Here is a 113638-nt window from a genome sequence, read left to right as displayed (position 1 = left end):
AGGTGGGACAGCAAGAGCTCGGTGCCGAACTGATTGTGGTGCGCCGTGATGACGTGATCGCAGGCAGGCGTAGCAACAGAAAAAAGCGCGCCAAGTGATCCTGGCTGCCTGATTTCTCGTAGTTTAAGCTATCAATATACCAACTACCGAGAATGAGCATGCCCAAAATTGGCGTTAGCGCCTGCGTAATGGGTGACAAAGTGCGTTATGACGGCGGTCATAAACAGTCTTCTTTTGTTACCCAGCAGTTACAACCCCATGTGACTTACCAGCCCATATGTCCGGAGCTGGGTATTGGCATGCCAGTACCACGTCCAACTATTCACTTAAGAGAAATGTCTGACGGGGTTCACCTGACGGATTCACGCAATGGCTTATTAGATCATACCGAAGCAATGCAACAGTTCTTTGCGCGCCAACTACCCATATTAGAGCAGCTTGATGGTTACGTCGTGGCGGCAAAAAGCCCAAGCTGTGGTATGGAGCGCATCAAAGTGTACGACAGTGAAGGGCAGTTGTTACACCGTGCTGGGCAAGGTCTTTTTACCCAATTGTTGAAGACACATTTTCCTCATCTACCTGTTGAAGAGGACGGGCGACTTAACGATGTCGGCTTGCGAGAAAGTTTCATCACCAGGGTGTTTGTTTATCACGAATTCAGACATAAGGTGATGGCGTCCCTCAGTGTGCATGCGCTGGTCAAGTTTCACAGTCGTCATAAGTTGCTTGTGATGGCGTACAGCCCCGTTTTGTACCGTGCTTTGGGGCGATTGGTTGCCCAGGCCAAAGGGCAGGAACATACCATCGCCCAGGAATATCTGGCTTTGATGATGCAAGCATTATCCAAGCCCACCAACAGGCGCAAACACACTAACGTGCTGATGCATATGCAGGGCTATTTTAAACGTGATTTGATGCCGGCCGACAAGCGGGAATTGAGTCAACAGATTGACGATTATCGACTGGGACGGGTTCCGCTGTTGGCGCCTGTGACTCTGCTGAAACACCATTTACGGCATTTTCCTAATGCGTATCTGGCACAACAATCTTATTTTGACCCCTACCCACAGGAACTAGGATTGAGGGCCTGATCTTTGACTGCTTTGGTTTGGCTGCGCAGCGATCTGCGCACGGTCTGGCATAGTCCGTTAACTTATGCCACAGAGAATCATGAGCACGTCAGCGCGGTTTATTTTGTCACGCCCGGTCAGTGGCAACATTACGGGCTGGCCCCCATTAAACTCGATTTGCTGATGCGAAGGCTTTTGGCTTTGCGGGAAGAGTTAGCCGAGCGCGGACTGTCCTTAAATCTGATCGAGGTGGAAGACTTTAATGCTATTCCCGGCGCGTTAAAGCAGTTGTGTAGTCAGCACAGTATTACACATTTGTACTTTAACGCTGAGTATGAATTGGATGAACGCAAACGGGATCATGAGGTAAAAGAACTCCTGGGTGCTCAGAATGTTAAGGTCGGCTTTTTTCATGATACCTGCATGGTACGGCCAGATCGCTTGTTCAATAAGCAAGGCGCGCCGTACAAGGTTTTTACCCCTTATTTTCATCAGTGGCTAGACCAACTTAAAGCCAGTCTGCCGATACCTAAAGCCTGGCATGCGCCCGCTGACAGCCTCTGCTTGACTAACTCGCTGGATAAGGACCATGAAACATTGCGTCGCTGGTTAGATAAAAGCAGCGGGGGTTGGCCTTGTCGCGAGCAGGATATTGTCAGCCAGATACAAAGTTTCCTTAGCCAACATGTTGACCAGTATGCCGAGCTAAGAGATTTTCCGGCTCAGCAGGGAACCAGTGGGGTATCTCCCTACTTGAGTATTGGGGCGGTATCCCCTGCACAATTAACCTATCAGATGCTGGTCCAGCATGGTCCAGAATTGCTTGAAGGGCAGGGCGGGGCATTTGTCTGGTTGCGTGAACTGGCCTGGCGGGATTTCTACCGCTACGTTATGTTTCATTTTCCGCATGTGTGCCGTTATCGCTGTTTTAATCAAAAGTATGACCACTTCCATTGGCACAATGACAAGCAGTTGTTTGACGCCTGGTGTAATGGGCAAACTGGTTACCCTATTGTTGATGCGGCAATGCGTTGTTTGAACGCGACTGGCTGGATGCACAATCGACTGCGTATGATAGTGGCCAGTTTTTTATGCAAACACCTGTTACTTCCCTGGCGGTGGGGGGAAGACTATTTTATGCAAAAGCTCATTGATGGTGATTTTGCTTCTAACAACGGCGGTTGGCAGTGGAGTGCATCTGTGGGAACTGATGCCGCTCCTTATTTTCGAATCTTTAACCCGGCGGCCCAGGGGCAGCGTTACGATCCTGAAGGTGAGTTCTTGCTGCAGTGGGTGCCGGAATTAAAGGCGGTACCGCGCAAGTATCTGCATGAGCCGCAGAAGTGGCCAGGCGCCAGGGCGTTGGATTATCCATTACCTGTTGTTGAGCATAAACAGGCTGTTGCTGCGACCAAAGAGAGGTTTAGCCAGTTTTTAGAAAGCCAGAGTATGGCTGAATAACCCAGGCATAAAAAAAGCGACCTTTGGGTCGCTTTTCATTGTCACCTTAATACTGCGCGGTTAGCGCGGCTCGCGACACAGATTATCTTTGGCAGCCAGTTGCTCAGCCCAGTAGGCTTTCACTGAAAATGAAGATTGCTTAGCTTTGCTCTTAGGCTTAGGGGCCGCAGCTTTCTTCGCAGCAGGCTTGGCTTCGGCGGTTTTCTTTTCGGCCTTGGCAGCGGGAGCGGCTTTGCCTTTAGCACCACCCAATTCAGCGATCATTTCTTCCAGCTGTGCCAGACGCAGGTTTTTACCACCATCGACGGAATACCAGCCACCTTTTGCTTCAATGGCAGGCGCCTTACCATGGGCGGCCTGGTAGGCTTCGGTGAACTTAGCGATAATCTCGTCTTTATCCAACTTACTCATACTCGGGGACTCTCCCAATACATTAAAATCGTGCTTTTCTGCACGTAAAACAGCAGAATGCACTGTTATACCCTCTTTGCTTTTTAATGTCTAATTTTCAACCCTTTTGTAACAAAAACAGGCAATTCATGACTATTTCCAGACAAGACCTATGCCAATACCTTGAACAATTGCTCAGTCCATCACGTATTAAAGACTACTGCCCTAACGGGTTACAGGTGGAAGGACGCAGTGATATCAGTCGTGTGGTAACTGGTGTGACGGCAAGTCAGGCTCTGATCGATGCGGCCATTGAGCAACAGGCCGATGCCATACTGGTTCATCATGGATACTTTTGGCGGGGAGAGGATGCCACCATACGGGGTATGAAGAAACAACGTCTGGCGAGTTTGCTTAAGCATGATATCAATTTGCTGGCCTATCATTTGCCTTTGGATATTCACGCCCAACTTGGCAACAACGCTCAACTTGCCAAGCTGCTGGATATTCAGGTTGAGGGTGGGCTGGAAGCCGACAACCCTCAGTCGGTCGCGATGCGCGGACGCTTTGCTCAGCCACTTGACGCACAAACCATTGCACGCCGTATCGAAGCGAAGTTGGGGCGGGCGCCGTTAGTGGAGGCATCAAGCAAGTCTATTCAGACCGTTGCTTGGTGCACGGGGGGAGGACAGAGCTTTATTGATATGGCTGCCGAGCAGGGGATTGATGCTTTTATCAGCGGCGAAGTGTCAGAGCAGACTATTCATGTGGCAAGGGAATGTGGCATCGCATTTTTTGCGGCTGGCCATCATGCTACCGAGCGTTATGGCGTGAAGGCGCTTGGCGAACATCTGGCCAAGGAACTAGGGTTATCAGTGAGCTTTATTGACATACCTAATCCCGCCTGACGGATATTCTTATGCATAAACAGTACAGCCAGGATCAGAGTTTTGATCGCATTGCCGAGAAATTTGAGAAGAATATTTACGGTACCACCAAAGGGCGGCTACGCCATGAGTTACTGGAGCATTATCTGCTTCAACATTTGTCCGCAGCCCCCATGCGGGTGTTGGATGCCGGTGGCGGCACCGGGGTGATGAGCCAAACGCTGGCGGCCTTGGGCCATCAGGTGCTGTTAAACGATGTGTCAGAAGATGCCTTGAGCATTGCCAGGCAAAAGCTGGCTGATTTCCCTCAGGTAAGTTATCACTGTGGACCATTGCAGTCGCTGGCAGAGCAGGAACCTTTTGATCTTATTCTCTGTCATGCGGTTTTAGAGTGGTTAAGTCAGCCCTTGGATGCTATTGATGGCTTACTTGCTAAGCTGGCTCCGGGCGGAAAGTTGTCGTTGAGCTTTTTCAATCGTGATGCTCATCTGTTCAGCAATATTATCTACGGTAATTTTGACTATATTGATAAGGACTTTGTGGTCCCCAACCGGGTCAGGCTCAATCCCAACAAGGCCGTTTGCCCTGCCGAGGTACTGCGTTTTTTAGAGGCGGCAGGCATGCAAGTGGTACATAAAGCCGGTATTCGTTGTTTCCATGACTATGTGCGCGACAAGTCCATACAAACCACACATTATGAGCAGCTAAAGGCCAAAGAGCTGGAATATGGCACCAGCCATCCTTATGTTTGGCTGGGCCGTTATTTTCACTTGATTGCCATTAAGCCAGGCGGGTAAGCTGATCGTGCTTGCCCTTGGCCGCTAAACGCAGATTGTTCACCGTGGTTTGAGCAATCTGCACTAAGGCTTCATGGGTAAAAAAGCCCTGATGTCCTGTAATCAGTACGTTAGGGAACGTGCACAAGCGCTGAAATACATCGTCCTGAATGATTTGGTCGGACAAATCTTCGAAGAACAAATCACCTTCCATCTCATATACATCCAGGCCAAGAAAGCCAATTTTGCGACTTTTCAATGCTTGAATCACAGCCTGCGTGTCAATCAAGGCACCTCTTGAGGTGTTAATCAACATCACACCCTCTTTCATCTTCGCCAAGCTTTGCGAGTTAATCATATGCTTGGTATCGGGTGTCAGGGGGCAGTGCAAGCTTATAATATCTGCTTGCTCAAAAAGGTTGTCTAAGGGGACGTATTTGCCTTGTAGCGCTGCAATCTCGTCACTGGGATAAGGGTCATGGCAGAGAATATGGCAACCAAACCCGCTAAATAACTTAGCGGTGGCTAAACCTATTCGTCCTGTGCCAATTATGCCAACGGTTTTTCCGTGCAGGTTAAACCCCAGCAACCCTTCCAATGAGAAGTTACCTTCTTTGATGCGGTTGCAGGCTTTGTGCAGTTTGCGGTTTAAGGTCAGCACTAAGGCCAGCGTGTGTTCCGCCACGGCTTCCGGGGAGTAGGCCGGGACTCTGGATACCCCAAGTCCCAGTTTTTTTGCGCAGTCTAAATCGACATTATTAAAGCCCGCACAGCGCAGGGCTACATGGCGCACACCATTCGCATGCAAGGCGGTTAATACCTCGGCATCCAATTGATCGTTAACAAACACGCAGACGGCATCGAAGCCCCGACTCAGACTGACGGTTTGTTGGCTTAGACGTGACTCGATAAAACTCAGTTCAAGATCGTCTCCGGCCTGACTGAGGTATTGCTCGTCGTATGCCTTTGCACTAAACACTGCAACTTTCATTGACTCTCCTTGTTGGGGGTAAGGGCGAGCAGGGCCTGGATATCAGCCCTGATTGCCTCAGGTGTGGTAGTTGGGGCATAACGTTTACGTACCTTGCCATGCTGATCAACCAGAAACTTGGTGAAATTCCACTTGATGCGCTGACTACCGAACAACCCTGGCGCCTGCTCCTTTAGATACCGATAAAGGGGGGCGGTGTTTTCACCATTAACATCAATTTTGGCAAACAGCGGAAAACTTACCTTGAAGTTTAGCTCACAGAATTGCTGAATTTCAGTATCCGTGCCCGGCTCCTGCTGGCCGAACTGGTTGCAGGGAAAGGCGAGAATTTCCAGCCCTTGCGCCGAGTAAGCCTGATATAGTTGCTGCAGGCCTGCATATTGTTTGGTAAAGCCGCATTGGCTGGCGGTATTCACGATAAGCAACACCTTACCGCGATAATCGGCCAGATTTTGGGTTTGGCCGTTACTACGTTGCATGTCAAAATCATGCACGGACTTTGTCATTGCCGCCTCCTGCCTATGGGGTTTAGAAAGTACACACAACCCGTTATGGGTAGGGGCATAATGTCAGCACAAATTTGATTATTCGCCAAGTACAAGAAGGGCAGTTTCATGAAAGTCAGTTTTATTGGGTTAGGGGTCATGGGATATCCGATGGCTGGGCATCTACAACAAGCCGGTCATCAGGTCTGTGTCTATAACCGCACCAGACAAAAGGCGTTGGATTGGGTTGAGAAGTACCAGGGTACCTTGGCTGAAACACCCAAAGCGGCTGCCCAGGGAGCCGAACTGGTGTTTGTGTGTGTGGGCAATGATGATGATCTGCGCTCCGTTGTTCTGGGAGAGCAGGGCGCGCTGGCTGGAATGCAGCCTGGCACTGTGCTGGTTGATCACACCACTGCGTCTGCCACCGTAGCTCGTGAATTGGAAGCTCTGTGTAATGCGCAACAAATTGGTTTTCTGGATGCGCCCGTATCGGGCGGTCAGGCCGGTGCCGAAAACGGTCAACTGACTATCATGGTTGGTGGCAATCAGAATACTTATGAGAAAGCCGAGCCTGTGATGCAGTGTTACGCCCGTTTTTGCCGTTTATTGGGCGAAAGTGGTACCGGACAGTTGGCGAAAATGATGAATCAGATTTGTATTGCCGGTGCAGTGCAGGGATTGGCTGAAGCGATGCATTTTGGTCAAAAGGCTGGTTTGGATTGTGAAGCTGTGGTGGAGGTTATCAGCAAAGGTGCGGCACAATCCTGGCAAATGGAAAATCGCCACAAGACCATGCTGGCTGATCAATACGAGTTTGGCTTTGCGGTTGACTGGATGCGCAAAGACCTGGCTATTGCATTGCAGCAGGGCCGTGAACTGGGCGTTACCTTGCCTGTAACCGCTCTGGTTGATCAATTTTACGCTGATGTGCAGGCCATGGGCGGAAATCGCTGGGATACTTCCAGCTTACTGGCACGTTTAAAGCGCTGATTATCGGATGTCAGGTTGGCTGAAAATGCCACTGGTGCTCGAAGTAATGTACCCGGCCGCGAGAGTAATCGCGGTCGGCCTTCCAGGTGCGATTGTTGAGCTTTGCTACCACCCCTGAGTGAATTTTTTTACTGCTGTGCAAACCAATCACATCCAGATATTCATCTTTGGACTTTCTTAAGGTCTCGACTTTTTTCATTAGCCAGCCAAGCAGTTCCTCTTCGCTTTTATACAGTTTTATGGCCATATTGACCTTCTTGGCCAAGTCATTAGGTAATTGTTTCTTTTTGATCACATCAATGCGGGTTTTGTGGCGGATATAATTGTCCTGAATATGTTTAAGCAACTCTTCCATGGCATCGATGCGTTCGAGCAAAAAGTTATAGCCTTCGCTGAAATCAACAAACAGGTTTGAACCGGAAACCGCCCCTATGGTGCCTGCCTGTACCGCCTGCTGACATTGGATCTCACAGCCGAATAAGTTTCCATTGGGGTTGTCTATGGGGCCGACGATAACACTGCCCCGGCAAATTATGTTGCTATGGGCCAACTGTTTACCCACGGTTACATTGCCATTACAGCTAATCTCCAGGCCCTGGCCATGCTGCACGTGGATGCTGCCCTGGGCAGATAACTTAGTACTGTATTCGTTCTTGTCGTTTTCAGCCTGCTTACCCATTGCCCCTTGAGTAATAATGATATCGCCACCGGCCTGAATAATGGCCGACTCCACAAAGCCGTTAATAGTGACATCGCCTGAGGCGGTAATTATCATCTTTTCCGTAACATCGCCGTTGACTATGACGGCACCGTCGTAGTTGATGTTACCTGTACCTACGTTGACGCCTTTGCAGATAAAGGTTTCGTCTACCCACATATCGCCGCTGTTGAATTTAGGCATACCGGCAATTTCAGCCACAAGCAGGTTTTCGTCATCCGGGCTTATCAGGGTGCCACTGCCGGGCTTTAAGGTCAGCCATTCGCCTGCGGTAGGCTGTAGGTTTTCACCGCGTACGGTAAAACCAGTGCGGCCCTGACTGGGCGGCGTGCGGCGTAAAAGTGGGGTGCCGGCTTTGACACAGATAACATCTCCCAGATCGCGCATATCAACCCGCGATACGCTGATCTCTTGCGGTCGTAAGATGCGTTCCAAGGCATTGGGAACCAGCGGCAGCATTTTGGATGAATGGCCAGGACGCATCGGTAAGCCTTTGGCCACAATTAACTTGATATGGGTGCCAGGAGGTTCGGCGTTGGCTTGCTGCAGCGCTTGTTTGAGGCGTTTTCTGGACAAGCCGCGCTTAATGTCTGCTGCGCGGGCCATCTTAAGTAACTCTGCGTAATTGGGATTTGCGCCACCATAGGCACTGAGCAGGCTTAACTCTGCCGCCATGTCGGAGTCCAGCAGTTTGAATTTTACTTCTGCGTCGCGACGTTCACCAACCCGCTCATCCAATTGCTTATGACTATTGTTTTCTTTGGCTTTGTGTAGCTCTTTGGCAAGCTTAACCAGTGAATCTTCAAGAATGAACAGGCGGCCGTGTTCGCTTTCCTTAATCAGGTTAATGAGCTGCTTGGCGTCAGGATTACCTTCCACCTCTTGCGTATCTATGTTTAACCTTAGAAACTTGCCACTGTCTTCCAGGACAAGGGTTATGCCCTTCATACATCCACCGGGTTATGCTCGTAGTCATGTTATCGACAACAACTGATTAACATTTACCATATCTTGCCTGGCATGTCTCTGTTGGTGTGTCAGATGCTCTGCGCATATTGATACAGTGCGCGTAAAATTGCCAGCTTGTTACCATCTTGTTGATACTCCTGGCCTAATCTTTCCACTTCGCGCAAAAACTCCTCCATATGTAAGCTTGAAGGCGAGCTATTGTCCAATAATCGGAAACGACGATGTTCTTGCCATTTATGTACTTCATCGGCGTTCAAGGTGGCAGGGTAGTTCCTGGCTCTATACCTAAACAGCAGTGTTTTTAAACGCGGATCATCAAATTGCCAGCTCAGGGCCGACAGCTGCTCGGGGCTGGTTTGGCGTATCTGTTCACAACGTGCCCGGTCTGCGTCGGATAAAAAGCCACCGCTATATAGCGCGTGGTCAGCATCCTGAGCGTCCTGGGGGGAAGTGTCCTCAAACAATTCTTGCAGTTTATGCACGAGGTTGGGAATCGCGCGGATTTGTTCAAGGTGTTTAAGACACTGCTGGCGATCTATGCCTAAACGTTCGGCATTTTCCGGGCTCAGGGTTTTGGCTGGGGCAATTACCGGACATTTATTTAAGTGAATCAGCTTGATGGGCAAGCGTTGTTCATGCTCTTCCAGCATACTGGAAGGTTGATAGAGTTTTTCCCTAAGTTGCTCAACCGTTAAGTGGGCCAGCGGGGTGGGATCTAAAGCCAGATTAAGCACCACAATGGCATTCTTGTTTACCGGATGCTGGCAGATGGGAGCCACCCAGGTACAGCAGCCCTGCGCGGCGGGGAGTTTAGATGACACATGCACCACAGGGGTCATACGGTAGCAATCTAACTGTGCCTGCACATTCTTTTTATTTCTCAGCTCAAACAGATAGTCGTAAAGTTTGGGCTGACGGGTTTTTATCAGCTTTGCCATGGCGATGGTGGCATACACATCTGACATGGCATCATGGGCAGACTCATGAGCAATGTCATTGGCTTTGGTCAGGTCTTCAAGACGAAAGCTGGGGCTGCCATCTTCTTTTTGCGGCCAGTTAATACCCTCAGGGCGCAATGCATAGCAAGCCCTGACCATGTCGATAATATCCCAGCGGCTGTTACCTCGCTGCCATTCCCGGGCATAGGGGTCATAAAAGTTTCGGTAGAGGGTGTAACGGGTCACTTCATCATCAAATCGAATGCTGTTGTAGCCGGCGACACAGGTATTGGCCTGACTGAACTCCTGATGGATACGTTCGATAAACTGCGCCTCGTTAACGCCGTCTCGTAAACTGAGTTGGGGCGTTATGCCGGTGATCAAACAGGCTTGTGGGTGCGGAAGATAGTCACTGGGGATTTGGCAATATAATTTTACCGGTTTCCCAATAGGGTTCAGATCTAGGTCTGTACGGATACCTGCAAACTGAACGGCAGGATCTTTTTGTGGGTTGGCACCCCAGGTTTCGTAGTCATGCCAAAATATGCTGGAACCAGACAAGCAATTCTTCCAATGGCGATAAGTGTCAGGCCTGAATCTCAGCAGATTATCCGGCTAAACTCAACCTGCGAAGGGGCGGATGCTCAGGAATACGGCGGATAAGGTCGATTGTTGGGATAGTCCGTACAGCCCACAAGAGAATTTTCTGTTAGGCTGAGCCTTTAAATAAATGCATACAACCCCCTACAAATGTAAGACAGGAAGCCAAAATGAAACAAAAACTGGCCATGTTACTCAGTGTTACTGCCATGAGTTTTCCCGCCATTGCACAAGATGAGCAACCTATTGCCATCGCTATCCACGGTGGCGCAGGCACCATCAGTAAAGCGAAATTGAGTCCAGAGCGCGAGCAGGAATACCGTGCCAAATTGGAAGAAGCCGTTAAGGCGGGTTATGCGTTGCTACAAAGTGGCGCGTCGAGTTTGGATGCTGTTGTGGCCTCGGTACAAATTCTTGAAGAATCGCCGTTATTCAATGCCGGCAGAGGGGCAGTATACACCTATGAAGGTGAGCATGAGCTGGATGCATCCATTATGTATGGCAAAGACCGTACTGCCGGAGCGGTGGCCGGGGTTAAAACGGTGAAAAGCCCGATTGCGCTGGCAAGAGCGGTGATGGAGCAATCTCAACACGTTATGCTAAGTGGCAAAGGCGCGGAAGAGTTTGCCGATATCCAAGGCTTAGCAAAGGTAGAAAATAGTTACTTTGACTCTGATGCACGCCGACAGCAACTGGAGCGCGCCCGGGAAACCCTGAAGCAGGATAAAACTGCTTTCTCCCGTCCCGACATGTTGGACTATAAGTTTGGTACCGTTGGTGCCGTTGCTCTGGATAAGAGCGGGAATTTGTCGGCTGCGACTTCTACGGGGGGCATGACCGCTAAGCGTTACGGTCGAATTGGTGACTCGCCGGTGATTGGTGCCGGTACCTTTGCAGACAATAAGAGTTGCGCGGTGTCTGCCACCGGCCATGGTGAGTATTTTATCCGTTTCAACGTAGCGGTGGATATTTGTGCCCGCAGTGAGTACCTGAAGATACCCGCCAAGGTTGCGGCACACTCGGTCGTCCACAATGTGCTTAAGCCGGTAGGTGGCACGGGCGGCGTCATCGTCGTGGACCGCCAAGGCGAGGTTAGCATGCCATTCAATACCCAAGGCATGTACAGGGCCAGCATTGATGCTAGCGGTAAAGTGCATGTTGCCATCTTCCAAGAAGAGGCCGAGTAACTCTTTATCTGCAACGGGCAACCAACATCAGGGAAACCCTTCCAGGATGTGTTGCCCTTCCTCTGTCCCACCCATATCAATTGGCAGCTTGCTAATACAGTCTGTTTGCAGAATATTTTCTGCTATGCGAAGGAATAAGTGCAACCCAAGGTCTATGCTTAACTTACTGGCCGGGTAAGTTTTTTCATCGTTATATTGCCTTACTGGCCGGTCACGACTCGCTGCATGCCAAAACAAAAGGGGAGGCTTTATGGAGTCCTTGCAAGTCAGTGATTATATGCATCGTCGCCCTGTGACATTTTCGCCGCAAATGACCGTGGCAGAAGCCGTTGAAAGGCTGCTTCACAGTCGTCAAACCGGTGGGCCTGTTATAGATGCTGAGCGACGTTTAGTGGGGTTTCTTTCAGAGCAAGACTGTCTGGCGCGCATGCTGGAATCCAGTTTTTATCGCGAGCAAGTTGCCAGGGTATACGATGTGATGCGCCACGAAGTACTGTCAATCAAACCTTATATGTCGGTGATTGAACTGGCACAAAAGATGTTGGGGGAAAAGCCTAAGGTCTATCCTGTTGTGGACGACGATGGCATTTTACTGGGGTCAATTACCCGCGCCGATGTATTGCATGCCATTGATGTTCAGTTGCAAGCTGGATACAAAAGGGCAGTTTGAACATTTTTAATCTGGCAATCCTGACGCCCTTCTTCTAGGATCTGCGCCCATCTGACATGATGTGTGGATCCTTTTACTTTTGTCTCAAGCCAATCTCAAAACTCTGATTAATCAATGTATGCAAATCGACAGGCATCGTTTTATGCGTCGCTTGCAGAATCTACGTGGTGATACCCAGTCCCCGGCGTTCGCTGAGCTAACCGAACAGGTAAACCAATCGGTGAATCAGTGTCAGATGCGCCGCGATGGCTTACCAGAGATTGAGTATCCTGACTTACCGGTCAGCGAACATAGAGAAGAGATTGCTAAGGCCATCAGCGAACACCAAGTGGTGATTGTGGCCGGTGAAACCGGTTCGGGTAAAACCACGCAGTTACCTAAAATATGCCTGGAACTGGGGCGGGGTGTGCGAGGGTTGATTGGTCATACGCAACCCAGACGACTAGCTGCCCGCAGCGTGGCCAACCGGATAGCCGAAGAGCTTCATACCCAGATGGGGCAAGCGGTTGGCTACAAGGTGCGGTTTACCGATCAAGTCAGTGAGCATACTTATGTAAAGCTGATGACAGACGGAATTCTGCTGGCTGAAATTCAGCAAGATCGGTTTCTCAACCAATATGACACTATCATTATTGACGAAGCCCATGAGCGTAGTCTGAATATTGATTTTATCTTAGGCTACCTAAAGCAGTTGCTCCCCAAACGCCCGGACCTGAAGCTGATAATCACCAGTGCCACCATAGATCCAGAGCGTTTCTCACGTCATTTTAACGATGCGCCTGTTATTCAGGTTAGTGGCCGCACATACCCGGTAGAAATTCGATACCGTCCTTTGGACGAGGGGGAGGATGACCGCGACCAGATTCAAGGTATTCTTGATGCAGTGAATGAGCTGGGCCGGGAAAGCCACGGCGACATACTGGTTTTCTTAAGTGGTGAACGTGAGATTCGCGACACTGCCGATGCGCTGCAAAAAGCACAGCTAAGAGCCACTGAAGTATTGCCTTTGTATGCCCGTTTATCGGCTGCTGAGCAAAACCGTATTTTTGCCCCCCATGGAGGCAGGCGCATTGTACTGGCCACTAACGTGGCGGAAACCTCGCTGACGGTGCCAGGTATTAAGTATGTGATTGACCCTGGCTTTGCCCGTTTATCCCGTTACAGCGCGCGAAGCAAAGTACAGCGTCTACCTATTGAAGCCATTTCCCAAGCCTCGGCTAATCAGCGTGCGGGGCGTTGTGGACGGGTCAGCGAAGGGATATGTATAAGGTTATACAGTGAGCAAGATTATCTGGGGCGAGCGGAATTTACCGACCCGGAAATTCTGCGTACTAATCTGGCATCGGTAATTTTGCAAATGTTGGCATTGGGACTGGGCAATATCGACGCCTTTCCTTTTGTACAGGCCCCTGATTCGCGTAATGTCAATGACGGCTTCAGGCTGTTGCAAGAACTCGGTGCCATCAATGAGGCGCGGGGGGCAGAGCGTGCACGGTTAACACAAACTGGCAGACAAATTGCCAGGTTACCTGTCGACCCTCGTTATGCCCGCATGCTGGTGGAAGCGGCGAAGAATAGCGCCTTACAGGAAGTTATGGTGATTGCTGCCGCCTTGAGTATTCAGGATCCCAGAGAACGGCCCCAAGATAAGCGGCAGGCGGCAGACCAGGCACATAGTTTATTTCAGAATAAAGAGTCGGACTTTTTGTCCTACCATCAGCTTTGGCAAACCTTTCGCGAGCAGCAAAAACAACTGACCAATAACCAGCTGCGTAAGTGGTGTCGGGATCATTTCCTTAATTATCTGCGCATGCGCGAGTGGCAGGATATTGTCAGTCAGCTTAAACAAGCCATTGTGGATCTTGGGTTCCGTCTTAACAGTCAGCCTGCAGAGTATGAGGCGATTCACCAAGCTATTGCCAGTGGTCTGCTGTCGCATATCGGTTTTAAAGACAAAGAAAAAGAGTATTTAGGAGCCAGAAACAGCCGCTTTATGATTTTCCCAGGTTCTGGGGTAGCTAAATCTACCCCCAAATGGCTGATGGCTGCCGAGCTGGTGGAAACCTCGAGGCTGTTTGCCCGGGATGTGGCCAAAATTGATCCCACCTGGCTTGAACCTTTGTCCACCCATTTAGCCAAGCACCACCACAGTGAGCCTTATTGGTCGAAGAAACAGGGGGCGGTGCTGGCGACCTTGCGTATCAGCCTGTTTGGTCTTGATATCGTGCGTGAGCGGCGGGTGAATTACAGCAAGATTGACCCTAAAGTCTGTCGGGAGCTGTTTATCCGCGAAGCCTTGGTAAACTTAGAGACAAAGCTGGATTTCGCCTTTCTCAAACACAATCAGGCGCTGGTGGAGCAGATTGAAGACTTGGAAGCTAAGTCCCGTCGCCGCGATATTCTGGTGGATGAAGAAGACCTGGTCGCTTTCTACCAACAACATATTCCTGAGCCAATTTGTACCGAAGCTGATTTTCGCAAGTGGTGGAACAAGCAGCAGGACAAGTCGCTGCTGAATTTTGATATTGAGCAATTAATGCGACAGGGCGCCAGCCATGTTAGCGAACTGGATTATCCAACCCGCTGGCATCAGGGCAATCTGAGTCTGGCATTGGATTATCATTTTGAACCTAAAGAGGTCGACGATGGCGTTAGCCTGATGATTCCGCTGCCTTTGCTTAACCAGATTCAGCCTACCGGCTTTGACTGGTTGGTACCGGGACTGCGGGAAGAACTGGTGGTAAACCTGATTAAGTCTTTACCCAAGCGTTTACGACGTAATTTTGTGCCGGCCCCTGATTATGCAAGGGCCTGTGTGGCGGACTTGCATCAGCAGGACATACCGTTTTTACAGGCGCTTACCCAGAAGTTACGCAAAATGACAGGGGTTGAAGTCGGGGAAGAGGAATGGCAGCTTGAAGAGCTACCTGCGCACTTAAAGATGAACTTTAAGGTGCTGGACACCCAGGGCAAATTATTAGCTCAGGGACGTGATTTGACCGAGCTGCAGCATAAGCTGCAGGGTAAGTTAGAAAAGACCCTGCAAAAAGCCGCTACCCCTGATGTGGAGCAGCAAGACCTGACGCAATGGAATTTCGGTCAGTTGGCAGATGTATTTGTTAACAAACAAGCCAGCTACCAGGTGAAAGCCTATCCGGCCCTGGTGGATAACAACAAAAGTGTGGCCATTAAGCTCTTTGATCAGCCGCACTTAGCCGCAGATGCACACCGGCAGGGACTGCGCAGGTTATTGTTGTTGAATCTACCGTCCCCCATCAAGTATTTGCAGGACAAATTACCGAACAAGGCCAAGCTAGGTTTGTACTTCAACCCCTTTGGTCAGATCAAAGCCCTGATTGATGATTGTATCAGCGCCGCCATTGATCAATTGGTTGGCGACAATCCAGAGTCGGTTCGTACACAGCAGCAATATCAGCAATTGCATGACCTGATTCGTGCGGACTTAAATGATAGGATGCTGGCTATTGCCATTAAGGTGGAAAAAGGCCTGACTCTGGCCCATGAGATCCATAAAAAATTAAAAGGTAATGTCCCTTTGACCATGATCAATGCCGTTGGGGATATTAAGGCTAATCTGGACGAGTTGGTTTACCCCGGTTTTGTTACCGATATAGGTACGGGGCGTTTGGACGATTGGAATCGTTATTTAATGGCGATTGCCAAACGATTGGAGAAACTGCCCATCGATCCTGGCAAAGATCGCCAGCATCAACTTATCGTCTCCAAGGTTGTCGACCAGTGGAAAAACAAACTGAACAAGGTCCCCAGGGGCCAACCGATTAACGAAGAATTGCTGGCTGTGAAATGGATGATTCAAGAACTACGGGTATCCTTTTTTGCTCAGCAGTTGGGAACGGCGTATCCGATCTCAGAAAAGCGCATCCTGAATCATCTGGATAAGCTATAGTTTTGTTGCTCACCTATGTCGACATGATTGACAAGCCAGCAACGGCACAATATAAAGAATTGTTGTATTTTGGTAAATTTTGAGGGGATGGTAATGCTGGGCTATGACGATAAGCGTGATTTCTTTCGCATGATGGTCAACACTGCCTGTGAATTGAGAATAACGGACGATGAATCCAGTCGTACGCTATCCGCAATTTGCAAGGACCTCAGTGCTACCGGCATGTCATTTGAGGTGGAGGAGTCCATTGAACCTGGTACTGTGGTTCAGGCCGTGTTGGAATCCAGCAACAGCCAGATCCCGTCACTGAATGCCAAGGCTAAAGTCGTGCGGTGTACAGGTGGCTCTGACAGTAGCTACATGGTTGGCGTTGAAATTATCGAGATGAGTTAATGATAAGGGCTGTATGGCAGCCCTTATATCACCCTGCATACTAAGCCTTTCAGATAAAACCCTTCCGGATAACTACTGGCCACAGGATGATCGGCTGCCTGGCCTAGTCTTTCCAGAAACTGAACTTGTCTGCCCGCATCCAAGGCTGCATCTGCAACAACCTTGTGGAACAAGTCTGTCGGCATCAGGCCTGAACAAGAAAAGGTACAGAGAATACCGCCGGGCCGCAAAAGTTGCATAGCATGTAAATTGATGTCTTTATATCCCCGACAAGCTCGGTTTAAGGTGGCTTTGCTGTCTACAAACTTGGGTGGATCAAGGATAATCTGATCGAACTGGCGACCTTGTTGTACATAATCGCGCAGGGCCTGGAACACATCAACCTGGATAAAATCACAACGGGACAGATCCAGGCCATTGATCTCAACGTTACGTTTGGCAATGGCTAGGGCAGGCTCGGAGACATCCAAATTGGTAACATGTTTGGCACCCGCTGCCAGGGCGTAGCTACCAAAAGTACCGGTGTAGCAGAAGCAGTTAAGTACGTCTTTATTCTCAGCGTAACGCCCGGCAATGGCTCGGTTATCACGTTGATCCAGATAGAAACCGGTTTTATGGCCGGTCATTGGATTAACCAGGATCTTGACACCATTTTCTTCGATGACCACTTCCTCTGGTACCTCACCATGCAGCACCTGAACCAGCGGCTCAAGCCCTTCTTTTTGCCGTACCGCCACATCTGAACGCTCTAAAATGGCACAGTCGGGGAAGCACTTTTGCAGTGCCCAGACAATTTTGTCTCTGTGCTTATCAGCGCCAGCACTGAGCAGTTGGCAAACCAGCACATTGTCGTACTTATCGATAGTGACCCCAGGTAAGCCGTCAGATTCGGCGGCTACCAGGCGGTAGCCGGTTAATCCCTGACGAGCAATCAGCTCCTGACGGCCTTGCAGAGCAGTCTCTATGCGACGCAGGAAAAAGCCATTGTCGACCACTTCGGTTTGTTCAAAGGTCCACACTCTGGCTTGTATTTGTGACTGGGGTGACCAGGCCGCTCTGGCCAGCCATTTACCTTCGTGGCTGAGCACGTCTACCGTATCACCGGGGCGCATACGGCCTTTTTGTGACTTAATAGCACTGGCAAAAATCCAGGGGTGGCGACGAAGCAGGGATTTCTCCCGTTCGGGATGCAAAATCAGAGTGGATGACATAGCATAGTCCGTAAATTCAGCTGTGGCGGGCGTTTCCGCCAAATTGTCGGCATTGTACAGAAGGAATCAGCACTTGGCGAAGCAATGCGTAAAAATCCGCGTAGAGGGGCGTGTGCAGGGGGTATTCTTCCGTAAACATACTCAACAGCAGGCGTTGCAGCTTGGACTGACTGGCTATGCCAAGAACTTATCCGATGGGGCGGTGGAAGTCGTCGCCTGTGGCGACGAAGCTGCTCTTTGCCAGCTAATAACTTATGTGCGCCAGGGGCCTCCGGGCAGTCAGGTGGTATTTTCTGACAGTATTGTGCGCGACTATCAATCTTTTTGTGGTTTTGAGATTTTATGATGTTACAGATTCAGCACCAGACACCGGATCAACAACTTATCCTGGAGCAGGCGCCTTTGCCTGACGTGGGCGTAGGGCAGGTTCTGGTTAAAGTTGCAGCCTTTGGCCTTAACCGGGCCGATACCTTGCAAAGGCAGGGTAAGTATCCGCCTCCACCTGGGGAAAGCCCGATTATGGGGTTGGAAGTGGCTGGTGAAGTGGTTGATGTGGCGAGTAATGTCAGTACCTGGCAAGTGGGACAACGGGTGTTTGGTTTGGTTGCCGGGGGCGGCTATGCACAATATGTGGCGGTCAATGCTGAGCATCTGATGGCCGTGCCAGAAACCATGACCATGACCGAAGCGGCAGGTTGCGCGGAAGTCTATTTAACTGCCTATCAGGCATTGTTTGCGCTGGGGCAGCTCAAAGCAGAGCAAAAAGTACTGCTGCATGCTGGCGCCAGTGGCGTGGGGTCTGCTGCTATTCAATTGGCGCATTTGATTGGCGCTAAGGTGGCGGTGACGGCATCCAGTGATGAAAAGTTGGCATTCTGTCAGCAGCTTGGTGCTGAGTTACTGATTAACTACAAGCAAGCGTCGTTTGCCGAACAAATCAAATCCCATTGGTCTGGGGTGGACTTAATTGTAGATGTAGTCGGGGGGGATTATCTCAATGCCAATGTAAGATCGCTGAATATGGATGGTCGAATCGTTCAGCTAGCCATGCTGGGTGGCCGCTATGTTGAGAAGTTTGATATGGCCATGATGTTGGCAAAACGCGCCACCCTGATGGCCTCTACGTTGCGAAATCGCAGTGACGAATATAAGAGTCAGTTAATTCGGGGCTTCACCGAGCAGTTTGCCCAGGCCCTTGCTGAGCGGCGTCTGAATGTCTGTGTCGACAGCACGTTTTCCGCCAGTGAGATAGCTCAGGCACACCAGCGCTTAGAGCAAAACCAAAGCATGGGCAAACTGGTCTGTTATTGGGATTGAAAGCCCTTATCTGGTTGCAGGTTTTGGCCTTGTGCTGCGGTACGGGCCAATTCATCGCAGCGCTCATTTTCGGGATGACCTGCGTGACCTTTTACCCAATGCCAATGCACTTTGTGTTTACTGACCAGGCTATCCAGTTCCTGCCAAAGATCGACATTCTTCACCGGTTTTTTGTCTGAGGTGCGCCAGCCGTTTTTCTTCCAGTTTTTGATCCATTGCATAATGCCCTGACGCAGATACTGACTGTCTGTGGTCAGATCAATTTCACAACTTTCCTTGAGAATACGCAGGGCAGCAATGGCCGCCAGCATTTCCATGCGGTTGTTGGTGGTTTGCACAAAGCCCTGGCTCAGTTCTTTGTTATGTTTGCCATAGCGCATGACGACGCCATAGCCGCCAGGTCCTGGGTTACCCAGGCAGGAACCATCGGTAAAAATCTGTACTTTCTTCATGACTTCCACTCACCCTGAGTTATTAAGAAATACTCAAAGGTTGTATTTGCCGCGACAGGGCAAAAGGGGGCAGTATAATAAGCAGCATCTGCAAAGCATAGTATTAAACGGTATCAGGACTTATGAGACAAATCGTACTGGATACAGAAACCACCGGCATCGACCCTAAGCAGGGACATCGAATCATTGAAATTGGCTGCGTCGAGGTGATTAACCGGCGCCTGACCGGTAATCACTTTCATGTTTATATTAATCCACAGCGTGAAGTGGAGCAGGAAGCCATAGAAGTTCACGGCATTACCAATGAGATGTTGGCCGATAAGCCGCTGTTTCGGGATGTCGCCCAGGAGTTTGAAGACTTTATTCAGGGCGCTCAGCTTGTGATTCACAATGCCGCGTTTGACGTGGGCTTTATGGATCATGAGTTTGCCAAATTGGGTAAGCCGAGCAATTTTACTCAGGGTATCTGTACCGTACTGGATACCCTGGCTCTAGCCAGACAGTTGCATCCGGGCCAGAAAAACAACTTGGATGCCTTGTGTCGTCGCTATGGCATAGATAACTCGCACCGTACCTTGCACGGCGCTTTGTTGGATGCAGAGATCCTGGCCGAAGTTTATCTGTTTATGACAGGTGGCCAAACTAAGCTGAATTTGAGTGGCAATAGTGGCGGCTCAGACAGTCAGGGCGAAAGTATTCGATTAGTGTCAGCCGATAGAAAGCCGCTAAAGGTTATTCGGGCATCGGCCGATGAACAGGGAGAACATGAGCGCCGTTTGGATCTGATTGAGGCCAAGGGTGGTGCTTGCTTGTGGCGTCAAACTGCGGATTAGTATGCTAAAAATCAGTACCTTGGGATTGGCGATAATGATGTGTGCCGGCGCGTGGGCCGAGCAGACGACAGCGCCAGCCGCTCCAGTGTCTCCTATTACTATGCTGGAGGATAAGTACCTCAACAGCATTCAGTTGCTGCAAAACCGGTTTCGCATCGACCATGAGGTCGATGAGATTACTATGTTGTTCTTTCGCGAATATGGAACGGCGCCAATGGTTCTGGTGCGTCCTGATGGTAGCAAGATATTTCAAAGTGATGACCACCCCGAAGGGGTCGAATGGTATGACGATGCCACGTACGACATGGTCAAGATCACGCGTCCGATGCCAGGCCCCTGGCAGGCGGTAGGGCAAATGCTGCCGGGCAGCAGGGTCATGGTGGTCAGTGATGTCCAATTGGTGGCGGAGCCTCTGCCTGATTTAATGTTCTCCGGGGAGATCATTAAGCTTAAAGCCCATCTAACGAATGCCGGTAAACCCATCGAGTACAACGAGTTTCGCGATGTGGTGGAGTTAACCGTTGAGTTTCTCAGTACCAACAATCCCAACTTTACTAATTTTGGTGCAGATTCCCAGCTGGTTGCCCGCTATGAAGATAATGGCATGGGGATGGATGAATACCCTAATGACGGGGTGTTCACCGGCCAATTCAACCTGGATATTACCGAAGGCCAGTGGAAGCCGGTGTACCGGGTTTATACCCCTATGTATACCAGGGAAGAAGTAAAAGAGCCGCTGGTTCTGCATCCCAATCCCATCATTATGTCGGTGCAAAACGATACGGGGGATGGCAGGCATCGGTTGCATATAGATGTAAACCGTGAGCTGGTGGATATCAACAGTTTGCTAGTAGACGGTAAAATCCGTTACCCCAATGGCGACGTGCAAAGTTTTTCCATTACGGATAATGCACCGCAGGCACGGGAACATGAAATTCTGAATATCGAGTATGGGGTATTCAGGGTAAAAGTGACTGCTTATGGCAGTACCATTGACGGTCGTGACTTTATTTTGGATGTGCCTGAGTTTAGTTTCTTGTCTGAGGAGCCAGAGTTAGCAGCACTGGATGAAGGGACGATAACCGATGCTGAGATGGCAGAGCCGGTTGCATCCGGCGAGAACAGCTTACCTGATATCCTAATGGCGCCCTTGGATGAAACCTTAGTGGAGCCGCCAGCCGAGCAAAGCTTATGGCCAAGCATTTTATTGGCTAACGGTTTGTTATTGATAGTCGGGGGCTTGGTTATTTGGTTGACATTGGGCCGTAAACCCAGTGGACAGTCCACAGGTATTAAGTTCAAGCTGTCGATGCCGCGCATCAAATTTTCAAAAGCGAAAGGCAAGACCGACGCCTCGTCGGACGCATAAATTCGTCTCTATTGTCGGCAATTTATTCAGTTTGGCTAAATAAGCCGCAAACAGCGCGGTAAAAGGCTTTTTTGTCAATAAAAGCGTGAAAAAGCGGTTGACTCACTCACAGGGAACCCGTAATATCTGCGCCCAGTTGAGCGACAGGCAAAACGCCAAAGCTTAACTGGTTGATTTTAAAAAAGAAGTGGAGCGGTAGTTCAGTTGGTTAGAATACCGGCCTGTCACGCCGGGGGTCGCGGGTTCGAGTCCCGTCCGCTCCGCCAACCTCTTTAAAATCAGCGTCCCAAGTTGCTGGAGCGGTAGTTCAGTTGGTTAGAATACCGGCCTGTCACGCCGGGGGTCGCGGGTTCGAGTCCCGTCCGCTCCGCCAGCAACATCACCTTGCCAAGGGTGAGAGCATTAAGCTCAAAACACTATCGTTGGAGCGGTAGTTCAGTTGGTTAGAATACCGGCCTGTCACGCCGGGGGTCGCGGGTTCGAGTCCCGTCCGCTCCGCCACTTTAGTGTTATCCTATTTCCCCTTAATTGTATTTTTACCGCAATCAGCCATTGTCAGGCTGAGTTACGCATTTTTGTATCTGTATTTTGATTCTCCGGCTGTTTCGACTCTTGGCTTTCTTAGCATTTATCTAACTCCTTTCAGCGCCAAGTAAGCGGTATGTTGGCAGATAAAAGGCATAAAAAAGCCCCGTATTAACGGGGCCTAAATTAGTACGGGAATTGTCAGGCGGCTTTCGACGATTTCTTCTTGCTGTCTTCCAGTAAGCTCTTATCAGCCATAAGCTCTGCACTGTCAAAATCATCCACGTTGATAGTACGTAGACGTTCAGTTTCAGCCCGCTTAAGCAGCTCAGCTTCCTGCTCTGTCAGTACACCTAGGGCCAGGCCTCTTTCAGCCACTTTATCCAGTTGCATAAAGGGTAGGCGCTCGTTGGCGGCTTTACAGACCTTGTCATACAGGGGCTCAGAGGCAAGGATATCGTCCAGCGCTTGCTCCAGCATACCAAAAGGATTGCTTTCTTCACGGCTGAGGTACTGGCCTTTACCTAAACGGTCACGACTGTCACATGGGGTTTGCAGTATTTGTGCAATTTGATGATCCAGTTTATCTGAGGGCTTGGCATAACGTTTACCAAAGGGCATGACAATGAGTTTCAGCGCCTTACCCAGCAGCTTGGAAGGGAAGTTTTGCAGCAACTCTTCAATGGCCACTTCGGTACGGAACAGACTGTCTTGCAAGGCCCAGTGGACCAATGGCAGGTCGGCCTTCTGGCGACCTTCATCGTCATAGCGCTTCAGCACGGCGGTGGCCAGGTACAAGTAGCTCAATACATCACCCAAACGGGCAGATAAACGCTCACGGCGCTTAAGTTCACCACCCAGTACGCCCATGGCCACGTCTGACAAGAAGGCCAGGTTGGTGGCATAACGCTCAATGGACTGATAATAACCTTTGGTTTCGTCTTTAAAGGGAGCACTGGCCAGGCGAGCGCCGGTTAGTGCAAACCAGAAGCTGCGCACCTTATTGCTGATGGTAAAGCCTATATGACCGAACAAGGCATCATCGAATTCATCCAGTGCTTGTATTGGATCTTCATTGGCAGCGGCATACAGCTCTTTTAGCACATATGGGTGGCAGCGCATGGCGCCCTGGCCAAAAATCATCATGTTACGGGTCAGGATGTTTGCGCCTTCTACCGTGATGGCGATAGGCGCCCCCTGGTATCCGCGACCTACATAGTTATTGGGGCCAAGAACAATCCCTTTACCACCGTGTACGTCCATGGAATCGATCACCACCTGACGCATTTTTTCGGTCAGGTGGTACTTACAAATTGCAGAGATTACCGAGGGCTTTTCCCCCATGTCCAGGGCTTTGGTGGTCATAGACGTCACTGCGTCCATCAGGTAAGCATTGCCGCCGATACGACCCAGCATTTCCTCAACCCCTTCCATCTTACCTACCGGTAATTTGAACTGACGGCGAATACGGGCATAGGCACCGGTTGCCAGGGCCACAGACTTGGTGCCGCCAGCTGAGTTAGAGGGCAGGGTAATGCAACGACCCACCGACAAACATTCAACCAGCATACGCCAGCCCTGGCCTGCCATTTTTGGACCACCAATAATGAAGTCCAGGGGCACGAACAGATCTTTGCCGCGTACCGGACCGTTCTGGAATGGAATGTTCAGTGGAAAATGGCGGCGGCCGATATCCAGCCCTTCCAGATCCGCAGGAATCAACGCACAGGTGATCCCCAGTTCCTTTTCGTTACCCAACAGGCCATCGGGATCTTGCAGTTTGAACGCCAGCCCAACAATAGTGGCCACTGGGGCGAGGGTAATGTAGCGCTTATTAAAGGTCAGCTTCATGCCAAGCACTTCTTCACCCTGCCAGGTGCCTTTGCAAATAACACCTACATCAGGGATGGCACCTGCGTCAGACCCTGCCTCCGGACTGGTCAGGGCAAAACAGGGGATCTCTTCACCTCGGGCCAGACGCGGCAGATAATGTTCTTTTTGTTCTTGCGTACCATAGTGCTGTAACAGCTCGCCTGGGCCTAAAGAATTAGGCACGCCTACCGTAGAGGCCAGCACAATGCCTGAGCCAGACAGCTTCTGCAGTACACGGGACTGGGCATAGGCAGAAAACTGCAAACCGCCGTATTCTTTTTTGATAATCATGGCAAAGAACTTGTTGTCCTTGAGGTATTGCCATAATTCCGGGGACAGATCCGCACGCTTATGGTTAATTTCCCATTCATCCGCCATGCGGCAAGCTTCTTCAACCGGGCCGTCCAGGAAAGCCTGTTCTTCGGCTGACAAACGTGCGGCAGGAACGGCATGGAGTTTTTGCCAGTCTGGTTTGCCACTGAAGATCTCGCCGTCCCACCATACGGTACCGGCATCAATGGCTTCCTGCTCGGTACGCGACATTTCCGGCATGATCTTGCGATAGATTTTCAGAAAGGGGGCACTGAGATATTGCTTACGAACACTGCTGATATTCAGTGGTAGTGCAATCAACAGGAAAACCAACCAGGCCAATTGACCAACCTGGCCAGCGATACTGCCTACTGCCAGCACGGCAGCAACCAATAAGGTGGATACGTTTAACTTTAATCGCCAGTAGCTGGCAGCGCCTAGGGCAGCGATGACCAGAACCAACCAAAGAAGACTTTGCATGTTAACTCCGAAAATAAGAGGTCAGACCAGATATCTGGAGAAAATAGGCGGATCGGCGCAAAAAATCAAGGGGTGACTGAGGATTTTGCGCTGGAATGCGTTGCAGAAAATACCGGTATGCCCTTCAAATAGGGCACACAGGCTAGCCTGGATTACGTGAGAAATGGGTTAGCTGAATGTCAGCCTGTTCACTGCCGTCTTTGAATTGTTGTAAGCGTACCATTTGGTAATCGAGAGCTGGGGAAAACCAGATAAAGGTTTCCCGTGGGCTGTTTTCGCGGACTTTTTCTACCTTGATACAATCTAACTTTCCGTAGGGGAGTTGCAGGGTTTCCTGCCCGACGACCCGAAATGTTTGCTGGCGTAGCTCACCCCGATCATTGATGGTGTCATAAACAAAAGTGTCTTCGCCCTTTGCCAGTCTTTGTCTGACATCAAGTTGATAGAGCTGGTTATCTATCTCGCCTTGCCAGGGCAAGGTTGCATTGTCATTAACCTTGATGAGTTGGTTAGCCTTGTCAAACAACAGGCTGATGCCCTTATCTTTGCCTGTTCCAGTGCGACTGAAACGGTATTTATAAGGAATAATGTTCTGTTGCTGCAACTTGAACAAACTTTGCTCGGTGCGCACATCGCTTAAAAACAATAAGGAGGCTTTGGAGTGGTATTCCAGCTTGTACTGATCACGGCCTAAATGGGTTAGGGTTTGGCTGGCATGCCCCACATTCATACCGCTGCGGCTGGCTTTGTATTGTGCCTCGAAGGGAACAAGTTCATAAGCGAGCAGGGACTGCGAAAACAACAGTCCCAGCCCGATAAGGGCGTTAATCGGCCGCATAGCCTTCGGTCGGAACCAATTTATCGTCGAGCAAAACCTGGCCATTTTCCATCCTTAATCTGTCCTGGCAGAACCATTTTACGACCAATGGATAGAGTTGAAGTTCCTGTTCGCGTACCCGCGAAGACAACTCTTCCTCGTTGTCATCAGCAAATACCGGCACCTTAGACTGGATGACCACCGGGCCACCGTCTAGCTCGGGTGTAACAAAATGCACGGTGGCACCATGTTCCTTGTCACCCGCTTCGATAGCGCGCTTGTGTGTGTGTAAGCCTTTGTATTTTGGCAGCAGGGAAGGGTGAATATTCAGCATCCGTCCCAGATAATGCTGTACAAAACCTTCACTGAGAATACGCATAAAACCAGCCAGTATCACCAGATCAGGCTGGTAACCGTCGATCAATTGCATGAGTGCTTTATCGTAACTTTCCCTATCGGCAAAGTCCTTATGGCTTAACACGTGCGCTGGTACATCGGCTTTCTTGGCCCGCTCCAGGCCGAATGCATCGGCCTGGTTTGAGATAACGGCAGTGACCCGACCTTCAATACGCTCTTCTTCGATACTGTCGAGGATGGATTGCAGGTTGGTACCGCTGCCCGAAATTAATACAACGATTGATTTCATGGATTAACGAATCTCAACCTGATTGTCATCCTGGGTATCTTCTACTTTACCCAACAACCATGCATTTTCGCCTTCAGCGTTAAGCAGCGCTACCGCTTGTTCGGCTTTATCGGCAGGGACGGCAATCACCAGGCCTACGCCACAGTTAAACGTACGATACATCTCGTGTTGAGTAACGTTACCTTGCTGCTGCATCCAAGAGAAGATGGCAGGCCATTGCCAGCTGGCACCGTCAATCACGGCTTTGGTGTTTTGTGGTAACACACGGGGGATATTCTCCCAGAAGCCACCACCTGTGATATGCGAGATAGCATGTACAGGTAAGGTTTCAATCAGCTTTAAGACCGGCTTCACGTAAATGCGGGTTGGCTCAAGCAGATGGTCAATAATGGCTTTGCCTTCGAGCTGTTCAGTGGTATCGGCCTGGCTGACCTCAAGGATTTTACGTACCAAAGAGAAGCCATTTGAGTGTGGACCGGAAGAAGCCACAGCGATCAGCGCATCACCGGCACTGACCTTGCTGCCATCGATAAGGTTTTCTTCTTCAACCACACCCACACAGAAACCGGCAATGTCGTAATCATCACCATGATACATACCGGGCATTTCAGCCGTCTCGCCACCAATTAATGCACAACCAGACAGCTCACAGCCCTTACCTATACCGGTAACCACATCGGCTGCTGTGTCTACATTGAGCTTGCCGGTAGCATAGTAATCAAGGAAAAACAGCGGCTCAGCGCCTTGTACAATCAGGTCGTTAACACACATGGCGACCAAATCAATGCCCACACCATCATGGCGGTTGTGATCCATGGCTAAACGCAATTTAGTGCCTACGCCGTCGGTACCAGATACCAGCAAAGGTTTACGGTACTTCTGCGGAATCGCACAAAGTGCACCGAATCCACCGAGCCCACCCCGTACTTCCGGGCGCTGGGTTTTCTTGGTCACGCTCTTGATGCGTTCCACAAGCTGGTTGCCAGCATCAATGTCTACACCAGCATCTTTATAACTCAGGGAGGGTTTGGATTCGCTCACAATGGACCTCAAAATTAATGGCGGGAAAATTTTGCTGCGGATTTTATCAGTTAACGCCTGCTTTGGGTACAAGCTTTGTGCTCTGAGCAGTGAACAAATGGAGACAAAGAAAAGATGAAATTTATCGCTTTTTCAATAACAATAGCGCCTTTATGGAATTAGGACATCAAGGCATGAAGAAGGTTTGGTGGCTTCTGGCAGGTTGTTTATTTTGGGTTGCTTTGGCGGTCCAGGCTGCCTTGGTTCCCAATCTGTACGACGCCAGGGTGCCCATTGCCCAGCAATCTCCTAAGGCTCAGCAGCAGGCGAGCCGTGAAGCATTGCGCCAGGTGCTGGTTAAGGTTCGGGGTAACCGGGATATACTCGACAGCCAGGTAATCAGGAATAAACTCGCCAGTGCTGAGAGTTTTATCAGTCAGTATCGCTTCGACACCATTCAAGGCCAGAGCTTTTATGTGGCGACCTTTGATAACCAACGCATCGATGAACTGATTCGTTCGGCTGGTTTTCCCATCTGGGGGAGTCGTCGTCCTTCCACCCTGGTATGGTTAGCGGTTGAGGAGTCCAGTGATGGAGAGCGCCAGATTGTCTCTGAGCAGTCGGTTTCCCCTTATAGAGAGCAACTGCAATTAGCGGCCCATCAGCGCGGCATCGCGGTTAACTTACCTCTGATGGATATTGATGATATCGCCAGGGTAGGGGTGTATGACATCTGGGGGCGCTTTATTGACTCCATGGTCGATGCCAGTAACCGTTACCAGGTAGAAACTGTTGTACTGGCCCGTTTATATCCACGTAAAGCTGATGTTCAAGATGAACAGAGTGATGCCCTTGCCGTGCAGCAAGAAGGGCAGGAGCTTGGCTGGCAGTTAGATTGGAATCTGGCACTGGGTCTCGAACGGGACAGCGGCAGCTTGCAGGGCCAGTCGGCTCAAACACTGATTCAAGATTTTATTGACCTGCATGCTGACAGCCTATCTGCCCGTTATGCCATTAATAACGACACCGAGCAGCAGGGCCAAGTCGTTTATTTGCAGTTTAATAATATTAATGATCTGAGCTTGTACGTTCAGGTCAGTAAATTGTTGTCCAGTTTGTCTGTGGTATCACAGGTCAGCCTGGAGCAACAACAAGGAGCAACCAGTCTTTTTGCGGTCAGATTACTGGGGACTGAGCAGGATTTACTCAATGCGATTAGTTTGGAAAGACACTTCCAACGCCAGTTGGATGAATTTGGTCAGCCCATTGAGACATTGCAGTTCAACTGGGTACCTTGATGAGTAAACAGTTGTTCCTGCCTCTACAGTTACCGGACGATGAAATATTCGACAGTTTTATTCCGGGTGCTAACCAGCAGGTGGTCAGTCATCTTCAGTCGTGGTTGAATGACGAGCAAAGCGGACCTTTTCTGACCTATATCAGTGGTGATTCCGGTACCGGAAAAAGTCACCTTCAGTACAGCTTATGTAGTGCCGCTGCTAGTCAGGGTATGACCTGCGCCTATGTGGGGTTTAAGAATCTGGCCGAATTGCATCCCGACCTACTCAATGATCTGGAATTGGTGGCGGTAATTTGTCTGGATGATATTCACTTGTTGGAAGGCCACACTCAATGGCAAACGGCGGTATTTGATCTGATTAACCGGGTGCGAGAAAGTGGCCAAAGCCGCATACTGGTAAGCGGACTGCAAGGCCCTGCTCAGTTACCACTGGCCCTGGCTGATCTGCGTTCCCGTCTGAGTTGGGGACTGAGTTTTCACTTAAAGGGACTTGACGATGAAGGGCTAATGGAGGCGCTACGCAGCCGGGCGTATCGCCGTGGTATGAGCATGCCCCTGGAAGTGGCGCGTTTTCTGCTGAATCATTGCCATCGGGATATGCCGGCATTGCTGGCCGTACTGGATCGCCTCGATGCCACCAGTTTGCAAGAGAAACACCGACTGACTATTCCCTTCGTTAAGAAAGTCTTGGATCTTTAAGACTACCGCCTAAAGGGCGTCGGTCTGTCGAACGCTTGCCTGAGGGCTTTTTCATTATATATATACCGGTCGCCAAACAAAAGGCTTGAGTCTCTTTCCATACCGCACTGCCAAGTCCGGCGCAAACAAGCTCACTTTATAACAGGCAAGTAAGCGCGCTGAGTTGCGTTGGCAGTCTCTCTGGCAAACTTACCTTGGCCTGTTTTTATTCCTATGGATGGCAGCAAGTATCGCTATTGATTATTTTGCTTGGCCTTTTTTAGCCCAAGGCCAAGTTCCCGTCCCCTAAGTCTGGCAAAGAAACTGCAGCCGATAAATGCCAGGGTGGCTAATACAACTTCAATGGCTGCATACCAATATTCCTGCTCCAACGCGTAGACACCGGTTAAGCCGTGTAACAAATAGAACATCAGGATAAAGTTAGCCCAGGCATGGGTGTAAGGTTGGCCTTTTATTAATCCCGGTAAGGGCAACAGTAACGGCAGCACCCACATCAGAAATAAAAACAGCCAGGAATATTGCCCCTCAGTGGTCAATACAAAATGCCATAAAATACTAAAGGCCAGCAGAGTCAGGTAAGAGCACAGGGCCAGTACGCGAAAAAAACGGGTTTGCGGATTCAATGTTCAATCTCTCAATTTGATAGCCAACTGGGCAAGACGCTTGCCCTGTGCGGTGCAAAGGGCTTGCTCTGCATTACTCAACTGGTTTTGGTTTTCCAGTCCGGCATAGTGGGATGGACCATAAGGTGTACCGCCACTGGTGGTACTGTTAAGTTCAGCGACGCTATAGGGGGTGCCGACAATCAACATGCCATGATGGAGCAGGGGCACCATCATGGTGAGCAACGTGGACTCCTGACCGCCGTGTAAACTGCCACTAGAGGTAAAAACACAGGCGGGTTTGCCACTCAGCTCCCCTTTTAACCACAATGTTGAGGTACCGTCCCAAAAATACTTCATGGCCGCCGCCATATTACCAAAACGGGTTGGACTGCCCAATGCCAAGGCGCTGCAGTGTTGCAGATCATCCAAACTGGCATAAGGGTCACCACTATCTGGTACTGAGGAACGTGGCTCAAGACCTGTGCTGACCGGCGCTACGGTACGCACCCTGGCCTCAAGGCCAGCCTGTTCAATACCCTGGGCAATACGGTAGGCCAGGTTTCTGGTGCTGCCACCCTGACTGTAATACAGCACCAGAGCATATGGGGCTAAGGTGTTCAAATCAGAACAACTCCAATACTGACTCAGGGGGACGACCAATACGCGCGGCGGTCTCGGTGATCACTACTGGCCGCTCAAGCAAAATAGGATGGGTGGCAATTGCGGCTCGCAGTTCACTTTCGCTGCGCTGAGGCGCGCCTAATTCCAACTCTTTGTAGATATCTTCCTTTGTTCGCATCATGGCGCGGATATCATTCAGCGCCAGTTTTTGTTGCAACAGGGCCAACTCATCGGTGGATAAGGGGGTTTTCAGGTATTCCACCACTTCGACATCCAGCCCTTTGTCTTGTAACAGTTGCAGGGTCTGGCGGCTTTTGGAACATCTGGGGTTATGCAGTATACGAATTTGTGACATGCTAGCTGAGTATGTTGTTCAATCTTGTAGAACATTCTACCCAGACCCATCCAAGGAGGACAGCCGTTTGCCGCAAAAAGCCCTGATTTTGACCGTGGCGCTGATCGCTATGTTGGCCGGTACCAGCAGTTATTACTGGTTTAAAGCAGACTTCCATACGCTGCAAGGAGATAAACATCACTGGCGTGATTTACGCGGTCAGTATGTAGTGGTCAACTATTTCGCCGAATGGTGTGCGCCATGCTTGCGCGAACTGCCCGAATTGAACCGCTTTAATCAGATGATAGCTGGCGATGCCGTTAAGCTGTTTGGTGTGAGTTTTGATGCGTTATCCTCTGATGCCTTGGCACAGCTAGCCGACAAATACGAGATTGATTTCGAGCTTATTTTAACTGAGCCTGCCCCTGGCTTGCCGCTTGAACGCCCGCAAAGTCTGCCGGCGACCTTTATTATTGGCCCGGATGGTAAATTGATAAAACAGTTGATGGGCGAACAGCATGCAGACGATTTGCTGGCTTTGATTAATGCACTGCAACAGCGTGAGGCCGCAAATTAGCCTCACGCATTAGGCTTTCTAAAGGTTTCTAAGTCGCGTGTCGGCATCCCGCATTTGCTCTATTCTGGCGCGAATACGTTGTTTTTCCAGTGCGCTGTCAGCGGTAAAGTTGTACGCGGTTTGCAGTTCATCAATGGCCCTGGGGTAGGCGGCTATCAGGGCGTAAACCTCTGCTTTGGCCTGATGCATTTCAAGCATCTGCCGACTTTCGCCATAGGCTTCACTGAGCAACTGATAAGACAATAAGTGCTCCGGATTAACCAGCAGATAATCTTTGATAATGCGCACGGCGTCGTCGTGCTGGCCATCTTTTATCAAGGCATTGGCCAGGTTTAATGCCAGAACACGATTTCTGGGTTGTTTCAGGCTGTGCTCGGTCAGCACCTCGACAGCATCGTGGTGACGTTTTTGCGCCAGGGCAATATCGGTAAAAGTATCCAGATAGAATAAGTTTTCCGGATCATCCCGCAACAGTTTGTCAATGATCGGCCTGGCCTTGTCTGGTTGTTCGGTATCCAGCAAGGTTAACGCCAGACCATATTGGGCGGCCTTTTGAATCACTGGATGTTCAGCATTATCCAGCATGGCTTGAAAGTAGCTGCTGTCGTAGGTCCGAATACCCGTATAACGGGCTTGGATCCTGGCCTTGATTAAATGAAACGACAAGCTGGGGGGAATTTGAACCCTGGGATAAATAGCTTGCCTGGCTCTGGCATCGGCAATCCGGCTCTCAGGCAAGGGGTGCGTCAGCAAAAATGCAGGAGGTTTCGATTGATGACGATATTTGGCCGCTAACTTACCAAAAAAGGTCGAAGCCGCACTGGGATCGTAGCCGGCGTGGGCCAGAACTTCGATACCCACACGGTCTGCTTCTTTTTCATTACTGCGGGTGTAGTTGATTGAGGCTTGCGCGCCAGCAGCCTGACTGGCGCTGATGGCCGCAATACCCGCTTCAGGATCGGCCATAGCAAGCAGCACGCCGCCCAACATAGAAACCAATTGCAAGGGAGAGGTTTTTTGGCGTGACTCCATGCTGCGGGCCAGATGGCGTTGTGTGACGTGGGCGATTTCGTGGGCTACCACAGAGGCAAGTTCGCTTTCATTGTCAGCCTGAACTATCAGACCGGTATGAATGCCGATGTGCCCACCGTAAAATGCAAAGGCGTTGATGTCATTGTTGCCGATAGGGAAGAATTTAAACGGAAACTTGGCGTTGTCAGCTTGTGCAACGAGGCGGTTACCTAAATCCTGAATATACTCTTCTAACAGCGGATCGTTAATAATGGGGGCCCGACCACGCAACTGGCGCATCAAGGCTTCACCGACCAGCAGTTCTTTATCAATGCTAATGGCGTTAGATGCCACCACACCGATTTCAGGTAATTCATTCTTGTCATTGTTCAATCGAACCTGCGCAAATACCAAAGCAGGTAAAAGACTCAGACACAGAACGATACTTCTTCGCATAGTTTCCATTACTCACAACAACCGGGATGGATTGGATAGGCGAACCTGACGAGAAGTTCCCCACGTGGGCAGCCATTGCCCTAGGTTTAACTATAACTGTTTTATTGTCGCAATGACTATGCTGTTGAGGTTATCAGGCCACGATAGGCCGACGAATGAACAAAATACCGTGCATTTCAGCATGCGCGTGGCGACTCTTCGCGCTTGCTTAGCCTTTTGTCTTATATTCAAGTGGGGGATTATCAGTATTGTGATGGTGTTTCTGTGCTAGAAGCTGGGATGGGGCGAAAGGGCAGGACGTAAGGATAAATATCCGGGCAAGTGATTGATCCCGTCCCACCAAGCGGAGGATAATCATGACCTGAGTGATGTGGTGTTCCCTATATTGAAATACCCAGCCAATCCGTTCTTCAAGGACCCCGAATGTTAGAGCAGTTAAATCTCTGGTATAAGCGTAAATTTTCAGACCCTGCCAGCGCCACATTATTAGTGATGGTGGTGGTGGCGTTTACCGTGCTGATTTTCTGGGGAGCAATGCTGGCACCGGTATTAGTGGCCATTGTTATTGCTTATGTACTCGAATGGCCGGTGAATAAATTAGACAAGTGGGGAATGGGGCGCACCTGGGCGGTGAGTCTGGTACTGCTGCTGTTTATCAGCCTGACAATTCTTTGTCTGGTGGCCTTGGTGCCGGTGGTGTGGCAGCAAGGGGTCAATCTGTTAACCGAAATGCCGTTAATTTGGTCAAAAGCACAGGCTTGGTTGTTGACTTTGCCGGATGCCTACCCCGGTTTATTGGCTAAACAAGATATTGATAACACCCTGGCGGGGGTGAATGACAGAGTGGTGGGGTTAGGTAAAGACCTGCTGTCTGCCTCTTTAAGCTCCATCGTAAGTCTGGTGGCGTTGATGATTTACTTTATTCTGGTCCCTCTGATGGTGTTCTTTATTCTCAAAGATCGCAGGGAGCTACTTATTAACATTGCCGGAATTATGCCTAAGGACAGACGATTGCTAAAGCAGGTCGGCCGGGAAATGAACGTGCAGATTGTTAACTATATTCGCGGCAAGGTCATGGAAATACTGATTGTCGGCACGGTATCCACTATCACCTTTGCCTTTATGGATCTGCGTTATTCACTGTTGCTAGGGGTATTAGTGGGTTTCTCTGTGCTAATTCCCTATATTGGTGCAGCGGTCGTCACTTTTCCTGTTGCGGCGGTGGCTTTGTTCCAGTGGGGGCTGACCCCAGATTTTTGGTACCTGATGATAGCTTATGGTGTTATTCAGGCCCTGGATGGTAACTTGCTGGTACCGTTGTTATTCTCTGAAGCTGTCAGTCTCCATCCGGTTTATATTATTATAGCGGTGTTGTTCTTCGGTGGCTTATGGGGATTCTGGGGGGTATTCTTTGCCATTCCTCTGGCCACGCTGGTCAAGGCGGTATTTAAGGCCTGGACAGAAAATAGCTTACCGCGCGCTGTGCAAGAGTCGGTTTAATCGTCACAACAAAAAAGGGCCATCGGCCCTTTTTTGTTGGTAGAAAATCCACTTAGCTTGCCAGATAATCCAGCACAACCTCGTGATGGTCTTTGGTTTTGAATTTGTCGAACACCTTTTCCACTTTGCCTTGTTCATCAATTAAGAAACTGATGCGGTGAATGCCGTCAAACTCGCGGCCCATAAATTTCTTCGGTCCCCACACACCAAAGGCATCAGCAACCGCGTGGTCTTCGTCTGACAACAAGGTGAAGTTCAGGCCTTCCTTTTCAATGAATTTAGGCAAGCGTTTAACCGGATCCGGGCTGATACCCAGCACTACCACATTATGCTTATCCAGTTCGCTTTTACTGTCGCGTAAACACTGGGCTTGTACCGTGCAGCCAGGCGTCATCGCCTTAGGATAAAAGTAGACCAGTACTTTGCGGCCTTGTAAGTCCGCCAGAGACAAGGTCTGACCATTTTGATCCGGGAGTGTGAAGTGGGGGGCGGCCTGACCGGCCTCAATTTTGTTCATAAGTACCTCAGTGTTTTTTGATGGTTCCTTGCAGATTTAATTCGTTCAGCTTAGCGGCAAATTCCGCTTCCAGCTTGGCTAAGTCGGTATCATTGGACATGCTGACGACCATCTTACAACGCATCATTTCCAGACCGCTTTTTGGGTCTGTATTGGTTTGCTGGCGAAAGGCGGTAATGGTGATGTCTACGCTGTCAAAGAAAGCCGTGATTTCCTTAATGACACCCAAAAAGTCCACCCCCGATACTTCCACATCAGCCAGGTAAGCCAAATCTTGACGCAGATGCTGTTTGGTTCGTTTCATCATCGACAGCAATTCGTGCTGCTGACAGACCTGCGGGATTTGCAATTCGGCCTTGATAATGGCGCTTTGAGTGCCTTCCAGAATCATGGTCAGCGAAAAGTCCTGTCCATACACGGCCTGGCGGCTGTCCAGTATGTTGCAATTACAGGCGCCCACGGTAGCAGCCAGGGTACTCAGTATGCCGATCTTGTCCGTTCCCATAATGGTCACGATAAGTTGATGTTTCATATGAGTTGTTACGGGATTTAAAGGCCCGGAAGTCTAACACAATCGCATCAGGTTTAAATATCCATTATGGTCGTAGTTAAGGGTGTCCAGCCGCACAAATTTGCTGGCGACTAGCCGAATTGACGCTTGTGTTTGACGGGTTACCTCATTACCATTAGGCGCTTAATTTTCCGGGGGCAAGAATGTTTAAAGGCAGTATTGTAGCGCTGGTCACACCGATGACCGAAACGGGTGAGATTCACTATCCTTCCTTACAGCAACTGGTCGAGTTTCATGTGAAAGCCGGTACGGCAGGTCTGGTCGCTGTGGGTACCACAGGTGAATCTGCAACACTGCCGATAGAAGAACATATTCAGGTAGTTAAAAAGGTAGTGGAATACGCTGCCGGCCGTATTCCGGTGATATCCGGTAGCGGTGCAAACTCCACCGATGAAGCCATTGAACTGAGCCAGGCCTCTGCCGAGGTTGGTGCGGATGGTTTGCTCAGTGTTGTCCCTTATTACAACAAGCCCCAGCAGCGTGGTTTGATCGCGCACTTTGAAAAAGTCGCTGACGCCTGTGAACTGCCCCTGATTCTTTACAACGTACCGAGCCGCACGGTCACAGATATGCTGCCGGAAACTGTTGCGGCCTTGTCTGCACACCCCCGTATTGTGGGTCTTAAGGATGCGACCGGCGACCTGAATCGCTTGCGTCAGATGCAGACTATGCTACCTGAGGACTTTGTGCTGCTAAGCGGTGACGATGCCACAGGTTGTGAATTTATGCTGGCGGGTGGACATGGTGTGATTTCAGTTACCGCCAATATCGTACCGGATCGTATGGCTAAGCTTTGTGCGGCTGCTACCAGTGGTCAGGCCGAGCTGGCCAGAGAGATTGACGCTGGCATTGCTGCACTGCACGATGCATTGTTCATCGAACCTAACCCGGTTATGCCTAAGTGGGTATTATATAAAATGGGCTTGATTCCCTGCCCGACGTTGCGTCTGCCTATGGTGGAAGCGGAACTCATCCACCAAAAAGCTATCGAACAAGTCATGCGTGATGCTGGTTTGTTATCCTAAGGAGTGCCGATGTTTCGAATTTCTCTGCTGACGATTGTGCTTGCAGCGAGCCTGGGGGGCTGTTCTACCTCTCAGGAAAGACGTGTTGCCAATGGTAACTTTGATTATGTACAGGAGCAGCAGAGAGGCAGTCTGCAAATTCCCGAGGGGTTAGCAACGCCTAACCACGGTAAAGACTACGATATTCCCAAATTAGGCGAGAATGCCCCCCGCGAATTGGTGGGTAATCGTCTGGAAGTGCTGTCACCTGCTTTAGTACTGCCGCTGGTAACCGGTTCCCATGTGGAAGAAGGCCAGCGCAGCGCCAGTGTTTATTTTGACCAGGTTGACGACGCTGAAGCGCTGGATACCTCTATCTGGAATAGCCTGATTAGTTTCCTGGAAGAGCAGGGTATAGGCGTAGACAGTTTTAATAAAGAAGAGGGTCGGTTGGTAACTGACTGGATGCTGATGACCGAAGAGCTGGATACCGGCTGGTTTGACTGGACCACAACCGAACGCAGTGTGGGTCGTCGCTTCGAATTCGTGCTGGATGTTAAACCCCACGGCCGTACTGCCGCCCTGAATGTTGAACTGAAAGACTACATGGAAACCGTAGGCGAGCAGGTGGTTTCTGCGTCGGATCTGGATGCGGAGTCTCGTCGTCGTAATGAAGTGGATGTACTGAATAAGGTCATCAATCACTACGAGACTCAACTAAAAATTGCCGATGCTAAGCGTATTCGTCAAATCCGTCAGGGGATGGAAATGGAGCTTGGCTTTAATGCTGACGGCGACCCGGCTTTTGTGGTTGAAGGCGACTATGATCTGACCTGGACCCGTTTGCAGCTGGTGCTACGCAAGCTCGGCTTTGACGTCAAAGATCTGGATAAGTCCAATGGCCTGCTGTTTGTGTCCTACGAGGGGCCGGAAGACAGTTGGTGGGACAAGCTTTGGAGTAGCAACGACGGCTTGCCCATGGAGAGGGAAGATTATCGCCTGAAGGTGGCAAAAATGGGTGGCAAGACCTCCATTACCCTGATGGATGATGAAAGTAATCCTCTGAGTGCAGATTTGCTCACCAACATTTATGCCTCATTCTCACAAACTATGTCTGCCAGTAATCTGGATATTTAACTTAAGAGATTTAAACAATGGAAAAGCGCGCTGAACTATACCGCGGTAAAGCCAAGACTGTTTATGCTACCGACGATGCTGATCGCCTGGTGCTGCATTTTCGCAATGATACTTCTGCATTTGACGGTGAGAAGATTGAACAACTTGATCGCAAAGGCATGATCAACAACAAGTTCAACCACTTCATTATGTCTAAGTTGGAAGCCGCCGGCGTTCCTACTCAGGTTGAGGCGCTGTTGTCCGACACTGAATCCCTAGTCAAAAAGCTGGATATGGTGCCAGTAGAATGCGTAGTGCGTAACCTGGCAGCCGGGTCTTTGTGCCGTCGTTTGGGAATTGAAGAAGGTAAAGAGCTGAATCCGCCAACCTTTGAGTTTTTCCTGAAAAACGATGCCCTGCACGATCCTATGATTAACGAATCTCATATTCGTACTTTTGGCTGGGCCGATGATGCAACAGTGGCACGCATGAAAGAACTGACCTTTAAGGTCAATGACGTGCTGAAGGCACTGTTTGATGAAGCCGGTATGTTGTTGGTGGATTACAAACTGGAATTTGGTTTGTTCAACGGCGAAGTGGTGCTGGGTGATGAGATTACCCCTGATGGCTGCCGTCTGTGGGACAAAGAAACTCGTAAGAAACTGGATAAAGACAGATTCCGCCAGGGGTTAGGTGGTGTTGTTGAAGCCTATGAAGAAGTCGCGCAACGTTTAGGTATGGCCCTTTAAGTTCGCTGGCTTAGAATAAAAAACCTGCCGATGGCAGGTTTTTTTATGTCTATGCACTTCCCCTAAGGCTTGGGTCGTCGGCTTAGGCCTAGCGCGCCAAGCGCGAGCCACCACCAAGCCAGACTACCACCACCGCCGCCATGGCTTCCTGATGACGGTGGTGTTACTTGGTTGATCACCTTAAGCGTCAAGGTGGCGTTATCACTGAGCCCGGCAGGATCGGTCACTGTGACGTTAAATGCCAAATCCGTATCAGCGTTGACACTGGGCAAGCGTAGGCGAGGTTGAGCTGGATTGGCCGTGTTCAGTGTTACGGTCGGGCCAGCGGTTTGTGTCCATACAATGTCCAGTTCATCGTTATTGGGGTCACTGATTTGTGCGGGGATTACAAACTCACTCCCTTCGTTTGCCGACAAGCTGGCTTGTTTGCTGTTGTTGATCAATACAATCGGCGCACCTTCTACCTGCAAGTCTGTGCTTAGGCTGGCACGTTCCTGCTTGGTATAGCTGTTGCCCACAATGGTTGAGTCAACCGTGACCTGAATCGGACCGGCGGGCAAATTTTCATTTGCGGTGGCGCTGAAGGTCAGGCGCACACTGTTACTGGCACCTGCTTGTTGGTTGCGGCTCCAATTAAGGGTTTGTCCGTTAACCTGTACACCCGAACTTGCTGAGCCGGCCACCAAGGCCAAACCTGCGGGCAAGTTAACGCTCAATTGATACAAACGATCCTGATGGCTCTGATTGGCGTCAATATCAATAAAGAACGCCGAGGTTTCACCAACGGCCACTCGGCCCTGGCGGGTGCTGCTTAACCTGACGTCATCCGCGACCCGGGTCAGATCCACTCGTATCTGGCCCAACTCTCCGGCCCGTCCACTATCGCCACTTAGCTCAATAACACCATAACGGGCTTCCCCCCGCGCCATCGCTATATCCCAATTGAGCAAGGCATCAAAAGGCACTTGTGCCTGCACATTCTCTGGTACCACAACTGCGAACTGGTTTGATACCTGGTTGGTTACCAGATTGCGGCTGAGCTGATAGCTATCGCTGTCGGCAGTTGAGCCTTGCCAATTATGGACTAATAGCCAGTATGCACCGGCTTGTGGAGATAACAGATCAATAAGCTCGTAAGGGCTCTCGGTGGTGGCGCTGGTAAGAAGCTCAGACTCTTGTGCAATGCCATCACCATTGCTGTCGATGCCCAGCCACAAATCCAGGTCGGTGGCCGATGTTGTGGTGACTTCCAGTCTTAGTCGCTTACTACCGGCCGTGACCGAAAAGTTGTGTTGTTGAACGCCGTCGGACAAGTCATCAAAAAGTGCGTCATTGTCACTGTCTTGTTTTAACCTGCCGGTTAACACTTGTGCAGTACTAAACCCAAAGGACTGGGCTGACAGATTGTTGGTGCTAAGGGTTTGTAAATCCCTTATCAGCCTGCTGTCGGCATCGCGCTTGGCGTTAATATCAATATAACCGGGCAAGCGTCCCGACGAGGGGCGCACCGCTACTGGCATATTCAGTGTTTGCGCCGGCCCGCTAATGGCCACGTTGGCAAACTGCCAGCGCTGTGACTGAGCATTGGAGGCATCAAGCGTGATGGTCAGGGTTTGTGATTGCCCGGCATTCAGACTGAACTGCTCAGGACTAAACTGTGCGCTCAGTACTCCAGTGCTGTCAGCCAAGGACATATGCCAGGTGCCAGAACGGGTTGCTTTAAAAGTACGGGTCCACTGGCAAGTACCGAAGCAGTTCTGGTTGACCAGTGATGGTAGGTTGAGGGTGGACGGGCTGCCGCCAGCATCAGGGTTGGCAGCATGGTATTGTGCCATGCTGATATCCATAATCAGTTCACTTTGCACGGCCTTGGCGACGTCTATCATGCCAGCGCCCATATCAAAATAATTGGAAGGAGTGGTGCCGTTTTCCTTAAAGGTATGTGGGTTGGCGGTCAGCATCAGGGCTGATTGGACTTGCGCTACACTCCAACTGGAATTGGCCTGTTTTATTAAGGCGGCGGCACCTGCCACATGTGGAGCAGCCATAGAAGTACCGTCTAAAAAGGCATAATTAGCCGGATCGGGGCTTTCTTTAAAGCCAGCGGGTTGGTTGTCCGCATAAGCCGCCCAAATGTCTACACCAGGCGCCACCACGTTGGGAGTGAGTACATCCAACAGTTGATTATTTGGGCCCCTTGAGGTGAATTCAGCAGCAATATTGGCAAGCTCTGGATCGGACTCAACCTGGCTGGCCGTAATAGTCGCGCTGTGGCCGCTGCCACTGGCCAGCCAATTCTTTAATTGTGTGCCTGCCTGGACTGAGATTTGTATTGCCGGCAACACATGATTATCTGCCACAAGGTTAGTCTGGTCTCCGGCAATGTTGGCTAATACAAAGCCTGCGGCGCCACCGGCTTTAACATGGCGCCCTTTATCCACTCGGGCTATTTCACCGCGATCACATACCACAATCTGTCCACTGAAAGTGCCAGAGGGGAAAGGCGCCAGGCACTGGCCACTATCACCACCTGGATCGTTAGGATTGGTGAAATCGCCGGCATAGACTATCGGGGCAGTAATGCCGCCGGTTTTAGATTCCCCGTTTAGGGTGGGGGGGAGCGAATTGCCGCCACTGAAATGGGTGAGTGATTTGCTGCTATAACTTCTGTCATGGGTATAAGCACCCACGGTAATCACCCAAGGGGCGGCAGCATTAGAAGAGGCGGTTTCACTGTCCGGGCCGTCGTTGCCGGCCGAGTTAACCACAATGATGCCTGCTTCGTGGGCACTTAAAAAAGCGGTGCCCTTGGCACCTTGCCAGGGCGAACTGGCCCCGGCACCAATGGAGTGATTAAGCACATCAACGCCATCGATGATGGCTTGCTCTACCGCCTGTAAAACCAAATCGGTAGGACAGCCTGAAAAATCCACCGCATCATCTTCGCCCGGGTAACAAGCCTGATAACTGATAATATTGGCATGGGGTGCAACGCCGGACATTTGGGTAAAAACCAAGCCAGGTGTCGGGTTGCCATCTACATCGAGCAGCGGCACATTTTTCAGCAGGTTACCGGCGGCGGTGGACGCAACGTGAGAGCCATGACCATTATGGTCTTCGCCATCTTGAGGAGTGCCGGGCGCATAATCATCATACTGGCCGGTAATTTGTGCATAACTGTAGACTCCAACCAGCTTGTCATTGCATAGCTGAGGGCGGGTACGGCAATCGCCTTTGTATACGCCACTGCCAAAAGGGTTAACGTGGTTGTAGCCATCGCCGCCGATATCGGCAAAAGACGGATGGTCAGTATTGATACCTGTGTCAATAACCCCGATAACTATCCCTTCTCCCTGCACCGCTAACTGCCCCGGCAGCCCTTGCCAGACTTGGTCCGAACCTATCCACCTTGGGCCAGAGTCGGTATGCAGAGGCTCAATTTTTACCCGCTCTATACTTTTTACGCCGGGCAATCTGGCCAGTTGCGAGGCTTGCTGTTGAGTCATGGTCATGACCATGGCATTGACGGCGTGCTGGAATTGCCGCGAAGCCTGCTGAATCCCTATTTGCCTGGCTTGTTGTTGCACCTGCTGCTGATGCTGTTGCAGATAAGCACGGTATCGTCGAACTGCTTCAGTCTTATCGGCCTCAGCGTATCGGCTAAGTGCCTGAACTTGATGAGATTCCTGATGTGTCGGAAGGTAGCCAGGAATACCGCCTTGATAAAGAGCAATAGGAGCGTCCTGCAATTGTACTATGTAGCGGTAGTGACCTGCGCCAAGCGCGGGCTCTTTGACAAATTTGCTTGCATTACTGTTGTTATCAGGATTGCTTTGGCTAGCAGCCTGGCTTGGGCCTGAAGTACCCCAGAGTGCCAGTAGGGTTAGGACAGTTAATTTAGATAGAGCAAAGCGCATAAAAATCTCCAGGTCTCTTCCTGAGTACTTTGTTGTGGCAGTTCGCAGACTATCGGCCTAACCGGCATAAATGCAACCGCATTTTCCGGATGAGGGTGGTGATGCGGTGACCTTGCCGAAATATTCAGCAGCCCTTTTTGGCCGTTTGTGTTCCGCTATTGCAACCAGTTGACCGCTTTTTGTAGTTTGCATGTGCATCAGCTGTAGATACTTTGTAAAAATTAGTTGTTTTATCCTTTCTTTGTGGGGTGTATTGGGATATTTATACCCACCTTTATCTCGCCCTTCCTTTAAAAAGCAACGCCTTACTGCCAAAGCTCAACTAGTATATTGCCAACTAAATAATAAAACCGGGCTTGACCCGGCTAACGACAGAACCCTAAGGCAGAGTATGAAGGACAGAAATCATCTTTCTGATGTCAGTCTTACCCACAAGGTCAGTGTTATCGACAAAGGCCTGGTTGACATCCCTATGTTGCAGATATTGCAGCCCGACGGTACGCCGCATTCCGATGCGTCACTACCTGAACTGGCTCAGGAAGCAGTATTGAAAATTTACCGTACCATGCGTTTTATCCGGGTTTTGGATGAACGTATGGTGGCGGCGCAGCGCCAGGGCCGGATCAGTTTCTATCTGGCCAGTACCGGTGAAGAGGCTGCCAGTGTGGCCAGTGCGGCAGCTTTGGAGCCGCAAGACATGATTATGTCTCAGTATCGCGAGCAAGGGGCGTTAGCCTATCGTGGTTACAGCACCGAAGCTTTTATGAACCAAATGTTCAGTAATGAAAAAGACCCTAATAAAGGCCGTCAGATGCCCATTCACTATGGTGATAAGGCGCTGAATTTTATGACCATCTCCTCGCCCTTGGGAACCCAAATCCCACAGGCTTCCGGTTATGCCTATGGCCAGAAAATGGCCGGTCAGCCTGCGGTAACTATCTGTTACTTTGGTGAAGGGGCAGCGTCAGAAGGGGATTTCCATGCTGGTCTGAATATGGCAGCCGTATTGCACTGCCCGGTGATTTTCTTCTGTCGCAATAACGGTTATGCCATTTCCACCCCTGCCGAAGAACAGTTTGCCGGCGACGGCATTGCCTCGCGTGGTTTGGGTTACGGTATCAAGACCATTCGAGTGGACGGCAATGATGCCTTTGCTGTGTACGCAGCAACCAAACAGGCCCGTGAGATTGCCCTGGCGGAGAATTGCCCGGTATTGATTGAAGCCATGTCATACCGTTTGGCCGCACACTCTACCTCTGATGATCCAACCGGTTATCGCTCTAAAGAAGAAGAAGCCCGCTGGCAGGCCAAGGATCCCATTGTACGCTTGGGTAACTGGCTGAAAGCCAAGGGGTGGTTGGATGAAGAGCAAGACGGCAAAGACGTTGATCAAATGCGCCAAGACGTGCTCAACGAGTTGAAGCGAGTAGAAAAGGTGCCGGTTTGTGGTATCGATGATCTTGTGGAGGATGTATACGACACGCCGCCATGGCACTTAAAAGAGCAGCTTGAGGAGCTTAAACAACATATCCGTCAGTACCCGGACGCTTATCCGAAAACCTCAGGGAGGCTATAAGCATGGCGAAAATGAATCTGTTACAAGCCATCAATAATGCCTTGATTCTGGCGATGACGGAAAATGACAAGGTCATGGTGTTTGGTGAAGACGTAGGCCATTTTGGCGGCGTATTTCGTGCCACCAGTAACCTGCAGGAAAAATTTGGTAAGGCGCGCTGCTTTAATACTCCCTTGACCGAACAGGGGATTATGGGATTTGCCAATGGCCTGGCGTCCCAGGGCTCGGTTCCCGTGGCGGAAATTCAATTTGGTGATTATATCTTCCCGGCCTTTGATCAGATTGTGAATGAAACGGCCAAGTGGCGTTATCGTTCCGGCGGTCAGTTCAGTGTTGGCACTTTGACTATCCGTACTCCTTACGGTGGTGGTATTGCCGGTGGTTTATACCACTCTCAGTCGCCAGAAGCTTACTTTGCCCATACGCCGGGTCTGAAAATAGTGGTACCGCGCAATCCCTATCAAGCCAAAGGGTTGTTGCTTGCCTCGATTCGCGACGATAACCCGGTGCTCTTTATGGAGCCTAAGCGTTTGTATCGTGCTTCGGTAGGTGAAGTGCCCGAAGAGGATTATGAGTTACCTTTGGGTAAGGCTGAGATTGTGACCCAAGGTAGTGACATCAGTTTACTGGCCTGGGGGGCGCAAATGGAAGTGATGGAAAAAGCGGCAGAAATGGCAGATAAAGTCGGTATCTCCTGCGAAATCATCGATCTTCGCAGCATCTTACCCTGGGATGTGGAAACTGTTTGTCAGTCGGTAGTGAAAACCGGTCGCTTGCTTATTTCTCATGAAGCGCCGCAAACCGGCGGCTTTGCCAGTGAAATTGCCGCGACGGTGCAAGAGCGCTGTTTTTTGAATCTGGAATCGCCCATCGCGCGGGTGTGCGGCTTGGATACCCCTTATCCACTGGCCCATGAAAAAGAATATATGCCGGATCACCTCAAGGTATTTGAGGCCATCAAACGTACCGTGAACTATTAAGGAGGCAGCCTATGAAAGATTTTATTCTGCCTGATATTGGCGAAGGTATTGTTGAGTGTGAACTGGTGGAATGGCTGGTCGCCGAAGGTGAGCGCATCGAGGAAGACCAGCCGGTGGCCGACGTGATGACAGATAAAGCGCTGGTGCAGATCCCGGCCATGCATAGTGGTGTGGTGCGTAAGCTGTATTATCAAAAAGGCGACATTGCTAAAGTGCATGCCCCGTTGTTTGCCATGGATATTGACGGCGAAACGAGTGGCGGGGAAACCACTCAACCTGCGCCGGTAGCACAAGTTGAAGCCCCGGTTGCGACAAATTCAGCGACCAGCAACCAGGTGGAAGACTTTATTCTGCCTGATATCGGCGAAGGTATTGTTGAGTGCGAGTTAGTAGAATGGCTGGTGAGTGAGGGCGAGGCTATCGAGGAAGATCAGCCTGTTGCCGATGTGATGACCGACAAGGCCCTGGTACAGATCCCGTCAAAATTTTCAGGCAAAGTGGTAAAGCTGTATTACCAAAAAGGGGAGATTGCCAAGGTGCATACCCCGCTATTTGCTATTGCCTTGTCTGATGGTCTGGGAGGCGAGACTGCAGCCCCAGCCGCTGTGCCAGCTAAAACTGAACCTATGGCAGACTCATGCCAAGCCCAGTTGAAAAAGCCAGCATCAACAGATAAGTTCTGCGGCGGTGAGCACGAACCCAGGCTTATCAATCCAAATAAACCCCTGGCCAGTCCGGCAGTGCGTCGTTTGGCCCGTGAGCTGGAGATTAGTCTTAGCGCGGTGCAAGGTAGCGGCAAAAAGGGCAGAGTGATGAAACAGGACCTGTTGTCGCTCACAAAGGCTGTCGCGCCGCCAGCCAGCCAATCTGTTGCAAGCAGCGTTGCGCCAGTTGTCAGTGGTGGCACCCGCACCGAACCTATTCGTGGCATTAAAGCCGCCATGGCTAAACAAATGAGTGCCTCGGTATTCAGTATTCCGCATTTCTCTGTTAGCGATGAAATCGAAATGGATGCCTTAATGGCTGCCAGGGCAGCGCTAAAACCGGAGTTTGAAAAACAAGGCGTTAAGCTGAGCTTTATGCCCTTTATCATTAAGGCCATGTCGCTGGCGCTTAAGCAGTTCCCCATAGTGAACTGTCAGGTAAATGAGGATTGTACTGAGCTGACCTACTTTGATGACCACAATATTGGTATGGCAGTGGATTCTAAAATTGGTCTGCTGGTGCCCAATATTAAAGGGGTGCAGAATTTATCCTTGTTTGAGGTGGCCAAAGAAGCGAACCGGCTGATTGACTTGGCCCGTGAGGGTAAACTGGGCAGCAGCGATCTTAAAGGTGGCACGATCAGCATCTCTAATGTTGGTGTGCTCGGCGGTACGACGGCCACCCCGGTGATTAACAAGCCTGAGTCTGCCATTGTGGCGCTGGGTAAAATCCAACGCTTGCCGCGCTTTGATGAACAGGACAATGTCAGAGCCGTGAATATTATGCATATCAGTTGGTCGGGCGATCACCGCATAATTGACGGTGCCACTATGGTGCGCTTCTCTAATTTGTGGAAGTCCTATCTGGAGAATCCACTGAGTATGCTGTCTGAGATGAAATAGCCTTTAACCCGCCTGCTGGCGGGTTTTTTTATGTCTGTCGCTAAATTGTGGTTCGGCTAACTTGCGTCCTTTTCCGTTGAGTTCTATAGATTTAGTACATTTTAACAATAGGCAATAAGCATGCAGCACCAAACCGCACAGGCCATAGTACTGGCGTCGTTACTGGGTAGTAGCTCAATGGTGACAAGCCCGCTAGTGGCTGCTGACAATAAGCATTATCCTGGTATTTTTGTCGGCGCCCTTAATAGTAGTGGTGAGACAGAATTATCCCTGGGGCTGGAATACGAATATCGCTTTACGCCGCAGTGGGGGGCTGGCCTTATATATGAAAAAGCCAGTGACGCCCATCATGGTGATGGGGTGTCGGCCACTATTGCTGCGCTTTACTATCACCCTTATGCTGGCTGGCGGTTAGGGGCCGGTATTGGCCGCGAAAAAGTACATGGCGCGCATAGCCATACAGAAGATCTTTATCGTTTAAATCTGGCCTATGACTTTCACTTTGGCGAGTTCGGTGTGGCACCGACGTTCAGTATTGACCGGGTAGACGGCCATCATAGCCGGGTGTATGGGATTAGCATTAGCAAAGCCTTTTAAGGCAGATGCAGAGAACTTATTGGCACATTGTCAGCCTGGCTAAGATTACCCCCTAGGCATATACGTCGTTGTGCCAATCTAGGTGCAAGAAACCACACTGTCAGCCAGCTTTTCCGAGTGATTGGCCAAAATCTGTCAGTGCAGTTGTCTGCATGAAATGACGTGCAGTACCTTAGCCTTGCCGCTTATTGCATTACCAAATTGCAGTTTACTGTGCTCGTCGACCACCTCTGTCCCTGAGAACAAGGGGGCTTATCCTTACCTAGTTTTTTCTTTTATAGCCGCATTCGACAGAAGCGTATCGCACGGCGATTTCTTTATCACAAAGCGGCACACAATATTTTAACCAAAATAAAACAAAATCAACAATTACAGATGGTTAAATAAAAAGATGGGTGGAAAAGAGAGGCAAATACAGCAGATTTCTATTGTTAAGCCGACCGAATAAACTTACCATAAATGCAAATCGTTATCATTTGTAATTTATGGAGTTGTTATGAATCGCCCTGTACCTTCACTGGTTTCTCTGACCGTTGCACTTGCCTTATTGCCTCAGGCTTATGCTAATGAGAGTGCCAGCGAACAGGAAGTGGAGAAAGTCTCGGTGCTAGGACAGCGCCTTGAATATAACACCAGTGCCACCGGGCTGATGTTATCCGTGAAAGACACCCCGCAGTCAATCTCTGTTATCGATGCAGACTTAATGCGCGATTTTGCTTTGCAAAATGTGGCTGACATTGTCGGCCTGGTCCCTGGTGTTTCCGTGCAGGCGGCGGAAACCAGTCGCTTCTTCTTTACCGCCCGGGGCAATAAGGTTACCAACTTTCAATACGACGGTGTGCCGGTGTTTTATAACAGTTTCTTCTCTGAAGCCGTGTCTGACTCGGTGCTCTTTGAGCGGGTGGAAGTGGTGCGCGGCGCCACTGGTCTGCTGTCCGGTGCGGGTGAGCCCTCGGCGGCTATTAACCTGATCCGTAAAAAGGCGCAATATGAGCAGGGGGGCTATCTCAGCCTGCAGGCCGGTCGATGGGACAGTTTGCGTATTGAAGGTGACTACAACACCCCGCTTACTGATGATGGCAGTGTAAGAGCCAGGGTAGCCGCCAGTAAGGAAAAAAGTGACAGCTATGTGAACCTGGCCGAGGAGGATAATCAGCAATTATATTTCACTCTGGCGGCAGACGTTGGGGACAGCACCACAGTGCAAGTGGGGCTAGAGCATGCCAAGCGCCGCCCTAAAGGTTCAACCTGGGGAGCCTTACCGCTGTTTTATAAGGATGGCTCAAGCGCTGCGGATCTGGATGTGTCCAGTACCACGGCGGCTAACTGGAGCAAATGGGACAGGGATAACAAAAGCGGCTTTGTGAATCTAACCCATTACTTTAGTAATGGCTGGTTGGTAAAAGGCGAGTATGAGCGCAGGGATGACAGCATGGATGGGCATTTGCTTTATTTGTCTGGTTATCCGGACAAGCAAACCGGTTTGGGGATGCGCGCTTCTTCCATGATCTACCAAAGTGATAGGGTGCTGGATAGTGCCAGGTTGTATGCCAGTGGGCCGTTTAGCCTGTTTGAGCGAGAGCATCGCCTGATAGTGGGGGCTAATTTAACCGACCAGGATATCAGGTCGGACTCGTTCTCCGCCATTGACAGACCACAGGTAGGTGACTTCCTTAGTTGGGACGGCAGTATTACCAGGCCCAAATTCAAAGATACTGCAAGCGTGCGTAAAAGTAATGAGCGCCAGCTCGGCGCTTATATTGCGACTCAGTTAAGCCTGAGTGACGAATTTACCGCGGTGTTGGGCAACCGTTTCAGCCGCTATGAATTTGAAAATGAAATGGACGCCAGCAAAGGTTATAAACAGACTGGCATCAACACCCCTTATGCCGGCTTGATTTTTGCCCCAACCGACGCTGTATCTCTGTATGCCAGCTATACCGAAATCTTCACCCCACAAAATTACACAGATAAAGATAATCGCAAGCTTGACCCCATCGAAGGTAGCAGCACGGAACTGGGTATTAAAAGTACGTGGTTGGATGACAGACTGTTAGTGAATGCCGCGGTCTTTAAAGGTGAAAAGGACAATGTGGCGGAACTTGATAGTACGGTGACTGAACCCTCACCAGACGGCAGTTTCCCTTATATTGGTGTGAAAGGCACCGAGCATAAAGGTTTTGAAGTGGAGCTGTCAGGGGAGTTAAGCGATGTGCTGACCGCCAACCTGAGTTATTCCCATACCAAATCTGAAAAGGCCAACGGTGAGGCTTTCGCTACGCATTTCCCTAAGCACCAGGTCAGAATGACAGGCCGCTACGAAGCCAGTGAGGCACTGCATTTTGCGGCCAATATTAACTGGCAAAGTGAGATGTACAAGGACAAGGTTGGCCCAGACAAGGCGCATAGATCAGAGCAGGACAGTTATTGGCTGGTTAATCTGATGGCAAGTTATGCTGTCAGCGAACAGCTAAATGCCCAACTGAATATCAGTAACCTGTTTGATAAAAAGTACTATTCCAGTATCGATTTTTACAATCAGGGCTTTTTCGGCACGCCGCGCAATATCGAAGTGAGCCTGCGTTACCAATTCTGATTTAGCTGAGCGGGCGTCAGTGATGACGCCCATTTTATTGGTGGCTAACCATGTCGACTGCTGGCCAGATTCTGTAAAATATCTATTGCACCCTGATAGTTCTGCTTAGCTTCAGCGGCCATAGTGGATGAGTAGCGTGCGAAACTCTGTTGCATCTCGCCCAGCATATCGTGCTTAGTATCTGGGTTGGCATGCATGGAGCGAGGGGCACCGAGCACTAAGTGCTCGCCGCGCCCGATAAAACCACCCTGATACAAGGCATCAGATAAGGCGCTCATCTCTCGCTGGGAGATATTCCGCACATCATAACCATCGGCAAGGGATTGCCAGCTTGCCTGCAACTGCTTGCCCTGAGCACTGATGCTGACCTTATCCGTATTGGCAGCGCCGGCGGCCTGGGGGGAAGGTGCTTGTTCCACACTGCCTGGCGCTTGTGTTTGGACAATGTAAGGGTTTTGCGCTAGTTGATTGACCTGCATATTGATCTCCTTATCGCTGATAACTTGTCGTATCCAGCAGAACGTAAGCAAGTGGCTTGCCAGTGCGTTAATTGCACCTTTGCCTGGTTTTAGATTGCATTGCGGCGGACGGATTTTGTACTCTTAACCTTTATCAATACGCTGCGGCATTGCCCTGGCCAGAATGAGTAACCTATGGATTGGATGCAGTTTATTATCGGCTTGTTGGATAAGTTGGTCTGGCCCGCGGTGGTGGTGTTCGTGGTGGTTTTACTGAGAAAGCCCCTTACACAGCTGGTTCCTTTGCTAAAAAAGCTTAAGTACAAGGAGTTGGAATTTGAATTTGGCCGCGAACTGAAAGCCGTATCCAAACATGCGGCCGGTGCCTTTCCGGAATTAAAACGGGATCAGAAAACCTTGCTGATCGCCTCAGCAGATCATTTGCCCAATGCAGCGATATTGGAGTCCTGGGCGGTAGTAGATGATGCGGCAGAGCGACTGATCAGAACAACCCGGCGTGATATCGATTTGAATGTCACCACCAGATACAAGTTGCTACAGGACCTGCTTATCAAAGACAAGTGGCTGGACACCAAGAAAAGCAAGCTGTTTGACGAGCTGCGCCAGTTGCGAAATAAGGTTGCCCACGCCGTGGGGTATGAGGTTGGTACGGCGGAGGCTATTCAATACATTGAACTGTGTTTTACCCTGGTGGAACATTTCAATACGCTGATTGGCACTGCTGATTCGTCGGCGCCTGTGCTTGTAAACCGATAGCTTTCGCTGGTTTTTCAAAGGGGCAGGGCAGATTGCTTTGCCGCATTGACCTCTAATCCCTTACACTTACGCCAGTTTGTCTTATCAGGAATACTCCGTTGTTCAGTTACCGCCACGGCTATCATGCCGGTAATCATGCCGATGTGCTTAAACACCTTTGTCAGATGCTGCTGCTTAATAAGCTGGCCGAAAAGGACAAAGCCTTTGTCTATATTGATACCCACAGTGGTGCAGGGGTTTATGACCTGACCAGCGCACAGGCGCAGAAAACCAATGAGTTTAAAGAGGGTATCGACCGTTTGCTGGATGCTGAGTGCAAGGACAGCAATATCCGCACGTACCTTAAATTGGTGGATGAGTACCGACGCGACAACCGTTATCCAGGTTCCCCCGAGCTGGCGCGTCGTTTATGCCGGAGTCAGGATAGTTTGCAGTTGATGGAATGGCACAACAACGAAGTGCAAAACCTGAGGGCTAACTTTAAAGGCGTAAGTCAGGCCCACATTCACCACCGCAATGGCTTTGAAGGGCTGGTGGCCATGAGCCCGCCTAAACCGGCCAGAGGCTTGGTATTAATGGATCCCTCCTATGAAGTCGAGGCAGACTATCAGGAGGTGGTGAAGTCGGTGAAAGAAGCCCATAAAAAGTGGAAAACGGGTATTTTCGCGATTTGGTATCCCTTGCTGGCGAAACGTCGCGATCGCAGCGAGAAAATGCTTAAGGCGTTGGCTGCCATGGACGGGGCGGATGTGCTGGATATTCAACTGAAACTGCATCCACAGGAGCAAGAGGTAGGTATGTATGGCTCTGGTATGTTGGTAGTTAATCCCCCTTGGCAATTTGATGCCCAACTGGCGGCCTTGCTACCAGAACTGCTTAATGCCCTGCAAGATGGGCCAGAAGCGTCCTATCAGCTTAACTGGCTGGCCAAGAGCGAATAAAGCGTGTCTTTGCCGGACTCTAAGCTTAAGCACTTTTATATTCCCGATGAGCAGTCCATTTATCTGTTGTCTCATCAGGATGCGCAAAAGCTTAAGGACTGGATTGCCTTGTGTACCGAGCAGCTTGAATTGCTTGGTTACCGGGATATTGAACTTATCGGTAAAGGGGCCTTTGGTTTTGCTTTTGCCGGCATAGATGAACGTCAGCGCCAGTTGGTGTTTAAGTTCTCCCGCATTAATCTGCCGCAGCATGTTCAGGATCGCCTGGAAGAAGAAGCTTTTATGCTCAGCCAGGTTGAGCACCCCAGGGTGCCGCAGCTGGAAGAATTTCAGCGTATAAAGAAGCAAGCCATCCTGGTGATGGAGCGTGCACAAGGACAGGATCTGGAACAGGTATCGCTGCGTCAGGGGCCGTTGTCTGCCCGTCTGATTGTCAGTATCGCGGCGCAACTGGCAGATATTCTGTTGGTCTTGCGTAACCATGGTCAACCTCATCAGACGCGGCCTATAGTGCATGGCGATATCAAGCCGTCTAATTTGGTTTTCGATCCACAAACCGAAACCGTGGCCCTGATCGACTGGGGCTCCTCGGTATTTGCGCAGTTAGATGCCAGCGGCCAGCACGTGGGGAACAACGTGATGGATCTGATGTCCAGCGACTTGCAACAGACTAATGCCAGATTAGGGGATGTGTACTTTATCGGTGATGAACAGCTCGATGGCGCCTTATCCAGCCCCAGGTTTGACGAGCAAGGGGTCGCCAGCACCTTGTATGCTCTAGCGTCGGGTCAGTCCTGTCGGTTTGGTCGTCATGTGATTACCCCGAATTCGCTGGGACTGCCCCGTGAGTTGGCGCATACCTTAAGTGCCATGATGAGTGATGACGCTATTGAGCGGCGCCGGGGCGGCGACTATTTTCTGCGTAATATGCGCTTTATGCGCAATCTGGTGTTCAGTGGTCAGGAAGAGTTGGAATACCAGCCTGTTATTCCGTGCTGGACCCACAAGGGCAATAAGCCCATCGACACCGTGGTCTACAGTTCGCGTAAGTCTTTTTTGCGCGCCGAGTCGGTGGAAGATGAGCTACGCTATCTGAACGACGAGCAATTTGAGCGCTATTACAAAAATTACATGCAGGGTATGGGCGAAACCGAAAAGGCCTTTATTGCTGCGGTCAGCCGACTGGGGCGCTACCCCGTAGTAGGCGGGCTGGCGGTGCGCTGGCACCCCGAGGGGATTTACATTGATTCGAGCCTGAATTTGTATGACCCCTCTATGAAGCGCTCTTTTGAGATTTCGGTTAACAATGTGGTGACCCTGGCCAGGGCCATTCATCGCGTTGGGGTCTTTAAAAGCTGCATGTTTAATGCTCGTGACACCTTGCACCTTGAACGACAGGATGAACTGCAACCTTTTGTGCCGCTGCCGGGAATGCACATTCCGTACGAAATCAGTAAAATTTCCGTGGCAGAGGCGCAAAGTCGTATGCACTCGTATTTTGAGGATGGAGAAGACCCGGATGAATTGCTGAAGCTACCTGCCAGCATTCGCAGTCAGATTGAAAAGCTGAACGACATTCATCACACCGGCTGCATTATATTTGAAGCGCTGCCTACTCACCTAAAAGTACACAGCTATTTCACCCTGTTGGATCACAGTCGCGAAAGCGAATTTAAAACTTTGCTGGCCAGCCTGATAGAGCGTATTCCTGAGATTGAGGGATTGGGAATTTCCGGCTTTATGAAACTGCCATACAAGGATACGCGCTTTTTTGATCATATTGTCGCCGCGCCCGATAAGTTTTACCCTCGTAACCCCTTGCTGAAGAGTTGAAGTAACAAGCATGAATGATATTAAGCTTACCGAATTGCTAACCCTGGAAAAACTGGAAGAAGGCCTGTATCGCGGCCTGAGCTGGGATCTGGGCTTTCGTGCGCTGTTTGGCGGGCAGGTGATGGGACAGGCCTTAGCTGCCGCACAACAGACCGTCGAAGCCGGCAGAGTGGCCCATTCTTACCACTGCTATTTTTTATTGCCTGGCGATGCGCATAATCCGGTAGTGTATGACGTAGAAAACATGCGTGATGGACGCAGTTTCTGCACCCGCCGGGTAAAAGCCATTCAAGGCGGTAAGACCATCTTCTTTATGACGGTCTCTTTCCAGTTTCCCGAACAAGGCCTAAGTCACCAACATGGTGAGATGCCAAATGTGCCACAGCCGGACAGCTTGCAATCCGATATGCGTTACTATGAGAACGTGCTGGATAAGCTACCTGCCAGCATGGTGGAGAAACTGGCGTACCACAAGCCTATAGATATGCGTACCGTACAGGCCATCAACCCAATGGCCCCACAAGTAATGGAGCCTATGCGTTATGTCTGGATGAAAACCAGTAGTGCTTTATCTGACGATTTGAATCAGCATCAAACCACATTGGCTTATGCTTCAGACTATTATTTTCTGGTCACCGCGTTGCAGCCGCACGGTATGTCTATTATGAACCGCGGAGTGCGTATGGCGACCATTGACCATGCCATGTGGTTCCATCGTCCGTTTCGTTTTGACGATTGGCTGCTTTACTGTATGGAAAGCCCGTTTTCAGGCAATGCGCGTGGCTTGGTAAGAGGGCAGATATTCAACCGAGAAGGCCAGTTGGTGGCATCCACCATGCAGGAAGGCCTGATGCGAAAAGTCGGGGATTGATATGAGATATAGAATTGGCGGCAAGGCACCGCGGGTAGCAAGGGATGTATTTATTGCGCCCGATGCGCAGATTATCGGCGATGTGGCCATCGAGGAGCAGGCCTCGGTGTGGTTTAACGTGGTGATGCGTGGCGACAACGAGCTGATCACTATAGGTCAGGACAGTAATGTGCAGGATGGCAGCGTATTGCACACTGATATGGGCTACCCCCTGACGCTTGGCAAAGGGGTTACCGTCGGCCATAAAGTCATGCTGCATGGCTGCACAGTCGGTGACTATAGCTTGATTGGTATTAATGCCGTGGTGCTAAACGGTGCCAGTATTGGCCGCTATTGTCTGATTGGTGCCAACGCCCTGGTGACAGAGAATATGCAGATACCGGATCGCAGCCTGGTACTGGGGAGTCCTGCCAAGATTGTACGTACTCTCACCGAAGAGCAGTGCGCTAAATTAGAAGCCTCAGCGGCGCACTATGTACAAAACGGTAAACGTTACCTGCTTGAACTGGCCGCACTGGAAGATTAAGTACTGCAAAAAAAGACCCAGAGACCGGGGAGGGCTCTGGGCTTAGGGGAATGGCTCTATCTAGAGCCGTGCGCTAACTTAAGGCTTGGAAAATGGAGAAGTGTCATACAAAATTTTCAAGCCGGACGATAATTGTAGAACACCGTTGCTGAATTTATAAACAAATTTTTCCATCATTTATTTTGTCTATTTAAATCAAAATATTAGAGAAAATTTATGGCAACGTTGTCATCAGCTTTGTCACAGCTTGCTCAGGGTTTATCCACAGGGTTTTCTGGCCTGAGATAGCGCCTATTTCCCGTCTGATTCAGTAGGCAGCCGCACACCGGCTATAACAGGGTCAGGCCGTCTCTGACCAACTCGCGAGGCAGCGAATTTTTTAGTTTCTGACCAATACCTTTACCCAAACCGACCGGATGACCATCCAGGCAAACCAGCAGTTCTCCTTGTGGCAATCCTTCGCAGAATAGATCTCTGCCCTGATAAAACTCAGATAGCTGAGAAAGCGTCAGATCTACTCTAGGGCTGGCATCTGAAGGGAGAAGCGCCAGGGCAGCCTCATGAGTCAGACGAAAGCCATGTTTATGAGCGGTGGCCAGTTTTACCCCGATACGGTCAAAACGAAAACGACCGATAAGCTCAATAAAAGCCTCAGGGAACAGCCAATAGTCTTTATCCCGCACATACAGACTAAACCCTTGTGGAAGGCTAAGACCAAACTGTTTGTCTAAATAGTCACTAAGCGCTGTCTGTTCTTTGCGAGATGCGGGTTGATAAGGGAAGTTACCGGCTTTTTTATCCGTTTCTGTATCGCCGACTGAACGGTGTTTTCTCAGCCTGGCAACAAAGAACCCTTCGCTGTCAAAGCGCTGCGGCCAGACATGTAAATAGCCTTGCGGGGTCACAACCTGCTCAGCGCCTTTGAATAAACTGGCTAGCGATTCCACGCTCACGGCGTTGCCGTATTGCTCAAGCAGCCAGGCTATAACCTGCTGATTTTCCTCCGGGCTTAAGGTGCAGGTGGAATACACCAGTGTGCCGCCTGGCTTGAGCGCTTTAAAGGCGCTGTCAATCAGACGTTTTTGCACCGCAGAGATTGCCTGTAGTGCCGCTTCAGACCAATTCTGCATGGCCTGGGGATCCTTTCGTACCGTGCCTTCACCACCACAAGGCGCATCCAGTAATATGGCATCAAAGGTCTCTGGCAACCACTGGCCAAATACCTCACCATCAAAATGGCTCATGGCCACATTAGCCGCACCCAGCCGTTGTATGGTGGCAGACAGTACTTTGAGACGACTGGAAGACAGCTCATTGGCTACCAGTAACCCTTGATTGCTCATCAGCGCACTGATTTGGGTGGTTTTTGAGCCTGGTGCTGCAGCCATATCCAGTACTCTGTCGGGGGGATCCAAATCCTCAAGCAGGGCCACAGGCGGCAGCATGGAGCTAGCCTCCTGGATGTAAAAAAGCCCGGCCAGATGTTCGGCGGTATTGCCCAGTTGAATGTTTTCCTGCTCTTCAGGACGGGTCAGCCAAAAGCCAGCCTCACACCAGGGAATAGGAGTCAGTTGCCAACCTTGAGCCTGCATTCTTTCACGAAAAGCGCTGACGGAAATTTTAAGCTCATTGACCCTAATACTTTTACGCAGGCCCTGATGGCAAATATTGACAAAGGCATCCAGTTCTTGCTGGGAAGGTAACAGGGCCGCCATCTTGTCAATAAAGGCCTGAGGTAGCAGTGTATTCATAGGCTGTGCCAGCTGGCAGTTTCAAAGGCAGTATTATACGGGGTTTTTTGTATGGTGCGCAGTTTATGATTTAAGCAAACAGCACCCCGGTATGGGGTTATCCGGCGTAATGACGTTTATACTACTGGCATTGCTTATGTTCACGGGAAACGCTAATGATAATAAACCCCCATCTGCCCTTAGTTGATTTACACCGTCACTTGGACGGTAATATCCGTCCCCGCACTATTTGGGATCTGGCGCAGCAGCATCAGATAAAGTTACCGGTAAACAGCTTTGAAGCCTTGGTGCCACTGACGCAAATCCAGGATCAAACCAGCGATCTGCTGGCCTTTTTAGAAAAACTCGATTACGGCGTATCGGTACTAGCCGACCTGGATGCCTGCTATCGGGTGGCTATGGAAAATATGGAAGATGCCCACGAGTCCGGGCTGGATTATGTGGAGCTACGTTTTTCACCTCATTACATGGCGATGAATCACAATTTGCCTATGGCTGAGGTAGTGGAAGCGGTAATTGACGGCGTGCGTGCCGGTAGCGAAAAATTTGGTATCAAGGCTAACCTGATTGGCATTTTAAGCCGTACATTCGGCGCACCAACCTGTATGGCTGAGTTGCAGGCGTTGCTGGCTCATAAGGATAAGATTTGCGCCTTGGATCTGGCTGGTGACGAACTGGGCTTTCCTGCCGCGCTATTTCTGGAGCACTTCCACCTGGGACGGGATGCTGGCTGGCAGATCACGGTGCATGCGGGGGAGGCCGATGGCCCGCAAAGTATCTGGAATGCCATTGAGCAGTTAGGCGCAAGCCGCATTGGTCATGGCGTGGCGGCGACGCAGGATGAGCGTTTGATGGATTATATGGCCAACAACAACATTGCTGTGGAGTCCTGCCCGACCTCCAATTATCAAACCGCCACCATCAAGGCGATTAAAGACTCGCCCATTCCGGTGTTTCTTGACAGAGGGATTTGCGTCACCCTCAACACCGACGACCCGGCCGTCTCCAATATCAATCTGGAGAATGAATACCGAGTGGCCAGAGAGATTATCGGCTTGAGTGGTGAGCAGTTAGAACAAGTGCAGCGTAATGGTGTACAGGCGGCGTTTTTATCTGCCGAAGATAAGCGCGCGTTGTTTGCCCGCAAAGCGGGGTGATTGATTCTAGAACGCCAGGTTGGGCAGCAATAGCTGCTCATTTCGGGCCTCCTTTCTAATTGAGTATCGTCCTGTCTTGCCCTGAATTCTGAGTAGGGGCTTTAACTTGCTACATGTCCGCCATACTCAAGCTGAGATATTTTTCTTGTCAATAAGTATAAGTGATTATATAAATGTTTATATTGTTTGGGAGATATCAATGCAACAAGACTTTTTAGATGATCTGGCCGAGTTGGCACTAGGTAGCCGGCTAAAGCGTTTAAGTGAACGTATGTTGGCCGATGCGGCGGCTGTGTATAAAGCCTATGGAGTAGAAGCGCAGCCGCGTTGGTTTACCCTGCTGGCGCTGATTTACCGCCAGGGGCCGGTGAGTGTGGTGGATGCAGCCAATGCGCTGGGACTCAGCCAACCGGCTATTAGCCAGTTTTGCCGACAGCTTACCGCACAAGGTTATGTTGTACTGACCAATTGTGAGCAGGACTCCAGACGTAAGGTCATCAGTCTCACCGAACAGGGACTGGCGCAGGTTGAGTATATGCAGCCCATGTGGCGGGATGTGGACGCTGCGGCGAAATCTCTTTGTACCGATTTTGAGAATAACTTCTATCAGGCGCTGCAAACGCTGGAACAGGCCATGCAGAAACAATCCTTGTATCAACGGGTAATGGAGCGAAAAGATGCCAACTGACATTGAGTTTCTACCTTATAGCGACGAACTGGCTGAGTATTTTCTGACTATTAACCAGCAATGGATTGAGGATATGTTCAGTATGGAAGCGGCCGATACCGCTATGCTGACCGACCCTTACCACTATGTCATTAAGCCAGGCGGCAAAATTTGGTTTGCTCGCCATCCACAGTTAGGAGTGGTTGGCACTTGTGCCTTACTTAAAAAAGAAGAGGGGGTGTATGAGCTTACCAAGATGGGGGTGACAGCCACCGCTCGCGGGTTGAAGGTTGGTGAGCCGCTACTGCAATATGTTATTGCCCAGGCCAAGCAAATGAAGATGTCCTGTTTGTTTCTGCTGACCAATAAAAAGTGTCAGGCCGCGATTCACTTGTATGAAAAGAATGGCTTTGCCCATAGTGAAGAGATTATGCAACGTTTCGGCGCAGCCTATGAACGTTGTGATGTGGCGATGCGCTATCAGGGGATTTAGATATTAAGCTGATTGCCGCTCAACCATAAATTAGCTGAGCGGCAAAAGAGCTTGTAGTTACTTATCCAGCAAATTCAGGAAGAAAGCGTATTCCAGGGCGGTGTCATGCAGGCGCTTGAAGCGTCCTGAGGCGCCGCCGTGGCCGGCTTCCATATCGGTTTTGAATATCAGCATATTACTGTCGGTTTTCATCTCACGAAGCTTGGCCACCCATTTGGCAGGCTCAAAATATTGAACCTGTGAGTCGTGCAAGCCGGTGGTTACCAGCAGATTAGGATAGGCCTGGGCTTTTACCTGATCATAGGGCGAGTAAGACAGCATATAGTCATAGTATGCCTTGTCGTTGGGATTACCCCACTCATCATATTCATTGGTGGTCAGTGGAATGCTGTCATCCAGCATAGTGGTGACGACATCGACAAAAGGCACGTGAGCTGCAACTCCTAAGTAGAGCTCTGGCGCCTGGTTTATCACCGCACCCATTAACAAACCTCCGGCGCTGCCACCGGCAGCCACTACTTTGTCTTTATGACCGTAACCTTGGGCGACCAGCGCTTTGGTCACATCAATAAAGTCATTGAAGGTGTTTTTCTTGGTGAGCTTTTTGCCGTCTTCATACCAGGGACGCCCTAACATTTGTGAGCCTCGGATATGGGCAATGGCGAACACCACCCCGCGGTTCAGCAGGCTCAGCCGGTTGCTGGAGAAGCCTGGCTCCATCGTCGCACCATAGGAACCGTAGCCATATTGATAGAGTGGGTTAGTGCCATTTTTTTTGAACTTGTCTTTACGGTAAACCAGAGTGACTGGTATCTGGGCACCATCGCGGGCGTCAACAAATAAACGCTCAGAGGCGTAGTCATTGCTGTCAAAGTCGCCCAGTACCGGCTGCTGTTTTAACGTGGCTAAGGCAAAACTGTTCAAATCCACCTCGTAGTGAGTGCCAGGCGTGGTCATGCTGGTGTAATACACCCGCAATGACGGGTTATCCAGCTCATTATTACCGTACATGCGGGCCATATAGGCGTTGTCATTAAAACTCAGCTTGTGAGCAGGGCCGCCCGCCAGTTTTTGCACAAAGATCTCAGACTGGCCGTTTTGACGTTGCTGGTACACCAGGTGGTCATTAAACAGTTCAAAGCCTTGTAACTGCACATCCGGACGATGGGCAATCACGTTTTGCCATTTGCTTTTATCGCCCAATTGGTCGGCAGCCACTTTCATTAAACGAAAGTTAATAGCATCCAGGTTGGTCAGTACATAGAAAGTGTCGCCGAGCTTGGCAACTTCATATTCTAAACCGGTTTCGCGGGGTACAAAGGCAATCGGCTTGGCATCAGGGATATTGGCGTCAATAAGTGATACACCAGAGGTTTCAGTGGCCGAATGATGGATATAAATCAGACTGTCGTCTTTGCTTTTGCTAATGCCGGTGTAGAAGGTGTTATCCGTTTCCTCATAAACCAGTTCGTCCTGTGCTTGGGGCGTTCCCAGCGTGTGACGGAATACCTGATAGCCCAATAGGGTTTGCGGGTCTTTCTTAATGTAATACACCGTCTTATTGTCGTTGGCCCATAAGGTTGTTCCTGAGGTGCCTTGCAGTTCGTCGCTAAGCAGTTCACCATTTTGTAGATCTTTGAATTTAATGGTGTAAATGCGGCGGCTCAGGGTGTCTTCGGCGTAGGCTAAAAGCTGATCGTTGGGACTAGCACTTAATCCGCCCAGATTGTAGTAATCGTGTCCTTCGGCCAGCTTATTGGCATCCAGTAGCTCTTGTTTGTCGCTACCGGCAAAATCGCTGCTACGTACATACACCGGATACTCATTATCACCACGCATTTCCGAGGCGTAATAGTAGTTACCTGAGCGGGTGGGAACCGAATCGTCGTCTTTCTTAATTCGGTCTTTCATTTCTTCAAATAACTGGGCCTGAAGAGGCTTAGTATCAGCCAGCAGGGTATCTGCGTATTGGTTTTCGGCTTCCAGGTGGGCGAGTACTTTGGGATCTTCTCGTTTGTCGTCACGCATCCAGTAGTAATTATCAATGCGTGTATCACCATGAATGGTCATCTCATGGGATATCTTTTCTGCCACTGGGGCCTGAATCAGGGCGCGGGCTTGTTCAGTGTTTTGATTGGAAGCAGGAGGCTGAGCCGGGTTACAAGCTACCAATAAGGCGGCGGTTAACAGTGAAATGCAATAGGGTATTTTTTTTTTCATTTTCTATCCCTGACAGAAGTAAAAGGGGGGGTAATATACCTGTGCATTTGCTTTAATGCGATATGCTGCGAATCATCTGCCGGGTATTTGTACCTCCATAATATTCAAGGGCTTGCTGAAGAGGAAAGTGCATGCAAAACATGGAATTAAGCTGCCGATGTGGTCAGGTCAAAGGGCGTATGCTGAATGTTGGTCCACAAGGTGGTACCCGTTTGGTTTGTTATTGCGATGACTGCCAGGCCTTTGCCCGACAGCTTAGCAGGGAAGATGTGTTAGACGCTTACGGTGGCACCGAGATCTACCAGATTGCACCTTGTCAGTTACAAATCAACGAGGGTGAAGCACAGATACGCAGCCTAAAGCTTAGTGATAAGGGCCTCATCCGCTGGTATTGCGGATGTTGCAATACGCCTATTGGTAATACGGTGTCTGGCGCTTTACCTCTCGTGGGAGTGATTCATAGTTTTATCCGCTCAGAGCAGGATCTGGGTCAACAACTGGGGCCGGTGCGCGGTTATGTGCATGGCCGTTATGCACTTTTGACACCGCCAGCAGGCAAAGAAGGCAGAGGTACGCCGTGGCGATTGTTGATGCGAATTTTCCTTAGGTTGTTAATCGCCAAACTAACCGGCAAGGGGCAGCCCAATCCGCTGTTTGACCCTGATGGCAAGCCTGTGATTGAACCTAAAGTAGTAAAGCCATGACAACCACGCCTATTCAATATCGGCATATTTTGTTTGACTGGGGTGACACCCTGATGCGCGACCTTCCTGGTCAAACAGGCCCAATGGCCGATTGGCCAAAGGTTGAGGCGATGCCGGGGGCCGTACAGGCATTACACCTATTATCGGCGCACTCTGTTTGTCATCTGGCCACCAATGCCAGAGATTCGGATGCACAAGACATCCGTCGGGCGTTAGCACGAGTGGGGCTGGATAATTATCTGCAGCAGATTTTTTGTTACAGACAATTGCAGGTAGAGAAGCCCGCCAGAGCGTATTTTCAGCAGATAGTTGAGACATTACACTGCCCGTCAAAGCAGATCCTGATGGTCGGCGACAACCTGCAAAAAGACGTGGCAGGGGCACTGGATGCCGGCCTGGATGCTTGCTGGCTGAACCTAAAAGAGGAAGGGAATCATTTAGATATTCAACAGGTTAATAGTTTTTCAAGCCTGACTTCTTGGTTATTATCCGGTTTGAACAGTCATAAGGGAACAAGATGATCAGGGTAAGACACAGTAAAAGAGATGACTTTGCCGCCATTCAGGCTATATACCAGCAACCGGGCTGCTACAGTGGCACATTGCAGCTGCCTTTTCGCAGCGAAGATTATTGGCAGGGGCGCTTAAACCAGTTGCCGGATAACACCTATAGTTTGGTGGCGGAAAAAGACCAAAAGGTGGTTGGGCAATTATTCTTAAGCCAATGTGACAATCCCAGGCGTCGTCATGTAGCCAGATTGGGCATGGCGGTGTGTGAGTCATGTCAGGGGCAAGGCATAGGCAAAGAACTGATGCGCGCCGCCTTGGCTCTGGCCAATGATTGGCTTGCCATTAGCCGTTTAGAGTTGGAAGTATACACCGATAACCATGCTGCCATCGGTTTGTACCAAGCCTTTGAATTTGAGATTGAGGGAACCATGCAGCACTACGCCTTTCGCCAGGGCCAATACGTTGATGCCTATATGATGGCCAGGGTGAGTTAAGCCTGCTCGAAAAATAATAAGGACAGGATGGTGACGCACAGTATCAAATACAGGTTGGTGTTGCTTGTCGCAGTATGGCTGCTGGGAACGTCAGGGCAGGCCAGCGAGTACCGCATACCCAATACCGAGGTTAACACCTTAGATGACGGCGGCCGTCAATACGATATAGCTATCAAGCTACCAGACAATTATTACCAGCCTGGGCAGTTCAGCCAACGCTATCCGGTGATCTATATGCTGGATGCATCCTACAGCTTGCGCTGGTGGTGGGTGCCACGCATTTTCCAATGAACAGCAAGCAGATGGAGCGAGCGATCCTGGTGGCAATCAGTTGGCAGCAGGGTATGAGCGGCACTGCCAGTCGAGTGCGGGATTACACGCCGACCAAAGCGCTGGATTGGACGCTGGAAACCGGTGGCGCCGAGCGTCATCTTCACTTTCTGGCAAACCGCGTGATCCCGTTCGTGGAAGCCAGGTTCAGAACCACAGCCAAAAAACGCACTTTTGTGGGTAACTCCCTCGGCGGATTGTTTGGTCTGTACATCTTACTGAATCGACCGACTTTGTTTGAGCACTATGTACTGGGCAGTCCATCGCTGTGGTATGACAACAAAGCCTTGCTTGGCCAGGTATCAGCCTGGGCCGATAATCAACAAAATCCCAGCGCCAAAGTTTTTATTGGCGTTGGGGAAAAGGAAACGCCACTGGGCAGTAATATCACCCACGATCTGGTCGGCGACGCCATCAGCCTGAAAAGCCAGTTAGCCCCCTGGCGATTTGAACATTTGGATGTAAAGCTGATGATAGTCCCAAATGCTGACCATGAGGTGGCGTTTCCCACTGTGGTGACCAGCGCTTTGGACTGGTTATTTGCTCAGCCGCCATCCATTCCTTAAGGCAGTTCAGTTAACCGGTTTTCAGACTTGTGGGCAGGGTTGCAAATTGACCTTAAAGGCTCGGGCATAACTGCTGGGCGTCAGACTCAAAGACAGCAGCAATAACACAAAAGCTCCCACAGCCAGCATCAACCAGGCCATATCAAAGCTGGCTAACTTATCACGGATTATACCGGCAACCCAAGGCGCAATACTGGCCACCAGATAACCGATGCCCTGTACAAAGGCGGCCAACTTACCAGCCATCACCGGGTCTTCCTGGTGATCCATAGTGACTATCATCACCATAGGAAACATGCCGCCCACGCCTAAGCCTAACAGCGTGGCCCAGAACCACAGACTGATGTGGGGAGCCAGCATTAAGCCAAAGAAGCCGGCAGCCTGAAATAAACATAAGGTAATCAGTACGATACGGCGGTCGTTACGACGACTGGCCCATGCCGGAAAGAGCAGGCCGGCCAGCACTTCCATCAGGGTCAGATAACCCATCAGCAGCCCTGCTTGCTGCGCGCTCATGCCGTTTTCCATAGCGTAGGGGGCAAGCCAGGCCAGTACACAGACAAACGCTGCCGTGCCCAAACCAAACATCATAGCTAGTTGCCAGGCCCGACTGTGTTGCCAGAAACGGGTTGTCGCACCGCCCGCAGCAGATTGGGTAGGCAAGTGCCAGCGATGGCTGAACAAGCTCCACAGTACCAGTGCAGCCACGGCCAGCCAAACCCAGTGACCAAGGCCACCGCGCCAGGCACTGAAACTGGCAAACCAGGGAGAAACAGCAGATCCCAGACTGGCCCCCGCCATAATGGCAGTAATATAAAATCCCATCATGGCGGCAATGCGGGCCGGATAATTCGCCTTGATTATGGCGGGTACCAGACATTGAATCAGGGCAATGCCTAAACCTGCCGCCAGGGCAGATAAAATCAGGCTGAATGATGAATCCACAAAAAAGCGCAACCCCGTGGCCAGGGCCAGGGTAACCAGCGAGAAACTGATGGTCGGGCGCATACCAAAACGAGAGGCGATGGCAAAACCAAAGAAGCACGCCGCACCCATCGCGGCTACCGGTAGGGTGGTGAGCATGGAGGCTGTGGCATAGCTAATGGTTAGCTCTTGCTTCATGGCATCCAGCAACGGTCCGATAGAGGCCAGCACCGGGCGTAAATTCAGGGCGATAAGCAGCAAGGTAATAAAAAGTAGTGCCGGCGGTGCGGCTTGGAATGTGGGGGCTTTACTACTCTGCGTCATGACGTTTTATCTCAAGCTGAAGTATCTTTATGTGAAGATAAAAGAAGTTTACTGAGTTAGCCTCTCTAGGTAAAGTATCTTTATATGAAGATAAGTGCTTGAGTGTCTGTCTGATGTCCACAATCGATGTGTCCACGCAGAGTGATGATCTGGATGAATTCGCCCGCCAGTGGCAAAGCGAAGGCATAGAGGGGGACCTGCTGCCGATGAAGATCATTGGCCGTATGTTCCGTTTGATGAAAACCATTGAAGTGGAAGTGGGCCGTTGTCATGAGGCTTTTGATCTCAAGTACGGCGAGTTTGACGTGCTGGCTACCTTACGTCGTACCGGCGCCCCCCATTGCCTGACGCCGTCGCAGTTGCACCAATCTATGTTGCTAAGCTCAGGCGCCATGACGAACAGATTGGATAAGCTGGAGCAAAAAGGGCTGATTGCCAGAGCACACAGCCAGGAAGACAGACGCAGTGTCAAAGTGCAGCTAACCGATAAAGGTAAGCAGGTCATTGAGGCTGTCTTTCCCTTGCATATGCAAACGTTAAGAAGTTTGCTGAATAATATGGATACCAGCAGCCGAGAGCTGCTGGCAGGTGCGTTGAAACAGTGGCTGGCCGGTATACAGGACTAACTTGGCGTTCGGTATGTGAGCATGCTGTAACAAAATTGTCATCGTCTGCGTCTATGATGCGACGCCCAGGCCGGGGTGTTGCGATTAGTCGGGATGAAGCAGGCATTTTTAACTAAATTCTATCGAAGTTATTGGCAGGAGCTATGTAGTTTGCTTCGTGCCAAATTCGGCAACGGTCCCCCCGATCCAGAAGATATCGCCCAACAAGCCTTTATGCGCTACGCCGAGGCTGAGCTCGCTCAGCCACCGGATAACCCCAAAGCCTTTGTGTACACCATTGCCCGCAACCTGATCATCGATGCTCACCGGGTTCAATCCCGCCAGGAGCAGCTTATCGACGATATTTTTGCCGAAGTAGGGATGCTGCCGCTTAATGAGAGTTCGGCGGAGTCCTGCTTATTGGAAGGCGAAAGAATGCAAATGGTGGAACGGGCGGTCGCCAGCCTGCCGGCCAAACAGCAAGAGCTGATTGTGGCCAGCCGCCTGCGGGGGGAAACTTATCAGCAAATTGCCGCCCGAACCGGTTATTCCCTGGGAGATATCAGTCGTAACATTGAGCGTGCGCACACGGCGATCCAGACCATGTTGCAAGCCTGGGAAGACGGCCAGCAGCAATCTATGGTGCAGCAAAGAGAGTATTTGTGAAAATCCACAATGACATACAGCAACAGGCGCGGCATTGGTTAGTCGTACTGCATTCGGGTCAAGCCAGCGCGCAGCAATGGCAACAATTTAAAGCTTGGTTGCAACAGGATAGCCGTCATCAGCAAAGCTATCGCGATGCCGAGTTACTCTGGCGGCAAAGCACCTATACCGAAACCGTGGCAGAGCAGGTTGCCACCCTTCCCACGTCAACGCCGAAGCGACGCCAGGCCCTATGGTGGCTGGCGGCTTGTGTGGCGCTGCTGGCACTACTGCTGCCTTTTGTGCCCACGCCACCCGAAAAACAAATGTTCAGTACTGCCCGGGGACAAATCCAGACTTTCAGGCTGGAGGATGGCTCAAGCCTGACCCTGGGGGGAGACAGTATGGCTGAGGTCAGTTTGTCAAAACACGCCAGGCAGGTGGTTTTGAAAAAAGGCGATGGGGTGTTTGATGTTGCCCCGGATCCCCAGCGGCCTTTTGTGGTGGCAGTCAGACATAATCAGATACGGGTATTAGGCACCTTGTTTGATGTACAGCAAACCGGTGAGCGGGTTCAGGTCAGTGTGGCTCACGGTCGGGTAGAAGTCAGTCAGAATAATCAAACACAGTTATTAACGGATAATCAGGCCGTGGTGCTGGCACCGCAGGGAATATCGGCTGTCACGGCGCTGGGGGCCGGTCAGTTTGCCAACTGGCGTCAGCATCGTTTTAACTTTGAAGACAGTACCTTGCAGGATGTGATCAGTGTGATCAATCGCTATGGCAAGGTGAACCTTAAACTCAGCCACCCCTCATTGGCCACACAACGCTTAACGGCCGCCTTTCGACTGGATCAACTAGAGCAGATGCTCGACGCCCTGCAATTAAGCCACAACATTCACTGGCACCAAGATCCCCAGGGTGTGATTTGGCTGAGTATATGAAACTTTTATGAAACTTTTATGAAACTTGGGCCTGAGCTGGAAAACCTCAGTCCGTTAATCGTCATCCCCATGAACGCCGCGCAGATTGCGGCCGAATAACTAACCTTACAGGGGAAACTATGCGCTTTCGTATCAAACCTGCCTTGCTGGCTGTCAGCCTTGCGCTCAGCACGGCTTCACAGGCTCAGCAATCCACAATGGCAATCAGCTTTGAGGCTCAAAGCTTAGGCTCGGCTATTGCGATGCTGTCTCAGCAACACGATTTAGTGATCATTGCCCCCTCTGAGCTGGCCAAACAAACTCAGGTAAAGGCGGTGCGTGGTCAAAGCTCGGTGCTGTCGGCGCTGCAAACTGCCTTGGCCCATACCTCACTGCAGGCCGTGGAAGATAAGAATGGCGCCATAGTGATTATGCAAAAGCCGGTCGAAACCACCCGCACACCATCGCGCATGCAAGGGCAAAGCGAGAGCATGGAAGAAGTGGTAGCCCTGGGGTCGCACATTAAGGGCGCGCGTATGTCAGATACCTTACCTGTTACTTTGGTGGGGCGCGATGAATTGGACATTGCCGGGGTGCAGGATGGCTTGGATCTGCTGCGTATGCTGCCGCAAAACGGTGATGTGAATTTTAATGAGTCGGCCACGGCCGGCGGCGTCAATACCGCCAGAGGTGATGTCGCCTCATTGAACCTACGCTCGGTGGGTACCGGCAATACCCTGATGCTGATTAATGGTCGTCGTATGGTGATGCATCCGGGCTTTCAAACCGAAAACCTGGTTCCCGCTGTCACCCCTAATATGAACGCTATTCCCACCGGTGGTGTACAAGGCATTGAGGTGATGCGCGATGGGGCCTCGGCGCTTTATGGTGCCGATGCCGTAGCCGGGGTAGTGAACACGCTGATGGTGGATGATTTTGATGGGGTAAAAGTCACCGCACGTTATGGCGAGGCGCCGGATCTGGAGCGTCGTGATAAAACCTTCCGCATCAATGCCGGGAGCGATTTTAGCCAAGGGCGTGGCCATTTCTCGGTCTTTGCTGATTACGATCACCGCAACGCCGTACCGGCCACCAACCTGCCGCAGGGCGCCTCATCTAACCGTGAGCCATTGTTACAAGGTACAGATTTTGAGGGCAACACCTCTTTTGATAACCGTTCATCCATCGGTGGCTTTGCGTACTTTGATATGCTCAAGCCCGGTAAGATCCTGTTGGACGACGGCACTGCCATCACCAACTCATCCGGGCGGTTTCATGTGCAGCCTATTGGCAACAAGGGCTGTTTACTGGCGCTGGGGGATGGCCTGTGTGTAGACGATGGTTTTCTGTCTGCCACTGACGATCGCAACCTTTACTACGATATCGACGCCAACCGCCAGCTATACTCCGACCGTGAACGGGCCAATCTGTTTTCTGTGTTCAGCTATGATCTGAGCAACACACAGGAACTCTTTGGCGAACTTGGGGTGTATTACGGTAAGACCGACCGCCTCAGTGAGTCGTCGCGGGTACTGAGCACCGCGCGTATGGTGATCCCGGCGCATAACTACTGGAACCCCTTTGGCCCTAAATACTTTGCCGATGGCCGCCTGAATCCGAATCGTATTGACGGGGTTCAGTTACCTGATGAAGGCTTGGACCTTATCTTGCGTGATTATCGCATTCTGGATGCCGGTCAACGCCGTGGTATTGTAAAAAACCTCACGTACCGTGCTTTGCTTGGCACCCGTGGAAGTTGGGATAACTGGGATTACGACTCGGCGATTCTATACTCACGCGCGGTTAGCGATGATGTGACTAAAAACGGCGTATCCAGCACCAAGTTCCAGCAAGCCTTATCACTGGATACTGAAGATGCCTACAACCCCTTTAATGGTGCAGGCAATGGTGAAGGGGTGTCGGTGAGCGATTTGACCCCTAACCCAGAGCATGTGATCAGGAGTATTCAGGCCGATGTGCGTAAAAAAGGCACTACCAGCCTGGCACTGGCTGACTTCCGTTTGTCAAACAATCAACTTTATTCGCTGCCGGCCGGTCCGGTGGGCTTCGCTACTGGCGCAGAGTGGCGCCGCGAAGCCTTTAAGGATGATAGAGACGACAGCCTGGATGGCACCACTCCTTTTATTGATGCAATCACCGGCGAATATTCGCAAAGTGACTCACTGGGCAACAGCCCCACCAATGATACTTCGGGTGATCGCGATGTGTGGTCAGCCTTTGTGGAAATGCATTTACCGCTGGTGTCGCCCAGTATGCAGATCCCACTGGTGCAAGATGTGCAGCTACAGTTAGCAGCACGCTACGAAAACCTATCCGATGTTGGCAGTGCGCTGACTCCCAGGGTTGCAGCATCCTGGGCGCTGAATGACAGTCTGATGGTACGTGGTGCCTGGTCAGAAGGCTTCCGTGCGCCAAACCTAGTGCAGGTGAATGACTCTGGTGTAGCCCGTATGAACAGCACCATCGACTATGTGAAATGTGCCGCTGAACTGGAAAAAGGCATTATTCAGGGGGATTTCTCCAACTGTAAGGGCAACAGCACTGAAAATGTACGTACCGCCTCTGACTTGGAACCGGAAGACTCCACCAGCGTCAGCTACGGTTTGGTCTTTACGCCGCTGGATGGTTTAGTGGTGACTGCCGATTACTGGAAGATCAAGCAAGAGGGGGTAGTCGGGGTACTGAGTGGCAGCAATCAGGTGGCGCTGGATCTGTTCTATCGCCAGCAGGGAAGTACTAACCCCAATGTGCAACGCGAAGCGCCCAGCGAGGAGCTACTGGCGCTTTATGCAGGTACATCTATCGAACCGGCCGGCGCGATAATCCGTGTGTATGACCCCTATCAGAACCTGGATACCCGTACGATTAGCGGGGTGGATATGGCGCTGAATTACGATTGGCAAACGGCCATAGGTAACTTCGGTTATAGCCTCAATGCAGCGCGTCTGATCAGTTTTGAACAGCTTCCTGGAAAAGAAGCCAATCAGCTGTTTGATATGGGCTTGCCGGTTAACAATCTGGGGGAGCTGGCGGGATTAAACGGCAAACCGCAGTGGAAGGTGAATTCCACTTTGAAATGGAAGCAGGGTAACTGGCGTGCCGGGGCTACCTTTGAGTACGTATCTTCCTTTGACGAAACCAGCGCGTCTATTACCCAAGGTGACGACATTCGCTACTGGAAAATTGAAGACTGGTACCGGGTCAATCTGTTCTCCAGTGTCAGGCTGCGTGAGTTTGGCTACGAAGGTAGCACTTTATCGATGGGAGTGAAGAACCTGTTTGACCGTGAGGCGCCGCTGGCCGATGAGGCTTACGGTCACTTCGGTGCGGTACACAGCCCCATCGGTCGTTATTACTACGTGCAATTTAGTCATAGCTTCTAATCCAAACAGGCGGCTTCGGCCGCCTTTTCAGTTTTTAAGGAATCAGCCAATGCGTTATGTCATTGCCCTTTGCTTGTTACTTTGTGAAGCGGCGCAGGCCGCTGCACCGCTGGCCATTGCCCATCGTGGCGCGCCAGGCTACCTACCTGAACACAGCCGCTCTTCCCTGGTGTTCGCCCATGCCCTGGGCGCCGACATGATTGAGTTTGACATCAATATGTCGGCCGATGGGGTGCCGGTAGTGTTGCACGATCTCACTCTGGATGAGGTATCGGATGTGGCCGAACGTTTCGGCCAAAAGCGCGCCGCAGACGGTAAATTCTGGGTAAAGGATTTTACCCTGGCAGAGCTGCGTAGTTTGCGATTTTATGAGCGCAGAAAGCCCACTGACGGCGCTTTGGTTTATCCCACTCGCTTTGGCGCGCCCTTGTCGTTTGAGTTAGTGACTCTGGATGAGGCGCTGGCCTTGCTAAATGAGCTTAATCGGCTGCAAAACCGGGCGACCGGCTGGTTAATTGAGCTGAAAAAGCCAGGCTGGTATCAAAGCCAGGGGCTGGATATGGGGGAGGCGGTACTGGCGGCTTTAGCGCCTTATCAACAGCGTCCATTGCCTGTGGTACTGCAGTCTTTTGATGTGGAATATATCCAGCAGTTTCGCCGGCAAACCCCTTTGCCGTTAAATGTCTTACTGGGGCGCAATAAATGGGATCCCAGTGGCAGTGATTTTGATCACCTCTGGACTACACCGGCCGGACTTAAAGCTATCGCCGGTTTTGCCAGCGGGGTTGGGGTACAAATTGGTATGTTGCTGGACGACCAAGGGGCTACTAAGCTGGCGAAGGACATCCATGACGCAGGCTTAACATTGAACGCTTACACGGTGAGACTGGATAAACTCCCTAAAGGTATCCACCAAGCAGAGGGGTTGTATCAGGTGTTGCTGAATAAAGTGAAAGTACAAGGGATCATCAGCGATCAAGTGGATGATGTATTGCGCTATCGCGCGGCATTATCCGCCCAGTAAGGTGCAAGGCGGCCGGCGTTTAACCGGCCGTTCTTATTCTTAGTACAGGTATTGAATCAAAGCCGCGGCTATCAGCAGGGGATAGGGAAAGGCAACAGTAGGTCTGAGTGCAGCGCGCAGATATTCGCCTATCAGGCCTAAGGCAGAAGGCCGCTGTTGTTGCCAGTTTGAGTAAAGGCGCGGCGCCCCATTGCCATCATCTTGTTCGATGTTCAGCAGTGTTTTTTCCAATCGGCCCTGAAAGGTTTTATAAATGCCGTCCAGTAACCACAGCAAAGGTAAAATGGCCATCGCCACCCAAGTTTGATGGTACAACATGGCCAGGGTGCTCAGGGCTAAGGCACTTAACTTGATCATCAACGCCCGGCCTTCGTAGGCTTCAACTTGCTGATGCAAAGCCAGCCATAAGGTTTGCTGTGAGGATTGCGCTTGCATGGACTTCCTTGATTTTCGTTATTGGCTACACACAGCCTACCTTAGTCTGATGCAGATGCAAACGGGCTGCGATGCAGGCGGGACAGCGGCCAGATTGCAAGGTAAACTGTCGCCCTGATTTTTCATTGCGGACGGGAAAAACCATGGCGCTCTCCCTTCAGGAACAACTGCTAAAAGCGGGTCTGGCAGATAAACAAAAGGCCCAGAAAGTGAATGCGGAAAAACGCAAGCAGACTAAGGCTCAGAAAAAACACAAAGTGGATGTGGTAAACGAAGACAAAGTAGCCGCAGAACAGGCGCGTCAGGCCAAAATAGCCAAAGACAAAGAGCTGAATGAACAGCGTAAACTGGAAGCGGATAAAAAAGCCATTGCCGCGCAAATCAAGCAACTGATTGAAGTTAATCGTCAGCCCAAAAATAACGGTGATGTGGCCTGCAATTTCACCGATGGCAGCAAGATCAAAACCTTGTATGTAGACAAGCTGACCCACAAGCGCGTCACTCAGGGTAAATTGGCCATTGTTAAGCTCGGTGACAGCTATGAAATCGTGCCCACTCCGGTGGCGGATAAGATAGCTCAGCGCAATGATGAGTTGGTGTTGCACCGTGCCGATAAGCAGGCCGAAGCTGAACAGGTCGATAAGAGCGAAGAAGACGATTGGTACGCTGAGTACGAGATCCCAGACGATCTGATGTGGTAAAGCCAAATGCGCGCTAAATGGAGTAGCTTTAGTGCAAAGCAAAAGCGCGTCGTGTTGTCGCTCAGCCTGCCACTTGCTGCTATCAGCCTTATTGGTCTGACTGGTCGGCAATGGCAGTGGTGGCATGCACTCTTTGTGGTTCAGTTAGCGGTATTGCCCTGGCAATGGTCAAGACAACAGTATAACGGACTGGAAAACGGCTTGGTGGTTGCCAATCCTTTTGAGGTGCTGCGTTTTGACGCTGACAATCTGTACCTGGGAGATGAGGTGTTTTCTCGCGCTAAGATTAAACGCTTGGTACTGGATGAGGTTGAAGGAAAAGGACTGTTCCAGTTACCTTTTAATCAGCGCCATGCCAAGGTGCCACAAGTGCTGTTTGATGGTGAATATTTGCCACAACTACGCCGGATGCTGAGCGAACAGTTGCCCGGTGTAGAGGTCATTACATAACCCGTATAACTGGTAGGACGTATGGACAGTTATCTGATTTTTATTCTGGTGGCCTGCGCGGCCATCGCCACACCAGGCCCGGCAGTATTGCTGACCTTAAGCAACAGCTTGAAACACGGTGGCAGAAAAGCCTTGTGGGGCATACTTGGGGTGGCCAGCGGTATTTTGCTGGTATCCGGGCTGTCGGCCACCAGTGTGGGCGTGATCCTGGCAACCTCGGCGTTGGCCTTTACCATCCTCAAATATGTCGGCGCGGCGTATCTGATTTACATGGGCATTAAAATGTGGCGCACCCCGCCTCGTTTTCAGCCATCGGATCTGCCGGTGCGTCAGACCCGCCGCCATCATTTGTATTTGCAGGGTCTGTCTATCAGCCTGATGAACCCCAAGGCGATATTCTTTTTTATGACCCTGTTCCCGCAGTTTATTGATGTTAATGCGCCCTATGCGGGGCAGTTTGTGCTGCTGACGCTGACGTTTTGTACCTGCCTTTTGTTGATCCACAGTCTGTATGCGGTGTTGGCTAGTCGGGCTCGGGTCAAGCTCTCAAGCCCGGCCACGGGGAAGAAAGTGAATCGTGTCAGCGGCAGCCTGTTTGTGCTGTTTGGTTTTGGCCTGGCGGCCTCAAGCCGCTGAGTATGACTGCCAGTATTCAGGAGATTCGCAGCCAGCAAACGTTGGTCCTTCGCCACCAAGTACTGTGGCCGGACAAGCCCATGGCGTTTTGCCGCTTAGCTGACGACGGCAGCGGCTGTCATCTGGGCGCTTTTGTTGATGGCAAGCTGGTGTGCGTGGCGTCGCTGTTTGTGCAGGACAATGCCATGCGACTGAGAAAGTTTGCGACCTTGCCAGAATATCAGGGCCGGGGCATAGGTTCGGCGGTATTAAAGGAAGCTATTTCGCGCGCCCGTCATTTGGGCCTGACGCGTTTTTGGTGTGATGCGCGCCAAAGTGCTTCTGAACTGTACCGCCGCTTTGGTTTAAGTCAAAGCGGCGGGCTGTTTTACAAAGGCGAGATAGCCTACGTGCGAATGGCGCTAACACTTACCCCTTAGGCAGCATATCCGATAGCAACAGGGCGATGCCCAGAAAGGACATAAAGCCAGCAATATCTGTGATGGTCGTCAGTACAATGGACGATGACTGAGCCGGATCCAGGCCGGCTTTTTTCAGCACAATAGGCACCAGTGCACCGGCGCTACAGGCAATGACCAAGGAGCTAACCATGGCCAGAGCAATCACCAGTGCCAAGCCGATGGACTGGCTCCATACATACACCCCGACCGCACAGGTTAGGGCGATAACCACGCCGTTCATGGCACCGGCAATCATTTCTTTAAACAGCACTTTGCGCCAGTGCCGGGTAGTGATTTCACGCAGTGTTAGGCCCCGCATGGTGACAGCCAGCGCCTGGGCGCCGGCATTACCGGATTGGCCGGCCGCCACCGGCAGCAAAATAGCCAGCGCCGTGACTTGGGCAATCAGGCCTTCAAAGGCACCGACCACCGCGGCGGCGGCGAAGGCGGTGAGTAGGTTTATCTGCAACCAGGGCTGGCGTTTGCTAAAGGCAAACCAACTGCTGGACAGGACTTTTTCTTCCTTGCTGACACCCACCATGGTCTGCAGGTCTGTGGCCAGGTCTTCCTTGGTGGACTGATACACATCAAAGTAGCCGATGCTGCCGATAAGTTGCCCTTGCGGATCCAGTACCGGAATATTGCGACAGCGAAATCCTTCAAAGCGCTCAATCACGGTATCTTTGTCATCCAGGGCGCTCAGGCTGGTTCTAAGAGGTTTGGCCAAATCCTGCAGCTGCGTATTGGGCGGCGCTAAAATCAGTTCCTGCAAGCTAAACTCGCCGCTGGGCTGCTGATTAACGTCCAGTACATACAAGGTGTCCTGCGTTATCACCTGGTTGCGACGCAGTATGGCCAAGGCTTCACTGGCCAGGATATCTGCAGAGAATGCCTGTACTTTTGTGGTCATCATGCGGGCTGCCGTATCCGGCGGGTATTGCAGCAGGTTTTTGTATTCGCTGACCAACGCCGCATGGTTGACGGTTAGGGCATCGAGTAAGGTGGTGCGCTTTTGTTCCGATTGGCGACTGAGCAGGCCAATGGCCAGGTGACTATCCAGATAGCTTATCAGTCGGCTTGCCAGCTCGTCGGGTAAGGCCTCAAATACACTATCTGAGGTACCTACCGGCAGGTATTTCCACAGCCCGGCAATCACATGCAAAGGTTGGCTTTGCAGCAAGTCTGCGGCTTGTGCGGCTGGCATACTTTCCAGATGGCGGGCGCTTTTTTGCGGGTAATTGGCCATATAAGTCTGGCTTAGTTGTTCGGCCGCGCTGTCCAGGCGTTGTTCGAGTGAGTTCATCATTGCGCTCCTAACGGCTGGTCTGACTGGGAGTAATAAGATCAAATAGGGCATTAATGGATGCCCCATAGGCGCCGAGGATATCACCGGGCAGTGGTGTACTTTGTGGTGCTGGCTCTGCACGACTAAGCGCACGACGTAACTGATGATGGTGAATAATGCCAAGCAAGGCCTGCTGCTGATTGACCACAGCTACGGTATCCTGCCCCCGCCATACCGCCAGCTCCAGTGCGGCATTGAGTTCGGTAAAGCCGCTAATGCTGTGGGGGCCCGGTTGCATCAGGCGCGCCAGCGGGGTGTTCTGTGAGGCGCGTAGTATGTCATACACCGACAGTTTGCCACTGATCTGGCGTTTTTCATTGACCAGGTAAATGTCTCGGGTTTCTGAATAGGCGCGTTTTTTCAGCCGCAGCACGGCATCTGCCGCATCCATTTGATGATCCAGCACTAACAGATCGGTTTCGGTCCAGGCGCCGACAGTGTAATCCGGGTAACTGAGCAGTAAATGACAGGCCGTTTGTTTTTTCAGTGGCAGTAAGCCAAGTAAGCGCTGTCGATTCGCTTCCTTGGACTGGCGCAGCAGGGCGGCAATATCGGCATTTGTCAGCGCTTTAAGAAGGCGTGCGGCATCTTCGTTATCCAGCAGCGCTAATACCGGAGCGGCAAAGGTCGGCAGCATAGCGGCCAAAACTTTAGCGGCGATGGGGGCGGGGGCTTTGTGCAGTACCGCCGCGCTGTGTTCCGCTTCCTGTAACTCAAGGCGTCTGGCACCGGCCTGGGGCTCTTCTTCAAGAAAATGCAGTGCCAAAGATAACTTTGCCTGGTTCATGCGCGGCCTCCGGTGCTGCTGTCGTTATCTGCTTTCAGTACGCAACTGGCTTGCTCCAGCCAATATCTGGCCGGTAGCAGGGTTCTGCCCTGAGCGGTTTCCAATACCAGCATAGTATCGGTAATTTCTACCAGCACGCCGTCTATGTCGCCGACCCGCAAATGATCATGTACCTGGCAGTGTTTTTTGGCCTGACGGGCACCTACCACGTTAGCAATCAGCTCGCGACTGCCCAGTCCAAATGCCAGCGCCAGCCCGAAACTCAGTACGCCGGTGAGTACAATCACTAAGGTGGTGATGAAATGAATATTGATACCAAGTTGCTCAATGCCAATGACCAGTGCGGTAAAGATCACCGAGAATTTTGTGAAGGTGCCTATCCATACTGCCCTGGGCAGGCCCGCCGACTCGGCAGTGGCGCGGGCCATGGTACTAAGCAGGTTGCCCAGCAAATAACCGCCCAGAATAATCAGTAACCCCGCCAACAGTTTAGGCAGGTAAGCCAACAGACCACCCAGCCAGGTGGCAAACAGATCCAAACCAAGAATGGAGGTAGAGGCGGCGATAAAGAACAGCATCACCAACCAGAAGATCACTTTACCGGCAAATTGTGAATGTTGGTTTTTAATCTCCAGCCCTTTGTCTCTCAGGGCGGTCGGGGTCAGTACCGCCAGCAGCCGGTTAAGTATGCGAATAAAGGATAGGGTAAAGCGTGACAGTAGCCAGGCCACCAGCCAGCCTGCCAATACCAGCAGCAGGGCACCCAGCAGTTGTGGCAGGTAAGCCACCAGATATTCCAGTAATTGGGTATATAGGCCGGTAACAGCCGATTGCAGATCGGTAGAGACGGAGTGGGTCATAGGTTTCTCTGTCGTTAGGTCAGGAGCCTTAAGCAAAACGTAGTGGGCCATCCTGACGATGTCCATAATTGGCGCACGGATTAGGCTATACGCGCGCTACAGGGGATAGCCTGGCAGAAATAAACCAGCAGCCTGGTTCCCCAGATACCTTGTTCAAAGTAAAGTATGTACCACACAGGAACAAGTATGAGCAGGTTTAACCTTGCAGGCAAAAACTGAGAATGGATCTAAGGTGGAGTTATGGCTGGAGCGGTTAAGGCGTTCCAATCACGCCTTGGTGTTGTTGTTCTTTTTGTCCATGTTGGAAGCAATCATTATTCCGATTCCACTGGAGCTGATCCTTATCCCTTACATGGTGCTTGAACGTGAACGTATCTGGCTGCTGGCAAGTGTGGCGCTGGCCGGCTGTATCGCAGGCGCCCTGATAGGCTATGGCGTTGGTCAGTTGGTGTTTGACTCGGTCGGTCACTGGTTTATTGCCCAGTTGGGGGCGGGGGATGAATTTGAAGCCTTTAAACAAACCCTGCAGGACGATGGTTTCTGGGCGGTGTTTATGGTGGGTGTTACACCGGTGCCTTTTCAGGTTGCCATGTTAGCGGCTGGCGTTACGGGCTATTCACTATTGATGTTTATCTGTGCGTCGCTGTTATCACGGGGGCTTCGTTATTATGGTTTGGCGGTTTTGGTGCTGCTGTTTGGTGAGCGCGCGTCGGCATTATGGCAAAACCATGCGGGCAAGCTGGGCGTATCCATACTCGCCCTGGCACTGTTGGTGGTAGGTTGGCAGTACTTTGCCTAAGGAAGACCGATGAAAGCACTATGGATTGGCACGTTTTGGGCGGTATTGGTCTGGTCGGGAATTGAACCTAAGGACAGCTTTACCTGGTTTTTAGAAGTATTACCGGCATTGATCGGCTTTGTGGTGCTGGCAATGACCTGGCAGCGCTTCCCCCTCACGCCTTTGCTGTATGGGCTGATTTTGCTGCATTGTCTGATTTTGATGGTAGGCGGCCATTACACTTATGCCGAGGTGCCGTTGTTTGACTATTTCAAAGAATGGCTGGGCTTCGAGCGCAATCATTACGACAAGCTGGGGCATTTTGCTCAGGGCTTTGTACCGGCCATGATTGCCAGAGAGCTGCTTATCCGCAAACAGGTGATGAACGGTGCAGCCTGGCGTAACTTTTTGATTGTATGCTTTTGCCTGGCCTTCAGCGCATTTTATGAGCTAATCGAGTGGTGGGTGGCGGCGCTGACTGGTGAAGACGCTGAAGCATTTTTGGGTACACAGGGCTACGTCTGGGATACTCAGTCCGATATGGCCTTTGCCCTGGTGGGGGCCATAGTGGCGCTATTCAGCTTAAGCCACTTGCATAGCAAACAGTTACAGGCCAAGGGTATGCTTAGCCCAAGAGGGCAGTATGGCGATTAAGATCCGCCGTTACCGGCCGGAAGATGCCAAGGCCCTGACCGATATTTTTTACGCAGCGGTACATGGCCCGGCTTTGGAATACTACAGCCAGGCACAAGCGGATGCCTGGGCGCCCATGCCGAAAAATTACGCTGCGTGGCAGGCAAGGTTTGACTGCCATCCGCCCTTTGTTGCCCTGCAAGGGGATAAGCTTGTTGGCTTTATGACCCTGGAGCCTGACGGTCATATTGATGTGGCGTATTCCCATCCGGCGCATCAGCGACAGGGCATAGCAACGGCGCTATATCATCATCTGCAAGCGCAGGCCCTAACGTTACACTTACCTATGTTATACGTGGAAGCCTCGTATCTGGCCCGGCCGTTTTTTGCTAAGCAGGGCTTTAGCCTGGTAAGAGAGAATCAGGTAGAGCGGGGCGGCCAGATACTGGTGAATTTTTCTATGCAAAAACGGCTTAAATACAACTAATGGCTGACGCACTCATAAAACTGGTGGCCTATCAGCCACAATGGCCTGCTAAGTTTCGTGAAGAAAAACAATACCTTAACACTATTTTGCGTGACAAGGTGGTCGGTAGCATCGAGCATGTGGGCAGCACTGCGGTGCCGGGGCTAATGGCCAAACCCGTGATAGATATTATGGTAGGGGTAGCGTCGTTAAGCGCATCAACGGATGCCATTGGGCTGCTTAGTGACAACGGCTATTGCTATTACCCCTATAAACCCGAGCAGATGCATTGGTTTTGTAAGCCCTGGCCTGAATATCGCACCCATCATGTGCATTTAATCCCCTACAACAGTGAGCTATGGCATGCGCGGCTGGCATTTCGCGATGCACTGCGCCAACACCCGCAGTTGGCGGGGGATTACGCAAGGCTTAAACAAGGTTTGGCGCTGAGTTACCGTCATGACAGGGATGCTTACAGCCAGGCCAAAAGCGAATTTATTGTAAGTGTACTCAGGCAAGCCAAAGGCTGAGTCGTGAACCAATCAAAGGAATTGATGTGAAAAATAATAATACCCACCGCATGCTGGTCAGTCTGATTTTGCTGGCGATGCTAAGTGGATGCAGTGCTAATAATGCCAAGCATTTTGCCTGCGATATGGCCGAGGGCACGGTGGAAAGTGCCAGGGACCGGGCTAACGACTCGCCCGACAGGATGAACGATAATGATGTGGCGAACGGTATTTTTACCGCCATGCTGCGGGGCTTGGGCAGACTCATTAGCGGCAGTAAAAAACCCGCTTGTCGCTAACCGCTGGTCTGTTAACCTAGGTAAAAAATAATCACAAGGACAGGCTTTATGCGATGTGCCCTGATCATATCACTGCTCTGTGCATTCAGCCTGCCGGTAAAGGCCGATTTAGCCGTCGGGCAGCTTGAACAATTGGCCAGAGGATTTTTGCAGGCCAAACAAGCTAAGCAGCAACCCAATACGCAGCTTACCGATATTGAGCATTTTATCAGCTTGTTTGCTGACGAATTCACTGATGAACATGTCAAGTTCAATGTCGTGGTGTCAGACAAAGCAGAACTGAGAAAAGGCCTGCTGCATAAAATGCAGGATAAGGTGTCGTTCTGTACCGTGGAAATGACTGATCTGATGCTGGGGCGTAATGTGGCCTTTGTTAAATACCGCGAGCATGCCAAAGTGCATCCCAGCCATATGTCTGAGCCTGTGGAGTATACAACCTATGTACTGCTATCCATGGAATTTAACCAAGCCGGGCAAATCACCCGATTACGCCGATTTCATAGCCTGCCAGAGCAAAAGAGTGAGTAAAGCATGACAGAACTGCGCTACGTAGGATTCTGGGCCAGAGTATTGGCCATGCTGGTGGACAGTCTGATTATTGTGGCGATTATCTGGCCGTTAATGGTCTGGTTTTTTGGCTGGGAGGTGTTGCTCCAAGGCGTACAGGGCGGGGCAGCGCAAGTTGTGCATATTCTGCTGTCCTGGGTATTTCCCATTCTGGCCGTGATCTTGTTCTGGCTATACCGCCAGGCCACGCCGGGCAAAATCGCCCTGGGGGCCAAAATTGTCGATGCCAACACCCTGCAAGCGCCATCCACTCGTCAATGTATTATTCGCTATCTGGGTTATTACGTGTCCACCATTCCACTGGGCTTAGGCCTGATTTGGGTGGGGATAGATGCCAGAAAACAAGGCTGGCACGACAAGCTGGCCGGTACACTGGTGATTTACGAACAAAAGCCAAACTAGCTCGAAGCACCTGTCTTGGTGCGCCTGGTTAATCTGTAGGGAAGAAAGATGTTAAAAAACACGGTACTGGTATGTTCGTTGAGTTTTCTGGCGTTGGGTGTGCATGGCGATAGTCAGGAACAAGTATTTCGTAACGTACTGAATTGTCATTCCTCCCCTGAAAACCCAGGTTTGTCAGTCAGATTAGAGCAGCAAGGTAAGCTTATTTTTACTGGTGCTGCGGGGGTAAGTAATCTTGAAACGGGCAAGCCGCTAAGTCGCGAAGACGTGTTCCAGATAGGCTCTGTGACTAAGCAGTTTACTGCCGCCGCCATACTGATGTTGCAGGAACAGGGAAAGTTGTCCGTAAAGGACAACGTGAAAAAACACCTGCCAGCCTTTGCCCATAACAATATCACCATTGAACAACTGCTATCTCACACCTCGGGGCTGGCCGACTACTTTACCGAAGCCGATGTGACCGACCATTGGCATCAATATACCGACATTGATCAGATTATTGAAAAAATCAGTGCCATTGAGATTAACGCAGCCCCCGGCGAGCAATACCAATACTCTAATGTAGGCTATCTGTACCTGGGTAAAATTATTGAATCGGTGTCTGGCGAGAGCTATGCCGGTTTTTTGCAAAAGCATATTTTCACACCACTGGAGATGCACAGCAGCTTTGTGATGACCCAGGGAGATAGCCTGAAACAGGTGGTCGGCTACACCCAAAACAGGGGGCAAAAAGATCACTTTACTCAGCCATTTAAAGTGGATCGCAGTTGGATGTACGCCGCGGGTGCCATTGCATCAACGGTGGCCAATATGGGCAAATGGCAACAAGCCCTAATGACGGGCAAGGTAATTTCGCCAAACAGCTATAAGTTGATGACCACTAAAGCCGCACTGGCTAATGGTGAAGAGGTGGATTACGGCTTTGGCATCAATATTTCACCAATTGCCGGTCAGCCCAGCTTTCACCATGAAGGGCAGGTGCCTGGCTTTATGGCCTGGTCAGTGTATCTCCCCAAGTCAGATCTTTATGCAGTCGCGCTTAGTAATAATGACGCCGCCCATCCCGGGCCAGCATTGTTGGATATGATGGCCATTCAGCTTGGGCTGTCACCACAGCCCGTCAGTGCAGAGCAAGCGTCCAGCGTAGCGAGCAACTTGCTGGGTAAATACCGCTTTGAAGATGGCAAAACCCTGGAACTGTTCGAAGCGCAGGGTAAGTGGTTTGGCAAAACCGATAATCAGGCCCCAAGAGAGCTGGTGCTGAGGGAAAACAACGCGTTTTCCTATGCGTGCAGTGAAAACTACTTTGAACTTCGCCACTCTGAACGCGGCATACAGCTCGTGCCCATGCACTTATATTTTGGCGAGGGTAAATCGGCTAACAGGCTGTAATCCGTTGTAACGTGCTGCTTTGTCAGCGTTAATCAGTGAACTGTTTATTTGTACAGTGTTTTTGTGTATGTTCCGACAATCTGAACAGGAGTCACACAACATCATGCTAACGATTAAAGAACATGCCCCCAGCCCTCAGGAATATTGTGACCTGCGCGTTGCCGCCGGTCTGTCAGCCAAATCCCTGCAAGCCGCCCAGATTGGCTTGCCCAATTCGTTATATGCGGTTTGTATGCGTGACGGCCAAAAGCTGATTGCCATGGGCCGGGTGGTGGGCGACGGTGCTTGCAATTTTGAAGTGGTGGATATTGCTGTCGATCCGCATTACCAAGGGCAGGGGCTGGGCAAACAGGTGATGGCCTATATTGACCAGTACCTGGCAGGAGCGGTATTGCCAGGCTCTTATGTTTCCATGATTGCGGATAAACCCGAGTTTTATCAAAAGCTTGGCTACCGGCTGGTGGCTCCCGCCAGTCAGGGCATGACTAAAAAGTTCAGTCCCGTACCTAATGGCGTGTGCAAATAGACAGGAAAGATAGATGGAAGATAATATTGCGGCGCTGGAAGCGCGCCTACGTAACGCCATGCTAAACGCCGATATCAGCGAGCTGGATACGCTGCTGGCCGACGATTTGCTGTTTACCAATCACCTGGGCCAGCTTCAATCCAAGCAGGACGATATCCAGGCGCATCGCTGTGGCCTATTAACGATAAGCGCTCTGGAGTTAGCCGACCTTAAGATTAAGCCTCTTGGCGATATGGCCATAGTGACTGCACAAGCTGATATTCAAGGCACCTATGCTGGGCAACCCGCCAATATAGTGCTGAGATTTACCCGTGTCTGGGCCAAGCAGGGCGATGCATTTCAGGTTATCGCTGCCCATGCATCCGCTGTGGCCTGAGATAATTACACAGTTATCCGCCAGCGATAAAGGCTGTGTTTATCTTTTCCTAAACTTAGCTGCCTGATTGATGGCAACTATGAAACGCCGGTTAAGATGAGCGCGGCGGTGAACCAGGGAAAATATATTGCTCACCCCTTTGTCGCCCCGGATGAATCCTATTTAATGTGGGATGCCGAGAAGGACGGCGAAAGCACCCCTGATATTTATATCAGCTTTCGCCAGCAAGACGGCTCTTGGGGCGAGGCCATCAATATGGGCGATACCATCAACACCCCCTTGTATGAACAGCGCCCCAAAGTCACACCTGATGGCAAATATCTGTTTTTCTGGAAGGGCGATGTGAAAACCCGCGACGATGGTAGCCGCTATGTGGTAGGTAGCCCCTATTGGGTGGATGCAAAAATCATTGAAACGCTTAGGCCCAAAGAGTAAATAAAGTGCAGTTTTCGGAGTGTTCATGGCGTTTTGGCCATTTACTAAGGTGACTTCTAGCTGGGGAAAATTCTGTCACTTGCTAGAGATTAAGGGAAATTCGAATATGAGAATGATACTTTTGCTTGTCATTAGCGCACTTATAAGCGCTTGTGCTGGACCTATAGCCAAAGGGCCGAAGTTTACTTCCCATCCTCAACTAGGAAACCAAGAATCACTGTTTTATTTGTACAAACCGAATACGCATGATGGCGTAACGGTCTGCCTGAAAGTGTTTTTGAATGATCTTGAAAAGGGCTGTCTTTCAGGTCAAGGATTTATCAGAGCAAACTTACCTCCTGGTCAGTACAAAGTTGTATTAAAACCTGATGCCTTTATCACTCACAATTTATTGGAGTTTGATGTGACCCTCTTGGCAGGACAGGCCAGTTACTACGCTTATTACACCACGCCAGGTAACGCGCCAGATGATGCTGTCGCTACACGTTTCTATTCCTATGGAGTTGACTCAGGTAATAACGTCATTATCAAAGTGGATGAGGATAAAGCATTGACTGAATTGGCTCAGTTAAATGAGTCAAATTAGTATCGAATAAGCCAATAGGAACAAAGAGAAGTATATGCAAACAGTAAAAGGTACCTGCCACTGCCAGGCTGTGGAATTTGAGGTGGACTTGATTGACGGGCATCAGAATATCCGTCGTTGTAACTGTTCTATCTGCAGTAAAAAAGGCGCCATTATGGCGGGCGTGACCTTGGATCGTCTGCGCGTTACCCGCGGCGAGGATAAGTTAAGCCTTTATCAATGGAACACCAAAATTGCCAAGCACTATTTTTGCAGTCTGTGCGGCATCTATACCCATCATCAGCGCCGCAGTGTACCTACCGAATACGGTTACAATCTGGCCTGTATTGAAGGGGTAGACCTGGCATCTTTTGAAGTCGGTGCCAGTAATGGTGCGGCGCAGTCCTTGGTGGATGCATCATAAGTAAACGAGGTTACCGGAGCGCCTTTGGTATGGCATCGCTCTGCAGCAGAAGTTTATTGTTGCGAGCCTGAAAGCCCATCCCTGTATTTCTTTACCACGAAGAACACGAAGAGTGAGACACCTCAATCAACCTTCGTGCGCTTCGCGTCCTTTGATACTATTGAGCTTTCTAACACGCCTGATTGAACGGCTTTAATTTGCCGTAAAGGCAACTGACAGGACGCCTGTTGTTAATGGGATCGGCGCGCCATATAAGATATGACGTTATAACGACCCGCTCCCGTTGTTTACCCTTATGTTGTACGAAGTAAGAGATTTTAATGGAAGTTAACGCTTTTTTAGTTAATGCCTTTACCGCCAATGGCCGCGGCGGTAACCCGGCCGGGGTGGTATTAAACGCCGATAATTTATCTGACCAGGACAAACTGAAAATCGCCCAGGCAGTGGGGTTTTCCGAAACCGCTTTTATCTGCCAGGATGAGGAAGTGGATTTCGCCGTATCCTTTTTTACCGTTACCGATGAAGTGGACTTTTGTGGACACGCCACTTTAGCGACTTTTTCTACGCTCTATCAGCAAGGCCTGATTAGTGAAGGGCGCTATATACAGCGAACCAAAGCCGGTTTATTGGGCGTAACTGTGGCATCTGATGGCCAGATAGTGATGGAACAAGCTCTGCCTGACTACCTTGGCGTTATTGATTACCAGACCATCGCCGAGATGATTGGCTTGGATGCCGAATTACTGGCTTCAACCCAGCTCCCCGTGGAGATAATTTCAACCGGCTTACCGGATATTATTGTGCCTGTGCCTTTTGGGTATTTGGATAAACTTCAGGTAAACAACGCGCTACTCAGTGACTATTGTAAACAGCATAACCTTGTTGGTATTCATGCCTTTGAGCTTTGCGATAAGGACAGCGGGCTGACCGCCAGTTGCCGGAACTTTGCGCCGTTATTTGGTATTCCCGAAGAGTCGGCTACCGGCAGTGCTAATGGTGCTTTGGCCTGTTATTTGACCAAGCATTTGGGCGATAAGCTTGGCAAGGCTTTTACCTTTGAACAGGGTAGGGCCATGGGCTGTGTATCTAGCATTACTGCCTCGGTAGAGTCAAACGAGCAGGGTATAGTGAAAGTCAGTGTTGGCGGCTTTGCCCGTGAGATAGGGCAGCAGACAGTCTGTTTGTAATTAACTAGCTAGGCAGGGAATGTTCAATCATTTCTCCTGGTGGTGTGCAGTTACATGTCCTTGAAATACGATATGAGAACTCAGCCTCTTCCCTGAGGCTGTATTCGTTTAGAAAGCGCGAATCTCAGCGATTTCGTCGGCGGTAATACCTAAGGATTCCAGGAACTTTTGATGTTCCTGTGGTTCTAGTTCCTCGAATTTTTGGTGCCATTTCACCATGTCGTTTTCGCTAAAACCGGCGGCTACCATGATTTCAACCCAGCGTGCTTTATTGACCATATTTTCCTCCATTAGACTCGGATCGTTGAGAAGCACAACTACCGCTTTTTGTTGTGCTCGTAGCGTTTGAATCTCTTGCTCCAACTTATAAAAGTGTTCTTTTAAAAGTGCTGCCTGAGATTCTCCCGTTCGGTTTAATAGCCCATGGATACTTGCCACCGACAAACCGTAAGAACGATAAGAGGCGATAGCCTTTAAGCGTTCAATTTCTTTATCGCCATACCAGCGATAGCCGTTTTCAGAGCGGTACGCCGGTAGTAACAGTTGTTGTTGCTCGTAATACAGAATCGTTGTACGAGACACTCCAGTGTGTTTTGCGAGTTGAGTAACAGTAAGCATGGCAGTTCCACAAGTTAACCGAGTCAGTATCCTCAACCCGTTACTAATAGACGGGTCAATACCTTATATTAAAACTTATCTACGCCCGTTGGTCGCAATGCATGGCAAGACAATCCGTGGTTTGGAAAAGATCCTTGCCTGGCGGGTATAAGTTTTTATTACCTTAGTGTTGATCGCTTCAACTGGCTGCAGATGATGAGATGAGTGCACCAATACAGCATTGATGTGATGCATTAAGGCGCAGATAAGCGTATTTTCGTGAGTTACTAAATAGCGCTAATGCGCCTCCCAGACCTGGTTGGCGCATCAGCATGCTCTCGGTATCTTGCTGTTTGATTAGCCTTTCGCCAGTGCGGCAATCGCGGCCAGGGCAATCTCTATCTCTTGTTCATTATTTATCAGGCTCGGTGCAAAACGGGCATAGGATTGGCGGTAGGGGGTAGAGCTCATAATCACCCCTTGGCTGTGCAACTTTTTGACTACCTCGTCGGGGTGCATACCCTCCACATCAAAACAGACTAAACCACTGGAAAGGGATGGGGTTATTGGCGTGTATAGCCTGACATAGGGCATTTTGGCCAGGCCTTCTTTGGTTTGGCTGTTGAGCTGATGAATACGACTTTGCACATTGGCTTTTCCCAGTTGCTGGTGTAGCTTAAATGCTTCGGGCAAGGCCCATCTATGCTCGAATGAGTGAAAGCCGCCCGGTGACATATGCTCGCCTATCGGCACCTGATCCTGGCTGCTGTAGCCCATCCATACATCATAGGACTGGCTAAAACTGGGGATCACCGCGTTAGTGCGTTGCCAGGCGCTATCTTTACCCCAAATCAGCCCGGTGCCTCGGGGGCCAAAAATCCATTTATGCGTACCGGCGATAAAGAAGTCACAACCTAGTTGGCTGATATCTTCATTTTCAATACCGAAACCATGCACACCGTCCACACAAAATAAGATCTGATCGGCGTCTGTTCGCTTTGCGTTAATGCCCTGAATCAGATCTGCCATCGCCCTGATGGGGAGCTTTACCCCGGTGGAGGAATGTACCCAGGTGACTGCCACCACGCGGGTTTTACTACTGATACCGGCTTTTAGGTTGCTGAGTATCTGGTCTACCTCAACCTTGGCCGGATCCTGGTACAAGGTAATGCGTTTAACCTTAGCGCCGGTACGATCGGCGCGTAATTGCAATGACAAGTCGGTGGAGTAATGGTCATGAACCGTTTGTACTATTTCGTCATCGGGATTCAATTTTAAACCGCTGTAGACCATGGCCAGGCCCATGGTAGTACTGTCCGTCAGAGCAATTTGATGACCCTGACCGCCCATATATTGCGCGGCGGCCTGGGCGATTTTGCCGTCAATGGTCATAAAGTGTTCATGCCAGTAATCTGCCGGGTTGCTGTCAAAGGCTTGTCTGTGCATGGCGATCGCATCGGCAACAGGCTTGGGATGAGAGGCGAGCAGAAAGGTGGCCAGGTGAATGTAGTCGTAGGTCAGTGGAAACAACTTTCTCAATCCCGACCAATCCGCTTGGGCCAGTGTTTTATGACTTAACTGGGTTTTGGGGCCCTCTGCCTGGGCAAAGGTGTTGAGGCTGCCGGCAGCGAGAGTTAAGCCGCTGCCGGTGAGAAATGCACGTCGCTCCATAATGAGCTCCCGCTGAAATATCTCATCCAGTATAGGCCAACTCATTTGAATGGGCGGGGTTTCTGTCGCCCAAGGCTATTCTTGCTTTGCACGCGCTGTGTTTACCATCTCCCGCACATCCGCCAGCAAGGCTTTGGCGTCATACACTATGCCGTCTTTAATAGTGTACTTCACGCCGCCAATACGGGTGGGACGGTTATTATCGTCCAGTTTAAAATGCCCTGTGCCGTACAGTACTTTAAAGTTGGCCAGCGGGTTTTCCTCCAGGATCACCATATCAGCCAGCTTGCCGGCACTGACAGAGCCTAAATCGTCATCCAGCCTCAAAGCCTGTGCACCATTTAAGGTGGCGGCTTGTACCACTTCCAGGGCATTAAAGCCGGCCTCGCGCAACAGCTCCAGCTCGCGGATATAGCCAAAACCATAGATTTTATAGATGTAACCCGAGTCGGAGCCGGTGGTCACCCGTCCGCCATGGTTTTTATAATCGTTTAAAAAGGCCATCCACAGCCGGTAGTTTTCCTTCCAGGCAATTTCATCATCGGTGGTCCAGTCAAACCAATAACTGCCGTGGGCATAGCGATTGGGCTGAAAAAAATCCCATAAGGTAGGCAGGGTGTAATCCTGATGCCAGACGGCTTGTTGCTCGCGCATCAGGTCGCGGCTGGCTTCGTAAATGGTCAGAGTGGGGTTTAAGGTGAAATCCAAACCTAACAGTTCATCCCGCACTTGGTTCCATTTGGTGCTGCCCGGTTTGGCGGCTTGTTGCCACAGCCGTCCGGCCTCGGCAAAACGGTGTTGTTCGTTGTTGTAATTGTAAGTGGGGGAATAATCCTGAATGCGCTGATGTTCAAACAAAGCTTCGGGTAAGCCGTACCAATGCTCCATGGTGGTCAGACCCAGGCGTGCCGAGTCCAGTACATTCATGCTCATCACATTTAATTGCGCGTGGTGCATGGCGCTGCCAAGTCGTTGCTGTTTGGCTTCATCCAGGGCGGCGTGCATGATCTTGGGCGGTGCGCCAAAAAACTTAATGCCCTTAGCGCCATGCTTGGCTGCCCACTCAACCCAGTTTCGTGCTTGTTTGGGGGTATAAATTGGGCTGTCACTGCCAAGACCAAAGCCAAAGTAGGGAATGATTCTGGGCGCCGTAACGCGGTTTTCTTCACTGCGTTTGACATGGTCCATCACCCAGTCAACACCATTAAAGCTGCCGGGCTCTCTTACCGTGGTAATGCCGTGCGCCAGCCACAACTTAAATACATATTCGGCCGGAATGTTATCCGCTGAGCCGCCAATATGGCCGTGCATATCAATAAAGCCAGGGAATACGTAATGGCCTTCAAGTTGCATCTCCTTGTCACCGGCAGCAGCTTTAGGTCGCCCACCATCCAGAATCGGGACGCCGGGGTTGCCGACACTGTGAATGGCACGGATGCGGTTATCTTGGATCACAATGTCCACCGGGCCACGGGCCGGCGCCCCTTCACCGTTGATCAGGGTAACACCCCGTAAAATTAGGCGGGAATAGGGGCCCTGGCCCTCTTTGGCAGGGCGATCTGGGGCACTGGCTCCGGGCTTAGCGAGGACCGACAGACTCAGCACCAGTCCCAACACGACTCCACAAAATTGGCGTATTTTCATTATTTTTCCTTTACTTATTCAGACTGTTAGCGGCAGAAGGTGAGGTTTTCACCGCAACATAAGCTGAAACATTTAAAAGTCCTGTGAAAAGTTAAACATATGTTATAAAAAATGCCGAGCCAGGTTGGAAGATCAGGAGAATAAAAATGGCCGTATTGAAGAAGATCGTACTGATAGTGGGAATATTAGTGGCGCTGTTTTTTGCCATTGGTTACATCTTGCCTTCCGAATTCAGGGTGGAGCGCTCCATCACTATTGATGCGCCTGCCGACAAAATTTATGCCCAGGTGGCGGATTTGGAAAAGTGGCAGGACTGGGGCGTTTGGTTTAAGCGCGATCCGGCCATGCAGGTGCATTACGATGGTCCCCGCTCCCAGGTAGGCATGCGTTCTGAGTGGATAAGCCAACAGGAGGGGAGCGGTGTGATGGAAATTATCGCCGCAGAGCCACATCGTCGCTTGGTATACAGCCTGTATTTTCCTGAATTTGAAATGGGCAGTACCGGTGAATTTATCCTTACCGATGAAGACGGCAAAACCCGGGTGCAGTGGGTAGATTATGGTGATGTGGGAGCAAACCCGATTAATCATTATTTTGCCCTGATGATGGACTCTATGGTGGGACCTGACTTTGAACTGGGTTTAGCAAACCTCAAAACTCTGGTTGAGAATAGCCGCGAGCAATAAAGGTTGGTCTTATACAGGTTGGCGTTGGTCGGGTATGGCTTGATTCTTCCTGCACGGGTTGATTCACTGCCTGTGATTACAACGAGTTAACATTTATGTCGAATCAGCTAACCCGAATGCTTGCCGCTTGGGATGAACAAAAAGACCAATTGCAATGGATACTGGCCACTATTATTGAAACTGCCGGTTCCAGTTACCGTAAAGCCGGGGCCATGATGCTGATAAACAGTCTGGGGCAATACCGTGGCTTGCTAAGCGGTGGTTGCCTGGAGGCGGATATTATGCGTCAGGCCAGACGCTGTTGGGACAGCGGCTATGCGCGGATCATTCAGTATGATCAACGTGACGAAGACGATTGGGCCTGGCAACTGGGCATAGGGTGTGGCGGCATGGTTAGGATTTTGCTACAGCCTGTTGATAAACAAAATGACTATTTACAATTGCATAGGCTTTATCAGGCATTACAGGCGCAGCAAAGCGTGCTGTATATGCAGTCTGTGAATGAAGTGCGGCCGGCAAATCAGGTACTTGAACATAAACCGGATTGGTTGGAAGGTCGCCTGTTGTCAGGCATCTTTACCCGCCCTGAAGGGCCAGCGTTTGTGCAGAAGGTGCGCCCCGCACCGCACTTGGCTGTCTTTGGTGGCGGCCTGGATGCTAAACCTCTGGTGGCGATGGCCAATGAGCTTGGCTGGCGGGTGAGCGTGATTGATCCGCGCCCGGCTAACGCCAGGCCAGAATGGTTCAGAGCAGCGCACTGTTATCGCGATGCTATTCATACCCTGGCCGGGCAGGCGTGGCTTGAACAAGTCGATGCTGCGGTTTTGATGGCTCACAATGTGGAGTTAGACGCTCAGGCATTGAAACTTTGTCAGAACTTATCCCTGCAATACCTTGGTGTGCTCGGTCCTGAGCATCGCACCGAACGAGTATTTAGCGTGGCTGGGGTGCGAGTGGCAGATATTCAGGCGCCTTTTTTCGGCCCTATTGGTCTGCGTCTTGGCGGTGAGCTGCCCGAGTCTATTGCACTGGCTGTACTGGCCGAGATTCATGCGGTATTAGAAGGTAAAGACGGCCTTTCCATCAGTGGTGAGCTGGGATCATGAAGTTGGCTGTTGTGATTCTTGCCGCTGGCAGCGCCAGCCGTTTCGGCGGGGTAAAACAGCTCGCCAGATTGGCCGGGCAGCCTATGCTAGTGCATTGCTTGCATGCCTACGCCAGACTTGGACAAATGCAGAGTTTGGTGGTGCTGGGGGCTAATGCCGACAAGATTGAACCTGTCTTGCCCGATTGGACTGACATGGTGGTTAATCCTAACTGGCGCCAGGGCATGGGTAGCAGCCTGTCCAGTGCTGTGGGATGGTTGCATTCAGAGGTGACACATTTACTGGTGGGATTGGGCGATCAGCCGGATATTCAGGCCGAGCAGCTAAATGCATTGATTGCGCAGGCGTGTTTGCATCCAAACAAACGCATCGCCGCCGCTTATGGCGACGGGCCGGGCGTACCGGCTATTTTTCCGCAACAGGATTTCGGCCTGCTGGCAAAACTGGAAGGTGACAGAGGGGCGAAACCCTTGTTGCTGGCCGAGCCACACAGGCTTGTCACCCTCGAGCTACAAGAAGCAAGTTACGATATAGATACCCAAGATGAATTAAAACAATGGCAACAAGCCAGGGGAACAAGACCATGATGAAATTCACCCTAAATGGTAAGCCGGTGTCGGTGGAAGCTGAAGCGGATATGCCGCTTTTGTGGGCGCTGCGCGACATGCTGGGCATGACCGGTACCAAGTACGGTTGCGGCATGGCGCTGTGCGGGGCTTGCACTGTGCATTTGGATGGACAGGCTGTACGCGCTTGTACCTTACCTATGTCGATGGTGGAAGGAAAGCAGGTTACCACCATTGAAGGACTGGCCAGTGATGCATCGCACCCGGTGCAACAAGCCTGGCAAAGCCACAATGTGCCTCAATGTGGCTATTGCCAATCCGGGCAGATGATGAGTGCCGCTGCGCTGTTGGCAAAGCACCCTAATCCGGATGACAAAACCATTGATGAACAAATGCAGGGCAATATCTGCCGCTGCGGCACTTATCCGCGCATTAAGGCGGCCATTAAGACGGCCGCGAAACTGGGGGCCAAGTCATGAGTGAGATAACCAATGTCAGCCGCCGGCAATTTCTTAAACTAAGCGGGATCAGTGCCGGCGGATTGGTTCTTGGGGGCTTGTTACCAGGCTTTAAACCTGTCTGGGCACAAGATGGCGATGCCCTCAGTGAGCTGAACCTGTTTGTCAGTATTGGTAGCGATGATCTGGTGCATATTATCTGCCATCGCAGCGAAATGGGTCAGGGTATTCGCACCGGTCTGCCACAAGTGGTGGCCGACGAATTGATGGCTGACTGGCACAAAGTCCGGGTCGTGCAGGGACTGGCCAATGCTGAATACGGTAGCCAGAACACCGACGGCTCGCGCTCGGTCAGACGTTTTTATCAGATTATGCGTGAAATGGGGGCCTCCGCCAGAACCATGCTGGAACAGGCGGCAGCCAACCAATGGCAAGTACCATTAGAGGAAGTGCAGGCTAAAGATCATCAGGTTGTGCATGCTAAAACCGGCCGCAGTTTGCGTTTTGGAGAGCTTGCTGAGTCCGCGTCGACACTAACACCACCGGCAAAAGAAACCTTAAAGCTAAAACCCGCCAGTGAGTTTACCTATATCGGCAAAAATGTGCCTATTGTGGATATGCCCGCCATATTGAACGGCAGCACGGTTTACGGTCAGGATGTACAGTTGCCCGGCATGTTGTACGCCAGTATTGAGCGCACGCCGGTGGTGGGGGCCAATGTCAAAGCCGTGGACAACAGTGCGGCGCTAAAGGTCAGCGGCGTGCTGGATACCTTTGTGATGCCAAAGCAAAGCGAGCCTGTATTATTTAAACCTTTGCCAGGTGTGGCTGTGCTGGCCACCAACAGCTGGGCGGCGATGCAGGGGCGTAAGGCGCTTAGCATTGAATGGACCGACAGCCCCCATGCTGGTCATGATTCAGAGGCTTATCTGGATGTACTCAAAGGCAGGGTGAAGCAACAGGGCAAGGTGATTCGTAGTGTTGGCGATGCGTACGCCGGTATGATGAACGCGGTGGATACTTTCGAAGCGCTCTACAGCGTGCCTTATCTGATTCATGCCCCCATGGAACCACCTGCGGCTACCGCGGTGTTTAACGACGGCAGTTGTGAAATATGGGCCTGTACCCAGACCCCGCAAAGCACCCAGCGTAATGTCGCCGAGGCATTGGGTATTGAGCCTGACAAGGTAAAAGTTAATGTCACTTTGCTGGGCGGCGGCTTTGGCCGCAAATCCAAACCGGATTTTTCGGTAGAGGCGGCGATACTGGCCAAACACACCGGTAAGCCGGTGAAAGTCAGCTGGAGCCGCGAGGATGAAATTCAGCATGGCTATTACCATGCCGCGGCCGCCATGCATTTCCAGGCAGGTGTAGATGACTCGGGTAGGGTGGTAAGCTGGATACAGCGCACTGCATTTCCCAGTATCAGCTGGACCTTTAATGGCACTACGGATGAACCCTCAGGCTCTGAGCTGGACTTAGGCTTTGGCGATCTGCCCTTTGTGCTGGATAACCTGTCATGCGAAACCCAAAAGGCCGAGGCCCATCTGCGCATCGGCTGGGTTCGCTCGGTAAGCAATATTCAGCATGCTTTTGCCATTGGCTCTTTTGTGGACGAGCTGGCGGATAAACTGGAGCGCCGTCCACGGGATTTATGGCTGGAATTACTGGGCGATGATCGATTGGTGGACCCTGAGCCTGAGGGCTTTAAATACGGTAATTATGGCGAATCCAAAGCGGTCTTTCCCATTGATATTGCGCGTTTAAAAGGGGTGTTAAATCTGGTGGCGGATAAAGCCGGTGTGGAAAAGCCCACGGCTAAAAACGAAGCCTGGGGCATTAGTGTGCATCGTAGCTTTGTCAGCTATGTAGCGGTGGCCACCAAAGTCAGGGTTGAAGGAGGCAAAGTGCAAGTGCTGGAGATGCACAGCGCCATTGACGCCGGTACTGTGGTGAACCCGGACAGGGTCAAATCGCAAATGGAAGGGGCGATGATTTTCGGGTTGTCACTGGCCATGATGGGCGACATCAGTGTGAAAGGGGGAGCTGTAGTGCAATCCAACTTCCACGATTACCCCATACTGCGTATCAATCAGTCGCCGTTAATTCATAGTTATATTGTTGAGTCCAGCCAGCCGCCAGGAGGAGTGGGTGAGCCTGGCGTCCCACCGGTTGCGGCCAGCTTATGTAACGCTATCTTCCGTGCCAGTGGTAAACGTATCCGCGATTTACCCATCAGCAAACATATGCAGGTATAACTAAGGCGGCATTAGCCGCCTTTTTCTTGTCAGTCTTAAACCACCTCCTATGGAGGTGGTGATCGTCCAGTCGGGGCTATGCCCGTAAAGCGCCCATGCTAGATACTGACTTTTGTTTGTTACCAGCAAATAAAGGAGTAAATAGCATGAGCCGATATGAATCCGCCTCACACGTATTCTATCGTTGTCAGTATCACATCGTGTGGACACCGAAGTATAGATACAAGATTTTGAAAGGTCAGGTGGGCAAAGAGCTTTACCGAAGTATCTATATTTTTTGCAGCATGAAGAAGTGTGTAGTGGTTGAACTGAATGTTCAGATTGACCATGTCCACTGGTGGTGAGAACGCCGCCGAGTTTAAGCGTGTCAGAGTTGATGGGGACATTGAAAGGCCGAACAGCCATCAGATTGTTCAACAAATTCCCTTATCTGCGGAAGAAGAAGTTGTGGGGAAACCATTTTTGGCAAAGAGGATACTTTGTCGATTCGGTAGGTGCTAACGAAGACATCATTCGCCGTTATGTGAAGTATCAGGATAAACAAGCCAAAGAGGAAGAAGAACGTCAACAGCGCTTAGAGCTCTCTTGAACAGAAAGGCACCCTTCTAGGGTGCCCTTAAGCAAAGCCACCTGCTATGCAGGTGGATTTTTACTGTCTTTTGACGCACGTTGCCAAGCGCTCTCTGCACAAATATCAGTATGAATCTGCAATGGGTTCATCAGCGTGCGATAAACAGGGCAGCGATTGGCAATCTCTACCAGCCGTTTCTGCTGCGCTGTATCAAGGGCTCCTTGCACGTAGATGGTTCGCTGAATTGTCTGTGTCGCTTGCTGCTGTTGTTGCGCACTTTGTGTGAGTGGTTTATGACGAAGTTCCACCCAGACGTTGTCTAAAGGCCACTGCTTGCGGTTGGCATACATACGCAATGTCATTACTGTGCAAGCACCGAGCGCGGCCAGAAGATGAGCGTATGGGTCTGGCCCTTGATCATCGCCGCCTGCTGATAAAGGCTCATCGGCTAACCAGTGGTGGTTGTCGCTGGTAATGGCTAAGGTCATTTTATGATTCTGCTCTTCTACCCTGACCAGCCCTTCAGTCGAGCCTTTTTCCGGGGTGCGGAGATAGCCGCTAGCCCAACTGGCAATCGTCTCTCCCACATATCGGGCATCTTCTGTGCGTGTCAGCAGATGATCGGCATGAGGCAAGGCGATTAAGCTTTTTGGGTGACGGGCATCATGAAAAATTTTTTCCGCTTCACTGATGGGGACTTGGTCATCCAGGGGAGCATGTATGATCAATAACGCTTTAGTTAATTCGCTTAAGTACGCGCCCTGATAACGGTTAATTTCATCTAAAAACGGTTTCTTTATTTTGAACGACTGGTTATGCAGGTGCATGTTTACTTGTGCTTGTTTGTGCATCTGCAGCAGGGAGTCAACAAAATGCCGGGCCACAGGGGCGGCGCTATGAGGTGCGCCAAGGGTGACAATGGCCGTGGCTTGGCTGACCTTGCCTGCCATGGCTAACACTGCGGCCCCTCCTAAGCTATGGCCAATCAGCAGAAAAGGCGCTTGATAGTGACAACGCAGGAAGTCCACGGCAGCGAGCAGCGTATCGATGCTTGCCGCAAAATTTGGATTAGCCGGGTCGCCGTCTTGGTTGCCAAGGCCGGTCAAATCCACACGCATCACACCTATGCCCTGGGCGTTTAAAGCCAGGCTGATAGTTGATGCGGCCGTACTTTGTTGATCACAACTAAAGCAATGAACGAGTAACGCGTAACCCTTTGTGTCCCCGCCCGGCAGTTCCATCAGCGCGTTAATGGAGGTGCCTAGGTAATCAAAGGTGATGTCAGTACGCATGCGGGGTCCCCGGGTATTTCTGAACGCTCCGTTAAACAGCCTGACTGGCAGCGAGTCCCTAGCATGGCTAAAGCATAGTGGATAATGACCAGAGTGCGCGTATGAAGGGGAATTAGGTGTGGGCGATAAGCAAAACGCTGTGCTATTTGCGCTAAAAAAAGACCGGCTTTTGCGCCGGTCTGGTTAGGTTAAAGCAGGGCAACCAATTGCCTTAGCAGAGCAGGGTGAGCAGGCCAGGCCGGGGCGGTAACAAACTTACCGTCTGTGATGGCCTCATCCATTTGCAAGTCCACATACTCGCCGCCGGCTTGTCTTACTTCCGGTGCGCAGGCGGGATAGGCGGAAATTTTCTTACCTTCAATAACATTGGCGGCGGTAAGTAACTGCGCACCGTGACAAACGGCCGCTATCGGCTTGTTGCTGGCCGCAAATGCTTTGATGATAGCCAGTACTTTATTATCCAGGCGAAGATACTCTGGCGCACGTCCACCGGGTAGATAAAGGGCATCGTATTCAGAAGCCGCAACCTGGTCAAATTCGGCATTCAAGGTGAAGTTGTGGCCGCGTTTTTCGGTATAGGTTTGATGTCCCTCAAAGTCATGAATACAGGTGGCGATACTGTCATTCTTTCCCTTGCCCGGACAGACCGCATCTACCTGATGGCCCATGGCCAATAGTGCCTGAAAGGGCACCATATTTTCATAGTCTTCAACAAAGTCACCGGTGATCATCAATATCTTAGCCATAAATTCCTCCTGGAAATGTTTGTAATGCTAAATAAGAGTATCCACTGAAATGGCAAACAACGCTTTTGGTTTTATCGCACTTCGTCAACTGTCATCTTCTGTGACCGAAGGTTAATGTGCAAGTTTCAGAACGATAACCCCTGATATGATTAACAGCACACCAAAGTACCGGGCCAGACTGGTGGCATCACCATAAAACAGGATACCGACCAAAAATGTACCGGCCGCGCCAATGCCTGTCCACACCGCATAAGATGTGCCCATAGGGATTTGCTTTTGTGCCAGCCACAATAAGGCGCCACTAATGCCCATAAGAGATCCCCAGTATGCGGGTGCCTTCCTGTTGAGCGAGCTTCAGGCCGACCGGCCAGCCTATTTCAAATAAGCCGGCCAGAATCAGATATACCCACGCCATAGAAAACGCTCTTACTTGTTATGACAGAGGTTGAGTATGACCGATTTTATCTATGCCAGGCATATGCGCTACGACTAAACTCGGTCTCTATCAGACGAGAATACAGTCAGGCTTCGCTTTGCGCTTCAGCAAAACTCTGGTCCATACTTTCCGCCGGGCAGGGGCAATTGGTTCTACCCACTATCTTGGCGGGTACACCAACCACAGTAGTGTGCGCGGGGACGGCATGCAGTACTACTGAGCCTGCACCAATTTTAGCCCCGTTACCTACCTCAATATTACCCAGCACTTTAGCCCCGGCACCTATCATCACGCCTTCGCGGATCTTAGGATGACGGTCACCACATTCATTGCCGGTGCCGCCTAAGGTTACCCCTTGCAGAATGGATACATTGTCTTCAATGACCGCGGTTTCCCCAATCACGATACCGGTCGCATGGTCAAACATAACCCCCTTACCAATTTTGCAGGCTGGGTGGATATCGATACCGAACACCTCGGAATTACGGCTTTGGATGAAACGCGCCAAATCTCTGCGCTTTTGCTGCCACAGACAATGGGCAAGGCGGTGTACCTGAATGGCCTGGAAGCCCTTCAGATTAAGCAATACGGTCAGGTACTTGTCGATTGCAGGGTCACGGTCAATTACCGCTTTAATGTCGCAACTGACATGAGTCAGCATATTGTCGCAATTAACAAAAGCCTGGTCGAACAGCTCACGGAAGGTAAAGGCTGATACAACACCGTCGGTCAGTTTATTGGCGACGATAAAACTCAAGGCACTCCCCAAACAGCTGTGATTGAGAATGCAGGAATAAACGTGACTGGCCAGTAAAGGTTCGCTGCGGATCAGATCTTCTGCTTCCAGCCGCAATTGTTGCCATATTTGATGACGCATGGAAAAACCGTGATTTTCAATGGTGGCGGCTATTGTACGCGCCAATGGCGCCAAGGTCTTGTAATTAACAGGAATGGTTCATTGCAAAACTGTATTAACCACTGGGAGTACGCTACCTGGCGACGTCGTATGGCGGCATTTTCCTGCGGGCGTGCTTAGGAAAAAAGCCGCCCCGAGAGGATGGGGCGGCTTTTTATTAGTTTGGTGTGAATCGGCTGACCAAACGCTTGCTGTCGGCCAGCATATTGGTGGTGGCACGGCGCAGTTTGAGTAGACCCAGGTAGGTTAGGGGCAATAAAAACAGGCTGGTCAGGGTGGAAAACAGCAATCCGCCGATAATGGCAATGGCCATTGGCGCATAAGGGGGGCCATCTCCGCCTATTTGTGTGCCGCCCAGCGCCAGCGGGACCAATCCCAGTACTGTGGTAGATACTGTCATCAAGATTGGACGCACGCGACTCAGGCTACCGGCGATAATGGCCTCGATAACAGTCTGTCCCTCGCCAATCAGTTGGTTGATACGGTCAACTAACACGATGCCGTTGTTAACGACTATTCCCATCAGGATCAGCATGCCGATCATACCTATTACCGACATATTGGTGCCGGTTAGCAAAAATGCCCAGAATACGCCGGTGAAGGAAAACAGCAGCGAGGTGATCACGGCGGTTGGCAGTAGCAGTGATTCAAACAGCGCCGCCATTACTATATAGATCATGCAAATGGCCAGTAACATATTAATCTGCATCACGGCCTCAGATTCATCCTGATTGCGGAAGCTACCATCCAAGGTCCAAGTGTAGCCACTTGGCAGACTAATATGTGCCATTACGTCTTCAATACGGTGGCGGGCCTGCTCGAGGCTGGTACCTTCTTCGAGATTGGCGCCAATGCCCAGCGCGGTTTGCCGGTAGTAGCGACGAATCTGTGACAGACGAGGCAGGATCTCGATATCTGCAACCATATCCAGGGTGATATTTTGCTGACCTTCCCGTTTTATAGTCAGACGTTTCAGTTCATCCAGCGAATGTTGCAAGGATTGGTCGAATAGCAGACGAATATCCATTTCACCACTTTGCGCATGGCGAAAGGTACGCAGGTTGCTGCCGCGCAGCGCCATGGCGACGGTATTGGCCACGGTGTCGGCCGACAGACCAAAGCGGAAGGCTTTTTGCCGGTCTACGCGGATCTGCAGTTCTTTCTTCTGACCATTAATATCGGCCCTGACATCGGCCAGACCCTCGATGCTGGCCAGCACCGGGGTGATCTGGTCAGCGATACTCATCAGAGTTTCTGACGACTGACCCAGCAAGGTCAGACGCACGCCGCCCTTACTTTCGTTCCAGCGAAAACTCGGCTTGCTGCGTACAAAGCTCGGCATATCTTTTTTGATCAATTCCTTCAGTTCGGCTTGGCTAAGAGGCAGATCATCATGCAGGGTTAACCCGGATACGGCATGGCCGGGATTATAGTAGCTGTATACCTGTTTGATGTGAAAACGTGCCTGATTGGCATACAGGTACGCCTCCATGCGTTCCACTTCTTTTTCCACCTCTTCAAGATTGAAGTTGCCCTCAATGTTGTAATTGAGCCACAGACGGTTATTGGGATTGTCGTTATCGCCGTCATTGGTCACCACACCCATAGGAATGGCGGTAGAGAGTAAGATGGCAATGGCAATTAAGGTGGTTTTGCCCTGATGATTTAGCGTCCAGGTCAGTACGCGCTGATACCAGTTGGCAAGTTTACCCTGGCCTGTTCGCACTTTGACCTTGTGTTGTTTCAGGCGACTGGCCAGAAGTGGGATCAGAGTCTGGGCGATAAGTAGCGAGGCAAACAACGAAATACAAATGGCAATGGCCACATGCTCCAGAAACACCGTGACTTCTTGCTTCTCGCCGACAATATTGGGCAAGAACACGATAGCCGTAGTGGCCGTACCGGCTATGACCGCCAGACTGACCTTGCCCACACCGGCTTTGGTGGCCTGAATGGCATCGGCCTGGGTTTCTCGTTCGTGGCTGATGCTCTCGGTCACCACCACGGCATTATCCACCAACATCCCGATGGCCAGCATCAGCCCCATCATAGACAGAATGTTAAGGCTATAGCCCATAAACAACATGCAACCCAGGGTAATGCATATAGCAAAGGGTACCGACAGCACCACAATCAGGGTAGGGGCCCATTGGCGCAGGAAGGCATACAGAACAATCACAGATAGCAATGCACCAAGCATGCCGGCACTAAGCAAGTCGCTGAGGGATTTGGTCACACTTTGTGCTTCATCCTGCATGATGAAGAGGTTGATACCTTTAAACGCCGGGTTTTCATTGGCCTCATCAACCACCTTAAGTACCGCTTTTGAAACGTCCACCAGATTACTGCCGGATTCACGGTAGATGTTTAACCCCACCGCATAGGTGCGATCCAAATGGCGCCCTTCGGTACGCTGTGGGGTTTCATAATTGATATCGGCAATGTCTTTGAGGCGTATACCGGGCTGAATAATCAAGTCTTCAATTTCTTCCTTGCTGCGAAACTCTCCCTGAGGATTGACGGTGATCTTTTGCTCCAGGGCGAAGAAATGCCCGGCCGTCATGGAAAAGTTCGCATCCCGTAGGGCTTTGTTCAGAGCTTGGAGGTTAATATGTAAGGCGGCGATACGCTGCGCATCCAGGCGAATGGCAATCTGCTTTTTCATCACACCATAGAGTTCTACCTTAGAGACCCCGGCCACCCGTTCAATAGGCATCTTGAGGTTGCGATCCAGCAGGTCATAGGCATTGGACAGATCTCGCTCACTGGATACCCGTAGCTGGAAGATAGGTAAGTCGGCGGTATTGAATTGATACACCATGACGCGCTCAACATCGGAGGGCAACAGATGGCGGATCGCGTCGATTTTTTCGCGGGCTTCTATGCCTTTGGCGCTTAAGTTTTCTCCCCAGTTAAACTCCAGGCTGACTTCCGCGCTGTTCTCGTTGGATGTGGAGGACAGGCGTTTGACATCCGCCATGGTTGCCAGCGCTTCCTCAACGGGCTTAGTGATCATTTTCTCCACTTCCGCCGGCGTGGCATTCGGATAGGGAACCACCACCATGATCTGAGGAATATCAATGCCGGGAAATTTTTCCAGCGGCAACATGCGGCTGGCCAGTAAACCTAACATCAGCATGGAAAAGAACAGCATGCAGACAGTAACAGGCTTACGGATGGCGAAGTCGGTAAGATAGACGCCTATGTTTTCAAGCTTGTTCATGACTGACCTCCAGGCTCTTATTGGCCGTTGCGGCAAAGCGTTTGCGGTCAAACAGGCTGTATAACACCGGGATAAGCAATAAGGTCAGTACAGTGGCAAATAGCAAACCGCAGATAACGGTAACGGCCATAGGGGTTCTGATTTCAGCCCCTTCACCTAAGCCGATGGCCATGGGCAGCAGGCCCAATGTGGTGGTCAGTGTTGTCATCAGGATGGGGCGTAAACGGCTGCTGGCGGCGGCAAAAATGGCCTGCTGCTTATCGCTGCCGGCTTCGCGCAATTGGTTGATACGATCAACCAGCACGATGGCGTTGTTAACCACAATGCCTGCCAGCATAATCAGGCCGATAAATACCACCACACTGATGTTAGTGCCGGTCAGGAATAGCCCGTAAATGGAACCGGCACAGGCAAGGGGGACGGTAAACAGGATTAAAAACGGGTGCAGCAGAGACTCAAATTGTGAAGCCATCACCAGATACACCATAAAGACAGCGAGCAGCAGGGCGAATTTCAACGAATCGAAAGACACCTGCATCTCTTCATTCTGACCTGCAATGCGGGCCTGCATGCTCATAGGCAGCTTGAGTTCAGATAGGATTAACTTGGCTTGGGCCACGGCTTCACCTAGATCGCCATGGGCCAGATTCGCTGACACCAGCGCAACTCGCTCCTGACCGACCCGGGTAATTTCACTGGGACCCACCGACATCTGAATGTCAGCCACCGCATCTAAAGGGATGGCAGGGCTTGAACCGGGGTTGATGGTCATACGGGCGATGTCTTCGATAGAGTCGCGCTGGCGGGTTTGAGTTCTGACTAAAATATCTACCTTGCGATCATCAATAGCATAGCGACTGGCGACCTCGCCACCAATTTTGGCGGCGATCAATTTGGATACGTCAGCGGCGCTCAGTCCCAGTTGGGCCAGTCTGGCATGATCAAAATAGATTTTCAGCTCGGGGTGACCGGCGCGCAATGTGGATTTGACATCAGCAAAGCGATCATCTGCCTCGAGCATGCTAACGAGTTTGTCAGCGTGATGGGCCAGTAAGGTCAAGTCATAGCCAGTCAGTTGGATCTCCAGTGGCGTGGAAAAACTGAACATCTCGGGTTTGCCAAATTTTGCCGTGACCCCTGCTTGTGTGTGCAGGTAGTCGCGCATGGCTGCCGTGACCGCAGCTTCTTGTTGGCTATCACTGCCTTGCTGCAACACGACGTTCAGTTTGCCCCAATAATCGCCGCCCTGACTGGGAGAGGCGTTCATCAGGCTGCCAGTGCCGGCCAGCGAGTAAGTACGCTCAACAGCGTCTAATGACTGGGTGTAGTGTGCCAGTTTTTCCAGTACATGATCGGTATCTTGCAGTTTCGCGCCTGTAGACAGGTTTACTTCCACATAGAACTCGCCCTGAGACATAGGAGGGATAAGTTCCACGCCAAGTCGCGGTAGCAGGGTCAGTGACAGTAAAGCGCTGCCTAGCACCAGGCCCAGGGTGACCAATCGATGTTGCATCGCCTGATGTAAGAGCTTCTGATAGCCTCCCTCAATCAGGGTAAAGGCATGTTCAAACACCCAGAGCAAGGGCTTGAACAAGAGTCCCAGACCTTTTCGTATTAAGCGGGTCATGGCGATGATAAGACTGCTGATGGCCAGTGACAGCAGATAAATCATACCCGCCACGCCTTTTAGCAGCATACGAAACGGCCAGACCAGATAGTAGAAGATCTTGCCAATTTTGCTGGTGGGTAGTTTATGCGTCGCATTAGGGCCAAGATCCAAAGGTGCTTGGGCGCTGTCTTGGCCATTGTCACTTTTTTCTCGCGCGGCCAGCATAGGGATTAACGTCAGTGCCACTACCAAGGACGCAGCCAAGGCAAAGGTCACTGTCAGCGCTTGATCGCTGAACAGTTGCCCGGCCACGCCTTCAACAAACACCAAAGGAAAAAACACTGCCATGGTGGTTAGGGTGGACGCCACTATCGCGTTGGACACTTCCTTGGTACCTTGGGCTGCCGCCTTATGGGCATGGGTACCGTGTTTTTTATGTCTATCGATGTTTTCCAGCACCACGATACTGTTGTCCACCAGTAAGCCTATGGCCAGGGCTATGCCCCCTAGGCTCATAATGTTAAGGCTGATGTCATTGCCATACATAAGATTGAAGGTGGCGATAATGGAAACCGGGATGCTGATAGAGATAATCAGGGTGGGCCAGATGTTTTTCAAAAACAGGTAGAGCACCAGCATCGCCAGGATCCCGCCAATAATGGCTGCTGACTTCACTTCGTCAATGGCGTTGGCGATAAACAGCGACTGGTCGTATACCACTTGCAATTGATACTGAGCAGGAATGTCTTTTTCAATTTGTGCCAGTCGGCGTTTGACGTTATCGGCAACCTGAACGGTATTGGCGTCACCCTCTTTGTATATGGCGACCTCAACCCCTTCCAATGCACCAAAACGGGTGACGGAATCCCGCTCTTTGTGACTGTCTATAATCTCGGCAATATCGGCCAGACGAATATTACGGCCCTCACGGGAGGCGATAAAAAGGTCCCGCATCTGGTCGAGATTTTGGAATTGGTTAAGGGTGCGCACCAGATATTCACGGCTGCCGTCCTCAACCCGTCCACCTGAAGTATTGACGTTTTCGGCTTTAAGGCGGGCGATGACGTCCTCTAGCTTAATATTGAGCTGACTGGCTTTATCCTGGTCAATCAGTACCTGGATTTCATTTTCCAGCCCGCCGCCGACTTTCACCGAGGCCACGCCATTGACCGACTCAAGCTTACGCTTAAATTCTTCTTCAGCGTAAGTACGCAGGCGCTTGGTTGCTTCAGTATCAAGATTACCCTGACTGGCACCCAGACCCATACGCAAGATAGGATCCATATTGGGATTAAAACGCAGCAACAGAGGCTTTTTGACGTCCAGTGGGAGCTGGATAATGTCGAGTTTTTCGCGCACATTCAGACTGGCCAGATCCATCTTGGTACCCCATTCAAACTCCAGCACCACATCGGACTGACCCGCTTTAGACGTGGAGGTGACGGTGCGTACGCCTTTGACCACACCTACGGCTTCTTCAATAGGCTTGCTGACCAGTTGTTCCACCTCACCAGGGGCGGCGCCGGGATAATCGGCACGGATGGTCAGGGTAGGGTAAGACAGTTCAGGTAACAGGTTTAAGGCTAAACGGGACAATGACACCATGCCGAATAACAAGATGGCAAAAGTGAACATCCACACGGTAACGGGCCGTTTAACGGCAACATCGACTAGACTCATGATGGTGGCTCCTCGGTTTAGCTTTTAGCCAGTTCTAGGGTATTAACCACTTCCACCGGGGCTTTGTCTTTGAGATTATGGTGACCGGTGACAACCACCTGCTCAGAGCCAGCTAAACCCTCCAGCACTTCAACTAGGTCACCTTCGGCATAACCGGTTTGTACCTGAACCTTCTGTGCAATCCCATCACGCACCACGAAGACACTGCTTTTATCATCAATATTGATAATGGCCTGGCGCGGTAACAAGGTGGCATTAGCATGGGTATCGTAGTTAAGCTTAACTTGAGCAAACATGCCGGCTTTTAAATGATTGTCCTCATTGGGTACTCGTAAGGTCACTTTGAAAGTACCGGTTTGGGCGTTAATGACCGGGCTAATACGTTCGACGTAAGCGTTTACGCTTTTATCGCCGGTGGCGGCAATTGCCAGTTGTGCCCCTTGCTGAAGATGTACGCGGGACAACTCCTTCTCGGGGAGATGCACCATGCCGTAAAGCTGTTTCTGCTGCACGATATGGAACATACGTTCACGTTGAAAGGACTCGGTCAGGTTACCTACTTTGGCATTTCGTTCGGCGATAAAGCCGGCAATGGGAGCATGGATGGTGGTCTCAGCCAGATCAAGACGGGCCAACTCTAGCTCGGCCTTAGCGGCATCGTAGGACGCCGTTAGTTTGTCGTAGGCGTCATCACTAATCAGCTTTTTGGCGTACATATCGCGCACTTTATTCAGCTCTTTTTCGATCCCGGTCAGATTGGCTTCAGCGCGTTTTAGATTGAGGATGTAGCGCTGGGTCTCCAGCTTTGCCAGCACTTGCCCTTTTTCGACGTAATCACCTTCTTCCACCAGGATCTCGTGGATAATGCCGGATGCCCGTGCGACCACAAAGGCTTCTTCTTTGGCTTCCAAAATGGCAGTGGTGGCGTAATTAGAAGAAATATCCCCCTGGCTTAATGGAGCAACTTCAACCGGAATGGCGATCACCTCAACTTTTTTCTGGGCGTTGTCGACCGTGGCTTCTGCACCGCCACAGCCTGTTATCAGACTGGTTGTGATAAGTATGGAACTGGCGAGTAGTGTTTTTACGAATCTGGATGGCATGATGGTCCCCGACACTATTGTGTTTTATATGGTGTTTACTGCTCTCTATAAAGCACTGACCGTGCCAGCAAAAATAATTCTTATAAAACAAATGGATAGTGATTTATGCTGATAATGAACTTAACAAAATACACATCACTTAGCATTTCTGACCAAATGTTGGTTAATTGTGTTGATTGTAAAAATATTGCGCTTCCAGGCACTGCAGAGCAAGGTAGCTAGATGGAAACAAAACGTAGGCACTTAGATAAACAACCTATGGAAAGACCGTTTATCGATTGACAGGCCATCTATCGTAAGGTGCTAAGTAAACATGCCTTGTCAGGGCAAGGCGGGCTTGTTCAGATATTGATTGAGGGAGAGGGGGCCAATAGCCTGCGGGACAGAGTTGACTCAGCCTTTACCACAACACTGCTTATACTTGCGCCCGCTGGCGCAAAAGCAGGCGTCATTGCGACCTATTTTCACCGGCCCAGTATCAGGCAGTATATCGCCATCTTGGTACTTCCACTGCTGTGATTCACGCACAAAGCGCGATAGTTCATGCAATTTATACACTTTGCCTTGTTCTTTGAAATAGGCGCAAAACTGCACTTCGGCAGTCTCACCATCAGGACGGTGCTGTTCAACCTGCAATGCCAGCCATTGGGTGGCCTCAGCGTTTTCCTGCAAATCGTCTAGGGACAACTGCTCACGTTTTTCCTGGCTGTAGGTCTCTAATACATAATCAAACTTTCCTGTGGCATAGGCGCTGTATCGCGAACGCATCAGGGCCTCGGCACTTGGTGCCGCTTCGCCTTTAAGTAACGGCTCGCAGCATTGGCTAAAAGGTTGTTGGCTGTGACAATAACAAAGTTTGTTCATGGGAAAGGTAGCAACAGGAACTAACAAGCCCATTACCATGGCCCAAAGATAAGATTGCTGTCCAGGCTTTTTTGTTTACTGAGGCTGATTAGGGTAACGCTGAACTGGCGACACAGTTGTTCCAGCCGCTTACGGCTTAGTTCATCGAGCACTAATTCCTCGACAAACAGCGCACAGGTTTCGCCTGCACTGATAAGTTTCTCCAGCCACTCCAGGGTCTTTTCGGCGTCGGGTTTGGGCAGATGCTGGCTGTTATGCTCGGCACGTTTAAATTTCAGGCTGTTGGATACCAGATATACCCATTTTCCTTGCTGTTCAAAATGCTGCATCAAGCTGCGTAGCTGTGCGCCCTGGTAAACAGACAGTTCCAAAACACCGGGCTGATGACGGGTAGTAAGTAGTGCATTAACGGCCATAACAAAACCTTGTTTATTTATACAGTGGTTGTGTAAACAGTAGTACTGTATAAATAAACATGCAAGTGTTTTTTTTAATCAATTCTTTTGTGTCAGTTGCTGGCTGGTTTGCAAGGCCTGAATTTGTGCCTCACTGAGTCCAAACTCGCGTAACACTTGGGTGCTGTGTTGTCCCAATAATGGTGCGGCTTGCGCGGCGGGCGCAGGGTGGGCTGACAATTTTATAATGTTGCCAAGGCTAATGTGTTGTTTGCCTGTGGGGCTGGTTATACAAAACAAAGGCTGACGTGCTTGTACCTGAGGGTCCTCAAGTGCCTGTGTCAGACTGTTAACCGGACTGATGCAATAATCGGTATTACCAAAGTCAGTCAGCCAGTCGGCGCGTGAACGGCTGAGGAAAAGTGTGCGCAGGGCCTCAGTTTGCTGCTGAGGTTCGGGAATGGCAAGAATGTCTTCGCGGCCAAGTTGCTGTAAAAAGCCCTGGTAGTATCTATGCTCTCCTGCACCAAAATATAAATACTGCCCGCAAGCACATGCATATAGGGCATTGCGTGGCCATTCTCCCTTTATAAAGGCCTCGCCATGCCTGGGATCATCGCAGTTCAGTTGTTCTCCGGCTGCCGGGGCCTGCAGGCCCATCAAGGCATCCAATACCGAAATATCCACCAGTTGACCTTGTCCGGTTTGGGTTCTGTGTAGCAAGGCGGCCAAAATCCCACTGAGTGCCGTATAGGCACCTACCATGGATAAACCCGGTGCCAAATGCGGTACGCCAGAGGCTGGGGAAAAACTGTCCAAAAGACCACTGAGGGCAGACAAATTGCCTTCGTGCTGCATCTTACTGGCATCCGGACCTGTCATACCATAGCCGGATATATGGCAATAGATAAGGCGTGGATTAATGAGCCGCAGGCTCTCATAATCCAGGCCCCACTTTTCCAGGCTACCGGGTTTAAAGCCTTCAATCAGTACGTCGGCTTGTTTGATCAGAGTGAGCAGCGCTTCCTTGCCCAGGCCTTTGCGATAATTCAAGGCAACAGAACGTTTGTTACGATTGATGCTCAGAAAACTGCCGTTGACCTTTTCACCCTCTACTTCGGTCTGGCCAAAGGGCGGCATAAAACGGAACATGTCTCCGCCTTTGGGGGGTTCTATTTTTACCACCTGTGCCCCCAGGTCGGCCAGCAAGCTACCACACATTGGGCCTGTGGCCATAAAGGCCAGTTCCAGCACCACAACATCTTTTAAAATAGCGCTTTTGGACATATTAGATATACCAATCCTCGGCAAAGTGGCGGTACATTTCGCCCTGATTGTTATGGGCGGTCATTACCTGGATGACATTTAACTGGTTTTTGGCGGTCAACCACTGGCGCATTTTTTCGGCATCAAAATGGTGAATGGTGGCAAGGTTTACCTTCAGGCCCTGATGTTGCCATTGGCGGTCCGGGTGCTTGAAATTGACACTGTTCATCTGTTCACCGGCGTGCCCAAGGATGGCGCGCTCCTGATAGGTGCGTACCATAGACAGGCTGTTATTCACAAACACAAACAAGGTAGCGCTGCCGGTAATAGTCTGCCGGTGACCAATATTTTTTAACACAAAGGGCAGAATATCCGCTACCAGATTACGTGCTCCGTCACCAATGAATGCCAGGGTATTAGCCGGGTTTTTTACTGCCACTAAAGGGAATGCCATCAAGGCATCGCCCATACAACCGCGGCCGTAAATACTGGAAAAGCCTGGCCCGGTGCGAATAACGCTGCATAGGGCACTAAAGCCGCATCGCCCGGCATCAAACAGGCCTGTATAGCGGTAGTCTTGCTGTTCAATTAAATTCACCAACAACTGGTTAAGCTGAGTGAAAAAGTAGTCTGGTGTCATTGGACTACTGGGCAGTTGATTGAGCAAGCTGGGGGGCGCTGAGGTGGCGGCCTTGAGTGCGTTTTGGCGAAAAGTCAGGATCTCGTCATCGACTTGCAGGCGACTGCGTACCTGGCGTAAAAAATCCGCCACTTCCATACATAAACCGTGGTTTACATGAGGAGCCAGGTGGCTGCGATCATGGGTGACCTGAACCGTTTCCAAGCGGGTTTTAAAGTTACCGGCCGGGAAGGGGCTGGAAGGTTGACCCAACCGGCTTTTCAGAAAGAACAATATTTGTTCATCCCTGGGATTCAATTCTCCGTCGGTATACAGATATTGCAGGGTTGGTCGACTGGTGCCATACACCCCTAAAGTGCCCAGGTATTGGCTGTTTTTGCGGCCTTGTTGATAGCGACTGACGGTACCGGGCCGTTGCACTGAGTCGGCTACTGCAATGCCGGCCTGTTCGGCGATGGCCTGCAGGTCCTGTTGTTCGCTGTCACTTAACGGGCTATCAATAACCCATACCACTTTGCGCTTAGCATGATTGATAAGCTGAATAATATGCTCGGGAACCGACTCAGAAGAGGTGGCGTTGCCTGCTGATGGCATGTCTGTCAGCAGTTCATCCGGTAAGCGGCGACAGGTATCCAACACCCTGGGCGTGGGCAGCAGTACCACAGGCCCGGGCTGAGTGGTGTAGTACTGCATTGCCTGCTTGAGATCTGCGTCCAGGTGCGCGGGATCCTGCATATATACCCAAGGGATATTCATGGCATCCAGAATAGTTCGTACATCCTCTTCCGCATTGATCATACCTTGGGCGGCAAACCAGCTAGTGGTTTCCCCTTCGCCACAAACAATAAAGCCTCTGGCTTTACTGCGTTTAAGGTTAAGCAGGCTACCTTTGAACTCCAGCATCATGCCGCAGGTAACCGTAATCAAATAAGGAGATGCATGCAGTTGCCAATTGGCCAGGGCGCTACAGGCTAAACTATGTTCGTTGCAGCCGTTGATCACAGTGACTGGTCGTGCGGCGAGGGCCGACTCCATGGCATCAATAAAGGGGGCGATGATAGAACCGGTGTAATAGGCAAACAGCCAGTTGTCTTGGGCCTGATGGGTGAAAAAGTTGAGCATAAAGGTAGCCAGGCTGACAGGGCGTGTACCGTAATCGGCTGAGCTGTGTACTTGCTGGGTGGGCAACCCACGCACTTTTCTGGCCAGCAGTGGATTGCAATGAAAGCGTACCAGATATTCCATCACATCCACCAGTGACTGACTGGCGAGGACTGCTTGCCAGTCAGTCTGGCTTTTATCCAGATAGTGTTCAACGGTATCCGTCAGTGAATAGAGCAGACTGTTATCTGCCGGTGGAGGATTTAAATACACAGTAGACATCGGAGTGCGAATGGCGCGAATGGTCAGCTGGTTAAGCTGTTGGTAAAACCTTGCAGTGTTGTCATGTAAGGTGGCCTGGGGCTGTCCTGCCTGATTATCGTAAATAATCATATCCAGAGCCGTGGCTCTGGCACTTTGCAGCAGGTCGGTTAAACCATTCAAGCTGGAGGCCAGATAAAGTGTCAGGGAGACGGGCGTTTGCAAAGCATTGAGCTGGGCAATGGCTTTTTCGCATAAGGTTGAATAAAGCGGCAACGGCGAGAGAGGGATGTTTTCCTCTGGCGCACTGCCTAAAATCTGTATTTGATAGCGTTCAGGCTGGCTAAATAAGGGGCGAAGCCCGTTAACTATTGCTGCTGTAACGTGCGTGTCTTGGCTGATAATGCCAATCCCTGGTTGATACATAAAACCATCCTGTTTGTGTGTTTAAACTATCATGCCCTGGCAGCGAAAGCGCTGCATTGTTAGTTGTTTCTAGGTAAAAACAGCTGGCCGTATAGCCTGGATGCAAACTCGTCCGTCATCCCCGATATATAATCTGCAATGACCCGTTGGGCCTGGCCCTGGCTTTGCCCTTTTAACCAACGTTGACGGGTATTTTCCGGTAACAGGCGCAGCGGATCGGAGCAAAAGGCATCAAACAGTGCCATGACAAGCTGCTGGCCTTTGTACTCCATCCGTTGCACTTCACTTTGCTGGATCACCCGGCGATACACGTAGCTTTTAAACTCTTCCAGCGCCTGGTGATAATCGGCAGGAAGGGCGGCATTATACGCCAGTAAAGGCTGAATAAAGGCCGGATGGGTGGAGCGGATTTCTACCGCGGTGATAAAGCCGTTTACCAGCGCGCCTATGGCATCTTTACGCTCCCAATGCTGTGCGCTGAAAAGCTTATCCGCCAGGGGCAACATGGCCTGACTCAGCCATGGGATCGCCAGTGCCCGTATTGGCTCTGCCACTTCGCTGACAAAGCTGTCTTGATTGACGATACCTGTCACGATAGCGTCTTCCAGATCATGGATGCTGTAGGCAATATCATCAGCCAGTTCCATAATGGAGCAATCGAAGGATTTAAAACGGGTCTTGGCCAGGTAGGGGCTGTAGGTTGAAACCTCACAAAACAAGTCTCTGTCCTGCTGCTCAAGTGGCGCCAGTAACCATTCAAAGGTCGACTGGTCATCATCAAATAAGCCTTTAGCCGGTTGCCAGTCTTTAAGTTGTTCAGTGTCTGGGCAGGCGAGTCTCAGCACACTTTGCAGGCTTGGGTATTTGACCAGGCCCAGCAGAGTGCGACGACATAGGTTCATACCAGCATCCGGGCTGTAAGGCTCAAGCTTAGTGACAATACGAAATGTCTGACCGTTACCTTCAAAACCGCCGTGCTCACGCATCATGAAGTTCAGCGCCGTTTCTCCGCCATGCCCGAAAGGGGGATGGCCAATGTCATGGGCCAGACATAAGGCTTCAATCAGATTGTCGTTCAACGCCAGTGTGTCACTTTGTTGCGGATATTTCTGGCGCAGCTGCGCGGCAATACCATGACCAATCTGCGAGGCTTCAAGGGAATGGGTTAAACGGGTGCGATGAAAGTCATTCATGCCCACCCCCAACACCTGGGTTTTAGCTTGCAGGCGACGAAAGGCAGCCGAGTGCAAGACTCTGGCCTTGTCCCGCTGGAAGGGTGAGCGGTGATCCCCCTGACGCTCAGGTTGCGTTTGTTGTCTTGCAAGCCAGGGGGACATTCACTACTCCTGTGTTATTTCGTCCAGACTCAGAGAAAAGCTCGGTACATAAGCGGTTAGAAAATAGTTCACTTCGTCAGACTTATAGTCTTTAAGAATATTGTCCAAACGGCGCTTAGCCAATTCAAATTCATGGTTACCGGCTGACAGTTCTTCCAGGGTTTTCAGATAAGCACAAATAATATCAGCTGCCTTGATGATAAATTTTTCATCCTCTGACTGATATTGACCGTCGATAAGTTCCGCATAGTCTTGGCGAAAGGCATCCGGTGCCATTTCAATCAGTTTTTGCTCGGCGATTTGCTCAATCTTCTTATATTCCTGTTGGATGGCCGGATTGTAATATTTAACCGGGGTAGGCAGATCACCGGTCAGAACTTCTGACACATCGTGGAACATGGCCAAGGTAGCGATTCTGAATGGGTCCAGATTGCCAGCATAGAAACGGTTACGGATCATCGCCAGGGCGTGAGCCACCATGGCGACTTGTAGACTATGTTCCTGCACGTTCTCAGTGCTGACATTTCGCATTAACGGCCAGCGGTTAATCAGCTTCATCCGTGCCAGGTGGGCAAAAAAATGGCTTTGGTTTTTACTCACTGGCCATTGTCCTGAAGGTATCCGGCAAAGAAGCGCTCCACCTTGCCCAGGGCTGATTGCAATACATCGGCATGGGGCAGAAACACCAGACGGAAATAACAGCCGTCTTTGAGGTTGAATGCGCTGCCATGCACCAACAAGACTTTTTCCTGACGTAACAGGTCGAGGATCATCTGTTCATCGT

General features: G+C 50.8%; 109 protein-coding genes, 3 tRNA genes and 2 pseudogenes (2 of these 114 running past the window's edge). 71 read left to right on the top strand and 43 right to left on the bottom strand.

What is annotated here, in order from left to right; genetic code table 11:
* The 3 genes in view from IEX02_RS16730 to phrB are tightly spaced (at most 60 nt apart) and all read left to right on the top strand, a layout consistent with a single transcriptional unit that may run on beyond the window.
* On the top strand, positions 1-98 hold the end of the coding sequence (locus IEX02_RS16730) for a DUF3912 family protein (RefSeq protein ID WP_188697801.1). It extends 136 nt beyond the left edge of the window; only the last 98 of its 234 coding nucleotides appear in the window; its start codon lies off the left edge, out of view; it ends in the stop codon at positions 96-98.
* Between the two features lie 60 nt (positions 99-158).
* Positions 159-1091, top strand: a complete 933-nt coding sequence (locus tag IEX02_RS16725) for a YbgA family protein (RefSeq protein ID WP_229702263.1) — start codon at positions 159-161, stop codon at positions 1089-1091.
* A 3-nt stretch (positions 1092-1094) separates the two neighbouring features.
* Positions 1095-2531 carry a deoxyribodipyrimidine photo-lyase gene (gene phrB, locus IEX02_RS16720; protein WP_188697795.1) on the top strand — a complete coding sequence of 479 codons (1437 nt, stop codon included), beginning with the start codon at positions 1095-1097 and terminating at the stop codon, positions 2529-2531.
* A 60-nt stretch (positions 2532-2591) separates the two neighbouring features.
* On the opposite strand, the gene IEX02_RS16715 is transcribed toward phrB, so the two are convergent.
* Positions 2592-2942 carry a hypothetical protein gene (locus IEX02_RS16715; protein ID WP_188697790.1) on the bottom strand — a complete coding sequence of 117 codons (351 nt, stop codon included), beginning with the start codon at positions 2940-2942 and terminating at the stop codon, positions 2592-2594.
* A gap of 134 nt (positions 2943-3076) precedes the next feature.
* On the opposite strand from IEX02_RS16715, the gene IEX02_RS16710 reads away from it, so the two are divergent.
* Both IEX02_RS16710 and IEX02_RS16705 read left to right on the top strand, forming a co-directional pair.
* Complete coding sequence (locus tag IEX02_RS16710; RefSeq protein ID WP_188697960.1) at positions 3077-3829, top strand: Nif3-like dinuclear metal center hexameric protein; 753 nt, start codon at positions 3077-3079, stop codon at positions 3827-3829.
* A gap of 11 nt (positions 3830-3840) precedes the next feature.
* Positions 3841-4605, top strand: a complete 765-nt coding sequence (locus tag IEX02_RS16705) for a methyltransferase domain-containing protein (protein WP_188697788.1) — start codon at positions 3841-3843, stop codon at positions 4603-4605.
* Here the strand turns inward: IEX02_RS16705 and IEX02_RS16700 are convergent.
* The gene (locus tag IEX02_RS16700) at positions 4589-5575 is read right to left on the bottom strand and encodes a 2-hydroxyacid dehydrogenase (RefSeq protein WP_188697785.1); all 987 of its coding nucleotides are present in this window, start codon (positions 5573-5575) and stop codon (positions 4589-4591) included. The two genes, IEX02_RS16705 and IEX02_RS16700, sit on opposite strands and share 17 nt — an antisense overlap.
* On the bottom strand, positions 5572-6081 hold the full coding sequence (locus tag IEX02_RS16695; RefSeq protein WP_188697783.1) for a glutathione peroxidase: 510 nt from the start codon (positions 6079-6081) through the stop codon (positions 5572-5574). Before IEX02_RS16695 ends, IEX02_RS16700 begins: the two co-directional genes overlap by 4 nt.
* 108 nt (positions 6082-6189) lie before the next feature.
* Between IEX02_RS16695 and IEX02_RS16690 the strand changes: the two genes are divergently transcribed.
* Positions 6190-7053: an NAD(P)-dependent oxidoreductase gene (locus IEX02_RS16690; protein WP_188697779.1), complete on the top strand. Its 864-nt coding sequence runs from the start codon at positions 6190-6192 to the stop codon at positions 7051-7053.
* A gap of 10 nt (positions 7054-7063) precedes the next feature.
* On the opposite strand, the gene IEX02_RS16685 is transcribed toward IEX02_RS16690, so the two are convergent.
* Both IEX02_RS16685 and sbcB read right to left on the bottom strand, forming a co-directional pair.
* Complete coding sequence (locus IEX02_RS16685) at positions 7064-8719, bottom strand: flagellar assembly protein A (RefSeq protein WP_188697775.1); 1656 nt, start codon at positions 8717-8719, stop codon at positions 7064-7066.
* A gap of 89 nt (positions 8720-8808) precedes the next feature.
* Complete coding sequence (gene sbcB / locus IEX02_RS16680) at positions 8809-10239, bottom strand: exodeoxyribonuclease I (RefSeq protein ID WP_188697772.1); 1431 nt, start codon at positions 10237-10239, stop codon at positions 8809-8811.
* A 209-nt stretch (positions 10240-10448) separates the two neighbouring features.
* Here sbcB and IEX02_RS16675 point away from each other — a divergent pair, with 209 nt between their 5' ends.
* From IEX02_RS16675 to IEX02_RS16660, 4 genes are all read left to right on the top strand, one after another.
* A complete protein-coding gene (locus IEX02_RS16675) occupies positions 10449-11465 on the top strand; it encodes an isoaspartyl peptidase/L-asparaginase family protein (RefSeq protein WP_188697768.1) in 1017 nt (338 codons plus the stop codon).
* 250 nt (positions 11466-11715) lie between these two features.
* Positions 11716-12135 (top strand): CBS domain-containing protein, encoded by a 420-nt coding sequence (locus tag IEX02_RS16670; RefSeq protein ID WP_188697765.1) that lies wholly within the window; start codon positions 11716-11718, stop codon positions 12133-12135.
* Positions 12136-12214: 79 nt separating this feature from the next.
* The gene (hrpA, locus tag IEX02_RS16665) at positions 12215-16063 is read left to right on the top strand and encodes an ATP-dependent RNA helicase HrpA (protein ID WP_268237436.1); all 3849 of its coding nucleotides are present in this window, start codon (positions 12215-12217) and stop codon (positions 16061-16063) included.
* Between the two features lie 93 nt (positions 16064-16156).
* Positions 16157-16456: a PilZ domain-containing protein gene (locus IEX02_RS16660; protein WP_188697764.1), complete on the top strand. Its 300-nt coding sequence runs from the start codon at positions 16157-16159 to the stop codon at positions 16454-16456.
* A gap of 23 nt (positions 16457-16479) precedes the next feature.
* Here IEX02_RS16660 and IEX02_RS16655 read toward each other — a convergent pair whose 3' ends face one another.
* Positions 16480-17667, bottom strand: a complete 1188-nt coding sequence (locus IEX02_RS16655; RefSeq protein WP_188697761.1) for a class I SAM-dependent rRNA methyltransferase — start codon at positions 17665-17667, stop codon at positions 16480-16482.
* A gap of 73 nt (positions 17668-17740) precedes the next feature.
* On the opposite strand from IEX02_RS16655, the gene yccX reads away from it, so the two are divergent.
* Both yccX and IEX02_RS16645 read left to right on the top strand, forming a co-directional pair.
* Complete coding sequence (yccX, locus tag IEX02_RS16650; RefSeq protein WP_188697757.1) at positions 17741-18013, top strand: acylphosphatase; 273 nt, start codon at positions 17741-17743, stop codon at positions 18011-18013.
* On the top strand, positions 18010-18984 hold the full coding sequence (locus tag IEX02_RS16645; RefSeq protein ID WP_188697754.1) for an NAD(P)H-quinone oxidoreductase: 975 nt from the start codon (positions 18010-18012) through the stop codon (positions 18982-18984). The genes yccX and IEX02_RS16645 overlap by 4 nt, the downstream gene beginning before the upstream one ends.
* On the opposite strand, the gene rnhA is transcribed toward IEX02_RS16645, so the two are convergent.
* Complete coding sequence (gene rnhA, locus IEX02_RS16640; protein ID WP_188697751.1) at positions 18972-19436, bottom strand: ribonuclease HI; 465 nt, start codon at positions 19434-19436, stop codon at positions 18972-18974. The two genes, IEX02_RS16645 and rnhA, sit on opposite strands and share 13 nt — an antisense overlap.
* Before the next feature lie 122 nt (positions 19437-19558).
* Here rnhA and dnaQ point away from each other — a divergent pair, with 122 nt between their 5' ends.
* From dnaQ to IEX02_RS16615, 5 genes are all read left to right on the top strand, one after another.
* Positions 19559-20269: a DNA polymerase III subunit epsilon gene (gene dnaQ / locus IEX02_RS16635; RefSeq protein WP_188697749.1), complete on the top strand. Its 711-nt coding sequence runs from the start codon at positions 19559-19561 to the stop codon at positions 20267-20269.
* Between the two features lies 1 nt (position 20270).
* Positions 20271-21638, top strand: coding sequence for a TIGR03503 family protein (locus tag IEX02_RS16630; protein ID WP_188697746.1), 1368 nt, complete (start codon positions 20271-20273; stop codon positions 21636-21638).
* Positions 21639-21827: 189 nt separating this feature from the next.
* A tRNA-Asp gene (locus tag IEX02_RS16625) sits at positions 21828-21904 on the top strand.
* Between the two features lie 30 nt (positions 21905-21934).
* Positions 21935-22011 (top strand) — tRNA-Asp (locus IEX02_RS16620).
* 51 nt (positions 22012-22062) lie between these two features.
* A tRNA-Asp gene (locus tag IEX02_RS16615) sits at positions 22063-22139 on the top strand.
* Positions 22140-22364: 225 nt separating this feature from the next.
* Here IEX02_RS16615 and fadE read toward each other — a convergent pair.
* From fadE to purM, 4 genes are all read right to left on the bottom strand, one after another.
* On the bottom strand, positions 22365-24827 hold the full coding sequence (gene fadE / locus IEX02_RS16610; RefSeq protein WP_188697744.1) for an acyl-CoA dehydrogenase FadE: 2463 nt from the start codon (positions 24825-24827) through the stop codon (positions 22365-22367).
* A gap of 142 nt (positions 24828-24969) precedes the next feature.
* On the bottom strand, positions 24970-25665 hold the full coding sequence (locus IEX02_RS16605; RefSeq protein WP_188697741.1) for a DUF3108 domain-containing protein: 696 nt from the start codon (positions 25663-25665) through the stop codon (positions 24970-24972).
* Complete coding sequence (gene purN / locus IEX02_RS16600; protein ID WP_188697737.1) at positions 25652-26290, bottom strand: phosphoribosylglycinamide formyltransferase; 639 nt, start codon at positions 26288-26290, stop codon at positions 25652-25654. Before purN ends, IEX02_RS16605 begins: the two co-directional genes overlap by 14 nt.
* Before the next feature lie 3 nt (positions 26291-26293).
* Positions 26294-27331 (bottom strand): phosphoribosylformylglycinamidine cyclo-ligase, encoded by a 1038-nt coding sequence (purM, locus tag IEX02_RS16595; RefSeq protein WP_188697734.1) that lies wholly within the window; start codon positions 27329-27331, stop codon positions 26294-26296.
* 173 nt (positions 27332-27504) lie between these two features.
* Here purM and IEX02_RS16590 point away from each other — a divergent pair, with 173 nt between their 5' ends.
* On the top strand, positions 27505-28608 hold the full coding sequence (locus IEX02_RS16590; RefSeq protein ID WP_188697731.1) for a DUF2066 domain-containing protein: 1104 nt from the start codon (positions 27505-27507) through the stop codon (positions 28606-28608).
* Positions 28608-29309 (top strand): DnaA regulatory inactivator Hda, encoded by a 702-nt coding sequence (gene hda, locus IEX02_RS16585; protein WP_188697728.1) that lies wholly within the window; start codon positions 28608-28610, stop codon positions 29307-29309. The genes IEX02_RS16590 and hda overlap by 1 nt, the downstream gene beginning before the upstream one ends.
* Before the next feature lie 233 nt (positions 29310-29542).
* Here the strand turns inward: hda and IEX02_RS16580 are convergent, their stop codons facing one another.
* From IEX02_RS16580 to arsC, 3 genes are read right to left on the bottom strand one after another with little or no spacing between them, the layout of a single operon-like run.
* Positions 29543-29932 (bottom strand): DUF2069 domain-containing protein, encoded by a 390-nt coding sequence (locus IEX02_RS16580; RefSeq protein ID WP_188697726.1) that lies wholly within the window; start codon positions 29930-29932, stop codon positions 29543-29545.
* 3 nt (positions 29933-29935) lie between these two features.
* On the bottom strand, positions 29936-30535 hold the full coding sequence (gene wrbA, locus IEX02_RS16575; protein WP_188697723.1) for an NAD(P)H:quinone oxidoreductase: 600 nt from the start codon (positions 30533-30535) through the stop codon (positions 29936-29938).
* A gap of 1 nt (position 30536) precedes the next feature.
* Positions 30537-30890, bottom strand: a complete 354-nt coding sequence (gene arsC / locus IEX02_RS16570; protein ID WP_188697721.1) for an arsenate reductase (glutaredoxin) — start codon at positions 30888-30890, stop codon at positions 30537-30539.
* 67 nt (positions 30891-30957) lie between these two features.
* On the opposite strand from arsC, the gene IEX02_RS16565 reads away from it, so the two are divergent.
* Positions 30958-31446 carry a TlpA family protein disulfide reductase gene (locus IEX02_RS16565; protein WP_229702262.1) on the top strand — a complete coding sequence of 163 codons (489 nt, stop codon included), beginning with the start codon at positions 30958-30960 and terminating at the stop codon, positions 31444-31446.
* An 18-nt stretch (positions 31447-31464) separates the two neighbouring features.
* Here IEX02_RS16565 and bepA read toward each other — a convergent pair whose 3' ends face one another.
* Positions 31465-32913, bottom strand: a complete 1449-nt coding sequence (gene bepA / locus IEX02_RS16560) for a beta-barrel assembly-enhancing protease (protein ID WP_229702261.1) — start codon at positions 32911-32913, stop codon at positions 31465-31467.
* A 423-nt stretch (positions 32914-33336) separates the two neighbouring features.
* Between bepA and IEX02_RS16555 the strand changes: the two genes are divergently transcribed.
* The gene (locus IEX02_RS16555) at positions 33337-34413 is read left to right on the top strand and encodes an AI-2E family transporter (protein ID WP_188697715.1); all 1077 of its coding nucleotides are present in this window, start codon (positions 33337-33339) and stop codon (positions 34411-34413) included.
* Between the two features lie 52 nt (positions 34414-34465).
* Here the strand turns inward: IEX02_RS16555 and bcp are convergent, their stop codons facing one another.
* Both bcp and IEX02_RS16545 read right to left on the bottom strand, forming a co-directional pair.
* Positions 34466-34930 (bottom strand): thioredoxin-dependent thiol peroxidase, encoded by a 465-nt coding sequence (gene bcp, locus IEX02_RS16550; protein WP_188697712.1) that lies wholly within the window; start codon positions 34928-34930, stop codon positions 34466-34468.
* A gap of 7 nt (positions 34931-34937) precedes the next feature.
* Entirely contained in the window at positions 34938-35462 is a 525-nt protein-coding gene (locus tag IEX02_RS16545) for a glycine cleavage system transcriptional repressor (RefSeq protein ID WP_188697709.1), read from the bottom strand.
* 182 nt (positions 35463-35644) lie between these two features.
* On the opposite strand from IEX02_RS16545, the gene dapA reads away from it, so the two are divergent.
* The 3 genes from dapA to purC are packed head-to-tail and all read left to right on the top strand — an operon-like array spanning position 35645 to position 38370.
* A complete protein-coding gene (gene dapA, locus IEX02_RS16540; RefSeq protein ID WP_188697707.1) occupies positions 35645-36526 on the top strand; it encodes a 4-hydroxy-tetrahydrodipicolinate synthase in 882 nt (293 codons plus the stop codon).
* A gap of 9 nt (positions 36527-36535) precedes the next feature.
* Positions 36536-37642 carry an NlpB/DapX family lipoprotein gene (gene bamC / locus IEX02_RS16535; RefSeq protein WP_188697704.1) on the top strand — a complete coding sequence of 369 codons (1107 nt, stop codon included), beginning with the start codon at positions 36536-36538 and terminating at the stop codon, positions 37640-37642.
* Between the two features lie 17 nt (positions 37643-37659).
* Positions 37660-38370, top strand: coding sequence for a phosphoribosylaminoimidazolesuccinocarboxamide synthase (purC, locus tag IEX02_RS16530; RefSeq protein WP_188697702.1), 711 nt, complete (start codon positions 37660-37662; stop codon positions 38368-38370).
* Positions 38371-38432: 62 nt separating this feature from the next.
* On the opposite strand, the gene IEX02_RS16525 is transcribed toward purC, so the two are convergent.
* Positions 38433-42287, bottom strand: a complete 3855-nt coding sequence (locus IEX02_RS16525) for a S8 family serine peptidase (RefSeq protein ID WP_188697699.1) — start codon at positions 42285-42287, stop codon at positions 38433-38435.
* A 391-nt stretch (positions 42288-42678) separates the two neighbouring features.
* Here IEX02_RS16525 and IEX02_RS16520 point away from each other — a divergent pair, with 391 nt between their 5' ends.
* The 5 genes from IEX02_RS16520 to IEX02_RS16500 all read left to right on the top strand — a co-directional run bounded on the left by IEX02_RS16520 (position 42679) and on the right by IEX02_RS16500 (position 49643).
* Positions 42679-43863 carry a thiamine pyrophosphate-dependent dehydrogenase E1 component subunit alpha gene (locus IEX02_RS16520; protein WP_188697696.1) on the top strand — a complete coding sequence of 395 codons (1185 nt, stop codon included), beginning with the start codon at positions 42679-42681 and terminating at the stop codon, positions 43861-43863.
* A 2-nt stretch (positions 43864-43865) separates the two neighbouring features.
* Positions 43866-44843: an alpha-ketoacid dehydrogenase subunit beta gene (locus tag IEX02_RS16515; RefSeq protein ID WP_188697693.1), complete on the top strand. Its 978-nt coding sequence runs from the start codon at positions 43866-43868 to the stop codon at positions 44841-44843.
* A gap of 11 nt (positions 44844-44854) precedes the next feature.
* Complete coding sequence (locus IEX02_RS16510; protein WP_188697690.1) at positions 44855-46450, top strand: dihydrolipoyllysine-residue acetyltransferase; 1596 nt, start codon at positions 44855-44857, stop codon at positions 46448-46450.
* Between the two features lie 120 nt (positions 46451-46570).
* Positions 46571-47047 carry a hypothetical protein gene (locus IEX02_RS16505; protein WP_188697687.1) on the top strand — a complete coding sequence of 159 codons (477 nt, stop codon included), beginning with the start codon at positions 46571-46573 and terminating at the stop codon, positions 47045-47047.
* Between the two features lie 496 nt (positions 47048-47543).
* The gene (locus IEX02_RS16500) at positions 47544-49643 is read left to right on the top strand and encodes a TonB-dependent siderophore receptor (RefSeq protein WP_188697686.1); all 2100 of its coding nucleotides are present in this window, start codon (positions 47544-47546) and stop codon (positions 49641-49643) included.
* Positions 49644-49687: 44 nt separating this feature from the next.
* Here the strand turns inward: IEX02_RS16500 and IEX02_RS16495 are convergent, their stop codons facing one another.
* A complete protein-coding gene (locus IEX02_RS16495; RefSeq protein WP_188697683.1) occupies positions 49688-50122 on the bottom strand; it encodes a flagellar biosynthesis anti-sigma factor FlgM in 435 nt (144 codons plus the stop codon).
* A 174-nt stretch (positions 50123-50296) separates the two neighbouring features.
* Here IEX02_RS16495 and IEX02_RS16490 point away from each other — a divergent pair, with 174 nt between their 5' ends.
* From IEX02_RS16490 to IEX02_RS16470, 5 genes are all read left to right on the top strand, one after another.
* Positions 50297-50878 (top strand): hypothetical protein, encoded by a 582-nt coding sequence (locus IEX02_RS16490; protein ID WP_188697680.1) that lies wholly within the window; start codon positions 50297-50299, stop codon positions 50876-50878.
* A gap of 98 nt (positions 50879-50976) precedes the next feature.
* A complete protein-coding gene (locus tag IEX02_RS16485; RefSeq protein ID WP_188697678.1) occupies positions 50977-51819 on the top strand; it encodes a 23S rRNA (adenine(2030)-N(6))-methyltransferase RlmJ in 843 nt (280 codons plus the stop codon).
* A gap of 9 nt (positions 51820-51828) precedes the next feature.
* The gene (locus IEX02_RS16480) at positions 51829-53652 is read left to right on the top strand and encodes a protein kinase domain-containing protein (protein WP_188697675.1); all 1824 of its coding nucleotides are present in this window, start codon (positions 51829-51831) and stop codon (positions 53650-53652) included.
* A 10-nt stretch (positions 53653-53662) separates the two neighbouring features.
* A complete protein-coding gene (gene tesB, locus IEX02_RS16475) occupies positions 53663-54523 on the top strand; it encodes an acyl-CoA thioesterase II (RefSeq protein ID WP_188697672.1) in 861 nt (286 codons plus the stop codon).
* A 1-nt stretch (position 54524) separates the two neighbouring features.
* Entirely contained in the window at positions 54525-55049 is a 525-nt protein-coding gene (locus IEX02_RS16470) for a gamma carbonic anhydrase family protein (RefSeq protein WP_188697671.1), read from the top strand.
* Positions 55050-55378: 329 nt separating this feature from the next.
* Here IEX02_RS16470 and rsmF read toward each other — a convergent pair whose 3' ends face one another.
* Positions 55379-56800, bottom strand: a complete 1422-nt coding sequence (gene rsmF, locus IEX02_RS16465) for a 16S rRNA (cytosine(1407)-C(5))-methyltransferase RsmF (protein WP_188697669.1) — start codon at positions 56798-56800, stop codon at positions 55379-55381.
* 158 nt (positions 56801-56958) lie between these two features.
* Here rsmF and add point away from each other — a divergent pair, with 158 nt between their 5' ends.
* From add to IEX02_RS16450, 3 genes are all read left to right on the top strand, one after another.
* Entirely contained in the window at positions 56959-57957 is a 999-nt protein-coding gene (gene add, locus IEX02_RS16460; RefSeq protein ID WP_188697949.1) for an adenosine deaminase, read from the top strand.
* A 199-nt stretch (positions 57958-58156) separates the two neighbouring features.
* Positions 58157-58645 (top strand): MarR family winged helix-turn-helix transcriptional regulator, encoded by a 489-nt coding sequence (locus IEX02_RS16455; protein WP_188697667.1) that lies wholly within the window; start codon positions 58157-58159, stop codon positions 58643-58645.
* On the top strand, positions 58635-59117 hold the full coding sequence (locus tag IEX02_RS16450) for a GNAT family N-acetyltransferase (protein WP_229702260.1): 483 nt from the start codon (positions 58635-58637) through the stop codon (positions 59115-59117). The genes IEX02_RS16455 and IEX02_RS16450 overlap by 11 nt, the downstream gene beginning before the upstream one ends.
* 57 nt (positions 59118-59174) lie before the next feature.
* Here IEX02_RS16450 and IEX02_RS16445 read toward each other — a convergent pair whose 3' ends face one another.
* Entirely contained in the window at positions 59175-61337 is a 2163-nt protein-coding gene (locus IEX02_RS16445) for a S9 family peptidase (protein ID WP_188697665.1), read from the bottom strand.
* Positions 61338-61468: 131 nt separating this feature from the next.
* On the opposite strand from IEX02_RS16445, the gene IEX02_RS16440 reads away from it, so the two are divergent.
* From IEX02_RS16440 to IEX02_RS16420, 5 genes are read left to right on the top strand one after another with little or no spacing between them, the layout of a single operon-like run.
* Complete coding sequence (locus IEX02_RS16440) at positions 61469-62041, top strand: DUF6151 family protein (protein ID WP_188697663.1); 573 nt, start codon at positions 61469-61471, stop codon at positions 62039-62041.
* Positions 62038-62562 carry an HAD family hydrolase gene (locus IEX02_RS16435; RefSeq protein ID WP_188697661.1) on the top strand — a complete coding sequence of 175 codons (525 nt, stop codon included), beginning with the start codon at positions 62038-62040 and terminating at the stop codon, positions 62560-62562. The genes IEX02_RS16440 and IEX02_RS16435 overlap by 4 nt, the downstream gene beginning before the upstream one ends.
* The gene (locus tag IEX02_RS16430; protein ID WP_188697660.1) at positions 62559-63044 is read left to right on the top strand and encodes a GNAT family N-acetyltransferase; all 486 of its coding nucleotides are present in this window, start codon (positions 62559-62561) and stop codon (positions 63042-63044) included. Before IEX02_RS16435 ends, IEX02_RS16430 begins: the two co-directional genes overlap by 4 nt.
* Before the next feature lie 30 nt (positions 63045-63074).
* On the top strand, positions 63075-63335 hold the full coding sequence (locus IEX02_RS16425; RefSeq protein ID WP_188697658.1) for a hypothetical protein: 261 nt from the start codon (positions 63075-63077) through the stop codon (positions 63333-63335).
* Positions 63332-63940 (top strand): alpha/beta hydrolase, encoded by a 609-nt coding sequence (locus tag IEX02_RS16420; protein WP_188697656.1) that lies wholly within the window; start codon positions 63332-63334, stop codon positions 63938-63940. Before IEX02_RS16425 ends, IEX02_RS16420 begins: the two co-directional genes overlap by 4 nt.
* Positions 63941-63961: 21 nt before the next feature.
* Here the strand turns inward: IEX02_RS16420 and IEX02_RS16415 are convergent, their stop codons facing one another.
* Complete coding sequence (locus IEX02_RS16415) at positions 63962-65188, bottom strand: MFS transporter (protein WP_188697653.1); 1227 nt, start codon at positions 65186-65188, stop codon at positions 63962-63964.
* 113 nt (positions 65189-65301) lie between these two features.
* On the opposite strand from IEX02_RS16415, the gene IEX02_RS16410 reads away from it, so the two are divergent.
* The 5 genes from IEX02_RS16410 to IEX02_RS16390 all read left to right on the top strand — a co-directional run bounded on the left by IEX02_RS16410 (position 65302) and on the right by IEX02_RS16390 (position 71789).
* Positions 65302-65814, top strand: a complete 513-nt coding sequence (locus tag IEX02_RS16410; protein WP_188697651.1) for a MarR family winged helix-turn-helix transcriptional regulator — start codon at positions 65302-65304, stop codon at positions 65812-65814.
* Positions 65815-65907: 93 nt separating this feature from the next.
* Positions 65908-66459: an RNA polymerase sigma factor gene (locus IEX02_RS16405; protein ID WP_188697646.1), complete on the top strand. Its 552-nt coding sequence runs from the start codon at positions 65908-65910 to the stop codon at positions 66457-66459.
* Positions 66456-67382 (top strand): FecR family protein, encoded by a 927-nt coding sequence (locus tag IEX02_RS16400; RefSeq protein WP_188697643.1) that lies wholly within the window; start codon positions 66456-66458, stop codon positions 67380-67382. The genes IEX02_RS16405 and IEX02_RS16400 overlap by 4 nt, the downstream gene beginning before the upstream one ends.
* Positions 67383-67501: 119 nt before the next feature.
* Positions 67502-70765, top strand: a complete 3264-nt coding sequence (locus tag IEX02_RS16395) for a TonB-dependent receptor (protein ID WP_188697642.1) — start codon at positions 67502-67504, stop codon at positions 70763-70765.
* Positions 70766-70814: 49 nt separating this feature from the next.
* Complete coding sequence (locus IEX02_RS16390) at positions 70815-71789, top strand: glycerophosphodiester phosphodiesterase family protein (RefSeq protein ID WP_188697639.1); 975 nt, start codon at positions 70815-70817, stop codon at positions 71787-71789.
* Positions 71790-71828: 39 nt separating this feature from the next.
* On the opposite strand, the gene IEX02_RS16385 is transcribed toward IEX02_RS16390, so the two are convergent.
* Positions 71829-72224 (bottom strand): hypothetical protein, encoded by a 396-nt coding sequence (locus IEX02_RS16385; RefSeq protein ID WP_188697635.1) that lies wholly within the window; start codon positions 72222-72224, stop codon positions 71829-71831.
* A gap of 143 nt (positions 72225-72367) precedes the next feature.
* On the opposite strand from IEX02_RS16385, the gene IEX02_RS16380 reads away from it, so the two are divergent.
* From IEX02_RS16380 to IEX02_RS16365, 4 genes are read left to right on the top strand one after another with little or no spacing between them, the layout of a single operon-like run.
* A complete protein-coding gene (locus IEX02_RS16380; RefSeq protein WP_188697632.1) occupies positions 72368-72925 on the top strand; it encodes a DUF2058 domain-containing protein in 558 nt (185 codons plus the stop codon).
* A 6-nt stretch (positions 72926-72931) separates the two neighbouring features.
* Entirely contained in the window at positions 72932-73375 is a 444-nt protein-coding gene (locus tag IEX02_RS16375) for a hypothetical protein (RefSeq protein WP_188697630.1), read from the top strand.
* A gap of 21 nt (positions 73376-73396) precedes the next feature.
* Positions 73397-74011, top strand: coding sequence for a LysE family translocator (locus IEX02_RS16370; RefSeq protein ID WP_188697628.1), 615 nt, complete (start codon positions 73397-73399; stop codon positions 74009-74011).
* Between the two features lie 2 nt (positions 74012-74013).
* Positions 74014-74430 (top strand): GNAT family N-acetyltransferase, encoded by a 417-nt coding sequence (locus IEX02_RS16365; RefSeq protein WP_188697623.1) that lies wholly within the window; start codon positions 74014-74016, stop codon positions 74428-74430.
* On the opposite strand, the gene IEX02_RS16360 is transcribed toward IEX02_RS16365, so the two are convergent.
* From IEX02_RS16360 to IEX02_RS16350, 3 genes are read right to left on the bottom strand one after another with little or no spacing between them, the layout of a single operon-like run.
* Positions 74420-75757, bottom strand: a complete 1338-nt coding sequence (locus IEX02_RS16360; protein WP_229702259.1) for a magnesium transporter — start codon at positions 75755-75757, stop codon at positions 74420-74422. The two genes, IEX02_RS16365 and IEX02_RS16360, sit on opposite strands and share 11 nt — an antisense overlap.
* A 7-nt stretch (positions 75758-75764) precedes the next feature.
* Positions 75765-76583, bottom strand: a complete 819-nt coding sequence (locus tag IEX02_RS16355; protein ID WP_188697620.1) for a magnesium transporter MgtE N-terminal domain-containing protein — start codon at positions 76581-76583, stop codon at positions 75765-75767.
* Positions 76580-77443, bottom strand: coding sequence for a mechanosensitive ion channel family protein (locus IEX02_RS16350; protein WP_188697617.1), 864 nt, complete (start codon positions 77441-77443; stop codon positions 76580-76582). The genes IEX02_RS16355 and IEX02_RS16350 overlap by 4 nt, the downstream gene beginning before the upstream one ends.
* Before the next feature lie 232 nt (positions 77444-77675).
* On the opposite strand from IEX02_RS16350, the gene IEX02_RS16345 reads away from it, so the two are divergent.
* The 14 genes from IEX02_RS16345 to IEX02_RS16280 all read left to right on the top strand — a co-directional run bounded on the left by IEX02_RS16345 (position 77676) and on the right by IEX02_RS16280 (position 86002).
* The gene (locus IEX02_RS16345; protein ID WP_229702258.1) at positions 77676-78242 is read left to right on the top strand and encodes a YqaA family protein; all 567 of its coding nucleotides are present in this window, start codon (positions 77676-77678) and stop codon (positions 78240-78242) included.
* A 9-nt stretch (positions 78243-78251) separates the two neighbouring features.
* Complete coding sequence (locus IEX02_RS16340; RefSeq protein ID WP_188697610.1) at positions 78252-78875, top strand: DUF2238 domain-containing protein; 624 nt, start codon at positions 78252-78254, stop codon at positions 78873-78875.
* Positions 78865-79341, top strand: coding sequence for a GNAT family N-acetyltransferase (locus IEX02_RS16335; RefSeq protein WP_188697608.1), 477 nt, complete (start codon positions 78865-78867; stop codon positions 79339-79341). The genes IEX02_RS16340 and IEX02_RS16335 overlap by 11 nt, the downstream gene beginning before the upstream one ends.
* On the top strand, positions 79341-79850 hold the full coding sequence (locus tag IEX02_RS16330; RefSeq protein ID WP_188697603.1) for a GrpB family protein: 510 nt from the start codon (positions 79341-79343) through the stop codon (positions 79848-79850). The genes IEX02_RS16335 and IEX02_RS16330 overlap by 1 nt, the downstream gene beginning before the upstream one ends.
* Positions 79851-79876: 26 nt before the next feature.
* Positions 79877-80128, top strand: a complete 252-nt coding sequence (locus IEX02_RS16325) for a hypothetical protein (RefSeq protein ID WP_188697602.1) — start codon at positions 79877-79879, stop codon at positions 80126-80128.
* A 48-nt stretch (positions 80129-80176) separates the two neighbouring features.
* Positions 80177-80656 (top strand): nuclear transport factor 2-like protein, encoded by a 480-nt coding sequence (locus IEX02_RS16320; RefSeq protein WP_188697599.1) that lies wholly within the window; start codon positions 80177-80179, stop codon positions 80654-80656.
* A 3-nt stretch (positions 80657-80659) separates the two neighbouring features.
* Positions 80660-81097 (top strand): RDD family protein, encoded by a 438-nt coding sequence (locus IEX02_RS16315; RefSeq protein WP_188697596.1) that lies wholly within the window; start codon positions 80660-80662, stop codon positions 81095-81097.
* A gap of 48 nt (positions 81098-81145) precedes the next feature.
* Positions 81146-82489 (top strand): serine hydrolase domain-containing protein, encoded by a 1344-nt coding sequence (locus IEX02_RS16310; RefSeq protein WP_188697592.1) that lies wholly within the window; start codon positions 81146-81148, stop codon positions 82487-82489.
* A gap of 103 nt (positions 82490-82592) precedes the next feature.
* A complete protein-coding gene (locus tag IEX02_RS16305) occupies positions 82593-83015 on the top strand; it encodes a GNAT family N-acetyltransferase (RefSeq protein ID WP_373285032.1) in 423 nt (140 codons plus the stop codon).
* A gap of 13 nt (positions 83016-83028) precedes the next feature.
* Positions 83029-83391 (top strand): nuclear transport factor 2 family protein, encoded by a 363-nt coding sequence (locus IEX02_RS16300; protein WP_188697589.1) that lies wholly within the window; start codon positions 83029-83031, stop codon positions 83389-83391.
* Between the two features lie 108 nt (positions 83392-83499).
* Complete coding sequence (locus IEX02_RS16295) at positions 83500-83826, top strand: hypothetical protein (protein WP_229702257.1); 327 nt, start codon at positions 83500-83502, stop codon at positions 83824-83826.
* Between the two features lie 106 nt (positions 83827-83932).
* Positions 83933-84412: a hypothetical protein gene (locus tag IEX02_RS16290; RefSeq protein WP_188697586.1), complete on the top strand. Its 480-nt coding sequence runs from the start codon at positions 83933-83935 to the stop codon at positions 84410-84412.
* Positions 84413-84446: 34 nt separating this feature from the next.
* Positions 84447-84815, top strand: a complete 369-nt coding sequence (locus tag IEX02_RS16285) for a GFA family protein (RefSeq protein ID WP_188697584.1) — start codon at positions 84447-84449, stop codon at positions 84813-84815.
* Between the two features lie 320 nt (positions 84816-85135).
* Positions 85136-86002: a PhzF family phenazine biosynthesis protein gene (locus IEX02_RS16280; protein ID WP_188697580.1), complete on the top strand. Its 867-nt coding sequence runs from the start codon at positions 85136-85138 to the stop codon at positions 86000-86002.
* A 108-nt stretch (positions 86003-86110) separates the two neighbouring features.
* Here IEX02_RS16280 and IEX02_RS16275 read toward each other — a convergent pair whose 3' ends face one another.
* From IEX02_RS16275 to IEX02_RS16265, 3 genes are all read right to left on the bottom strand, one after another.
* Complete coding sequence (locus tag IEX02_RS16275) at positions 86111-86620, bottom strand: MerR family transcriptional regulator (RefSeq protein WP_188697577.1); 510 nt, start codon at positions 86618-86620, stop codon at positions 86111-86113.
* Between the two features lie 336 nt (positions 86621-86956).
* Positions 86957-88270: an aminotransferase class V-fold PLP-dependent enzyme gene (locus IEX02_RS16270; protein ID WP_188697574.1), complete on the bottom strand. Its 1314-nt coding sequence runs from the start codon at positions 88268-88270 to the stop codon at positions 86957-86959.
* A gap of 75 nt (positions 88271-88345) precedes the next feature.
* A complete protein-coding gene (locus IEX02_RS16265) occupies positions 88346-89914 on the bottom strand; it encodes an amidohydrolase family protein (protein ID WP_188697570.1) in 1569 nt (522 codons plus the stop codon).
* Between the two features lie 146 nt (positions 89915-90060).
* Between IEX02_RS16265 and IEX02_RS16260 the strand changes: the two genes are divergently transcribed.
* The 6 genes and pseudogenes from IEX02_RS16260 (at position 90061) to tnpA (ending at position 95577) form a co-directional block, all read left to right on the top strand.
* Positions 90061-90600, top strand: coding sequence for an SRPBCC family protein (locus IEX02_RS16260; protein WP_188697568.1), 540 nt, complete (start codon positions 90061-90063; stop codon positions 90598-90600).
* Positions 90601-90695: 95 nt separating this feature from the next.
* Entirely contained in the window at positions 90696-91706 is a 1011-nt protein-coding gene (locus IEX02_RS16255; RefSeq protein WP_188697565.1) for an XdhC family protein, read from the top strand.
* Positions 91703-92293 carry a nucleotidyltransferase family protein gene (locus tag IEX02_RS16250; RefSeq protein WP_188697562.1) on the top strand — a complete coding sequence of 197 codons (591 nt, stop codon included), beginning with the start codon at positions 91703-91705 and terminating at the stop codon, positions 92291-92293. Before IEX02_RS16255 ends, IEX02_RS16250 begins: the two co-directional genes overlap by 4 nt.
* The gene (locus IEX02_RS16245) at positions 92290-92751 is read left to right on the top strand and encodes a (2Fe-2S)-binding protein (protein WP_188697559.1); all 462 of its coding nucleotides are present in this window, start codon (positions 92290-92292) and stop codon (positions 92749-92751) included. The genes IEX02_RS16250 and IEX02_RS16245 overlap by 4 nt, the downstream gene beginning before the upstream one ends.
* Positions 92748-94988 carry a xanthine dehydrogenase family protein molybdopterin-binding subunit gene (locus IEX02_RS16240; protein ID WP_188697557.1) on the top strand — a complete coding sequence of 747 codons (2241 nt, stop codon included), beginning with the start codon at positions 92748-92750 and terminating at the stop codon, positions 94986-94988. The genes IEX02_RS16245 and IEX02_RS16240 overlap by 4 nt, the downstream gene beginning before the upstream one ends.
* A gap of 146 nt (positions 94989-95134) precedes the next feature.
* Positions 95135-95577 (top strand): annotated as a pseudogene (gene tnpA, locus IEX02_RS16235) (IS200/IS605 family transposase).
* A 44-nt stretch (positions 95578-95621) separates the two neighbouring features.
* On the opposite strand, the gene IEX02_RS16230 reads toward tnpA, so the two are convergent.
* The 14 genes and pseudogenes from IEX02_RS16230 to IEX02_RS16165 form a co-directional block, all read right to left on the bottom strand.
* The gene (locus tag IEX02_RS16230) at positions 95622-96851 is read right to left on the bottom strand and encodes a bifunctional alpha/beta hydrolase/OsmC family protein (RefSeq protein WP_188697555.1); all 1230 of its coding nucleotides are present in this window, start codon (positions 96849-96851) and stop codon (positions 95622-95624) included.
* A 188-nt stretch (positions 96852-97039) separates the two neighbouring features.
* A complete protein-coding gene (locus IEX02_RS16225) occupies positions 97040-97597 on the bottom strand; it encodes a DJ-1/PfpI family protein (RefSeq protein WP_188697554.1) in 558 nt (185 codons plus the stop codon).
* 111 nt (positions 97598-97708) lie between these two features.
* A pseudogene (locus tag IEX02_RS16220) lies at positions 97709-98012 on the bottom strand (DMT family transporter).
* A gap of 106 nt (positions 98013-98118) precedes the next feature.
* Positions 98119-98910, bottom strand: a complete 792-nt coding sequence (cysE, locus tag IEX02_RS16215) for a serine O-acetyltransferase (RefSeq protein WP_188697552.1) — start codon at positions 98908-98910, stop codon at positions 98119-98121.
* A gap of 196 nt (positions 98911-99106) precedes the next feature.
* A complete protein-coding gene (locus IEX02_RS16210) occupies positions 99107-102172 on the bottom strand; it encodes an efflux RND transporter permease subunit (protein WP_188697550.1) in 3066 nt (1021 codons plus the stop codon).
* The gene (locus IEX02_RS16205; protein ID WP_188697548.1) at positions 102159-105461 is read right to left on the bottom strand and encodes an efflux RND transporter permease subunit; all 3303 of its coding nucleotides are present in this window, start codon (positions 105459-105461) and stop codon (positions 102159-102161) included. Before IEX02_RS16205 ends, IEX02_RS16210 begins: the two co-directional genes overlap by 14 nt.
* Before the next feature lie 17 nt (positions 105462-105478).
* Positions 105479-106564 (bottom strand): efflux RND transporter periplasmic adaptor subunit, encoded by a 1086-nt coding sequence (locus IEX02_RS16200; RefSeq protein ID WP_188697545.1) that lies wholly within the window; start codon positions 106562-106564, stop codon positions 105479-105481.
* Positions 106565-106957: 393 nt separating this feature from the next.
* Complete coding sequence (locus IEX02_RS16195; protein WP_188697542.1) at positions 106958-107428, bottom strand: YchJ family protein; 471 nt, start codon at positions 107426-107428, stop codon at positions 106958-106960.
* Between the two features lie 32 nt (positions 107429-107460).
* The gene (locus IEX02_RS16190; protein ID WP_188697540.1) at positions 107461-107844 is read right to left on the bottom strand and encodes a hypothetical protein; all 384 of its coding nucleotides are present in this window, start codon (positions 107842-107844) and stop codon (positions 107461-107463) included.
* A 78-nt stretch (positions 107845-107922) separates the two neighbouring features.
* On the bottom strand, positions 107923-109110 hold the full coding sequence (locus IEX02_RS16185; RefSeq protein ID WP_188697539.1) for a CaiB/BaiF CoA transferase family protein: 1188 nt from the start codon (positions 109108-109110) through the stop codon (positions 107923-107925).
* Position 109111: 1 nt separating this feature from the next.
* A complete protein-coding gene (locus IEX02_RS16180) occupies positions 109112-111517 on the bottom strand; it encodes a hypothetical protein (protein ID WP_188697538.1) in 2406 nt (801 codons plus the stop codon).
* A 59-nt stretch (positions 111518-111576) separates the two neighbouring features.
* Entirely contained in the window at positions 111577-112854 is a 1278-nt protein-coding gene (locus IEX02_RS16175; RefSeq protein WP_188697537.1) for an anti-phage deoxyguanosine triphosphatase, read from the bottom strand.
* 3 nt (positions 112855-112857) lie between these two features.
* Positions 112858-113454 (bottom strand): 5'-deoxynucleotidase, encoded by a 597-nt coding sequence (gene yfbR, locus IEX02_RS16170; RefSeq protein WP_188697536.1) that lies wholly within the window; start codon positions 113452-113454, stop codon positions 112858-112860.
* A protein-coding gene (locus IEX02_RS16165; RefSeq protein WP_188697535.1) for a pyridoxal phosphate-dependent aminotransferase crosses the window boundary here: on the bottom strand, positions 113451-113638 show its end. Its footprint extends 1039 nt past the window's final position; 188 of the gene's 1227 nt are visible here — the last part of the coding sequence; the start codon falls outside the window, past its right edge; its stop codon occupies positions 113451-113453. The genes yfbR and IEX02_RS16165 overlap by 4 nt, the downstream gene beginning before the upstream one ends.

This window comes from Bowmanella pacifica (genome assembly GCF_014645355.1).
In the GTDB taxonomy this organism is placed as follows: domain Bacteria; phylum Pseudomonadota; class Gammaproteobacteria; order Enterobacterales; family Alteromonadaceae; genus Bowmanella; species Bowmanella pacifica.
This window is presented reverse-complemented; position numbering and strand designations above follow the sequence as displayed.

What these genes read in the sequence shown, in the direction of transcription:
- IEX02_RS16725 (WP_229702263.1), top strand. Translation starts at nt 159, where the DNA reads ATGCCCAAAATTGGCGTTAGCGCCTGCGTAATGGGTGACAAAGTGCGT.
- IEX02_RS16715 (WP_188697790.1), bottom strand. Translation starts at nt 2,942, where the DNA reads ATGAGTAAGTTGGATAAAGACGAGATTATCGCTAAGTTCACCGAAGCC.
- IEX02_RS16705 (WP_188697788.1), top strand. Translation starts at nt 3,841, where the DNA reads ATGCATAAACAGTACAGCCAGGATCAGAGTTTTGATCGCATTGCCGAG.
- IEX02_RS16700 (WP_188697785.1), bottom strand. Translation starts at nt 5,575, where the DNA reads ATGAAAGTTGCAGTGTTTAGTGCAAAGGCATACGACGAGCAATACCTC.
- IEX02_RS16695 (WP_188697783.1), bottom strand. Translation starts at nt 6,081, where the DNA reads ATGACAAAGTCCGTGCATGATTTTGACATGCAACGTAGTAACGGCCAA.
- IEX02_RS16690 (WP_188697779.1), top strand. Translation starts at nt 6,190, where the DNA reads ATGAAAGTCAGTTTTATTGGGTTAGGGGTCATGGGATATCCGATGGCT.
- IEX02_RS16685 (WP_188697775.1), bottom strand. Translation starts at nt 8,719, where the DNA reads ATGAAGGGCATAACCCTTGTCCTGGAAGACAGTGGCAAGTTTCTAAGG.
- IEX02_RS16675 (WP_188697768.1), top strand. Translation starts at nt 10,449, where the DNA reads ATGAAACAAAAACTGGCCATGTTACTCAGTGTTACTGCCATGAGTTTT.
- IEX02_RS16670 (WP_188697765.1), top strand. Translation starts at nt 11,716, where the DNA reads ATGGAGTCCTTGCAAGTCAGTGATTATATGCATCGTCGCCCTGTGACA.
- IEX02_RS16660 (WP_188697764.1), top strand. Translation starts at nt 16,157, where the DNA reads ATGCTGGGCTATGACGATAAGCGTGATTTCTTTCGCATGATGGTCAAC.
- IEX02_RS16655 (WP_188697761.1), bottom strand. Translation starts at nt 17,667, where the DNA reads ATGTCATCCACTCTGATTTTGCATCCCGAACGGGAGAAATCCCTGCTT.
- IEX02_RS16645 (WP_188697754.1), top strand. Translation starts at nt 18,010, where the DNA reads ATGATGTTACAGATTCAGCACCAGACACCGGATCAACAACTTATCCTG.
- rnhA (WP_188697751.1), bottom strand. Translation starts at nt 19,436, where the DNA reads ATGAAGAAAGTACAGATTTTTACCGATGGTTCCTGCCTGGGTAACCCA.
- dnaQ (WP_188697749.1), top strand. Translation starts at nt 19,559, where the DNA reads ATGAGACAAATCGTACTGGATACAGAAACCACCGGCATCGACCCTAAG.
- IEX02_RS16630 (WP_188697746.1), top strand. Translation starts at nt 20,271, where the DNA reads ATGCTAAAAATCAGTACCTTGGGATTGGCGATAATGATGTGTGCCGGC.
- fadE (WP_188697744.1), bottom strand. Translation starts at nt 24,827, where the DNA reads ATGCAAAGTCTTCTTTGGTTGGTTCTGGTCATCGCTGCCCTAGGCGCT.
- IEX02_RS16605 (WP_188697741.1), bottom strand. Translation starts at nt 25,665, where the DNA reads ATGCGGCCGATTAACGCCCTTATCGGGCTGGGACTGTTGTTTTCGCAG.
- purN (WP_188697737.1), bottom strand. Translation starts at nt 26,290, where the DNA reads ATGAAATCAATCGTTGTATTAATTTCGGGCAGCGGTACCAACCTGCAA.
- IEX02_RS16590 (WP_188697731.1), top strand. Translation starts at nt 27,505, where the DNA reads ATGAAGAAGGTTTGGTGGCTTCTGGCAGGTTGTTTATTTTGGGTTGCT.
- hda (WP_188697728.1), top strand. Translation starts at nt 28,608, where the DNA reads ATGAGTAAACAGTTGTTCCTGCCTCTACAGTTACCGGACGATGAAATA.
- arsC (WP_188697721.1), bottom strand. Translation starts at nt 30,890, where the DNA reads ATGTCACAAATTCGTATACTGCATAACCCCAGATGTTCCAAAAGCCGC.
- bepA (WP_229702261.1), bottom strand. Translation starts at nt 32,913, where the DNA reads ATGCGAAGAAGTATCGTTCTGTGTCTGAGTCTTTTACCTGCTTTGGTA.
- IEX02_RS16555 (WP_188697715.1), top strand. Translation starts at nt 33,337, where the DNA reads ATGTTAGAGCAGTTAAATCTCTGGTATAAGCGTAAATTTTCAGACCCT.
- bcp (WP_188697712.1), bottom strand. Translation starts at nt 34,930, where the DNA reads ATGAACAAAATTGAGGCCGGTCAGGCCGCCCCCCACTTCACACTCCCG.
- IEX02_RS16545 (WP_188697709.1), bottom strand. Translation starts at nt 35,462, where the DNA reads ATGAAACATCAACTTATCGTGACCATTATGGGAACGGACAAGATCGGC.
- dapA (WP_188697707.1), top strand. Translation starts at nt 35,645, where the DNA reads ATGTTTAAAGGCAGTATTGTAGCGCTGGTCACACCGATGACCGAAACG.
- bamC (WP_188697704.1), top strand. Translation starts at nt 36,536, where the DNA reads ATGTTTCGAATTTCTCTGCTGACGATTGTGCTTGCAGCGAGCCTGGGG.
- purC (WP_188697702.1), top strand. Translation starts at nt 37,660, where the DNA reads ATGGAAAAGCGCGCTGAACTATACCGCGGTAAAGCCAAGACTGTTTAT.
- IEX02_RS16525 (WP_188697699.1), bottom strand. Translation starts at nt 42,287, where the DNA reads ATGCGCTTTGCTCTATCTAAATTAACTGTCCTAACCCTACTGGCACTC.
- IEX02_RS16520 (WP_188697696.1), top strand. Translation starts at nt 42,679, where the DNA reads ATGAAGGACAGAAATCATCTTTCTGATGTCAGTCTTACCCACAAGGTC.
- IEX02_RS16515 (WP_188697693.1), top strand. Translation starts at nt 43,866, where the DNA reads ATGGCGAAAATGAATCTGTTACAAGCCATCAATAATGCCTTGATTCTG.
- IEX02_RS16510 (WP_188697690.1), top strand. Translation starts at nt 44,855, where the DNA reads ATGAAAGATTTTATTCTGCCTGATATTGGCGAAGGTATTGTTGAGTGT.
- IEX02_RS16505 (WP_188697687.1), top strand. Translation starts at nt 46,571, where the DNA reads ATGCAGCACCAAACCGCACAGGCCATAGTACTGGCGTCGTTACTGGGT.
- IEX02_RS16500 (WP_188697686.1), top strand. Translation starts at nt 47,544, where the DNA reads ATGAATCGCCCTGTACCTTCACTGGTTTCTCTGACCGTTGCACTTGCC.
- IEX02_RS16495 (WP_188697683.1), bottom strand. Translation starts at nt 50,122, where the DNA reads ATGCAGGTCAATCAACTAGCGCAAAACCCTTACATTGTCCAAACACAA.
- IEX02_RS16490 (WP_188697680.1), top strand. Translation starts at nt 50,297, where the DNA reads ATGGATTGGATGCAGTTTATTATCGGCTTGTTGGATAAGTTGGTCTGG.
- tesB (WP_188697672.1), top strand. Translation starts at nt 53,663, where the DNA reads ATGAATGATATTAAGCTTACCGAATTGCTAACCCTGGAAAAACTGGAA.
- IEX02_RS16470 (WP_188697671.1), top strand. Translation starts at nt 54,525, where the DNA reads ATGAGATATAGAATTGGCGGCAAGGCACCGCGGGTAGCAAGGGATGTA.
- rsmF (WP_188697669.1), bottom strand. Translation starts at nt 56,800, where the DNA reads ATGAATACACTGCTACCTCAGGCCTTTATTGACAAGATGGCGGCCCTG.
- IEX02_RS16455 (WP_188697667.1), top strand. Translation starts at nt 58,157, where the DNA reads ATGCAACAAGACTTTTTAGATGATCTGGCCGAGTTGGCACTAGGTAGC.
- IEX02_RS16450 (WP_229702260.1), top strand. Translation starts at nt 58,635, where the DNA reads ATGCCAACTGACATTGAGTTTCTACCTTATAGCGACGAACTGGCTGAG.
- IEX02_RS16445 (WP_188697665.1), bottom strand. Translation starts at nt 61,337, where the DNA reads ATGAAAAAAAAAATACCCTATTGCATTTCACTGTTAACCGCCGCCTTA.
- IEX02_RS16440 (WP_188697663.1), top strand. Translation starts at nt 61,469, where the DNA reads ATGCAAAACATGGAATTAAGCTGCCGATGTGGTCAGGTCAAAGGGCGT.
- IEX02_RS16435 (WP_188697661.1), top strand. Translation starts at nt 62,038, where the DNA reads ATGACAACCACGCCTATTCAATATCGGCATATTTTGTTTGACTGGGGT.
- IEX02_RS16430 (WP_188697660.1), top strand. Translation starts at nt 62,559, where the DNA reads ATGATCAGGGTAAGACACAGTAAAAGAGATGACTTTGCCGCCATTCAG.
- IEX02_RS16420 (WP_188697656.1), top strand. Translation starts at nt 63,332, where the DNA reads ATGAACAGCAAGCAGATGGAGCGAGCGATCCTGGTGGCAATCAGTTGG.
- IEX02_RS16415 (WP_188697653.1), bottom strand. Translation starts at nt 65,188, where the DNA reads ATGACGCAGAGTAGTAAAGCCCCCACATTCCAAGCCGCACCGCCGGCA.
- IEX02_RS16410 (WP_188697651.1), top strand. Translation starts at nt 65,302, where the DNA reads ATGTCCACAATCGATGTGTCCACGCAGAGTGATGATCTGGATGAATTC.
- IEX02_RS16405 (WP_188697646.1), top strand. Translation starts at nt 65,908, where the DNA reads ATGAAGCAGGCATTTTTAACTAAATTCTATCGAAGTTATTGGCAGGAG.
- IEX02_RS16395 (WP_188697642.1), top strand. Translation starts at nt 67,502, where the DNA reads ATGCGCTTTCGTATCAAACCTGCCTTGCTGGCTGTCAGCCTTGCGCTC.
- IEX02_RS16390 (WP_188697639.1), top strand. Translation starts at nt 70,815, where the DNA reads ATGCGTTATGTCATTGCCCTTTGCTTGTTACTTTGTGAAGCGGCGCAG.
- IEX02_RS16385 (WP_188697635.1), bottom strand. Translation starts at nt 72,224, where the DNA reads ATGCAAGCGCAATCCTCACAGCAAACCTTATGGCTGGCTTTGCATCAG.
- IEX02_RS16380 (WP_188697632.1), top strand. Translation starts at nt 72,368, where the DNA reads ATGGCGCTCTCCCTTCAGGAACAACTGCTAAAAGCGGGTCTGGCAGAT.
- IEX02_RS16375 (WP_188697630.1), top strand. Translation starts at nt 72,932, where the DNA reads ATGCGCGCTAAATGGAGTAGCTTTAGTGCAAAGCAAAAGCGCGTCGTG.
- IEX02_RS16370 (WP_188697628.1), top strand. Translation starts at nt 73,397, where the DNA reads ATGGACAGTTATCTGATTTTTATTCTGGTGGCCTGCGCGGCCATCGCC.
- IEX02_RS16365 (WP_188697623.1), top strand. Translation starts at nt 74,014, where the DNA reads ATGACTGCCAGTATTCAGGAGATTCGCAGCCAGCAAACGTTGGTCCTT.
- IEX02_RS16360 (WP_229702259.1), bottom strand. Translation starts at nt 75,757, where the DNA reads ATGATGAACTCACTCGAACAACGCCTGGACAGCGCGGCCGAACAACTA.
- IEX02_RS16355 (WP_188697620.1), bottom strand. Translation starts at nt 76,583, where the DNA reads ATGAACCAGGCAAAGTTATCTTTGGCACTGCATTTTCTTGAAGAAGAG.
- IEX02_RS16350 (WP_188697617.1), bottom strand. Translation starts at nt 77,443, where the DNA reads ATGACCCACTCCGTCTCTACCGATCTGCAATCGGCTGTTACCGGCCTA.
- IEX02_RS16340 (WP_188697610.1), top strand. Translation starts at nt 78,252, where the DNA reads ATGAAAGCACTATGGATTGGCACGTTTTGGGCGGTATTGGTCTGGTCG.
- IEX02_RS16335 (WP_188697608.1), top strand. Translation starts at nt 78,865, where the DNA reads ATGGCGATTAAGATCCGCCGTTACCGGCCGGAAGATGCCAAGGCCCTG.
- IEX02_RS16330 (WP_188697603.1), top strand. Translation starts at nt 79,341, where the DNA reads ATGGCTGACGCACTCATAAAACTGGTGGCCTATCAGCCACAATGGCCT.
- IEX02_RS16320 (WP_188697599.1), top strand. Translation starts at nt 80,177, where the DNA reads ATGCGATGTGCCCTGATCATATCACTGCTCTGTGCATTCAGCCTGCCG.
- IEX02_RS16315 (WP_188697596.1), top strand. Translation starts at nt 80,660, where the DNA reads ATGACAGAACTGCGCTACGTAGGATTCTGGGCCAGAGTATTGGCCATG.
- IEX02_RS16310 (WP_188697592.1), top strand. Translation starts at nt 81,146, where the DNA reads ATGTTAAAAAACACGGTACTGGTATGTTCGTTGAGTTTTCTGGCGTTG.
- IEX02_RS16305 (WP_373285032.1), top strand. Translation starts at nt 82,593, where the DNA reads ATGCTAACGATTAAAGAACATGCCCCCAGCCCTCAGGAATATTGTGAC.
- IEX02_RS16300 (WP_188697589.1), top strand. Translation starts at nt 83,029, where the DNA reads ATGGAAGATAATATTGCGGCGCTGGAAGCGCGCCTACGTAACGCCATG.
- IEX02_RS16290 (WP_188697586.1), top strand. Translation starts at nt 83,933, where the DNA reads ATGAGAATGATACTTTTGCTTGTCATTAGCGCACTTATAAGCGCTTGT.
- IEX02_RS16285 (WP_188697584.1), top strand. Translation starts at nt 84,447, where the DNA reads ATGCAAACAGTAAAAGGTACCTGCCACTGCCAGGCTGTGGAATTTGAG.
- IEX02_RS16280 (WP_188697580.1), top strand. Translation starts at nt 85,136, where the DNA reads ATGGAAGTTAACGCTTTTTTAGTTAATGCCTTTACCGCCAATGGCCGC.
- IEX02_RS16275 (WP_188697577.1), bottom strand. Translation starts at nt 86,620, where the DNA reads ATGCTTACTGTTACTCAACTCGCAAAACACACTGGAGTGTCTCGTACA.
- IEX02_RS16270 (WP_188697574.1), bottom strand. Translation starts at nt 88,270, where the DNA reads ATGGAGCGACGTGCATTTCTCACCGGCAGCGGCTTAACTCTCGCTGCC.
- IEX02_RS16265 (WP_188697570.1), bottom strand. Translation starts at nt 89,914, where the DNA reads ATGAAAATACGCCAATTTTGTGGAGTCGTGTTGGGACTGGTGCTGAGT.
- IEX02_RS16260 (WP_188697568.1), top strand. Translation starts at nt 90,061, where the DNA reads ATGGCCGTATTGAAGAAGATCGTACTGATAGTGGGAATATTAGTGGCG.
- IEX02_RS16255 (WP_188697565.1), top strand. Translation starts at nt 90,696, where the DNA reads ATGTCGAATCAGCTAACCCGAATGCTTGCCGCTTGGGATGAACAAAAA.
- IEX02_RS16250 (WP_188697562.1), top strand. Translation starts at nt 91,703, where the DNA reads ATGAAGTTGGCTGTTGTGATTCTTGCCGCTGGCAGCGCCAGCCGTTTC.
- IEX02_RS16245 (WP_188697559.1), top strand. Translation starts at nt 92,290, where the DNA reads ATGATGAAATTCACCCTAAATGGTAAGCCGGTGTCGGTGGAAGCTGAA.
- IEX02_RS16240 (WP_188697557.1), top strand. Translation starts at nt 92,748, where the DNA reads ATGAGTGAGATAACCAATGTCAGCCGCCGGCAATTTCTTAAACTAAGC.
- IEX02_RS16230 (WP_188697555.1), bottom strand. Translation starts at nt 96,851, where the DNA reads ATGCGTACTGACATCACCTTTGATTACCTAGGCACCTCCATTAACGCG.
- IEX02_RS16225 (WP_188697554.1), bottom strand. Translation starts at nt 97,597, where the DNA reads ATGGCTAAGATATTGATGATCACCGGTGACTTTGTTGAAGACTATGAA.
- cysE (WP_188697552.1), bottom strand. Translation starts at nt 98,910, where the DNA reads ATGCGTCATCAAATATGGCAACAATTGCGGCTGGAAGCAGAAGATCTG.
- IEX02_RS16210 (WP_188697550.1), bottom strand. Translation starts at nt 102,172, where the DNA reads ATGAACAAGCTTGAAAACATAGGCGTCTATCTTACCGACTTCGCCATC.
- IEX02_RS16205 (WP_188697548.1), bottom strand. Translation starts at nt 105,461, where the DNA reads ATGAGTCTAGTCGATGTTGCCGTTAAACGGCCCGTTACCGTGTGGATG.
- IEX02_RS16200 (WP_188697545.1), bottom strand. Translation starts at nt 106,564, where the DNA reads ATGCCATCCAGATTCGTAAAAACACTACTCGCCAGTTCCATACTTATC.
- IEX02_RS16195 (WP_188697542.1), bottom strand. Translation starts at nt 107,428, where the DNA reads ATGAACAAACTTTGTTATTGTCACAGCCAACAACCTTTTAGCCAATGC.
- IEX02_RS16190 (WP_188697540.1), bottom strand. Translation starts at nt 107,844, where the DNA reads ATGGCCGTTAATGCACTACTTACTACCCGTCATCAGCCCGGTGTTTTG.
- IEX02_RS16185 (WP_188697539.1), bottom strand. Translation starts at nt 109,110, where the DNA reads ATGTCCAAAAGCGCTATTTTAAAAGATGTTGTGGTGCTGGAACTGGCC.
- IEX02_RS16180 (WP_188697538.1), bottom strand. Translation starts at nt 111,517, where the DNA reads ATGTATCAACCAGGGATTGGCATTATCAGCCAAGACACGCACGTTACA.
- IEX02_RS16175 (WP_188697537.1), bottom strand. Translation starts at nt 112,854, where the DNA reads ATGTCCCCCTGGCTTGCAAGACAACAAACGCAACCTGAGCGTCAGGGG.